Here is a 115,343-nt window from a genome sequence, read left to right on the forward strand (position 1 = left end):
AGAACACCGCTGTTGGTCAGCCACTGGCGGACCCCCTCGGCATCAAGCCCGGGTCTGGCGGGAGCGGCGAGCCCTGCCAGTGGCGACGACGAAATCCCGGTTGCTGGAGGCGCCTGAACCGGTCTCAGGATGAGCCCGCCGGTGTCCCCGGAGACCTGGGGCAGCAGGCGGGCGATGCTCTGCAGTGCCTCCCGGACCGTGGTGGGCAGCGGTTGGCTGGACCCGGGCTGGCTGCCCGGCCCCGGCGGCGCCTTGAATCCGGCTGACAGGGCATTCATCAGTTGGCTCAGGCCAGTGTCGAGGTTCTGCTGCCATGGCAGGTGGCGAATCAGGGCCTGCCCCAGGCGGGTCTCTGCGGCCGGCGGCAGTTTGTCCAGCAGGGTGAGTGACTGGCCTTCCCGCATGATGCGCAGCAGATCCCCCGCTTTCAATTCGGGGCCGTCCGCGGGCAGATTGACGGTAAGTTTCTGGCCGCGAACCTCCAGTATGGCCTGCTGCTGTCCCCGTTCCGTCAGTAACTCGGCGACCCGGGCCACCACCGCCTGACGGTTTTCCAGCTGCAGACTCTGCAACTGCCGCAGGGGATCCACACGGCCTGCGTCAGCCCCCGTGGCAGGGCGGGCTGGTGGTTGTGAGTTGATGGCGTTACCGTCGGGTAATTTCATGGCTTTTGTGCAATACGACTCGTCGTTTTGATGTCAGGCAAGAGTAATCAATGGCCCGTTTCGTTATAATGGCGCCGGCTTCAGGAATTCACCTGTCGCCTGCCGGTTGTACCGGTCTGACGTATTTTCCGGGGTGGTAACGGCCACCCCCTGGCAACCCGGGGCCCTGATGACTGAGCCGCTGCAACAGGCTGACCACTTGCTGAAGGCACAACGCCTGGAGTGTGAGCGGGACGGTCGGACCCTGTTTCGTGACCTGAGTTTTTCCATAGTGCCGGGTACGCTGACCCGTGTCGAGGGTCCCAACGGCTCGGGCAAGACCACCCTGTTGCGCATTCTGGCCGGGCTCAATGATAACTGGAGCGGGCACATTCACTGGTGCGGCAGGCCCCGCCACAAACAGTGGGATTCGGTGCGTCGCAATACGCTTTATCTGGGCCACCGGCCCGGCATCAAGGGTGTGCTGACGCCCATGGAGAATCTGCAGGCCCTGGTGGCGGGCCGCCAGGCGGTCAGTCGCGACGTGCTGTCCCGGGCGCTGGTCCAGGTAGGGCTTGGCCCCTGGCAGAATGTGCCCTGCGAGCATCTCTCCGCGGGGCAGAAGCGGCGGGTGGCGCTGGCGCGCCTGCTGTTTGCCGACGAGCCGCTGTGGCTTCTGGATGAGGCGTTTACCGCCCTGGATGTGGAGGCTGTGGCCGCCGTTGAACGGTTGCTGGCGGATCGGGTTCGTGATGGCGGTGCCGTAGTCATGACAACCCACCACCAGCCGGCCCTGGATGACATGCAGCGGATTCTTCTCGGCCATGGGCCCGGCCAGCCGGCGGCGGAGGTCAGCGATGAACCCGTGGCGGAGGTTTCCCATGGGTAGCCGCCAACCGCTGGCTGTGCCGCTTCTGGATCCGGTCAACAGTTCCCCCGGCGTATGGCATGCCATGGTGGCCGTGTTGCGCCGGGACCTGCGTCTCAGTGTGCGGCAGAAACAGGACCTGCTGAACCCGCTGCTGTTCTTTGTCATGGTGGTAGCGCTGTTCCCGCTGGGGGTGAGTCCCGAATCGTCGTTTCTCGGGGAGGCCGGGGCCGGCATTCTGTGGGTCGGTGCGCTGCTGGCGACAATGCTGTCGCTGGACCACCTGTTCCGCTTCGATTTCGAGGACGGAACCCTGGAGCAGATCGCGCTGCAGCCGCAGCCGCTGTTTCTGCTGGTGCTCTCGAAAATCCTGGCCCACTGGCTGGTCACCGGGCTGCCGCTGGTGATTCTGACACCGCTATTGGGGTTGATGTTATATCTGGACGGGAACTCTGTTGCTGTTCTGTGTCTAACGCTGCTGATCGGCACACCCGTGCTGAGCCTGATCGGTTCGGTGGGAGCGGCATTGACCGTGGGGCTGCGGGCCGGGGGCGTGCTCTTGTCCCTGCTGGTGATCCCTCTGTATATTCCGGTGCTCATATTCGGCACCGGAACGGTAATGGCCGCCGGCAGCGGAGCAGACGTGTCCGGGCATCTGGCATTGATGGCCGCGATGCTGGTGCTGGCCCTGGTGCTGGCTCCGCTGGCTGCCGCGGCGGCCTTGAAAATCAGTTTATCGGCGTCCTGACCGGCGCCGCAGCTTTCGATTCAGGGGATACACCCGATGTGGCAATTCTTTCACAAACTGGGGTCGCCAAAGTGGTTCTACGGCATTGCCGGTCGCTTCATGCCGTGGCTGCTGGGTGCCGGGCTGCTGTTGAGCCTGTGCGGAATCGTCTGGGGGCTGTTGTTCGCGCCCCAGGATTATCTGCAGGGCAACAGCTACCGCATCATCTTTATCCATGTGCCCACCGCGTTCCTCGCCCAGTCGGTCTATATGATGATCGCTGTTGCCGGTGTTATTACCCTGGTCTGGAAGATGAAGGTGGCGGATGTGTTCGTCCGCTCGGTCGCGCCGGTGGGGGTCGTGCTGACCCTGCTGGCGTTGTTCACCGGGGCGGTCTGGGGCAAGCCGACCTGGGGCGCCTACTGGGTCTGGGACGCACGGCTTACGTCCATGCTGATCCTGTTGTTCCTTTACCTTGGCATTATCGGTCTTGGCTATGCCTACTCCGATGAGAAGACCGCTGCCCGCTCGGTGGCGGTGCTGGCCATCGTTGGCGTGGTGAACATTCCCATCATCAAATATTCCGTGGACTGGTGGAACACCCTGCACCAGCCTGCGACGTTCAGAATCACCGAAAAGCCCACCATGCCTGCGGAAATGTGGGTACCCCTGTTGCTGGTGGTGCTGGGAACCTACCTGCTGTTCGGGTGGATCGCCTTTTACCGTATGCAGACCGAGATCCTTCGCCGTGAGCGTCGCACCCGCTGGGTCAGGGAACTGGTGCAGACCGGTGGCCAATCACAACTGAAAACCGGAGGAGCCTGATACCATGGCATTCGAATCCTTCAGTGCCCTTGTTTACATGGAAGGCCATGGTCCCTATGTCTGGACATGCTACGGTGCCTTCTTTCTGTTGCTGGGGCTGCTGGCCTGGTACTCCGTTTTCGAGCGCCGGCAGGTGGTCCGTGCCCAGCGCGACCAGCAACCGTTACAGACCTCCCGGCAAGGCGACAGCAGTGACTGGGGCCGGTCAGGTGAGGCCAGTTTTCAGCGAATCCAATCGTCCCACAGCGAGACAGCCAGCAAGTCATGAATCCTGCACGCAAACGTAAGCTCACTATTATATTGTTTCTCCTGGCCGGTCTGGCGGTAGCCGTTGGACTGACCACCTATGCCTTCCGCCAGAATATCAACCTGTTCTACGACCCGACCCAGATCGCCGAGGGCGAAGCCCCTGTCGATGTGCGGATTCGCGCCGGGGGCATGGTCGAAGATGGCTCGGTAGTGCGCGACCCCGACAGTCTGAAAGTGGAATTCCGGGTCACCGATTTCACGTCTGCCGTTACCGTCCGCTATGAAGGCATCCTCCCGGATCTGTTCGCCGAAGGGCAGGGGGTGGTCACCACCGGCCAGCTCAACAGCGACCGGGTTTTCGTGGCGGAACAGGTACTGGCGAAGCATGACGAGAAGTACATGCCGCCGGAGGTCAGCGACGCTCTGGAGAAGTCAAAGGCACGGGCCGCCGAAGAAGGCCGCGAGATGCCCGAGTACTGATCCGCAGGCAACACTCAAGAAACTCCTGAAGAGAGAACGACATGTTTCCGGAACTTGGACAGGTCACCCTGATTATCGCATTGCTGCTCTCGGTACTGTTGGCCGTGGTGCCGCTGTACGGTTCGCTCACCAACCGGGACAGCCTGCAGGCCTTTGCCAGGCCCCTGACGGCAGGGCAGTTCGTCTTCATTGCGATTGCCTTTGGCATTCTCACCCGTGCGTTCCTGATTGATGACTTCTCGGTGGCCTACGTGGCCAACCAGAGCAACAGCCTGATGCCCTGGTATTACAAGTTCAGCGCAGTGTGGGGCGGCCATGAGGGGTCCCTGCTGCTGTGGATTCTGATGCTCAGTGGCTGGACGCTTGCCGTGGCCACCTTCAGCCGCCGGCTGCCCTCGGTGATGGTGTCGCAGGTGCTTTCCGTGATGGGCATGGTGGCGGTCGGCTTCCTGCTGTTCATCCTGATGACCTCGAACCCGTTTGACCGGATTCTGCCGAACGTGCCGGCGGACGGCGCTGACCTGAACCCGTTACTGCAGGACTTCGGCCTGATCATCCACCCGCCCATGCTGTATATGGGCTATGTCGGCTTTTCGGTTGCGTTCGCCTTTGCCATCGCAGCATTGATCAACGGTCGTCTGGATGCCGCCTGGGCGCGCTGGTCCCGGCCCTGGACCAGTGTGGCCTGGGGCTTTCTGACCATCGGTATCGCCCTGGGCAGCTGGTGGGCCTACTACGAGCTTGGCTGGGGTGGCTGGTGGTTCTGGGACCCGGTGGAAAACGCGTCCCTGCTGCCCTGGATATCCGGCACCGCGCTGATCCATTCCCTGGCGGTCACCGAGAAACGGGGCGTCTTCAAGAGCTGGACCGTATTGCTGGCCATCCTCACCTTTGCCCTGAGTCTGCTCGGCGCCTTCCTGGTGCGGTCCGGGGTGATAACCTCGGTGCACTCGTTCGCCTCCGACCCGACCCGGGGTGCGTTCCTGCTCGGGCTGTTGGCAGTAACGGTGGTTGTCAGCCTGACCCTGTACGCCTTCCGCGCGCCGGTGGTGCATACCCGCGCGACGTTCGGCCCCCTGTCCCGGGAAGTATTCCTGCCGCTGAACAATGTTCTGCTGATGGCCGCCCTGCTACTGGTGCTGGTGGGTACCATCTTCCCGCTGATTTCCGACTACTTTGAGCTCGGCAACATTTCCATTGGAGAGCCCTTTTTCAACCTGACCTTCAGCCCAATAGCGGTTGCTGTGGGCATCCTGCTCGGTGTGGGCATCTTCTCCCGCTGGAAAAAGACCGATGAGGGCTACCTGGCCCGCAAGCTGATATTCCCATCCATCGGCAGTGTGGTGATCGCCGCGACAGTCGTACTCACCATGGGGACCTTTGACTCCCCGGGGTTCATCGGCTTCCTGGATGACATCCAGCTGTGGGCCTTCTTTGGTGTGCTCTCGGCGTCCTGGGTTATCCTCGCCACCCTGCAGGACCTGTGGACCAAGTCGTCGTCGCGGCATGGGCGCCTGCACGGGCTGCGCCGCCAGTCCCGCAGTTTCTACGGCATGGTGCTCGGTCACGTGGGACTGGCGATGGTGATTGCCGGCGCCACCGTGGTGAACAACTTCGGTATCGAACGCAACGTCCGTATGAGTCCCGGTGACGTCGCCCAGGTGGGGGACTACCAGTTCAGTTTCGCCTCGGTGGGCGAGCGCGAGGGGCCCAACTTCACAGCCCTGGTCGCCCGTTTTGATATCAGTCGCAACGGTGAGCCGGTAGCCACCCTGTATCCGGAGCGCCGCCGCTATGTGGTTCAGCGCAACATGATGACCGAGGCTGGCATTGATGGCGGTTTCCTGCGAGACATTTTCGTGGCGGTGGCTGAACCGGTGGACAGCAATGCCTGGGCCGTACGGCTGCAGTACAAACCTCTGGTGCGCTGGACGTGGCTGGGCGCGCTGGTGATGGCCATTGGCGGTTTTCTGGCGGTTTCTGACCGACGTTACCGTATCCGCGATACCGCGACCGAACGTAAGAAGGCGTCCGCGACTCCGCTTCCCGAAAGTCGCCCTGCGGAGGCCGGCGTATGAAGCGCATCCTGATGTTCCTGCCGGTTCTGGTGGCGGTGGCTTTCGGTATCTTCCTTTATGCGGGGTTGGGGGAAGACCCGCAGGAGCTGGAGTCGGCCCTTATCGGTAAACCAGTGCCCGCTTTCGAGCTGAGTGCGCTGCGAAACCCCGATCGCATCCTGACTCCGGAGGTGTTTCGGGGCCAGGTATCGCTGCTGAATGTATGGGGTACCTGGTGTCCGGCCTGCCGGGATGAGCACGATGACCTGATGTGGCTGGCCGAAGACAAGAACATTCCCATTATTGGCCTCAACTACAAAGACAACCGCGACGCCGCCCTGCGCTGGCTAAAGGATCTGGGTGATCCCTATCAGCTGAACCTGTTTGATCCCCAGGGCACCCTGGGCTTTGATCTGGGCGTTTACGGGGCACCGGAAACCTACATTATCGACAAGCAGGGCATTGTGCGTTATCGCCACGTGGGTGTGGTCAATCCCGAAGTGTGGGAAGAGAAGCTGGAACCCGTTTTCCGTCAGTATCAGGAGGAGTGACCATGAAAACCCTGTTGATCACCCTGATGCTCGCCTTGCTGGCCCCCCTGGCCCAGGCGCAGGCCGGTAGTGACGGGAGCGCGGACATGTACCCGCTGGAATCTGCCGAGCGACAGGAGCGGTTTCGGACCCTGTTGAACGAGCTGCGCTGTCCCAAGTGCCAGAACCAGAACATTGCCGATTCCGATGCGCCCATTGCCGAGGATATGCGCAATGAGGTCTACCGCATGGTTCAGGAAGGCGCGGACGAGCAGACCGTTGTGGACGCCATGATCGAACGCTTTGGTGAGTTCGTGCACTACAAGCCGGCCTTTGACGCCCGCACCGCCTTGCTCTGGCTGCTGCCGCTGATTGTGGTGGTGGTGGGCGTGATCGTGGTGATAGTGATCGTGCGCCGGTCCGGTCGTGGCGACGACGGCACTCCGGAACTGACCGAGGATCAGCGCCGTCAGGCTGATGAAATGCTGCGGCGGCAGTCTCAGTGAGAATGACACCCCACTCCGAATTCAACTGAACGAGTTTTATGACCAATATTTTCTGGATTATCACCGCGGTCCTTGTTGTACTGGCCTTTCTTTTCATCCTGTATCCATTGGTGTTTGGCCGCCCCGAGCAGCGCATCAATGCGGATATCCGCAACCAGAACCTGCTGGCCTACCGCACGCGGCTGACCGAGCTGGAAGAGGAGTACCAGCAGGGCATTATCGACGAGGAAAACTTCCGCATGCTCCGGGATGAGCTGGCGGGCTCAATGCTGGACGATGTCGGTGAGGAACAGGCGCCAAAGGAAGTCAGGGCGGAAGACCTGCGCATGGACCGGCGTCGCCGCAGTACCTGGGCCGTTGCAGTGGTGGCGGCTGTGTTGTTGCCGGCCGGTGTGGTATTGCTCTACGAGGAATGGGGCGCCCTGGGCAAGGTTGAACAGTATCAGGCCATGCAGGAAATGGAGCGGAGCGAAGGCGGTGATCGCCTGGCCCAGATGGAGCAGCTGACATCACAGCTTCGCGAGCGTCTCGAGGCCGAGCCGGACAACCCGGACGGCTGGGCCATGCTGGGTCGCAGTCTGATGCGCATGGAGCGGTATCCGGAAGCGGCCAGGGCATTCGAGCAACTGGCTGACGTGGTAGAAGACAGCAACGGCAAGGCGGTAGCTTGGGGCCTGTCCGCCCAGGCCTGGTTCTTTGACAGCCAGGGAGCGTTGACCGACGAGGTTACCAACGCCATGGACCGGGCACGGGAGCTCAACCCGAACGAAGTGAACACCCTGGGACTACTGGGTATCCACGCGTTTGAACGGGAAAACTTCGAGGAAGCCATCCGCCACTGGGAAAAGATTATTGAGGTGGCGCCGGACCATCCGCAGATTGCCTCCATCCGTGAAGGTGTGGCGCAGGCTTACCAGCGCCTTGATCGGGAGGTACCGGAATCCGCACAGCCCCAGGCGTCCGCCGCTGGCGAAGAGTTGTCCGACCGCGGGGTGAGCGTACGGGTGGAGCTTGATGAATCGTTTGCCAACGAAGTGGCCCCGGATACCACTCTGTTTGTCTATGCCCGCACGCCGAACTCGCAGACTGCACCCCTGGCGGTGGCCAGGCTGACAGCCGGACAGTTGCCGGTAAATCTGAGGCTGGATGACAGTATGTCCATGGCGCCGCAGTTCCGGATTTCCGGTGCCGATGAAGTGGTGCTGGCAGCGAGAATCAGCCCTTCCGGCGCAGCCAGGCCGCAACCCGGTGATTACCAGGGCATTCGCGAAGAGCCAGTGCCGGTGGTCAGTGGTGACAGTGACCCGGTGGTACTGACCATCGATCAACAGCTGCGATGACTCCCTGAACGCACAAGGTGCGTGGTCAGGGGTTCAGTCCTTCCGGGTAGAGGTCCGGCAGTGCCTGATCCTTGCCACGCTTCCTTGATGATCTGGCCTGCCATCCCTGGCGTGCTGCCCTGAGCGCTGCGGACAGTTCGTTGCCGTCGGGCGCCGCTCCTCCCGCAGACCGGAACAGTGATTCCCGCCAACGGTCGACCACACCGGTCAGACGATCGTCACACAGGATGGTGAGCGCGTCGTCGGTGGTGCGGCAGTGCCGCCCGGACAATTCCCGGGCCCAGCCCGGGAAGCCGTTGAAGAAGGCCGGGTCCAGAGCCCGGGCCTGGTCACAAAGCTGATGGAAGCGTTCCTTTTCATTGCCTGGTGCCCTGGTGTCGGTCGCCGCCAGCCCGCGCCGGCGGCTGTGCAGCCACCAGGCAGCCACGGTGGTCGCCCAGCCGATGGCCAGCAGCCCCGTCAGAACAGGCCACAGCCATCGGGCCGGGGCGGGTTCCTGTTCGTTTCCCGGTGCACTCTCCGGCGGCTCAGCGACGGGTTGCTCCTGTTTCGCCGGGGCAGGGCCGGACACCGGCGTCAGCTGGATGGTGCGGGCCGGCAATACGGCTACCTTTTCCCGGTCCTCGTTCACGTCCCACCAGGGAATGCGTATTTCCGGCAGGGTGATGTCGCCGCCCTCGCCGGATACCGGCACCAGCGCCATGGTCTGCTGCAGTTCACCAACCACGCCGCTGTCGCCTGCCGAGGACTGCCGCTGCTCCGGTTCCGGGTAGCTTCTGATGGCGTCGGGGTAGCGGATGTCCAGCGAGGGCAGGGTGGTGGCCGGCAGCCCGCGGGCGGTGAGCGTCAGGGTACGGGTCAGGTTGTCACCGGGTGCTACCGGGCCGGTTTGCTCGAGCCCCCTGGCACTCAGGGTCAGGTCAGCGGCCGGCAGCCAGGTGTTGCCGCTGAAGTCCGCGGGAATGTCCTTGACGTTTACCGGGAACAGAACCGCCGAATCCGATACCCGGTAATGCTGGCCCTGAGGGTGGCGGGCGGTGCCCTGGAATTCCAGTGGTGGCAACTGCAGCCGGCCGGGTTTCTGGGGGAAGATAAGGTATTCCCGTTCAACCACCCGGTAGCGTTCCCCGTTCAGCTGCTGCCGGTATTGCTTCTGTTCGCCGGTTTTTTCGATCACCGCGTCCGGATGTTCCGGGTCGGACAGCTGCCCCTGAACAACCTGGTTGGTGTAATAGAGTTTGACCGTCAGGCGCAGTTGCTGCTGTACGTAGACTTCATCTTCGCTGGCGGACAGCTCGATGAAGGCCACCTGATCCTGGGGCTGCTGGGCCAGAGCGGCCAGGGGCAGGCAGACCAGCAGGGCCAGCAGTGCCTGTCGCCACGGGCGTTTGAGTGCCATTACCATGGTGTGTCGTTCTCGTCCGGTTGAATATCGCGACTGCGGGATTGCTGCATGAACTTGCGCCGGAGCAGACCGCCGGGGTTGTCCGGAATTCTCCGCAGCCATTGTTGCTGGGACTGGGACAGGGCATCGGCGCCTTCCCCTTCCGCCACGCTGGTCTGACCACCGGCCTTCTGCCCGGAGTCTGACCCGTCGCCGTTGTCCTGGCCCGCCTGTTGCCGGGATTCTGTTGGCTCATCCGGAGTACCCTGGCCGGGCTCCCCCTGTTCGCCATCCCGGGAGGGCTGCCCGCCCTGATCATTACCCGGCTGCCGGCCTTCCTGCTGGCTGCGCGATCCCTCCTGCTGTCCGGGTTGGTCACCGGCGGAGGACGGGTTCTGCTGTTCTCCCTGTCCATCCTGTTCGCCGGATTGGTCGGACTGTTGCTGTTGCTTTTCCTGCTGCTTCTGGCGTTCCAGAAAATCCTGTACGAGTTCGTGGTTCTGACGGGCAGCGGTGTGGTCCGGGTTTTTTTCAAGGGCTTTTTGCCAGGCCGCCAGTGCCGCCTCGGCCTTGCCGGCCCGGGCCAGAGCATTGCCGCGATTGTAGTGGGCATCCGGTGAGTCGCTGTTGGCAAAGGCGTCGGCGGCGCTCTCATATTGGCCATCGCGGTAGAGGGCGGTACCTCGCCACAATGGGTCGGTCAGCTTGCTGGCGGCGCTGTCGGGGTTCTCTTCAATAAGCTGCGGTGCGCGCTGCTCCGGCGTTTGCCAGAAATCATTCCAGTCCAGCGCCTGGGCCGGGCCGGAGGGCACCCAAGCCAGACTGAAGGCCACCATGACCAGCGCTCCCCGTCGCCAGCCCACCAGGGCCAGGGGCAGTGCCAGCCAGAGCAGCCAGTAGCCGTCGTCCTGTCGCCGTGTGGTGGTACGTTCTTCTTCCGATGCCTGCCACTGATCGTGATCTTCCGCCCGTAGCCGGAGCTGACGGATATCCCCGGTCGATGTGGTCACCTGCATGGCTTGTCCCCCTGTAGCGCGGGCGCTGGTTTCAAGTTCTTCCATGCTGGCCTTGCTGATGATCACCTGCTCGCCATCCCGCAGAAAGCCCCGCTCCGGTACCGGAATGGGTGCACCACTGCCGGTGCCCACCAGCAGGCCGTCCAGCTGCCACTGGCTGTCGGCCAGCTGACGGCGGATATTGGCGGCATAACGTGGCTTGAGACCGTCAGTGATCAGCAGTATGCGACCGCGTCCCGGAGCCCCCTGGTCCAGCAGCTCCACCGCCCGGGCCACGCCCAGATCGGCGCGGTTGCCCGGCGCCGGCATGATGACCGGGTCCACCGCCGACAGCAGGCCTTCCACGGTGCGGCGGTCATCGGTCAGGGGTGAGACCACGTGGCCATCGGCGGCATACACCACCAACCCGGTGTAAGTTCCCTCCCGGGCCGCCAACAGATCGCGGATCTTGCGGGTGGCCCGGGTCAGACGGTCAGGTTCCGCGTCCCTCGCCAGCATCGACAGCGACAGGTCCAGCACCACCACCAGGGAATCGTCCTGCTGTTGCAGGGGCGACGGAGCGGTGCGGAACGACGGCCCCGCCAGTGCCAGCGCGGTAACCATCAGCAGCAGGGGCGCCAGCAGCCGCTGCCAGCGGGCCGGTCGGCCGCCACCCCCGCCGGCGGGCAGTAGTGGCTTCAGCAGTGCCGGCGGGATCACCTGTTGCCAGCGGGTATGGCCCCGGCCCAGTGAGCGCAGCAGGCAGTAGAGCAGCGGGGCCAGCACCATCAGGAGCAGCCACGCCGGACGCAGGAATTCGAAATCGCTCATGACGCCCGCCCTCCACGGTTCATGGCCAGGCCCGCCAGCATGCGCCCGCGGGCGATGCCAAGACCACCCAGCCAGAGTATCAGGGCAGCACCCGCCGGCCAGGCATAGAGTTCGGTCACCGGCCGCCAGGGCTGGCCTTCCAGTTCCAGGGGTTCGAGCCGGTCTATTTCCTGGTAGATACCCTGTAGCTCCTCGATGCTGCGGGCCCGGAAATACCGCCCTCCGGTGTCGCTGGCAATACTGCGCAGCAGTTCCTCGTCGAGATCGCTGGAGGGGTTGACCCGTCGGCTGCCGAACAGCCCCTGCCGGAGGGAAGATTCCGAGCCAATACCAATGGTGTGGATGCGTACATCGCTGTCGGCGGCAATCTCCGTGGCTTTTTCCGGTGTCAGGTTGCCGGCAGTGTTGGCACCGTCGGTGAGCAGCACCAGCACCCGATGCTCCTGGGGCCTGTCCCGCAGGCGTTTGACTGCCAGTCCGATGGCGTCGCCAATGGCGGTGGCGCGGCCAGCCATGCCCAGTCCGGCCTCGTTGAGCAGGGTGCGCAGGGTGTCGTGGTCAAAGGTGAGTGGGGCCTGGATGTAGGGTTCGGAGCCAAACAACAACAGCCCGAGGCGATCTCCCTGGCGTTCGCGGATAAAATCGTCCAGCACCACTTTCAGTGCTTCCAGCCGGTTCAACGGGCGACCGCCCAGGACCATGTCCCGCTCTTCCATGCTTGGAGAAATGTCTACCGCAAGCATCAGGTCGCGGCCGGTAACGGGCACATGGGTCGCTTCGCCGACATGCTGGGGGCGGGCCAGTGCCAGTACCAGCAGTGCCCAGGCCAGCGCCAGCAGGATGGTCAGCCAGCGCCGGCGCACGGCGCCCTGCTGGCTGACGCCGGGCATGCCCTGTAACCGTGACTGGATGGGCAGCACCGGGGCCGCCACCGGTTCGCTCGTAGCCCGGGCATCTGCCCGGAGCCGTTTCAGCAGCCAGGGCAGGGGCAGCAACACCAGCAGCCAGGGCCAGGCAAGATTCACCATGGCTGCCTCCGGATCCAGTGTTCCGCCAGTTGCCATGCCTCCGTCGGGGGCAGCTCGCTGCGGGGCCGGTAGCTGGCGTCGACCAGCTGCTGCCATGGGCGACCGGGATCACCGGAGGTGCGCGCCAGGAAGCGACCCCACTGTTCGCCACTGAGAGCGGCGGGCCGGTCCCCGGGGTAGCGGGCGAGGGCGGCTTCTTTGAGCAGGCGGTTGAGGCCGGCATACCAGTCCGGTCCCGGTTGGCTGGGCACGGTGTACCGGGCGAGACGTGCCAGTGCTGCCCGTTTCGGTGCCTGACGACGGTGACGACGCCAGCCCAGAACGACCGCAACGGTCAGCGTGACCAGTATCAGGGCCGCCAGTATCCACCAGCCCGGTGCCGGGGGCCAGAACCCCGCCGGCGGTGGCGCCTGGATATCCCTGAGCTGTTCCAGAACGTCGTCGGGTATCACAGCAGTCGCCCTCCCGCCGAGGTCAGTCCGTGCATCAGGGCGACCGGGTCTTCCCCGGTGGCCAGTGTCATCAGGGAGCATCCGGTTTGCCGGACCAGGGTTTCCAGGGCGGTGTGCCGGGCCTGCGCGCCCTCCCGCCAGGCCTTTTGCAGTGCCCGGTCGTCGCCATTGAACCAGAGGGTACCGGCAGCGCCGCTCACGGCGTAGTCGCCATGGTCGGGAAGCTGGTCGTCCAGCGGGTCGGTGAGTCGCACCGCCGTCACCTGGTTGTGCGTGGCCAGGCTCGCCAGCAGCGAGCGGGTGTCACTGTCCGCTCCCTGGAAGTCGCTGATAACAAACACACGGCTGCCGGTGTGGACAATACGGCGGGCCTCGGTGAGGGCTTCATTGAGGCCTTCACCAGCGGGTTCCGGCGCCACCCCGGGCTGCGTCCGCTGATGGGCCGCGAGGGCATTGAGCAGTTGCATCACCGAGCGGCGGCGTCGGGAGGGCCGGATAATCTCGGTGGTGTCACCGCCAAAGACGATGCCCCCGGCCTGGTCACCGGAACCGTGGGCAACCCAGGCCAGCAGCGCAGAAAGCTCCGCCGCCCGCACCTGCTTGTAGCTGCCCTCGCTGGCGAAGAACAGGCTCGCACCCAGGTCGCACAGGATCAGCACCGGACGCTCCCGTTCCTCTTCGTATACCCGGGTGTGGGGTTCCTGCCGTCGGGCGGTTACCCGCCAGTCGATGCGGCGTACGTCGTCACCGGGCTGATAGGGGCGCACCTCGGCCAGCGACATGCCCCGGCCACGCATAACGGAATGGTGGCCTCCTCGCCGCTGGCGCAGGGCACGGCGTGCCGAGGGCAACTGCAGGGTGCGGGCCTGGGCCTGCAACAGCAGCAGGTGCTTCAGGTCGGCGGTCACCCGGTGGCTATGGTGGGTAGCGGCATTGCTGAACATGATGACTCCGGGGTTCAGGCGGTGACCGGCACCCGATCAAGCAGGCGGTTGACCACATCGTCCGGGGTGATGCCCCCGGCTTCGGCGTCAAAGGTGAGAATCAGGCGATGCCTGAGCACATCCGGGGCAATGGCCCGGACATCGTCGGGGGTGACATAGTCGCGACCATCCAGCCAGGCCAGCGCCCGGCTGCAGCGGTCCAGGGCAATGGTGCCCCGGGGGCTGACACCAAAGGCCAGCCAGTGGGCCAGGTCGTCATCCAGTGCCGCGGGATCCCGGGTGGCCAGCACCAGAGCCAGCAGGTAGTCCTCCACCGATTCAGCCATGAACACTTCCGCAACCGCCTGGCGCGCGTGCTGTACCTCTTCCGCGGTGACCGGTTCGCCGGCCGTCGTGGTGCCCTGCCTGGCTTCCTGTCGGGCCAGTTTGAGGATTTCACGTTCGGCGGAGGTCTCCGGGTAGCCGATCATCACGTGCATCAGGAAGCGGTCGAGCTGGGCTTCGGGCAGGGGGTAGGTGCCCTCCTGCTCGATGGGATTCTGGGTGGCCATGACCATGAACGGTGCCGGCAGCGGGAAGGTGCGCATACCCACGCTTACCTGGCGCTCCCCCATGGCTTCCAGCAGGGCGGACTGGACTTTTGCCGGTGCGCGGTTGATCTCGTCCGCCAGCACCAGGTTATGGAACACGGGGCCGCGCTGGAATTCGAACTGGCCGGTTTCCGGGCGATAGATTTCGCTGCCGGTAACATCGGATGGCAACAGATCCGGTGTGAACTGTATGCGGTGGAAGTCGCCACTGAGGTTGTCGGCCAGCGCCTTGATGGCGGTGGTCTTGGCAAGGCCGGGCGCGCCTTCCACCAGCAGGTGGCCGTCTGCCAGCAGGGCAATCAGCAGGCGTTCCACCAGAGCGTGCTGGCCGATAATGCGCCGGGAAAGCTGCTGCTTGAGGTCGCCGAACGTCTGTTGCAGGGAGGACATCAGTCTGGTTGCTCCAAGGGTTGATCAGTAACGGTTATAACGTACGAATTTTTTCGGTGATTAACAGCAAAAAATCAAGGGTTTGACTATGCTGCAGTTACCATTCGTTCACATCCGTGCCTGTGTGCCGCAGCAGGCACCCGGACTGCAGAGGTGATTGATGAATACCCTGACCGTCACCAGCAAGGATCAGTTCCTTGAGCAACTGGACGAGGAATTGTTTCGCAAGCTGTCGAAAACGGAAGCGGAACGTATCAGTCGCTTTTCCCGCCATTACCTGATGCACCTGCCTTTCGAGGAACTGCTGGAGCGGGAGTTTCACGACACCTACGGTGCGGTGCTGGCCGCTTGGCAGTACCTGCAGAAGCGTCCGGCGGGAGAGACACCGGTATCCGTCTTCAATCCCGATCTTGAAAGTGATGGCTGGCAGTCCACCCACACGGTCATTTTCATCCTGCACCCGGATATTCCGTTCCTGATTGATTCGGTGCGCATGGCCATCAACAGCCATGATATCGGCACTCACACCATTCATCATTCGCTCATGACCGTGGAGCGGGATGACCATGGTGTGCTCAAGTCCCTGGGCGGGCCGGATGCTTCGCAGGATAACGCTGACCTCGAGGCGTTCATCGTACTGGAAATCGACCGGCATAGTGACCAGCGTGATCTGGCGGGGCTGGAAAGCCTGCTGCAGGACGTGCTGCATGAGGTGCGTATTGTGGTCTCGGATTTCGGGGCCATGAAGCAGAAGGCGATGGAAATCTCCCAGGAGCTGGATAGCTCGCCGGCAGACATCACACCGGACGATGTGGAAGAGGCGAGGGCCTTTGTCGACTGGCTGAGCGATGACCACTTCACCTTCCTGGGTTACGACGAGTACGATTTTGTCAGCGACAAGAAGGGCACCAATGTCTGCCGGGTGCCGGAATCGGAACTGGGCATCCTGCGGGTCAACAACGAACGCCAGGGGAAGGTGGCAATGCGTGAGCTGCCCCGGCGTACCCGCCGCCAGATGACCCGTACCGATGAGCTGTTCATTTTCGCCAAGTCGGCCCAGCGTTCCCGGGTGCACCGGCCGGCCTACCCGGATTATATCGCCGTCAAGAAGTTCAACAGTGACGGTGAAGTGGTGGGCGAGCGCCGTTTCCTGGGGTTGTATACTGCCCGCGCCTACAGCGACCGTCCGGAGAGCATTCCACTGCTGCGCCGCAAGGTGCAGGAAGTACTGGAACGCTCCGGCTTCATGCATGACGACTATGCCGGCAAGGAGCTGGAGCAGATTCTCGCCGTCTATCCGCGGGATGAACTGTTTCAGGTGGAAATGGATGAGTTGTACCGGACTGCCCTGGATATCCTCTATATCCAGGAGCGCCGCCAGATCCGGCTGTTCATGCGGGAGGATGTTTACGGCCTGTTTGTCACCTGCCTGGCGTTCTTCCCCCGGGATATCTACAACACCGAGCTTCGCCTGAAGGTGGAGCGGGAGCTGTGCAAGAGGCTGGAGGCGGAAGACATCAGTTTCGTCACCCACTTTTCGGAGTCCGTGCTGGCCCGCGTGCAGTTCACCATACGGGTGCCGCAGCAGGGCAGCCGGCGTTTGCCAGTGAAGGAAATTCAGGAACGCGTGGTGGAACTGGCGCAGTCCTGGCGCGATGGCCTGGCGGAGGCCCTGCACGAAACCTGGGGCGAAGAGCGCGGCAACGATCTGTTGCGGCGCTATGCCTCGGCTTTTCCACCGAGTTATCAGGATATGTTCTCTCCCCGGCGAGCCGCTATCGACCTGGAGCATATCTGTGCTGTGGCCGATGGTCGTCCGCTTGCCATGAGCTTCTACCGTGCTCTGGAGGAACAGGAAAGCACCGTTCACTTCAAGCTGTTCAACCCCACCGATCAGCTGCCCCTGTCCGACGTCATGCCCATCTTCGAGAACCTGGGGTTCCGGGTGATCGGTGAGCATCCGTTCGAGATTGTGGACCACGACGGCTGTTCCGTATGGATCCACGACTTCTCACTTCAGGCCCGGTCCGGCGAAGTGGTGGATCTCCATCGCATTCGCCCGATTTTCGAGGAACTGTTCCATCGTGTCTGGTTTGGCGAGGCGGAAAACGACGCCTTCAACAGATTGCTACTGTCGGCTTACCTGGGCTGGCGTGATATCGCCATCCTGCGTACCTATGCCCGTTTCATGCGTCAGATACGTTTCAGCAACAGCCAGACGTTCATCGCCAATACCCTGGTCAATCATGTGGACCTGACCGAGTTGTTGCTGCAGACCTTTGATGTGCGCTTCAATCCGGTACGCCAGCAGAGCAGGGCAAAAAGCGCAGCCGCCCAGCAAAAGCTGGAACTGGAATTCAACGCGGCCCTCGACGATGTCGACAATCTCAGCGAGGACCGGGTATTACGGCTGTTCCTGGAGCTGGTCCAGGCGACTCTGCGCACCAATTATTTTCAGGTTGATGAGAGCGGGCAACCCAGGCCCTATATCAGTGTGAAGCTGGACCCGTCGGCCATTTCCGACGTGCCGCTGCCGTTGCCCATGTTCGAGATCTTTGTGTATTCACCCCGGGTCGAGGGGGTTCACCTGCGGGGCGGGAAAGTAGCCCGTGGCGGCCTTCGCTGGTCAGACCGGTTCGAGGATTACCGCACCGAAATCCTGGGTCTGGTCAAGGCTCAGCAGGTGAAAAACGCGGTCATCGTGCCGGTGGGGGCCAAAGGGGGGTTTGTTGCCAAGCGTCTGCCGGACCCGTCCGACCGGGAAGCCTTCCAGGCGGAAGGTATCGAGGCCTACAAGATTTTTATCCGCGGCCTGCTGGACATCACTGACAACCTGGTGGATCTGGCCATAGCGCCGCCGAAGGATGTGGTGCGCCACGATGGCGACGACCATTACCTGGTGGTGGCGGCTGACAAGGGCACCGCCACCTTCTCCGACATCGCTAATGGCCTGGCGGCTGAATACGGCTTCTGGATGGGTGACGCCTTCGCCTCCGGCGGCAGTCATGGCTACGACCACAAGAAGATGGGCATTACCGCCCGTGGCGCCTGGGTCTCGGTGGAGCGGCATTTCCGGGAAATGGGGGTCAATCCGGCTCGCGACACCTTCTCGGTCATCGGTATTGGCGACATGGGCGGTGATGTGTTCGGCAATGGACTGCTGCAGTCGGACAAGGCCCGGCTGGTGGCGGCGTTCAACCATATGCATATCTTCGTGGATCCGAATCCGGATCCGGCGCAGAGCTATGCCGAGCGCAAGCGCCTGTTCGAGCTGCGCCGGTCGGCCTGGTCGGATTACGACGAGTCGCTGATTTCCGAGGGTGGCGGCGTGTTCAATCGCAGTGCCAAGTCGATACCCGTCAGTGCGCCAATGAAAAAACTGCTGGGCATCAAGTCGGACCGGGTGCCGCCGAACATGCTGATCTCCCATATCCTCAAGGCACAGGCTGACCTGCTGTGGATTGGCGGTATCGGCACCTATGTCAAATCGGCTCACGAATCCCACGGCGATGTGGGTGACAAGAGCAACGACAGCCTGCGCATCAACGGCAAGGAATTGCGCTGCCGCGTCGTGGGCGAGGGCGGCAACCTGGGCATGACCCAGCTCGGGCGCATCGAGTTCGCCCTTAACGGCGGCCGCCTCAATACCGATTTCATCGACAACTCCGGTGGTGTGGACTGCTCCGACCACGAAGTGAACATGAAAATCCTGTTGAATCGGGTGGTCGCCGCCGGCGACCTCACCGAGAAACAGCGCAACCGCATGCTGGAGGACATGACCGAGGAAGTGGCGGATCTGGTGCTGAGGAATAACTATCGCCAGACCCAGGCGCTGACGGTGGCCAACGACGAAGCCGCCAGGCGACTTGAGGAATACCGCCGGCTGATGAACGCCTTCGAGGCATCGGGCAAGCTTAACCGCGAGCTGGAATTCCTGCCCGACGAGGAAATCCTGGAAGAGCGAAAGGTCATGGGCAAGGGCCTGACCCGGCCGGAGTTGTCGGTGCTGATCGCCTATGTGAAGGGTGACCTGAAGCAGACCCTGATCGACAGCGATCTTCCGGACGAGCCCTTGCTGGTGTCGGAGATGTACAAGGTCTTCCCCCGGCCCATGGTGGACCGGTTCCCGGAAGAACTGGCATCCCACCAGTTGCGGCGGGAGATCATTGCCACCCAGATCGCCAATGACATGATCAACCACATGGGCATCACCTTCGTGGACCGGCTCAACCAGTCCACCGGTGCCGACGCCCCGGCCATCGCCCTGGCCTGGATCATTGCCCGGGACGTGTTTCGACTGGATGTCTGGTGGCGTCGCATCGAGGAGCTGGACTATCAGGTACCGGCGACGCTACAGGTTCGGCTGATGGATGAACTGATGCGTCTGATGCGCCGTTCGGTGCGCTGGTTGCTGCGCAACCGTCGCAGTGAGCTCAATATCCAGAGCCATCTGGACCGCTTCACCGACAGCATCAGCCGTATCTCGGCCAATCTGGCGGATTATCTGGGGGCCGGGGTCGAGAAGGAATGGAAGGCCCAGCACGACAAGCTATGCAAGGAAGGCGTGCCCGAGGATCTGGCCGCCATGGTGTCCGGGAGTTCCTACCTCTATTCCGCCCTGGGCATTATCGAGGTGCACGAGTCTGCCGGGGTACCCCTCAAGACCGTGGCCAACCTCTACTACACCCTGGGCGAGCGCCTGGATCTGAACTGGTTTGCCGGCGCCATCGCCAATCTGAAACCCGCTTCCCACTGGCAGGCCCTGGCCCGCGAGAGCTTCCGGGAGGACCTGGACTGGCAGCAGCGGGCCCTGACAACGGGGGTGTTGAGGATGGCGGAGGATCAGAAACAGGTGGATGCCTGCGTGGAAACCTGGATGAGCCAGCACGAAACCATGATCCGCCGATGGAAAGGCATGCTGGCGGAACTGAAGAATGCCCGGCAGCCCGAGTACGCCATGTTCTCCGTGGCCCTGCGGGAGCTGCTGGACCTGGCGCAGAGCAGCATACACTCGCCCTTGTCCGAAGCCGGGGACTGACGCCGGGCCCGGATGCGTCCGGGCCGGACACCGAAATCGCGGAGGTATTGCGATTCTCTCGTAAATGCCGTTCAATCGGGTCCGCCAGAAGACAACGCGAAGGTCATCGCGCAAACGGCTCGCACCTTTCGCTGAACGGAGAATGAAGGCATGACAACACTGGAAGACCTGCTGAAGAACAACCAGGCCTGGGCAGACGGCATCAAGCAGGAAGACCCGGACTTTTTCAAGCGCCTGTCCAACCAGCAGGCACCGGAATACCTGTGGATCGGTTGCGCCGACAGCCGCGTGCCCGCCAACCAGATTGTCGACCTGATGCCGGGTGAGCTGTTTGTTCACCGTAACGTGGCGAACGTCGTGGTTCACACCGACTTCAACTGCCTGTCCGTCCTTCAGTTCGCCATCGAGGTGCTCAAGGTCAAGCATATTCTGGTGGTGGGGCACTATAACTGTGGTGGTGTGCGTGCAGCATTGCTTGATCAGGGCTTCGGCCTGCTCAGCAACTGGCTGCGCCACGTGCAGGATGTGCGGGACAAGCACCAGGAGGTGCTGGCGGACCAGCCCTCGGAGCAGGACCGGGTCGATCGCCTGTGCGAACTCAACGTTGTCGAGCAGGTCGGCCATGTCTGCCAGAACAGCATCGTGCAGGATGCCTGGAAGCGGGATCAGCGGCTTACCGTTCATGGGTTCGTCTACGATGTCGCCGATGGCCTGTTGCGGGATCTGGGTCTGCACATCAGCAGTGAGGCGGACCGGGAGGCCATCCAGCAGCGCAGTGTGGATGAGCTGGTCCTGCGACCGGTACGCTCCGGCCGCCCCGCTCGCCAATGAGTGATCGGCGGACCGGCAGTAACGCGGTTGCTGCCCTGGAGCGTAATCCGGAGCTGCTGGCCGGGCGTGTCGGGTTCATTGGCCTGCCGGGGCCGGATCTGCCGGCAGGGCTCGATGTTGACAGTGGCCCACCACTGGTCATTACCGAGCACGCCGGACTCGCCGGTGCCCTGGAGGCCGCCGGTCACTGCCGGGTGAGTTTCGGATACGGGTTGCCCGACCAGAGCCGGCAGTCGCTGGACACCGTCGTGCTGTTCGTGCCCAAGGCCCGCCAGGCCGTGGCCATGCAACTGGCTCTTGCCGGTGCCTTGCTTGCCGAGGACGGTCGCCTGGTGCTGGTCGGGGAAAAGCGGGAAGGCATTGCTGGTGGGGCCCGGCAGCTGCAGGCACTGGCTGAAAACGCCCGCAAGGCCGATAGCGCCCGCCATTGCCAGGTCTGGGTCGCCCGACCGGAGCCGGGCAGCCGCGGCTTTGATCCCGAAGAATGGCTGCAGTGGCATGACGTTGACGTGGCAGGTGTCCGCATCCGGGTGGCCGGCATGCCTGGCATCTTCAGCGATGGTCGACTGGACGAGGGTACCGAACGCCTGCTGGAGAGCCTGGCGGACCAGCCGGTGAGCGGCCCGGTGCTCGACTTTGCCTGCGGCGCCGGGGTAATCGGTAGCTGGCTGCAGGAGCGTTATCCCGGACTGGGGCCGGTGGATGGGGTGGATGTGCAGGCGCAGGCGGTGATGTGTGCCCGCAAGACCTATGAGTGCAACGGTGCCGGGGGTGAGATTTTTGCGGCTGACGGTGTGCCCGCCCATCTTGGCCGCTACGGTACTATCGTGACCAACCCCCCGTTCCATTCGGGAGTGCGTACTGATACTACCATGACCGAACGGTTCCTGCGCGATGCCCGCCGTCACCTGAAACCCGGTGGCGAGCTGCGGCTGGTGGCTAACCGGTTCCTGCCTTATCAGCCCCTTCTCGAACAGAGCGTTGGCAACTGCCGTGTCCTGTTCGAGGACCGGCGCTTTACCATCTACCAGGCCCGGGTGCCGTCTTGAGCAAAGCCAGCGACGCCCGCCCGGAGTTTCCCGTCAATGACCGTAACCTGACCCTGCAGCGGCCCCACCGGGGCGGCCGGGGGCTGAGAGCCTGGGACGCGGCTGATGAGCAGCTGGTGGCGGAGGCCCGTCGGCAACTCCGCCCCGGCCAGCGTGTTGCGGTGGTGGATGACAGCTTTGGTGCCCTGGCTCTTGGCCTGGCTGACTTTGAACTCACGGTTATTGCTGACAGTGCCGTTCTGGGTGATGCCCTGGCGCTCAATGCCCACGCCAATAAGCTGACAGCACCGGGTGTAGACAGCTGGCGGGACGAACTGGGGCCGGTGTCGGCAGGCGAGTCTCCCGAGCTGGCTGAGGATCGCTTCGATGCGGTGGTGCTCAAGGTGCCCCGCCAGCTCGACTATCTGGAATTCCTGCTGCGATGGGTCAATCAGGTGCTGCGTCCTGATGGCTGGCTGCTGACCGGAGGCATGATCAAGCATCTGCCTGACCAGGCTGCCCGGGTCTACCAGCGACTGGTGATGACGGATGCCGTATTACCCGCCCGCAAAAAGGCGCGGCTGGTTCTTTGCCGTGCCGGCACCGAAACCCTGGCCGACTGGCAGGGGCTCTGGAAAGGCTACCCGGAGCCGGCAGCCGGGACCTCCCTGCAGGCCCTGCCGGCGGTATTCGCCCGCGAGCGACTGGATATCGGTACCCGGGAGCTGCTGCCCTTCATCCCGGACTCCGTGGCCACGGTGACGGAAGGGGCCGGAGTGCTCGATCTGGGCTGTGGCAATGGTATCCTGGGGTTGAGTGCGCTGGCGGCCCGGCCGGATCTGGCGGTGACCTGGGCTGACATTTCGTCCCAGGCCGTGCTCAGTGCCCGGGCAAACGTCAAGGCGTCCGGGCTGGACGATAGCGCCTGCCATTTTGTGCACACCGATGGCGTGCCCGTGGGCACTGGCCCCTTCCGGATCATTCTGCTCAATCCGCCATTCCATGAGGGTGGCGTTGTGGGAGACCACATCGCCCTGCGGCTGTTTGCCGAGGCCGCCGAAGCCCTGGCCCCGGACGGGGAACTGCTGATGGTGGGCAATCGCCACCTGGGCTACCACCGAAGCCTGCATTCGGTGTTTGCAGACGTGCAGCAGCTCCATGCGACGCCGAAATTCGTGGTCTTCCGGGCGTCCTGTCCACAAGCCGTTCAGCCGCGCGGCCGCTCGTAGCCCATCCGCGCCAGTGTATCGACAATGGTCTGGGTCTGGCTGTCCACTTCGATATTGACCTCATCCCCTTCCTGTATATCGGCGAAGACGGTTGCCCGTAGCGTTTCCGGTATCAGGTGGACGTTGAAGCGGTTGCCTTCCACATCGCCGATGGTCAGGCTGGCCCCGTTGACGGCGATGTAGCCCTTGGGAAACAGATATTTCTGCCACTCGTCCGGCATCTCGAAGGTCAGGGTGCAGTTGTTTTCCGGCTGCTCCCGGCTTACCACGCGGGCCGTGGTGTGGATATGGCCGGACAGCAGGTGGCCGCCGATTTCATCACCGATGCGTGCGGCCCGTTCGAAGTTGATGCGGCTGCCTGGCGCCAGCCGCCCCAGGGTGGTCATTCGAAGCGTCTCCTGCATGGCATCGAACCAGAGCCGGTTGCCCTCCTGGGCGGTAACCGTCAGGCAGGTGCCGTTGATAGCAACGGAGGCTCCAATGGTAACGCCGCTCACTGAACCCTCGGGAAAGCGGATAACGAAAGTGGATAACCCGGGCCGGGATTCCACGGCCTCCACGGTGGCGACGCCCTGAACAATGCCGGTAAACATGGTTTCACCTCGTAACAATTCAAAGACGGCAAGTGTATCCCTGCCGCGGTAAGCTGGCAAAGACAACACAGCCTGATCGTCCTGCGACCCGGGGCACCCTAAAGTAACGGCGGCGCCGGGCGATAACCTTCTGTAGGGGAGCAGGCCCCATCGGGACTGTTCCATCAAGACACTGGCGTCATTCACGACGCGCCTGGCGGCTGTTATGGCAGAAACCCGAGCGAGAAACAACGACTCCACCGTCTCCCGCGACGATCCGGTGCTGCGCCCGGGGCGCCCGGCCGACCCGGGTAGTCAGCCGGCTCCGGTTCCGGCGCCAGCACCGCCTGCCCGGTCGCCGCTTGAGGCTGCCGGTGACGAGGCTGCCGATGCGTCCGAGGAACAGCAGTCGGAATCATCGCCAGATACTGGTACCGAGGAGGGTGACGCTGCCGCGTCAGCGGAGGATAGCGCTGAGGCGGAAGCACAGGATGACGCTGACGACGCTGACGACGTGCAACGCCTGTACGCGGAATCCTACCAGCGTAGGCTGCGCCGTCTGCTGCGCCAGTGTGAGCGGGTCAACCTGATGGACTTCAATGTATTGTCGCTGGCCGGCTGGCCCGACAATCACATCCTCAATGCCGCCCGCCGTCGTCGGGACACCTGGTTGCTCAGTGCGACCATCGCCGCCCTGGTGTTCCTCAGTGGCATGACGGGGTTTGTTCCGGCGTGGCTTGCCGGCGGCGGCTTCGGTGCGTTCGCGGTTATCCTGCTGATGGGCCTGCCGGTCGTCCGTCGGCTGTACAGTCCCGGACCTTCCTATCTGGACCTTGTTCTCTACCGGCAGCAGTTGCTGCGGGATGCTCGCAAGCATATAGCCCACCTGGAGGGAGAAGTGGGGCTGATCTGGCAGTGTAATGAACTGTCGGAATTCAATCCTGCCCTGGCATCAACCCGGTTCAGCACCCTCAAGCATCTGTCTGAACAGCGGCGGTTGGCGGCATCGCTTTCCAGGCGGGAGCATATCCGTCTGTATCTGATCTTCATGCTGGAAGCTGAAAAGGCGTATCAACGAATGCAGGCAGCCTATTTCCAGGAGCACCAGAAGGCCATCGACCGGGGCTGGAAAACCGTGGCCGACGCGGTCACGGAGCCACGGGAACAGGCCTTGCGGGAAGGGGCGGAAGCACCGCAGAAGCCCCCAGCGCAGTCGCGGGACTCGGGGCCCGGCCAGGGCGGGCAGGGTGGATCTGATGACATGGCTAACGGTTGACAGGTGCATATTTAAAACGTATGTTTGAAACATTCGTTTTAAAGTGGAGTGTGCAGTGGCCCAGTCAGATACAGTGGACCGGATTCTTGATGCTGCCGAAGAACTGTTCGCCGAGCGGGGATTTGCTGAAACATCCCTCAGAATGATAACCAGCAAGGCTGGTGTCAACCTGGCGGCGGTAAACTATCATTTCGGTTCCAAGAATTCCCTTATCCAGTCGGTATTCGCCCGCTTCCTGACGCCTTTCTCAGCCACGCTGGAAGCGGAGTTCGACGAGCTGGAAGCCCGCCCGGGCGACCGCGCACCCTCGGTGGAAGAAATACTGGGAGCTCTCACCGGCAGTGCGGTGCGCATGCCCCAGCGCAATGAGCGGGGCATTTCCATCTTCATGCGCCTGCTGGGTCTGGCCTATACCCAGTCCCAGGGGCACCTGCGGGCTTTCCTGGAGGATGAGTACCGGGGCATTTTCACCCGTTTCATGGCGCTGCTCAAGCAGGCGACACCGGAGCTGAGCTCGGTGGACCGGTACTGGCGAATCCAGTTCATGCTGGGGGCGACCGCGTTCACCATGTCGTCCAGCGATGCTCTGCGGGATATCCTGCAGGCCAAGAAGGGGGTTGAAACGCCCATCCAGGAAATTGCCGCCCGCCTGATCCCCTTCCTGGCCGCCGGCATGCAGGCCAATGACGTGATGCTGGTGCCGCGCCCGGAGGCCAGTGCCCTGTAACGGATGTAAACGCCATCAAACCGCTATTGCCTCGGTAAGGCTGGTCGGCTAGCCTTGGCTCCCTCAATCTTCTGACGCGGGAGTACCGGAGTGCCCGATCAACCGCATTCCCACGACCCTGTCCCCGGGGTCGTCATTGATCTTGAACGCCAGACCCTCGACTGGTTCGGTGCCAACGGCGACCACCAGCGCTGGCCGGTATCCACGGCCCTTAACGGACCGGGTGAAGCCGACAGCTCCGGCTGTACGCCCCGTGGCCGCCATTATGTTCGGGCACTGATCGGCCAGGGCCAGCCTGAGGGCACGGTGTTCGTGGCCCGTCGTCCCACCGGCGAGACCTGGACCCCGGAGCTTTCCCGGCAACAGCCGCAGCGTGACTGGATACTCAGTCGCATAATCTGGCTCTGCGGGCTGGAAAAGGGTTTCAATCGTGGCGGTGATGTCGATACCTTCCGACGATACATATACATTCACGGTACCCCGGATACCGAGCCCATGGGAAAGCCGCTGTCCCATGGCTGCATTCGCATGCGTAACCGGGATGTGATCAATCTGTTTGACAGGCTGGAGCCGGGTATGCCGGTGACCATCCGGCCCTGTCCGTAATTCATATTGTTCCGAGGGTTTGAAGGAGAACAAATCGGTGGATGAAACTCCCGAAATGATCACCCGCTGGGTCGAGAACTGGACTCTGCTGTCCCAGAGCTGGCGGGTGGCGCTGGTTGTTTTCGGCCTGGTGTTCGCAACGGCGACCGTGTCCTTCATTGTCAGCCGCATTATCGTGATTCTGGAGCATCGTTTCGAGCGCTCCGATAATCTCTGGGACGATACCATCCTGCACGCCTTGCGGCGCCCGGCCATGGGCTTTGTCTGGCTTCAGGGGGTCTACTGGGCAGCGGAAGTGGCCCACTCCTACTCCGAAGCCGAGATTTTTTCCGTCAATGACAAGCTGCTGGAGCTGGGCTTTATCTGGATCCTGGTGTGGACCCTGTTCGGCATCGTCAAGCAGGCCGAGTTAACCCTCAGCTCCCCTGTGCGCATGAAGGAGCCGATGGACTACACCACGGTCACGGCGATCAGCAAATTGCTGCGGGCCGTGGTTGCCATCACCGCTTTACTGACCGTTATGCAGACCCTGGGCTACAGTATTTCCGGGGTGCTGGCATTTGGTGGTGTGGGTGGTATCGCCGTGGGCTTTGCCGCCAAGGACCTGCTGGCCAACTTTTTCGGTGGTTTCGTTATCCATATGGACCGGCCCTTCAAGGTGGGCGACTGGGTGCGTTCACCGGACCGGAATATCGAGGGGACTGTGGAGGAGATCGGCTGGCGGCTGACCACCATCCGCACCTTTGACAAGCGCCCGCTGTATGTACCCAACGCCACGTTCACCCAGATCGCGGTGGAAAACCCCTCGCGCATGCTGAACCGGCGAATCTTCGAAACCATCGGTATTCGCTATGTGGATGTCAACGGGATAACCGGGATTGTCGATGATGTTCGCTCCATGCTGGAAAACCACGAGGAAATCGATACCGGGCAGACGCTGATCGTGAACTTCCTGGCGTTCAACAGCTCTTCCCTGGATATCATGGTCTACTGCTTCACCAAGACCACGCAGTGGGTGAAGTTTCATGAAATCAAGCAGGATGTGCTGCTGAAAATCAGTGATGTCATTATGTCTCACGATGCCGAAGTGGCGTTCCCCACTCGCACACTGCATGTGGCCGAGAGCGTTCGCATCGAGCGGGATGAGGCGGAAGCCGGAAAAGGCGGGGGCACACGCTCCGGAAGCGGGGCCGAAGAGGATCGGGGCGAGGCCGCCGACAGTGGTCCGGTGCGGGACCCCTCCGGGGCGGGCCAGACCACCACGCAAGGTGACGAGGGTGAATCATGAGTGAACTGCCGGAATCGGCTGGCAAGGGCGATGACATTGCCATTATCGGCGGCACCGGGCTGACCGAGCTGGAAGGCCTGACTGTACTCGGTGAATACGCCATGGAGACGCCGTGGGGCGCTCCGTCCGGTCCGGTGATCAGGGGGGAAATCCGGGGGCAGCCGGTACTGTTCCTGGCGCGCCACGGTCACCCCCACCGCATTCCGCCACATCAGGTGAACTACCGCGCCAACCTGTGGGCGCTGCGGGAAGCCGGTGCCGCGCGTATTATTGGCGTCAACGCCGTGGGTGGCATCACCCCGGCCATGGGGCCGGCCCGGATTGCCGTGCCCCATCAGATCATCGATTATACCTGGGGGCGGGGGCATACCTTCTTCGAACAGGCGGGGGAATCGCCGCTTGCAGGGGTAACACATATTGATTTCACCTTCCCGTACCACGAACCGCTGCGCCAGGCTCTGCTGGCGGCCGCCCATCGTTGTCAGATGATAGTGGTGGACCATGGTGTGTATGGCGCCACTCAGGGGCCGCGTCTGGAAACCTCGGCGGAGGTGGCGCGGATGGAGCGGGATGGCTGCGACCTGGTGGGGATGACGGGAATGCCGGAGGCTGCCCTGGCCGATGAACTGGGGCTTTCCTATGCCTGCCTGGCGCTGTCGGTCAACTGGGCTGCGGGCAAGTCCGACCAGATTATTACCATGGCGGAGATTGAGCAGGCACTGGCAGACGGGATGTCAGGTGTAAAGGCCATACTGGAGGAGGTGATTCCCTCGCTCAGGCATCAGGAGCCCGTCGGGGGCTCCTGATTGACGCGTCTTTTCTGTTCAGTCGAGGGGGCGGAAGTAGACCAGTACGCCGATGGTGGGGGAGTCCAGGAAGTGGATTTCCTCGCTGCGCATGCGACGGATTTCGCGAATCCAGGTGACCAGCTCTTTCCCCGATGCAGCTTTCATTCCGGGGCTGGATGCCGGTGACGTGCCGACGCCCCGGGTGTCCGCCCCGGTGCCATCACCGCCATCGTTTTCAGTGCTCTCAGTGCTCTCAGTGCTCTCAGTGCCTTCCCCTGTATCCGGGCTGGCGCTTTCCGGCGCACTGCCATCACGTTCACCGTCTGCGCCGGGGTCTGCGGCGTTGCGCCAGTGGTTGAGCTCCACGTTAACCAGCAGATAGCGGCGGCGGTTGATCTCGATGGTGCCCTCGACCGCGCGGTGGCCCGCCTCTTCCAGCAGTTCGCCCACTTCGATAAGCAACGGCTTGCCGTCGTAGTCGGGCGGGAATTGCTGGATCCAGCCGGTTTTCATCAGTACCCGGTACTTGCCGCTGTTTTCCAGCCGGCTGGCCGCGGTATTGAGGGTGAGGTTGCTGGTGATGTCAAGGTCGGATCTGACCGTGCCGGACGGGTCGACTACCCACAGACGTTTCAGGCCCTCCTTTACCTCGGGTGCCTTGTCGGCCATCTGTTCCTTCACGATGGGGTCCGCCAGCCGTTCCAGTACCACCACTTCAGCGCGGTATCTGTCTTCTGCCAGGGCGGGTGCCGCCAGGGCCACGAGCAGGGCCAGGGCTGCGAAAAGCCGCCCGGATGAGTTGAAGGCGGGTTTGTACAAAGGTGTTCTCCTGATCCGTTTGTCGAAACCAACAGCGGCCCCGTCACGGGGATGCCATTATTCGTGAGTGCATCCCGGGTGCCGGAGTCAGTCAACGCCCGGGCCCGAAACACGGTATTGTGCGGGGCAGACAGGCCTGGTCAGGTGGCCAGTTCCTTCAGCACCGACGAGATGGCCTCGAGTTTACCATCGGTTGTGTTCTCTTTCAGCCGTACGCTGAAGGTATTGGCGCCTTCCAGGCGATAGACATCCGGTGCCTGTTGAACCTTCTGTACCATCTTGAGCGGATCCACGGGTGTGGCATTGCCGAATTCCAGCTTCAGCCAGTCGCGACCGGCATCCACCTTGATGATGCCCAGTGCTTCCGCCCGAATCCGCAGGCTGGTCTGGTGTATCAGGTTTTTTGCCGGCTGGGGAAGCAGTCCGAAGCGGTCGATCATCTCCACCTGCAACTCCTTCAGCTCTTCCTCGTTTTTCACGCTGGCAATGCGTTTGTACAGCATCAGGCGGTTGTGCACGTCGGGCAGGTAATCGTCGGGAATCAATGCCGGAATGCGCAGGTTCATTTCGGTACCGTGGCTGAGGGGCAGGTCGGCATTGGGCGTGCGCCCGTCACGAATGGCCTGCACGGCTTCTTCCAGCAGCTGCATGTAAAGGGTAAAGCCGATACTTTCAATCTGGCCGCTCTGTTCGTCGCCCAGCAGTTCGCCGGCGCCGCGGATCTCCAGGTCATGGGTGGCCAGCATGAAGCCGGCGCCCAGTTCCTGGGCTTCGGCAATGGCATCCAGCCGTTTGCGGGCATCGGGGGTCATTGCCTTGGGCGGCGGCGTGAGCAAGTAGGCATAGGCCTGGTGGTGGGAGCGGCCAACCCGGCCCCGCAGCTGGTGTAGCTGGGCCAGACCGAATTTGTCCGCCCGTTCAATGATGATGGTATTGGCGCTGGGAATGTCGATGCCGGTCTCGATGATGGTGGTACACACCAGCACGTTGAAACGCTTGTGATAGAAGTCCGACATGATCTGTTCCAGGTCCCGCTCCCGCATCTGGCCGTGGGCCACGCCGATGCGGGCTTCCGGGATAAGATTGCGCAGGTCTTCGGCGGTCTTCTGGATGGTGGCCACGTCGTTGTGCAGGAAATAGACCTGACCGCCGCGCAGGATTTCCCGCAGGATGGCCTCCTTCGCCATGGCCGTATCCTTCTGGCGCACGAAGGTCTTCACCGACAGGCGCCGGGCTGGCGGTGTGGCGATGATCGACAGGTCCCGCAGGTGACCCATGGCCATGTTGAGTGTGCGGGGGATGGGGGTGGCCGTGAGCGTAAGCATGTCCACTTCCGCCCGCAGCGCCTTGAACTTTTCCTTCTGGTTGACGCCGAAGCGGTGCTCCTCGTCGATAATCACCAGCCCCAGGTTGTTGAAGCGGATATCGCCCTGCAACAGTTTGTGGGTGCCGATCACGATATCGGCCTTGCCTTCCTCGATTCTCTCGATGGCCTTGCGGGTTTCCCCGCTGCTGCGGAAGCGGGACAGCAGTTCCACCGTGACCGGCGTTTCGGAGAACCTGTCGCGGAAAGATTCATAGTGCTGCTGAGCCAGCAGGGTGGTGGGCACCAGCACCGCCACCTGCTTGCCGGACCAGGTGGCGATAAAGGCGGCACGCATGGCCACTTCGGTCTTGCCGAAGCCGACGTCGCCGCAGACCAGGCGGTCCATGGGGCGTTCACCGGTCATGTCCTCGATGACTCTTTCGATGGCCGCCTGCTGGTCCGGCGTTTCCTCGAAGGGGAAGCCGGCAGCAAAGTGGCGATAGGCCTCTTTCGGGTCATCAAACTGGAAGCCCTTGCGGGCCTCCCGCCGGGCATAGACATCGAGCAGTTCCGCAGCGGTGTCGCGGATTTTTTCCAGGGCTTTCTGTTTGGCGTTGCTCCAGCGTTCGGTGCCCAGCTTGTGCAGTGGCGCGTGCTCGGTATCCGAGCCGGTGTAGCGGCTGATCAGGTGCAGGTTGGACACCGGCACGTAGAGCTTTGAGCCGCCAGCGTACTCAAGGGTCAGAAATTCCGAGGGATCGCCGTCCACGGTGATGGTGTCCAGGCCCCGGTAACGGCCTACGCCGTGGTCGATATGGACGACCGGGGCGCCGACCCGCAGTTCCGACAGGTCCCGGTAGCCGGAGTCGTCCACTTCGGTGGGTTTCTCCCGGCGACGGCGCTGCAGCACGCGCTCACCGAACAGCAGGGTCTCGGTGATCAGCGCCAGCCCCTCGCGGGGCAGCAGCAGGCCGGGCTCGAGCGGTGCCACGGTAATGGCCAGGTTGACGTCGTCGGTCAGGAAGGCGGACCAGTCATCCACCGGCTCCACTTTCAGGCGGTTCTCGGCCAGGTTGTCCTTAAGGGCTTCTCGGCGGCCGGAGGACTCGGCGCAGATCAACACACGGCCGTCGAATTCGCTGATGAACTGTCGCAGCCGGGCCGCCGGATCACTGGCCCGGCCATCCATGGCCACATTGGGCAGAGGCTGCGAGCCCAGCGAGGTGATGCCCTGGCCGGAACGGGTGGTCTCGCCCGCTACCAGGGTGACGCGCGGGCGCTGACGCAGCAGGCCGAACAGTTCGTCGGTCTTCAGGAAAAGTTCCGCCGGCGGCACGATGGGGCGCATACGGTCGTGGCGACGCTCTTCGTAGCGATTGGCGGTATCCTGCTGGAACAGGTCCACGGCTTCTTCCAGGCCATCGGCAGTGAACACCAGGGTGTCGCCGGGCAGATAGTCGAACAGGGTCGCGCTCTGGTCAAAGAACAGGGGCAGGTAATACTCAATACCCGCCGGCGTAATGCCCTGGGTCACATCCTGGTAGACCGGCGCGTTGCGGTCGGCGTTGGGGAAATACTCGAACCAGCGGTTGCGGAAACCGGAGCGTGCTTCCTTGCTCCAGGGGAATTCGTAGGCCGGCAGCAGTTCCACCCGGTCGATACGCTCCAGTGAGCGCTGGGTCTCCGGGTCGAAGGTGCGCAGGGTTTCGATTTCCGTGTCGAACAGGTCGATACGGTAGGGCTGGCTGGCGCCCATGGGGAAGATATCGATGATGGCCCCGCGCACGGCATATTCGCCATGTTCGTACACGTTCTCGGTATGGCGATAGCCGGCGGACTCCAGCTGCAGCCGCCATTGCTCCGGCTCGAGGGTCTGCCCGGTTTCCAGCAGCAGGGTATTGCCCTGCAGATACTCCACCGGTGGCAGTCGGTGCATCAGGGTGCGCGCCGGTACGATCAGAATGCCGCGAGTGGTGCGTGGCAGGCGGTGCAGGGTGCGGATGCGCCGTGAGACAATGTCCTGGTGTGGCGAGAAAAGGTCGTAGGGGAGCGTCTCCCAGTCCGGCAGGGATAGCAGTTCCAGGCCATCGCTGGAGACCGAGGTGGCATCTTCTTCCGGTGGCAGGCCCAGATAGAAGCGGACCGCCTGCTCCAGGCGGATCGCTTCATCGGTACTGCGGGTGATCACCAGCGTCAGGCCATCGGTGACCCGGGCGGTTTCGGTGATCGCCAGGGCATCGGCACTGCCATGGAGCTGGTCCCAGATGCGATGGTCGGCCGCCCTCACGGGGGGCGCGGGAACAAAGTCGGAAAGGGCGGTATGCTCGGTGCCGGATGTCATCAGACGGATCAGCTCCTGCGTTGGCGCGGGTCGGTGGTGGTCGGATCATGAACTGAACGTAAGTTCTGCACCCGTTTTCCGGGGTGGCGACCGGTTCGGAAAGGACAGTATTCTAGCGATGACAGCCTGAACTGTCATGGCAGTGCCGGCAAACCGGGACCTCTGTCAGTACCAGGCGAAGGATTGCCGTCGCCGTGTACCTATCAGGAGGGAGTTGTTTAGCGGCCCCTTAAATTGGATAATACGCACCCATCTTTTCGAGTGCCAACTGCAGAGGTTCAAGCGTGAGTCACGAACAGATCAACCAGTACCTGTCCAACTGGACCGAGCGGGAATCCACCGCTGAAGCCATGATCCCACTGATCGGTCGCCTTCACCGCAAGAATAACGTGGTTACTTCCGTGTATGGCCGGGCCATCATCAACCGGTCGGTGATCGGTATTATTCGCGCCCATCGCTTCGTTCGTCAGGTGGAAGACAGCGAGCTGTCTGTTCACGACACCCTGCCGGTGCTGGAGGCGATGGACAGGCTGGAGCTGGGCCAGGCGCACGTGGATATCGGCAAGATGGCGGTGAAGTTCAAGGCTGAAGGTGATGGCCGTTCGCTGGAAGACTTCCTTCGTGAGGAGATTGGCCCGGTGGTCGGTCAGCATCACGCCGACTGCGAGAAGAATGCGGTCGAGGACACCAAGGATGTGGTGCTCTATGGTTTCGGCCGCATCGGTCGTCTGCTGGCCCGCATCCTGATCGAGAAGGCCGGCGGCGGCAACAATCTGCGCCTGCGCGCTATCGTGGTTCGTCAGGGCGGTGCTGACAATGATCTGGAAAAGCGCGCCAGCCTGCTGCGTCGGGACTCTGTGCATGGCCCGTTCAATGGCACCATTACCGTCGATGAAGAAAATTCCGCGCTGATTGCCAACGGTAACTTTATCAAGGTGATCTACTCCGATGGCCCTGACAAGGTGGACTACACCCAGTACGGCATCAACAACGCGATCGTGGTCGACAACACCGGCATCTGGCGTGACGAGGACGGTCTTGGTCTGCATCTGAAGTCGAGGGGTGTCAGCCGGGTCATGCTGACAGCCCCCGGCAAGGGCGACATCAAGAATGTTGTCTATGGCATCAACAACGACAGCATTACCGACGATGATCGCATCCTGTCCGCGGCGAGCTGTACCACGAACGCCATCACCCCGGTCCTCAAGGCCATTCACGACGAATTCACCATTGTCGACGGCCACGTGGAAACCGTTCACTCCTACACCAACGATCAGAACCTGATCGACAACTACCACAAGGGTAGCCGTCGTGGCCGCAGCGCGCCGCTGAATATGGTTATCACCGAGACAGGCGCCGCCAAGGCCGTGGCCAAGGCACTGCCGGAACTGAAGGGCAAGCTCAGCGGCAATGCCATCCGTGTGCCTACTCCCAATGTGTCCATGGCCATCCTGCACCTGAATCTTGATAAAGACGTCACCGTGGACAGTGCCAACGACTACCTGCGGGAAATGGCGCTGCATTCCGAGCTGCAGAAGCAGATCGATTTCGTCAACTCACCGGAAGTGGTCTCCTCCGACTTCGTGGGTTCCCGCCACGCCGGTGTGGTGGATGCCCAGGCCACCATTGCCAATGGCAAGCGACTGATTCTCTACGTGTGGTATGACAACGAGTTTGGTTACAGCGCCCAGGTAGTCCGTTGCGTGAACCAGATGGCGGGTATCACCTATCCGATTTTCCCGAAGCGCTCCCGGGAATGGGCCCGGGCACTCGCCGACTGAGCCGTGCCCCGGCCGAGAACCCCGGCAGCCTGAAGGCTGCCGGGGTTTTTTGATGGTGTGGCAGAGGCCGCTGACCCCCGCCATAACGGTTTTCCACCACCAGACAGGGTGATTGGTAACTTACCCCGCCAAGGTTACCGGTAGAAATAGGTTGCCTTAATCTCTATAATTGGCGCGATTTTGGGTGCGTCTTGTACCTGCTTCTCAACGCTTTCCTGAAAACCGGTCGCCCCTGTGTGCAACGGGGCACGGTCAACCTTCATCCGGGCTGCGCAAGCACCCCTTGAAATCTCGGGAAACGAGGGCCGCGGGTCGGGCGTGATCAATCCTGCAAACAGTTCCTGATGAACGGACGAGGCTAATGATCAACATCAAAAAAGGCCTGGATCTTCCCATCAGCGGCGCCCCTGACCAGTCCATCTCAGAAGGCAAGCCGGTACGCCACGTTGCGCTGATCGGTTTTGATTACAACGGCATGAAGCCGACGATGGAAGTGAAAGAAGGGGACCGCGTCAAGCGCGGCTCGCTGCTGTTTACGGACAAGAAGATCGAAGGCGTTCGCTATACCTCACCGGCCGCCGGTGTTGTCAAAGAAATCAACCGCGGTGAGCGGCGGGTTTTCCAGTCACTGGTCATCGAAATCGACGGTGACGATGCTGAAACCTTTGCCCGCTACAGCGAGGCCGACTTGGGCTCACTGGAGCGTCAGCAGGTTGTGGATAACCTGCTGGAATCCGGTCTCTGGACTGCCTTCCGCACGCGGCCCTTCAGCAAGGTGCCGGCAATCGACACGGCGCCCAACTCGATTTTTGTTTCGGTGATGGATACCAATCCGCTGGCGGCGGACCCGGTAGTGATTATCAGGGAGCAGGGCGAAGCCTTCAGCAAGGGCCTGAAGATCCTGTCCAGGCTGACCAGCGGCAAGGTGTTCGTTACTGGCAGGCCCGGGTCCGATGTGCCCGTTCCCGAGTCGGATGCCGTTCAGGTCGAGCAGTTCGACGGCGTACACCCCGCTGGCAACGTTGGAACTCACATCCACTATCTGGACCCGGTCTCCATGGGCAAGACGGTATGGAGTATCGGTTACCAGGACGTGATTGCCATTGCCAAACTGTTTGAAACCGGCGAATTACCCGTGGACCGTGTTGTGGCCATTGGTGGCCCCAAGGCCTCCAGTCCCCGGCTGGTCCGTACCCGTATCGGCGCCAGCCTGGGCGAGTTGCTGAAAGACGAAGTAGCCACCGATTGCGAGTTGCGTACCATTTCCGGCTCGGTGTTCGGCGGTCGTCGCGGTGACGGCCCCTGTGCCTATCTGGGGCGTTTCGATAATCAGATCTCGGTACTGGAAGAAGGCTACAAGCGACAGTTCATGGGCTGGTTGTCCCCGGGGACCAACAAGTTCTCGGTGTTGAACATCTACCTGTCCAGCCTGATGGGCCGCAAGAAGTTCGACTTCACCACAACCACCAACGGCAGTGAGCGGGCCATGGTTCCGGTGGGCGCCTACGAAAAGGTCATGCCACTGGATATCCTGCCGACACAGCTGCTGCGATCATTGATTGTGGGTGACACTGAAGTGGCACAGAAGCTGGGCGCACTGGAGCTGGATGAAGAGGATCTGGCGCTGTGCACCTTCGTGTGTCCGGGCAAATACGAGTATGGTCCGATTCTCCGTGAGAACCTGACCCGTATCGAGATCGAGGGCTAACCGATGGCAATCCGACAGTTACTCGATGGCATCGAGCATCATTTTGAAAAAGGTGGCAAGTACGAGCGCTGGTACGCACTGTACGAAGCGGTCGACACCATCTTCTATACGCCGCCGAGCGTAACCTCCACCACTTCCCATGTTCGTGACGGCGTTGATCTGAAACGCATCATGATCACCGTGTGGTTGTGCACCTTCCCGGCGATGTTCTTCGGCATGTGGAATATCGGCTTCCAGGCCAACAGTTACCTGGCCCAGAATCCGGACGCCATGATCGCCGACGGCGGCCTGCGAACCGCCTTTATCCAGGCGCTGGCGGCTACCGGGGCGGGGGCCGGGCTGTGGGACAACTTCGTCTACGGTTTGGCCTATTTCGTTCCCATTTATGCCGTCACCTTTATTGTGGGTGGCTTCTGGGAAGTGCTGTTCGCCACCGTGCGTCGTCACGAGGTAAACGAGGGTTTCTTCGTGACCTCGGTGCTGTTTGCGCTGATCTGCCCGCCAACCATCCCGCTGTGGCAGGTGGCCCTGGGCATCACCTTCGGTGTGGTGATCGGCAAGGAGGTGTTTGGCGGCACTGGCAAGAACTTCCTGAACCCGGCCCTGACCGGTCGTGCGTTCCTGTACTTCGCCTATCCGGCGCAGATTTCCGGTGACACGGTTTGGACCGCGGTGGACGGTTTCAGTGGTGCAACGGCCCTGAGCTGGGCCGCCTCCGGTGGCCTTGACGCACTGGAGCAGAATATTGGCTGGATGAATGCGTTCATCGGGAATATTCAGGGCTCCATGGGTGAAACCTCCACCCTGGCGGTGCTGATCGGCGGGCTGATCCTGCTGGCCATGAAGATTGCCTCCTGGCGTATTGTCGGCGGGGTGATGATCGGTATGATTGCCACAGCGTTGCTGTTCAATGTCCTGGGTTCCGAAACCAATCCGTTCTTCGGCGTTGGCCCCCACTGGCACCTGGTGATGGGTGGTTTCGCCTTCGGCATGATGTTCATGGCGACAGATCCGGTATCGGCCGCCATGACCAACACCGGTCGCTGGTGTTTCGGTATTCTGGTCGGCGTAATGACGGTACTGATTCGTGTCGTCAATCCGGCCTTTCCCGAAGGCATCATGCTGGCCATTCTGTTCGCCAACCTGTTTGCACCACTGATGGATCACTACGTGGTTCAGGCCAACATCAAACGGAGGCTTGCCCGTGGCTAAACCCAAAGAAACCGTCACTAGAACCCTGATGGTGGCGCTGGTACTGAGTATCGTGTTCTCGGTTGTTGTGTCCACTGCTGCGGTACTGCTGCGCCCGGCGCAGATCCAGAACCAGAACCTGGATATCAAGACCAACATCCTGGCAGCGGCTGGTATGCTTGAGCCAGGTGCAAGTGTTGACGACATTGAAGAGACATTCGCACGCTTTGACGTACAGCTGGTTGATCTGGACACTGGCGAATATGTGGAGCCTTCCGCCGTGGGCGTGCAGGACCCCATGAAGTACGATATGTACAAGGCCGCGTCGGATCCCGAGATGTCCACCAATATTCCCGCCAAGGAAGACAAGGCCGGCATCAAGCGTCGCCCGGATGTCGCCAAGATCTACACCCTGCGTGACAATGGCGAACTGACGCGCGTGGTGTTGCCGGTTCATGGCTATGGCCTGTGGTCGACCCTGTATGGGTTCGTGTCACTGGAAGGTGATCTGAACACCATCGAAGGTCTTGGCTTCTATGCCCATGCGGAAACCCCGGGACTGGGTGGTGAAGTGGACAACCCCCGCTGGAAGCAGCAGTGGGTTGGCAAGGAGCTGTACAACGAGGACAAGTCCGAGCCACAGATCCGCCTGGTCAAGGGCGGGGTCAGCTCTGATGCCAGTGACCGGGAACACAAGGTAGATGCACTGTCCGGGGCAACCCTGACCAGCCGTGGTGTCGAACAGTTGGTCAACTACTGGATGGGTGACCGCGGTTTCGCGCCGTTCCTGCAAAAACTTCGTCAAGGGGAGGTCTGATCATGGCAGGCGCTTCAGCCAAACAGGTTCTCTTCGAACCGATTTTCAGTAACAACCCGATCGCGCTGCAGATCCTCGGTATCTGCTCCGCTCTGGCGGTAACCACCAGCCTCTCCGTGACTGTCGTCATGTGTCTGGCGGTTATCGCGGTTACCGCTTTCTCGAACCTGGCGGTGTCGCTGGTGCGGACCCAGATTCCCGGCAGCATCCGGATCATCGTGCAGATGACCATTATTGCATCGCTGGTTATCGTGGTGGACCAGATTCTCAAGGCCTACGCCTACGAGATCTCCAAACAGCTGTCAGTGTTCGTTGGTCTGATCATCACCAACTGCATCGTGATGGGCCGGGCGGAAGGTTTCGCCATGAACAATACGCCGTGGCTCAGCTTCCTGGACGGTATCGGCAACGGCCTTGGCTATTCGGTCATGCTGCTGTTCGTGGCGTTCTTCCGGGAATTGATCGGTGCTGGCTCGCTGTTCGGTTTCACGCTGCTGCCGACGGTCAACGAAGGTGGCTGGTATGTGCCTAACGGCCTGCTGCTGCTGCCGCCGAGTGCGTTCTTCATCATCGGTCTGGCGATCTGGGGGCTGCGCGCCTGGAAGCCGGAGCAGGTAGAAGAGCCCGACTTCAAGATGTCCCGCCACAAAGTCAAGGAGGCCTTCTGATGGAACACTATATCAGTCTGATTCTGAAGGCCATCTTCGTCGAGAACATGGCGCTGGCCTTCTTCCTGGGGATGTGTACCTTCCTGGCCATCTCGAAGAAGATCGAGGCCGCCATCGGTCTGGGTATCGCTGTGGTGGTGGTGCTGACGGTCACCGTACCGGTGAACAACCTGCTGTATAACACCATCCTGCGTGAAGGCGCCCTGGAGTGGGCCGGTCTGCCCAACGTGGACCTGAGCTTCCTGGGGCTGCTGACCTACATCGGGGTGATCGCCGCCATCGTACAGATCATGGAAATGGTGCTGGACAAGTATATTCCGGCCCTTTACGCCGCGCTGGGTGTGTTCCTGCCGCTGATCACGGTGAACTGCGCCATTCTGGGCGCGTCACTGTTCATGGTCGAGCGTGACTACACCTTTGGTGAGAGTCTGGTTTACGGCTTCGGTGCCGGTGTGGGCTGGGCCCTGGCAATTGTTGCATTGGCCGGCATCCGCGAGAAGCTGAAGTACAGTGACGTTCCGGAAGGCCTGCGCGGCCTGGGCATCACCTTTATTTCGGTGGGCCTGATGTCCCTGGGCTTCATGTCCTTCTCCGGCATTTCCCTGTAAACAACCCGGTGATTCGGTTAAACGAAAAGGCGAGACCATGAATACAGAAATCATTCTCGGCGTGGTCATGTTCACCGTTATCGTTCTGGCGCTGGTGGCGATCATCCTCGCGGCCCGTTCCAGGCTGGTAAGCACCGGTGATGTGACCATTGAGATCAACGATGACCCCGAGCATACCCTGACAACCAGTGCCGGTGGCAAGCTGCTGGGTACCCTGGCCAACAGTGGCATATTCCTGTCCTCCGCCTGTGGCGGCGGCGGTACCTGCGCCCAGTGCAAGTGCAAGGTGTTTGAAGGTGGTGGCGCCATGGTGCCCACCGAGAAAACCCACTTCACTCCGCGGGAAGAAAAAGAAGGCTGGCGCCTGTCCTGTCAGGTTCCGGTCAAGCAGGACATGAAGATCGAGGTGCCGGAAGAGTTCTTCGGTGTGAAGAAGTGGGAATGCGAAGTGGTGTCAAACCACAACGTGGCCACCTTCATCAAGGAGTTGGTACTGAAACTGCCGGAAGGGGAAGAAGTGGACTTCCGCGCCGGCGGTTACGTGCAGCTTGAGTGCCCGCCCTACGAGATCGACTTCAAGGATTTCGACATCGAGGAGGAGTTCCACGAAGACTGGGACAAGCACAATATCTGGCGCTACAAGGCGATTAACAAGGAAGAGACCATCCGCGCCTACTCCATGGCCAACTATCCGGAAGAGAAGGGGGTTCTCAAGTTCAACATCCGGATAGCCACACCACCTCCGGGAACCGACCATAATCCGGGTATCATGTCGTCCTATGTGTTCAACCTGAAGCCGGGTGACAAGGTGACCGTGATGGGGCCGTTCGGTGAGTTCTTCGCCAAGAAAACCGATGCTGAAATGATCTTCATTGGTGGTGGCGCCGGCATGGCACCGATGCGTTCTCACATTTTCGACCAGCTCAAGCGCCTGCAGAGCGATCGCAAGATCAGCTTCTGGTATGGCGCTCGCAGTGTCCGCGAGATGTTCTACGTGGAAGACTTCGACATGCTGGCCGAGGAAAACGACAACTTCGAATGGCATGTGGCCCTGTCTGATGCACTGCCGGAAGACAACTGGGAAGGTCCGACCGGGTTCATTCATAACGTGCTGTACGAAAAGTACCTGAAGGACCATCCGGCTCCGGAGGACTGTGAGTACTACATGTGTGGACCGCCCATCATGAACGCCTCCTGCATCAAGATGCTCAAGGATCTTGGTGTGGAAGATGAAAACATCATGCTGGACGACTTCGGGGGTTAAAGAACTCTGATGACATCCGGCATGCCCCAACCCGTCAGGGTGGTCCTGGCCAGCATCTTCTGGATGCTGGCCGTGGCTGCTCTGGCGGGTTGTTCGTTTGAGCCCGAGGAAAAGATCTGGGAGATTTCCGGGGGCATTTTCGGCACCACGTACCATATTAACGTCGTATTGACCGAAGACAGGGAAACCCTGGAAGATCTGTCCCAAGGTATCGAGAAAACCCTCGAGTCGGTGGATGGGGCCATGTCTACCTGGCGTGAAGACTCGGAGCTGAGCCGGTTCAACCAGCAGCAGGACCAGAGTGAATGGACCCCGGTGTCGGCGGAACTGTTCGAGGTGCTCGAGGCTGCACAGGCCGTGGCGGAACAGTCCGGCGGTGCCTTTGATATCACTATCGGCCCGGTGGTGAACCTCTGGGGCTTTGGTCCGGACGGGCGCCCGGAACAGGTTCCCGGGGATGATGAGTTGGCGCAGCGCCTGTCACGGACCGGTTTCCGCTTCCTGGAGCTGGATGCCGGGCGCCAGGCTATCCGTGCCCGGCGCCCCCAGTATCTGGATCTGTCAGGCATTGCCAAGGGCTATGCTGTGGATGCGGTGGCCCGATACCTGGAACAGCAGGGGGTAGACCGCTACCTGGTGGAGATTGGTGGCGAGGTTCGCGTCAAAGGCCGCAAGCCCGATGGCTCGGCCTGGCGTCTGGCGGTTGAGGAGCCGGTGGAGCAGGCTCGCCAGGTGAATCGCGTCATCGCCATGGACCGCAACAGCATGGCCACTTCCGGCGACTATCGTAACTATTACGAATCGAATGGACAGCGTTATTCCCATACCATAGACCCATCCACGGGTCGCCCGGTCGGGCATCGGCTGGCTTCAGTGACGGTGATAGCCGGTTCGTCCATGCTGGCCGATGCGTGGGCCACGGCATTCACCGTGTTAGGCTATGAACAGGGCTATCGCCTGGCCCTGCAGAAAAATCTGGCGGTGTATTTCATTGTGCGTGAAGGGGACGGGTTTGAAACCTATCATACCCCCGCCTTCGCCACCTATCTGATTGAGTGATTGGAGGTTGTCATGGGTACCTTTCTGCTGGTGCTGGTCATTGTTGGCTTGCTGGTAGCGGCCATGTCCGTGGGCGTGATCTTCGGGGGCAAACCCATCACCGGTTCCTGCGGCGGTCTGGGTGCCGCAGGCATTACCGGGCCCTGCGAAATCTGCGGCGGTGACACCAGCAAATGTGAGGAGAGTGGCGAGGCCAGCGAGCCCACCGCTCGTGACCTGTCCTACGACGCCTCGGCGGCCGGTGAGCGCCACCGCGGATAATTCCGGGGCCGTTCAGACCAGAGAAACAGTATCAATACTCCCGGCAGCCGATACGGTGTCTGCCGGGAGTTTACCTTTTTACCATGAAATGAGGAGTCACAGTCTTGATGGCAGAACATCATTACGACGTCGTGGTCATTGGCGCGGGGCCGTCGGGCGAAGGCGCGGCCATGAATGCCACCAAGCATGGCAAGCGCGTTGCGATCATTGAAGACAAGCCCACGGTCGGCGGCAACTGTACCCACTGGGGTACCATTCCCTCCAAGGCTCTCAGGCACTCCGTCAAGCAGATCATCACCTTCAACACCAACCAGATGTTCCGGGATATCGGCGAACCTCGCTGGTTTTCCTTCCCCCGGGTTCTGCAGAACGCCCAGAAGGTCATCGAAAAGCAGGTGACGCTGCGTACCCAGTTCTATTCCCGCAATCGTGTGGATCTGATCAATGGCCGCGCCTTTTTCCTGGACAAGAACCGCCTGGAGGTCAGGGGCCACAAGACATCCGAAGTGCTTAACTTCAAGCAGGCGGTTGTTGCCACGGGCTCACGACCCTATATGCCGCCGGATGTGAACTTCCGTCATCGCCGCATCTACAATAGCGACACCATTCTCAACCTGTCCCATACGCCACGTACCTTGATTATCTATGGCGCGGGGGTGATCGGCTCTGAGTACGCGTCGATATTCGCCGGGCTGGGCGTGAAGGTGGATCTGATCAATCCGGGCAGCCGCCTGCTGTCGTTCCTCGACGATGAAATCTCCGATGCGCTGAGTTATCACCTGCGCAATACCGGCGTTCTGGTCCGTCACAATGAGGAGTACGAGTCGGTTGACGGCGATGATCATGGCGTGGTGCTGTCCCTGAAATCCGGCAAGAAGATCCGGGCGGACGCCTTCCTCTGGTGTAACGGCCGGGCCGGCAATACCGACAATCTGGGGCTTGAGAACGTTGAGCTTGAACCCAATAATCGTGGCCAACTGCAGGTGGATGACCATTACCGTACCGCAGTGCCCAATATCTACGCCGCCGGTGATGTGATCGGCTGGCCGAGCCTCGCCAGCGCCGCCTATGACCAGGGGCGCTCGGTGTCGTCGGATATTGTCCAGGACGAATACTTCCGATTCGTTTCGGATGTGCCCACGGGCATCTATACCATTCCGGAAATCAGTTCGGTGGGCCCCACCGAAAGAGAACTGACCGAAAAGAAAGTGCCTTACGAGGTCGGGCAGGCGTTCTTCAAGGACCTGGCCCGGGCCCAGATTACCGGCGAGAAAGTGGGCATGCTGAAGATTCTGTTCCACCGGGAAACCCGTGAGATCCTCGGCATTCACTGTTTCGGTGATCAGGCGGCGGAAATCGTCCACATCGGCCAGGCCATCATGAACCAGGAAGGGGAGGCAAACTCCCTGAACTATTTTATCAACACCACCTTCAATTACCCCACCATGGCAGAAGCCTACCGGGTGGCGGCCCTGAACGGTCTCAATCGTATCTTCTAGGGGTTGTGGCCGGCGCCATCTCCGGGGCCGGTCCATGATCTATACTGCAGTGCCCTGGCCCTGGAGGGTTTCAGACGAGTGCGGCAATTTTACCGTGCGGTTGTCGAAATAGATGCGAGTGCTGGTGGGATAATCGGTAATAATGCTGTTCACCCCCATATCCTCCATGGCCAGCATGTCGTGAATGCGGTTCACCGTCCATACCGACACCTGCATGTCCAGCCGTTGTGCCTGGCGGACCATTTCCGGCGAGCAGATACGCCAGCTCGGCACCAGATAACTGCAATTCAGTCGTCGGGCAGTGGCGACGGGTCGCGGGAAGCGACGGCCAGCGACATATCCGGTGTGGATTTTGCGGTTGCGTCGTTTGATCTGCTGCAGGAACCAGGCGTCCGATGAGGTCACCGCCACGGTTTCGAACAGGCGCCGACGCTGGATCAGTTCGGTGAGCCGGTTGCACAGAACGTTCAGCCGGCCACGGGCGTCGGGTTTGACCTCCAGCTGGTAATGCAGCACGTCCGGGCAGGCGTTGAGGACCTGTTCCAGCGCGGGAACGCCGGTAGTTTCCGGCCAGGGGGCCGTGTTCTGGCGGGCGTCCATGGCGGCCAGACCGGCGGCGGTAAAGCTGGCTACCTTGCCCTGCTGCTCCGTGGTCCTGTCCACCGTGGTGTCGTGTATTACCACGGGTACACCGTCGGAAGACAGGTGGACGTCCAGTTCAAAGTGGCGGATGCCATGGCGGTAGGCGGTCTCGAATCCCGCCAGAGTATTCTCCGGGGCTTCGCCCCGGGCGCCGCGATGACCATAGATGATCATGTTGTTGCTGTTACTCCCGTCTTGCGGTAGATCTCCTGACGTTTTTTCCAGAGCTGGTGGCACTGATTGACGTCTTCAAGGTAGGCGGGCAGTTCCTCCATCAGCAGGGCCTGGGGACCGTCCACAAGCGCTTTTTCCGGTCGCGGGTGGAAGTCCACCAGTACCATGTTGGCACCGGCTACCACGCCCTGGGCGGTGGCATGCATGACATCCGGGATGCCATCCGGGGCCGCGTCACGACTGCCCACCGAATGGGATGGGTCGATGCAGACCGGCATCCTGGTGAGCCGTTTGACCGTGGGCACATGGGCAAAATCCACCATGTTCCGGTGCGGACTGCCGGCGTCGGTCTTCATGCCCCGCAGGCAGAACACCACGTTGGCGTTGCCTTCGCTGGCCAGGTATTCGGCGGCGTTCAGGGACTCGTTCAGTGTTATGCCGAAGCCGCGCTTGAGCAGCACCGGGTAGGTCTTCTGGCGACCAATGGCCTTGAGCAACTCAAAGTTCTGGGTGTTGCGGGTGCCCACCTGCAACATGACACCGGTAGGCCGGCCCAGCTTTTCCAGGCACTCGTCGATTTCCTCGATGTGGCTTTCGTGAGTGATCTCCATGGCGATCACCCGGATATCATGCTTGCCGGCAGTCTCGAACACCCAGGGCAGGCAGCTTTTGCCATGGCCCTGAAAGGAATAGGGGTTGGTGCGGGGCTTGTAGGCGCCCATGCGGGTGCAATGCTGGCCGTGCGCGGCCAACTCCCGCATCATGATGTCAACGTGCTCCTGGTTATCCACCGCGCACAGGCCGGCAAACAGGTTGAGGTTGTTCTGGCTGAATTCCACACCGTTGTAGGTAAAGCCGGATTGACGCTGGTCATCCCGGTGGCGGCCCAGGATCCGGTAGTCATCGGAAATGCGGATTACCCGTTCAACGGCGGGCAGGGCTTCAATCTCGTCCTTGTCCAGACTCTTGGTATCGCCCAGCAGGTAGAGTTCGGTGAGACGCTGAACCGCGCCTTCCACTTCGTGAACCTTGACTGACACGCCGGGCAGATGCTCAAGAAAGTGAAGAGTCTGGCGATAGGCGTCACTGTCCAGTGGCGTGTCCGGATGAAGAATGGCGAGCATGGAATGTCTCCTGGGGCTTGGTTCAGCGGGGTTGCTCGGCCCGGTGCCGTGCCTGCATGTATTCCCGGTGATGAAGGTGAAGCAGGTCCGCCAGCCGGCGAATCAGTTGCTCCTCGTACTTGTCGATACGGCCGTCGGCCAGGGCCACCCGCCAGATGCTTTCCAGCACGGCCTGTTTGGACTGGTGGCTCAGCTGTTCATTGAGCACGCCGGTGAACTCGTACAGCGAGGTGGAGTCGTCGGCGTGGTTCAGGGCATCGTCGAGGATCGCGCGGGCTTCATCGTGGGTCACTTCATGCACGCGAACGGCGCAATCCACGATGGTGTTCAGTTCCCGTTCGTCCTCGTCGCTATCAACCCGGGACAGCTGCACCATTAATGCGGTGGCGGCGACGGCCAGCTGGTGGCTATCCGGGTCCGGGGAACCGCCGGCCGTTCCGGTATCCGGAAACAGCAACTGGCGTAGGCGGTCTATCATGGTCGGTCATCCTTCTTCTCAGGCCACGCTGGCCAGCCGGCTCACCCGTTTTTCCAGCTCGATCTGGTCCGCGGCAAAGCGACGGATGCCTTCGGCCAGTTTCTCGGTGGCCATGGCGTCCTCGTTGGATTCCCAGCGGAACAGGCGCTCATCCATGGCGGTGGGCCGGTCCTGGCTGGTGGCGGTTTCGGGGGACAGCTTGCGGGGCAGGTCGCCGGTGCTTTCCTTCAGTTCCTGCAGCAGGGCAGGGCTGATGGTCAGCCGGTCACAGCCGGCAAGCTGCTCGATTTCACCGATGTTACGGAAACTGGCGCCCATCACCACGGTGTCATAGTTATGGGTCTTATAGTAATTGTAGATCCGGCTCACTGACTGAACGCCGGGGTCTTCCTCTGGCGCGAAGGCATCCCGGTCACTGTGGGCCAGGTGCCAGTCGAGGATGCGGCCCACGAAAGGCGAAATCAGGAAGGCACCGGCATCGGCACAGGCAGCAGCCTGAGTGAACGAGAACAGCAGCGTCAGATTGCACCGGATGCCGTCCTTTTCCAGCTGTTCGGCGGCGCGGATGCCTTCCCAGGTGGAGGCGATCTTGATCAATACCCGGCTGGTGTCGACACCCATCTGGTCGTACAGATCGATGAGTCGCCGGGCTTTGTCCACGGTGGCGGCGGTATCAAAAGACAGGCGCGCGTCCACTTCGGTGGATACTACCCCGGGAATCAGATCCAGGATCTGCTTGCCGGCGGTTACCGCCAGAACGTCCGTGGCCCAGGCCAGCTGCTCCTGGTCGCTGCCGCCCTGGCGACTGGCGTAATTCACCGCCTGATCGAGCATGGGACGATAAGCCTCCGATGCCGCAGCCTTGAGCAGCAGGGAAGGATTGGTGGTGGCGTCCTCGGGGCGCCATTCTGTGATGGCTTCCAGGTCGCCGGTATCGGCCACTACGGTGGTCATGGACTTCAGTTGTTCAAGCTTGCTGGTCATGGTTCCTGTTCCTTGTGTCGTTCGGGATGCTTCCTGGCGCTGATGAGCCGTGCATACGGATACGATAACCGGCTGTCAGGGCAGGAACAAGACAGGAAAAGCTTACCGGCCCGTCAGATAACGGCTTCCCGGGCAGGGGAGGGGGCCGGTTGGTGTACTTTCGCCAGGGCGTCCAGTACCACTTCGATACCACTGCCAGGGCGGTGGGCGTTCTCGCTGATGTGGCGGCGGAACTGACGACCCCCGGGCTGTCCATGGAACAGCCCCATGATGTGCCGGGTGATATTGCTGAGGTAAACGCCCCGCTCGAGCTCTTCTTCGATAAACGGCAGCATCGCCCGCAGGGCCTCGTGACGGGAGGTGATCGGGTCCGGCTCGCCGAAGAACTCGCTGTCCACGCCGGCCAGCAGCCAGGGGTTGTGGTACGCCTCACGGCCCAGCATCACGCCGTCGGTGTGTTGCAGGTGTTGATGGCACTCAGCGAAGGACTTGATGCCACCATTGATGATGATTTCCAGCTCCGGGTAACGGGCTTTCAGGTCATACACCCACGGGTAGTTGAGCGGCGGAATATCACGGTTTTCCTTGGGGCTGAGGCCCTCAAGCACGGCAATACGCGCGTGGACGATAAAGGTCCGGCAGCCCGCCGCAGCCACGGTTTCGATAAAGTGGTACAGGTCCTCCCGGGATTCACGGCCATCAATACCAATGCGGTGCTTGACGGTCACCGGCAGGGATGTGGCCGCGATCATCGCCCGCACACCGTCAGCCACCTTGTCGGGATGCTCCATCAGGCAGGCGCCGATCATGTTGTTCTGCACCCGGTCGCTGGGGCAGCCCACGTTCAGGTTGACCTCGTCAAAGCCATACGCCTCCGCCAGGCGGGCACAATGGGCCAGCTCTTCCGGGTTGCTGCCGCCCAGCTGCAATGCCAACGGATATTCCGCCGGGTGATGGCGCAGGAAGCGGGCGGTATCGCCATGAATCAGCGCCCCGGTGGTGACCATTTCCGTGTACAGCAGGGCACGACGGCTGAGCAGCCGCGCCAGATAGCGGAAATGGGGCGTGGTCCAGTCCATCATGGGGGCGACGGAGAACCGGCGCGACAGGGGAGGAGTCTGGCTTTGCTGGGTTACGGACATGAATCGGAGTCTGCAGCCTGAAGGAATTTGAACGCTATTCTACCTGATGGTGCCGCCTGGGCTGTAGCGGAATGCCGAGAAGGGGCGGCAGCCTTTGCTCCTGTCCCTATTTTCTGGAAAAATAGCCACCTCATATTTCGGGCGCCGCTGATGACACAGAAGACCCTGCTTTCATTACGAAATCTCGGCAAGAGCTTCTCCGGCAAGAATGTGCTGGATTCCCTGGATCTGGACATTGGCGACGGGGAGTTCATCACCCTGTTGGGGCCCTCCGGTTGTGGCAAGACCACGTTGCTGCGCCTGCTGGCCGGCTTCGAAATTCCGGATAGCGGAAACATCGAGCTGGCTGGTAGCGATATCACCCACCTGCCGCCGGAACAGCGCCCGCTGAACACCGTGTTCCAGAACTACGCCCTGTTTCCCCATATGTCGGTGTACGACAACGTCGCCTATGGCCTGAAGATGGAGAAGCGTCCGAAGGAGGAGATCCGTCAGCGGGTAGACGATGTGCTCGCCATGGTGCAGTTGGGGGATTTTGCCGGTCGCAAGCCACACCAGTTATCCGGCGGCCAGCAACAGCGGGTGGCCATTGCCCGGGCTGTGATCAAGCGACCAAAACTGCTTCTGCTCGATGAGCCGTTGTCCGCTCTCGATTTCAAGCTCCGTCGCACCATGCAGATTGAACTCAAGCGTCTGCAGCGGGAGCTGGGCATCACCTTTGTGTTCGTGACCCACGATCAGGAAGAGGCCCTGTCCATGTCGGACCGCGTTGTGGTGCTGATGAACGGGCAGATTCAGCAGAAGGGGACGCCGCGGGAGATCTACGAGCGCCCCGCCAACCTGTTCACCGCCCGCTTTGTGGGCGAGACCAACCTGTTCCCCGGCACCCTGGAGCAGGTGGGTGACCAGCAGATTACCGTCAATGTCTCCGGTTATCGTCGGTCCATGCCCTGTCCCCGGTTCCCGGTGTCGAACGGGCAGTCAGTCCATGTGCTGCTGAGACCCGAGGATATCCGGGTGCTGGAGCCGGATGCCGACCACGGCTTCCCCGGCAAGGTGGTGGAGCGCAACTACAAGGGCAGCACGCTGGATTCGGTCATTCACCTGGAGGACGGCACCGAGGTGCTGGCCAGCGAATTCTTCGACGAGGAAGACCCCACCTTCGACTACCAGTTGGGTGAGCCTGTCCGTGTCAGCTGGGTAGACGGCTGGGAATGGTTGTTGCCCAAGGAGCCCGACGCCGTTGATGAAACACAGGCGGCGGATGTTTAGGGGGTTGCGGCAGCCCTTCCGCACCGGGGTTCTGGTGCTGGTCTGGGGCTGGCTTCTGGCCCTGGTGCTGGTGCCGAACCTGCTCGTGATCGCCGCCAGTTTCCTGACCCGGGACCCGGGCACCTTCATCTCGCTGCCGGTAACACTCGAGAATTACCGCAGCCTGATGGATCCGCTGTATCTGGAAGTGTTCCTTCACTCCCTTTATATGGCCTCGGTGACTACCCTGGTCTGCCTGCTGATCGGTTATCCGTTTGCCTGGGCGTTATCCCGCGTGGGCAAGGAGCGCCAACTGTTGCTGATTTTCCTGCTGATCGTGCCGTTCTGGACGAATTCACTGGTGCGCACCTATGCCCTCAAACTGCTGATGGCCACCAACGGCCTGATCAATAATGGCCTGATGGCCCTGGGCGTCATCGACGAGCCCATGCGGATGCTCTACACCGAGGGTGCGGTGATCGTCGGTCTGGTATACCTGCTGCTGCCCTTCATGATCCTGCCGTTGTATTCCGTCTTTGATGACCTGCGCCAGGAACTGCTGCTGGCCTCCCATGATCTGGGGGCGGGGCGGTTCAGTACCTTTATCCATGTGGTGGTTCCGCTGACCCTGCCGGGGATTCTCGCGGGCGTGATGCTGGTGCTGCTGCCGGCCATGGGCCTGTTTTTCGTTCCGGATATCCTGGGTGGCTCCCGCAATCTGCTGGTGGGCAACGTAATCAAGAATCAGTTCCTGGACGCCCGCGACTGGCCCTTCGGCGCCGCGGCAGCGATCCTGCTGACCCTGGCCATGGCACTGTTGCTGTTCACCCACCGGCTCAGCCAGCGGCGGTTGGGTGAGGGTGGCGACCTATGACCCGCTGGCTGCCACAGGCCTATCTGAGCCTGGTCTACCTGGCGTTGTACATTCCCATCGCCGTACTGGTGGTGTTCTCCTTCAATGATGGCCGCACCGGCTACCGATGGGGCGGCTTCAGCCTGCGCTGGTACGAGGCCCTGTTCAACAACAGTGCCATGATGCAGGCGTTGTGGAACTCCCTGTGGCTGGCCGTTTCCGCCGCCACCCTGTCGACCCTGATCGGGTCGCTGACAGCCCTGGCGCTGCATCGCTACCGGTTCCGGGGCAAGAGAGCTCTCAGGGGCATGCTGTTCGTGGTGATGATGTCGCCGGAGATCGTGCTGGCCATCTCCCTGCTGGCGCTGTTCCTGCTGGTGGGCATCGAGTTGGGTTATGTCTCCCTGCTGCTGGCTCATGTCACCTTCTGCCTGCCCTTTGTGGTGATTACCGTGATGGCCCGGCTGAGCGGTTTCGACGACAGGCTGCCGGAGGCGGCCCGTGATCTGGGGGCGACGGATTTCATCATGACCCGTACCGTGTTGCTGCCGGTGATCATGCCGGCTCTGCTGGCGGGCTGGCTGCTGGGGTTCACCCTGAGCCTGGACGATGTGGTGGTGAGCACCTTTGTCAGCGGGCCCGGATATGAAATTCTGCCCTTGCGCATCTATTCTATGGTGCGTGTTGGCCTGAAACCGGAAGTGAACGCATTGGGTACGCTGCTGCTGGTGTTCTCACTGCTGATGCTTTTGATGTCTCAATGGATTCTTGCGAGGAGCAAACGATGAAGAAGCTGGTGTTGGTCGGTATGACCGCGGTTGTCCTGACCGGTTGCAGTGATCAGGAAGACGAGCAGGTGCTGAACCTGTACAACTGGTCCGAGTACATGCCCCAGGAAGTGCTCGATCGGTTCGAGGAAGAAACCGGCATCGAGGTGGTCTACACCACCTACGACAGCAACGAGGCCATGTACGCCCGCCTCAAGCTGCTGGACGACAGTAGCCAGTATGATCTGGCGGTACCATCGACCTATTACGTCAACAAGATGCGCAAGGAAGATCTGTTGATGGAGATCGACCACAGCCAGATCGAAGGCTTTGACAGGCTGGACCCGGAACTGGTCAATCAGAGCTTTGACGAGAACAACGCCTATTCGGTGCCTTACCTGTGGGGCACCACCGGCCTGGCCATCGACACCGACACGGTGGATCCTTCGGCGGTAAACGGCTGGGCTGACCTGTGGGATGAGCAGTACGAAGGCCAGGTGATGCTGACCAATGACATGCGTGAAGTCTTCCACGTGGGGCTGAGTGTACTGGGCTATTCCGGCAACACCCGTGATCCGCAGGAAATCGAGGAAGCCTATGAGAAGCTCAGTGAGCTGATGCCCTCGGTGCGTACCTTCAACTCCGATGCGCCGCGCATGCCGTACCTGGAAGGAGAAACCGACATCGGCATGATCTGGAACGGCGAGGCAGTGATGGGCAAGGAGGATATGCCTTCACTGGAGTACATCTACCCGGAGGAGGGCGTGATTGTCTGGCTGGACAGTTTTGTCATCCCCAAAAACGCGGCCAACCCGGAAGCCGCACACCAGTTCATCAGCTTTGTGCTGCAACCGGAAATCTCGGCCCTGATCAGTGAGAACATCGGCTACGCCACCCCCAACCTGGCGGCCCGTGACATGCTGCCGGAGGAAGTCGCCGATAACCGCGCCAGTTACCCCACCAGCGAGGACATGGAGAACGCCGAGTTCCAGGAAGACGTGGGCGATGAAGCCATGCAGGTGTACAACCGTTACTGGGAGCAGCTGAAGACGGGGCGCTGAGCCCGTGCCCCCCGGTGTCCCGCCTTTCGGGAGCCAATTAACCAGGCGGGACACCGGCCGGACTTGATGGTAGCATCCCCGGCTTTTACGCCTTGAAGGACGGATAATGTCAGTTGTGGTGCAGGCCCTGATACCGGTATTCGTGCTGATCGTGATGGGGCATTTGTTCCGCCGCTGGCACTTTCCTGCCGATGGCTTCTGGGTTCACGCCGAACGTTTTACCTATTACGCCCTGTTCCCGGCCATGCTGATCTACAAGCTGGGGCAGGCGCGCCTTCCTGCCTCCGCCTACGGCGAAATCCTCGTTCTGATTGCTGCCATGCTGGTGGCCATGACCGTGATACTGGTGGTTATCCAGCTGGTCTGGCGCTGGCCGGGGCCGGTTTATTCGTCGGTCTTCCAGGGGGGTATCCGCTTCAATTCCTATGTCGGGCTGGCGGCCGCCGGCATGTTGCTGGGGGATGAGGGGCTTTCCCTGATTGCGGTGGCGGTGGCGGTCAAGGTGCCACTACTGAATTTGCTTTGCATCCTGATGTTCTCGGTCACCTGCCGCCAGGGCCGCTTGCGGTTTGCGCCCGTGCTCAGGGCCATCGTGACCAACCCGCTGATTATCGGCTCGGTGGTCGGGGTAGTCTGGAGCTTCTTCCGGGTGGGCTTTCATCCGATTGTGGCCGGCATCCTGGAGCCGCTGAGTGACCTGGCTCTGCCGCTCGGCCTGATGTGTGTGGGCGCCGGTCTGGAACTGAAGGCCCTGCGCAATGCCTCGGCACCGTTCCTGGTGTCATCGGTGGCCAAGCTGGTGCTGTTCCCGGCGCTGACCCTGGGGCTGGCCCTGGCGCTGGGTATGGACGGTACCATGGTGAAGGCGGCCATCCTGCTGGCGGCGCTGCCCACCGCCACTTCTTCCTATATCCTGGCGCGGCAGCTGGGGGGCGATGCCCCCCTGATGGCGGCAATCATCAGTGGTCAGACCCTGCTGGGTATGCTGACCCTGCCGTTACTGCTGGGCCTGCTCTGGCAGGCAGTGTAGGACAGCCTCAGCCAGATTCTGCTGGAACAGCACGTATCCCCGGGGAGAGGCCTCGATGTCTCCGGCCAGCGGGTCCCAGGTGCTGATGGGAACGTCCACATCGCCCATCAGGGAGTCCCACCACTGGCGGTCAAACTGCGGTTCGGTCAGCAGGCAGGTCTGTTCGGCCCGGGCCAGCCGCCCCTGGACCTCAGCCAGATGGCGGGCGCCGGGGCTGCGTTCCGGGCTGAGGGTCAGGACGCCGGCAATGGTCAGGCCATAATGCTCGGCAAACCGCCGGAAAGCATCATGGTAGGTGAACAGGTCCAGGTCACGGGCCGGGGCCAGCTGTTGGCGGATCGTTTCTTCAGCGGCCTTCACGTTTTTATCGAAGCTGGCGAGATTCTCGTCAATGGCGTTATCGTCCACGCCCTCCAGGGTTTTCAGTTGATCGGCAATATCACGGGCCATGTCCCGGGCCAGGGTCGGGTCAAGCCAGATATGAGGATCCTCCCCCTCGCCATGGTCGTGGCCACCGTGTTGGTCCTGAGTTTTCTCTTCCTCTGGCGGGTGTTCCTCTTCGTGATCATGACCATGGTCATGGTGCTCATCACCATGATCGTCTTCCGCGTCACCGTTTGATCCCAACGCCATGGTGCGGTCGCGGAAATCCGGACCGGTCAGCAGGCGGGTGAGAAAATTTTCCATCCCCGGTCCTACCCAGAATACCTGGTCCGCCGACGCCAGCCGTTGCCGTTCGGAAGGTCGAAGCTGGTAGGTATGGGGGCTGGAGCCGCTGGGTACCAGAGTGGTGACGTCCACCTGATCATGGGCCACCGCCCGCACCAGCAACTCCAGCGGTTTCAGCGAGGTGACCACCTGGGGGCGGTCCTCGGCGGCAAGGGCCTGGGTGCTCAGGGTCAGGCTGCACGTCAGAAATAGCAGGGTTCGACCTATCTGGTGTAATGCGGGCATGGCGTCTGGATGTCCGTGTTCGTTAAATGGGAATGTTATAATATAACAAAAAAGAAAGACTGGAAAGCCGGCATGACAATAGCCGACTTTCCCTGCTTCATGGGATTTCAGTGCAGGCTCGGTATAATGGCGCCTTTCCATCCACCCACGGCGTCAGGCAGGATCCTTTAATGACTGTACGTACCCGAATTGCTCCCTCGCCCACCGGAGATCCCCACGTGGGCACGGCCTTCGTGGCCCTGTTCAACCTGTGCTTCACCCGCCAGCACGGCGGGCAGTTCATTCTGCGCATCGAGGATACCGATCAGGCCCGCAGCACGGCGGAGTCGGAGCAGGATATTCTGAATGCGCTGCGCTGGCTGGGCCTGGAGTGGGACGAGGGCCCTGATGTGGGTGGGCCCCACGGTCCCTACCGGCAGTCTGAGCGCAAGGATGCCTATGCCGGTTATGCCATGGAGCTGGTGGAGAAGGGGCATGCCTTCTATTGTTTCCGGACCCCGGAAGAACTGGATGCCATCCGCGAGGAGCGCAAGGCCAATGGCCAGAACCCGGGCATCAAGGGCGACCTGGAACTGCCGGCAGAGGAAGTCAAACGTCGCCTGGACGCCGGAGAGCCTTACGTGATCCGCATGAAAGTGCCGGACGAGGGTGTTTGCGAGATCGACGATATGCTGCGGGGTACCATCGAGATTGACTGGGCCCAGGTGGATTGCCAGATTCTGCTGAAATCCGACGGTATGCCCACCTACCATCTGGCCAACGTGGTGGACGATCACCTGATGGCTATTACCCATGTGCTTCGGGGCGAGGAGTGGATCAACTCGGCGCCCAAGCACAAGCTGCTGTACCAGTACTTCGGCTGGGACATGCCGGTGCTGTGCCACCTGCCACTGCTGCGCAACCCGGACAAGAGCAAGCTGTCCAAGCGAAAGAACCCCACATCGATCAACTTCTACGAGCGCATGGGCTTTCTGCCGGAGGCGGTCACCAACTACCTGGGCCGAATGGGCTGGTCCATGCCCGACGAGCGGGAAAAGTTCACCCTGGACGAGATGATCGAGCACTTCGACATCAACCGCGTGTCCCTGGGTGGGCCGGTGTTCGATGTGGAGAAGCTGCGCTGGCTGAATGGCCTGTGGCTGCGGGAAGACGTGTCGGACGATCAGTTCGTGGAGCGCCTGCGCCAGTGGTGGTTCAACGAGGAGGCGCTGCGGGCGCTGGTGCCTCATGTGAAGGGTCGGGCAGAGGTGTTCTCGGACGTTGTGCCAATGGCCTCTTTCATGTTCTCCGGCATGCTGGATCTGAGCCCTGAGGACTTTGCCCACAACAAGCTGGAAGAAGGGCAGGTCAAGCGGGTGCTGCAGTTTGCCTTGTGGAAGCTGGAAGCCCAGCGCCACTGGAGCAAGGAAAACATCTTTGCCGACATCAAGGGGATGGCCAGGGCCATGGACCTGAAGATGGGGGATTTCATGTTTGCCATCTTCGTGGCTATTGCCGGTACTCCCAACTCCTGGTCGGTAATGGACTCCATGGATCTGCTGGGGCCGGATATGACCCGGGCGCGTTTGCGCCATGCCCTGAATGTTCTCGGTGGATTTTCCAAGAAGGAAACCAAGCGGGTGGAGAAAGAGTACGCCGCATTGATTGCAGAATGAACGATCTGGTGGAGATTTGAACGGTCTGGACAGGGATGTTCAGAAAACTGAAAAAAATGTGGTGCAGGTGTTGACGCCCCAGGGGCGGATCCTTAGTATACGCATCCGTTGGGGGCCATAGCTCAGCTGGGAGAGCGCAACACTGGCAGTGTTGAGGTCGGCGGTTCGATCCCGCCTGGCTCCACCAATTTCTAGTCCCCTTCGTCTAGTGGCCTAGGACTCCGCCCTTTCACGGCGGCAACACCGGTTCGAACCCGGTAGGGGACGCCAATTTGGCAATACGGTCTAGTCCACCGGGTTGCCAGCACTAAAGCCGCCTTTTGGCGGTTTTTTTGTGTCTGGAATTTCCTGCTATGTGTTTGGGGCTTCCCACTTCTGCACAGGACTGCGACTTGTGGGGCGGGTGAGTCGGGTCGGTGACATCTTTCAGGACACGCCCCGTGAATCCATCCCTGGAGGGCTCGACGAGCGCCGTCCCTGGCGCTCGACGGTCCTGAAAGATGTCCCCGACCCAACTCCCTCAAACTTTCGCGATGTCGCTGACAGGTGAAGCTATCTACTTCTGTTGTTTGCTCCGAACAGAATTGGGACATCGCTTAGTATGATGGAGTTATCAGGCCGTTTTTTGGCGTTATCGCAAAGGCCTGCAAGAGCTGGGGCGGTAAGGCTTTTCCGGACCGTCGAGCGCCAGGGAAGGCGCTCGTCGAGCCCTACACGGATGTACTTGCGGGGCGTGTCCGGAAAAGCCTTACCGCCCCGGCTCAATCCCCCGAATCTCGCAGTCTGGGAGTGAAAAAAACCTTCAACTCAGCGAATAGCAATGGCCCCCTTGCCAACGCCCTCAAAGGCCTTCACCCGAACCTCATCGGCCGGATGTTCCTTCTTGATTTCGTCGGCCAGGAAGGCGGCAATCAGTTCCACCGTGGTGTCGGTATCCAGTAACCAGACCCGCTGACGGGGCAGGTCCAGGCGGAATTCCCCCTGTTCGGCATCGTAATGGAAGCTGACATAGTCGGTGCCATCAGAGTCGGACCAGCTCTGGCCCAGGTCTTCACGGGTGCCGATGTAAATGTCCTGCCATTGCTGCGCCCAGTGTTTCTCCAGCGCCGTGCTCCGGCGGCCATTGATATCGATGCGGATGGGGGAGCGGTGACCGTGGGCAATACGCTGGCAATTGCCCAGATGCTTTTTCAGACCGTGGACATAATGGTAGTAGGCGCCCTCGATCAGCTCCTCGCGAAGGGTGACCTCCACATCCGTCACATTGGCCGGCAGCACCGCCTTGAGTTCCTGCTCCAGCAGACGGGCCACGGCGGAAGGCACCACCTGATGGTGGTCAAGGAAGACCACTGATTGTTCGGGGCCCTGGTGGCGGATATGGCTGCCGTCATCCAGTTGCCAGGTCAGACAGCCAGGGCTGTCTTCGCGCTGCAGGCAAGCGGCTTCGCCGGGCACCACCAGGCGGTGGTCCACGCGCTCATCGATCACACGCTTGATGGTGCGTTTTACATTGCCGAAGTCGAACACCATGCCCTGTTCATCCAGCTCGCCTCCCAGCACGATATCGGCGATCCAGCTTTCCCCGACCAGGCCGCGCTGGTGGTCCAGGTAAGCAAAATCAATGACGGTAAGGTTGTCGATAAACAGGTGATTCATGGATTCATCCGGCAGGAAGACTGCGACCGTGGGCTGAGAACAGGTCGCATTCTATCAAATTCACCGCGTCAGGGTGAATCAGGTCGGTGAAGTGACGTTCAGAAGAGCGCGGGTCGACCGTCAGACCGGCAGCAGACCCTGCATCCAGGCAACACTGGTAACTGCTACCGCCAGACTGATAGCCAGCACCCCGACGTAGGTATTGCGTGAGGACTTGCGGCGACGGCTGGCGGTCAGGTCGTGCAGGTGGCGCGCCACCTGTTCCGCCTGCTGGTGTGAGGTGTCGGCGGCCTGCTGCAGGGTGTCGGCCTGGAGTGATTTCCAGAACTCCTGATCTTGCTCCCGTTGCCGGTCGAGCTGTTCCTGCAGGTGGGTGTTGTGGTCGCCGATCATCCTGTCCATGGTTTTCAGGAGGTCCTTGCGAAGCTTGTCCCGGGATTTGTCGAGGGCGTTCTCCAGTAATACGTTGACTTCCCGGGTCACCGTCCTGGCAATGGCTTTCTGCTGGACATCGAGCAGTGCTTCCAGGGCCGCCAGTTTTTCGTTGACCAGTGCCGTGTGCTGGTCGTTATGCTCTTCCATGCCCTGGCGCAGGTAGCCGACCTGGTCATCAAACAGCTGCGTCAGGCGCTCATGGAGCTGCTCGCTGATCTGTGCCTTGACCTCGGCCCGGGCGGCCATGGCGACCTGATCGGCATTCAGCAGCGGAATGTCAGGGTCATTGGCCGGGGGCACCTGGCTTTCCTCACTGACGGTGACCGGTTCCGCCTCGGGCATGGCCCGCAGTTTTTCCAGCACACGGGCGACCCCATCCCGCGCCGGTGGTTTCGGGAGGATCTCGTCGACACCCATTTTGCGGGCGGCTTCCTCGAACTCGGCGGATTTGCCGGAGGTACACATGACAATGGGGATGTGGGCGGTGGCCGGGTTGTTACGAATGGCCCGGGCGGCTTCGACACCATTCATGCCCGGCATCAGGTGGTCGATAAAGATGACATCGGGCCGCTGCGAGTTGCTCAGCAGGTCCAGCGCCTCCTCGGCGGAGCCGGCGGTGCTGACTTCCATGTGGCTGCCTTTCAGGAGCTTGCTCAGGGTGAAGCGGGCGACTTTCGAGTCGTCTACGAGCAATGCGTTCTTGATGTCCATCGAGGCGTTCTCCCGGGTTGAGCGCCGGGCCCGACGTATGCGGCAGTGATCGGCCAGTTGCCGTGATACCCGGGGCCCAGAATACGCGTATACTGCTTGACGCAGGGCTGACCACTGAATCGGGTTCACGGGTTGCCCTGTACCCGGTCAGTTTACCCCGGTATGGATACAAAAGGTTACAAAACGGTGAGTGGAATCTTGCCGATTGCCACCTGGGTCACATTTCGTCCGGTGGTACCAGCCCCTGGCTTTGTGACCATGCCCGCATGTGGATATCAGCTTCCTTCTGGAAGGGGGACTGGAACGGGTTGATCAGTACGTCAAACAGGAAGAAGAACAGCCCCACGGAAAGCCACCCGGACACCAGCATGCTGATGGTGCGAGCCTGAACCTCCGGGTTGGACATGACAAAGGCCTCCAGGTGAGGCAGCAGCGACTGCACCATGACCACCGGGTTGAATTCGGCCAGCAACAGGGGGATCCAGAACGCCAGTACCACCGGAAAAAAACCGAATGACCAGGCGCCCCGCAGCAGCAGGTAAGCCAGCAATTTGCGGATATACCGTTGCCTCAGCCCCGGGCTGCGCCGGACCCGGGCCAGGTATCGGCGACGTTCGTTGTGGTAGTCGGTGGAATCGGGCACCCGCGGCCGCTCACCGGGCTGGCGGGGTGTTCCCTTGCCGGAAACGGTCCGTGCTTTTGCGGATCCCGGCCCGGACGCTTGGGCAGCCTGCGCGCGTGATGCCGGCCCCGACTGCGGGTAAGTGCCCGCTCCGGCTCCGGGGGCGAAGCCGGTGAGCTGACTCGATGTTTCCGACATGGTCTCGGTTTCCTCAATCTGGGACATCGCCGGGCGGGGCTTTTCAATCACTCCTCCCACCTCCATCATAGGGGAAAACTCAGGGCGGTGATTCGCGACCGGTCACATCCGGAGCGACAAGTGAGCCTTCTCCGCCGAATCGAGGATACCGTGATAATCTACATAAAACTATTCGACAGACGGGACAACCACTGAATGACAGTCACCAACGAGTCCAGCACACATCCTGCCTTTGACAAGGTTCGCAGCCACCCCATCGCGGCCCTGAACCTGACCATTGAAGAGTATGTTCACCGCAAGACCGGCGCCCGGCATCTGCACATGGCAGCGGACAATGACGAGAACGTCTTTTTTGTCGCCTTGCGGACCTTCCCCATGGACTCCACCGGTGTTGCCCATATCCTGGAGCATACCGCCCTGTGTGGTAGCGAGCGCTACCCGGTGCGCGACCCGTTTTTCATGATGATCCGCCGGTCGCTGAATACCTTCATGAATGCCTTCACCAGCAGCGACTGGACGGCGTATCCGTTTGCCAGCAAGAACCGCAAGGACTTTGACAATCTGCTGTCGGTCTATCTGGATTCGGTGTTTTTCTCCACGCTGGACCCGCTGGATTTTGCCCAGGAAGGTCATCGCCTGGAATTCGAGAAGCCGGATGATCCTTCCAGCCCCCTGGTCTATCGGGGCGTGGTGTACAACGAAATGAAAGGCGCCATGAGCGCGCCCACGTCGCAGCTGTGGCAGAACCTGTCCAGTCACCTGTTCCCGAATACCACCTATCATTACAACAGTGGTGGCGACCCGGACCAGATTGTCGATCTCAGCTACCACGACCTGGTGGCCTTCTATAAACATCACTATCACCCCAGCAACGCCATTTTCTGCACCTATGGCGATATCCCGGCCCGGGAGCATCATGAACGGTTCGAGGGGCTGGCCCTGTCCCGTTTCGATGCCCTGGAGGTGGATCTGCCGGTGCGGGACGAAAAGCGTCTGTTCTCGCCCCTGCGAGTAGAGCAGGGCTATGCCGTCAGCGCCGGTGAACCCACCGAGCGCAAGACCCATATGGTGATGGGATGGTTGCTGGGGCACAGTTTTGATCTGCAGCAGAACCTGGAAGCCCAGCTGGTGGCCAGTGTGCTGCTGGAGAACAGTGCCTCGCCGCTGATGCATGCCCTGGAAACCACGGATATTGCCGCAGCGCCGTCGCCCATGTGCGGTCTGGAGGACTCCAACCGCGAGATGACCTTTGTCTGTGGCATCGAGGGCACCGAACCGGAGCGCCGTGACGATCTTGAGGCCCTCATCGAGGGTGTGCTGGACAAGGTAGTGGACGAGGGCGTTCCACAGGATCGGCTGGAAGCCATACTGCACCAGCTGGAACTGCACCAGCGGGAAATTGCCGGCGACAGTTTCCCCTACGGCCTGCAACTGATCATGACCGCGATTTCACCCATGGTTCATGGCGGCGACCCGGTGGAGTTGCTCGACCTGGAGCCGGTGCTGGATACCATGCGGGAAAGAATCCATGACCCGCAGTATGTGCCCGGCCTGATTCGCCGCCTGCTGATTGATAATCCGCATCGGGTGACCCTGACCCTGCGTCCCGACGATCAGTTGGAAAACCGTCGCCAGGAAGCCGTTCGCGAAGCTCTGGCCAGGCGCAAGGCGCAGATGGGGGACGAAGAGCAGCAGCAGATCGTGGAACGGGCTCAGGCGCTGGAAGAGCGACAGCACCGCAAGGACGATGACACCATTCTGCCCAAGGTGGATCTGACTGATGTGCCGCTGAAGACCCATGCCCCGGAAGGGCACAGTCTGGAAGCCTTCCCCGCAACGCTGTATGCCCAGGGCACCAACGGTCTGGTTTACGAGCAGGCCATCTTCCAGCTGCCATCCCTGTCGCAGGAGGAGTTACTCCTGCTGCCACTGTACACCACCATCCTCACGGAAGTGGGCTGCGGCGATCTGGATTACCTGCAAATGCAGCACCGCCTGTCCGCCTGCAGCGGTGGTATCGGTGCCAGTGTGTCGGCCCGGGGCGCGGTGGATGACGTACAGACGCTGAATGGCTATATGATCCTCAGTGGCAAGGCCCTGGCCAGGAACCGCAAGGCCCTGTCGGAGCTGTTGCGGGATGTGTTTGATAACGCTCGTTTTGACGAAACCGGCCGCATCCGTGAGCTGGTGGCGCAGATTCGCGCCCGTCGCGAGCAGGCTGTGACCGGCAGTGGCCATGGCCTGGCCATGAGTGCCGCCTCCCAGGGGCACAGCCCGGGGGCCTGGTTGTCGTTCCGCCTCGGTGGGCTGGCCGGCATCCAGGGCACCAAGGAGCTGGACGATACGCTGGACGATCAGGCCGCGCTGAACAAACTGTGCCAGGACCTGGCGAACCTGCATCAGCGCTTCCGTCAACAGCAGCGTCAGTTCTTGCTGGTAGCCGAAGAGGAGCATCTGGAGGCCATGGCAGAAGGCGTTCGCGACCTGTGGCCGGAAGCGCCAGAGACTGATGGCGACCAGTGGCAGATTGACCCGGTCAGCTATGACACCCGCCAGGGCTGGCTCACCTCAACCCAGGTCAACTTCTGTGCCCGCGCCTATCCGACGGTGGCTCCGGATCATCCCGATGCAGCGGCACTGACCGTACTCGGCGGATTCCTGCGCAACGGCTTCCTGCACCGGGCCATTCGTGAGAAGGGTGGCGCCTACGGTGGTGGTGCCGGTCAGGACAACGTCAACGGCACCTTCCGCTTTTTCTCCTACCGGGACCCGCGCCTGGCCGAGACCCTGGATGACTTCGACGCCGCCCTGACCTGGCTGCAGCAGACGGATCATGACTTGCAGGGGCTGGAAGAGGCCGTGCTGGGTGTGATCAGCCAGATGGACAAGCCGCGTTCGCCGGCAGGGGAAGCGCGCCATGCTTTCCACAGCCGTCTGTTCGGGCGCACTCCCGAGCAACTGGAGCGCTTCCGCAAGCAGGTTCTCGCGGTTACCGTGGATGACCTGAAGCGGGTGGCTGGGGACTGGCTGCGTCCGGAAAAGGCCAGTACCGCCGTGATCACCAGCCACGATAACCGGGATATCGTCACCGGCCTGGGGCTGGACATTCGCGAGCTGTGATACAGACAACCGCCCCGGGGCGCATGGCGTTACCGGGGCGGGGTATCACCCTTAGCGAAGTCGCTTGAGGCCCGTGGTCACCATAATGCGGGTGGAGATTTCTTCCACCGAGTAGGCGGTGGTGTTCAGGTAGGGAATGCGCTCACGCCGGTACATGGTCTCGATTTCCTCGATCTCGTGCATGCACTGCTTGATGGAGGAATAACGGGAATTCGGACGACGCTCGTTGCGGATCACCGCCAATCGCTCCGGCTCGATGGTCAGACCGAAGATCTTGTCCCGGTGGGGGCGCAATACCTCGGGCAATTGCTGGTCGTCCAGGTCGTCCTCGGTAATCGGATAGTTGGCCGCCTTGACGCCGTATTGCAGGGCGAGGTACAGGCAGGTGGGTGTCTTCCCGGAGCGGGATGCCCCCACCAGGATCAGGTCGGCCTCATCGTAATGACGTGTGCGGGCGCCGTCGTCATTGTCCAGGGCGAAGTTGACTGCGTGAATCCGCTTCTCGTAGGTGCTTTCGTTACCGATGGAATGCGACTTACCTACTGTATACGACGACGAGGCTTGCAGCTCCTGCTCCAGCGGATTCAGGAAGGTGCCGAAGATATCCACCATGAACCCGTTCGCCTTGCTGACAATCTCACGAATATCGGTGTTCACGATGGTGTCGAATACCAGCGGACGCATGCCATCAACCTGGGCGGCCTCGTTGATTTGCTCAACCACGGCCTCTGCGGTCTCGTGGTTGTCGATATAGGGAACAGTGACCCGCTCGAATTCGATTTTCTCGAACTGGGCAAGCAGGCTGTTGCCCATAGCTTCGGCCGTCAGGCCCGTGCCGTCGGAGATAAAGAAGACAGTGCGTTTCATGAGCAGAGGTTCCCTAGGTAATCTTCACAAGTTACAGTATCATACACGCGAAATTCGTGAGTCAGGAGCAACCTTATCATTCCCCGGGCCCTGCCGTGCAGCCTTTTCCGACAGGACAGGCCGCGGGTTGTCAGGGGGAGGGCGCTGCTCTGTTCATTGCTGTTTGCTCGATTGAACCAAGGGAGACGCGCTTTGGAAGATTACATTATCTGGTTTGAGAGCCTGGGGATGGCAGATGTTGAGCGAGTTGGGGGCAAGAACGCCTCACTCGGTGAAATGATCAGCAATCTGGCCAACGCCGGAGTGTCCGTACCAGGTGGATTTGCGACCACGGCCCATGCCTACCGGGAATTCCTGGCCAAGGACGGGTTGCGTGAGCGCATCGACGAAGCGCTGGATGCCCTTGATATCAATGACGTGAACGAGCTGGCCCGGGTGGGTGCGAATATCCGCCAATGGGTCCTGGAGCAGCCGTTCCCCGCCGATCTCGAAAAGCACCTGGAGCAATCCTTTATCAAGCTCCAGGCCGGCAACAGGAATCTCGCCGTGGCGGTCCGCTCCTCGGCCACTGCGGAGGATCTGCCGGATGCCTCCTTTGCCGGCCAGCAGGAAACCTTCCTCAATGTGGTGGGTTTCGAGCAGGTCAAGAAATCGGTCAAGGAGGTGTTTGCCTCCCTCTTCAACGATCGCGCCATTTCCTACCGTGTACATCATGGCTTTGACCACAAGTTGGTGGCCCTGTCCGCCGGCATCCAGAAAATGGTACGCAGCGAGACAGCAGCCAGCGGCGTGATGTTCACCCTGGATACCGAGTCCGGGTTCCGGGATGTGGTCTTTGTGACCGCGTCTTACGGCCTCGGTGAAACCGTTGTCCAGGGTGCCGTCAATCCGGATGAATTCTACGTCCACAAGCCCACGGTCGAGGCCGGTCGTCCGGCGGTGCTGCGCCGTAACCTGGGCAGCAAGGCCATCAAGATGGTGTACTCGGCGGACAAGAATGCCGAGCAGTTCGTGGACACGGTCAAGGTGGAGCAGGATGATCGCAACCGCTTCTGCATCACCGACGAGGAAGTGACAGAGCTGGCCAAGCAGGCCATGATCATCGAGAAGCACTATGACCGGCCCATGGATATCGAATGGGCGAAGGATGGCGATGACGGCCTTATCTACATCGTCCAGGCCCGTCCGGAAACGGTGAAAAGTCGGGCGGCGGCCAATGTCATGGAGCGCTATCTGCTGAACGAGCAGGGCAAGGTGATTGTCGAGGGCCGCAGCATCGGCCACAAGATCGGCAGTGGTGCGGTCCGTGTGGTGGACAGCATCAAGGATATGGACAAGGTCCAGGCGGGCGACGTGCTGGTGACCGATATGACCGACCCGGACTGGGAGCCGGTCATGAAGCGGGCGTCTGCCATCGTCACCGACCGTGGTGGCCGCACCTGTCACGCGGCCATTATCGCCCGTGAGCTGGGTATTCCCGCGGTGGTTGGTTGTGGCGACGCTACCGACGTTCTCAAGGATGGTCAGGAAGTGACCGTATCCTGTGCCGAGGGCGATACCGGCCTGATCTACGAGGGCAGCCTGGATTTCGAGCTACGGGAAAACACCGTTGAATCCATGCCGGACATCCCGTTCAAGATCATGATGAACGTGGGTAACCCGGACCGGGCGTTCGACTTCCAGGCCCTGCCCAACGAGGGCGTTGGACTGGCTCGCCTGGAGTTCATCATCAACCGTATGATCGGCGTACACCCGAAGGCTTTGTTGAACTACGACAGCCTGCCCCGGGATATCCGTCAGACCGTCGAGAAACGCTTCTCGGGTTATGCTTCACCGGTGGATTTCTACATCGACAAGCTGGTGGAGGGCATCTCCACCCTGGCCGCGGCGTTCCACCCCAAGAAGGTGATCGTGCGCCTGTCGGACTTCAAGTCCAACGAATACGCCAACCTGATCGGCGGCACTCTTTACGAGCCCGACGAGGAAAACCCCATGCTGGGCTTCCGGGGTGCCTCCCGGTACATCTCCGATACCTTCCGCGACTGTTTCGAGCTGGAGTGCCGTGCCCTGCGCAAGGTGCGCGACGAAATGGGCTTTACCAATGTGGAAGTCATGGTTCCCTTCGTGCGCACCGTGGGTGAGGCCAGCCAGGTGGTGGACCTGCTGGCGGAAAACGGCCTCAAGCGGGGGGAGAACGGTCTGCGGGTGATCATGATGTGTGAACTGCCTGCCAACGCGTTGCTGGCGGACCAGTTCCTGGAGCATTTCGATGGTTTCTCCATCGGCTCCAACGACCTGACCCAGCTGACCCTGGGGCTGGACCGTGATTCCGGCATCATTGCCCATCTGTTTGACGAGCGCAACGAGGCGGTAAAGGCCCTGCTTTCCAATGCCATCCAGGCCTGCAAGCGCGCCGACAAGTACATCGGCATTTGCGGCCAGGGGCCATCGGATCACCCGGATCTCGCCAAGTGGCTGATGGATGAAGGTATTGATACCGTTTCGCTGAACCCGGATTCGGTGCTGGATACCTGGTTCTTCCTGGCGGACGAAAAACTCGACTGATCCTGACCGGTTATAAGGAGACTGACAACGTGGACATCGTAACCCCCGATATCTGTGACGACTATCCTGAAGTGCAGGTAGTCGAACCCGGCTTTCAGAACTTCGGTGGCGTCGACGCCTTCGGTGGCGAAGTGGTCACCGTGAAGTGCTTCGAGGACAATTCCGTGGTCAAGGAGCAGGTAGGAAAGCCCGGCAATGGCTGTGTGATGGTCGTTGACGGCGGGGGCTCGAAGCGGGCGGCCCTGCTTGGTGACATGCTGGCGGAAAAGGCGGCGGACAACGGCTGGGCCGGCCTGATTATCTATGGCTGCATTCGTGATGTGGATGTGATCCGCAAGACCGAGCTGGGGGTTCAGGCACTGGGCACTCATCCCCGCAAGACCGACAAGAAGGGCATTGGGGACCTGAACGTGCCGGTCACCTTCGGTGGCGTGACCTTCAAGCCAGGACAGTACGTGTACTCCGATAACAACGGTATTGTTGTATCGGAGAAAAAGCTGGGCTGAGAAGCGCTCCCGGCGTAACGAAAAAGGCCCCGCCGGTTTCCGTCGGGGCCTTCTGGTCAATGCCTGACCTTTTCTATGGCCACCCCGAGCAGGTGGCCGTCACCCTCGGGCCGGGCGCGCAGCACCCGTACCTCGGTCTCGAACGGTGGGAACTGGTCACTGGTCGAGGGAAGCAGTGTGTGCAGGGTGGCCCCTTCCGGGATGTAGCCACTCACATACAATTGCATTCCGGTGCCGCTGAGGTCGCGGCAGATCCCACTGAACGAACGGCCCTCACCGTCGGTTATCTGGATTTCAGAGTTCACCTGCATGCGGTGAAAATCGCGCTTTTCCGAGTATTCCCTCATGGTCATCGACATGACTACCCCTTCCTGATCTGGTTTGGGAGGTTCCTGACTCTCCGGAAGCCCCTGTAAGTCCTTTTAGCGGTTATGTGCCGATCGGTCAAAGAACCTGACGTCATAACAGGCGTATAAAACCATAGATTTGGTATATGGGGAGTGAACCACTCCCCATATCTGGTGTTTCAGCGGGACCTGAATGACATGACTATTCAATGGGCAGGTGAAAAGGCCTGACAGGTATCAGGCCCAGGTATCGTTCTTCCGGGTAGGCTTGAGCCAGGGCAGGACCACGGCTATGAACATGCCCAGAATCAGAAGGCCTGCACCGAGCAGCATGAAGTCGGATTCCTTTTTGGCTTCCAGTCGCTCAACCTCGGCGGTCAGCACTTCCACTTGATTCCTGAGCTTCTGATTGGATTCCTGAAGCTCCTTGTTGCGACGGTTCAGGCTGAGGGCGTTGGCGGAGACAGACCTGATCTCTTCCAGCTCCTGGCTCAGCGTCGCCACCCTTTGCTCCAGCTCCTCCTCCCGGGAAGAGAGCTGATTCCGCTGGTCGGACACCTCGCTCATCCTTGCCTGAAGCTCCTCTAGTTGTGCCTTGGTCTGTTCCAGTTCCTGGTTGGCCGACTCCAGGCGATCCCGGGCGATGGGCTGATTGGTCAGGTAACGGGTAGGAATCCAGCCCTCGATACCCTGGCTGGTGCGCACCCGGCTGTAGCCGGATTCCTCACTCTGCTCCAGCAGAGTAACGGCTGTGCCACTTCGCAACCCGCTGTGCAGGATGCGGAACTGGGTGCCCTCGCCGCTCCTGACCGGGGCATACAGCGTGTCATCAATATAAACGGTCCTGGCCTGAGCGACTCCGGTGACCATCAGCACGGTCAGCAGCAGAATCAGGGGGCGTAGTCGGGCGAATGCGCGGAAAGTTACAGCTCGGGCGATCACAGCATGAATCCTGGCAGTTGAAACCGGGTTAAAGAAATGTTCTGACTGGCCGGCAATTCTGTCACATCGTCCCCCCTGATCAAGTAGCCGCCTATTACAAAACGCTCATGAACGGCATGGTCCGAATCGATTCGCAAATCAGGGCAGTACCGCCTTGAAGGGTTTGACGGTGACCCGCTGATACACACCCGCCTCCACGTACGGGTCGGCGTCGGCCCACCGGCGGGCTTCGTCCAGTGACGCGAACTCGGCGATGACCAGGCTGCCGGTAAAGCCGGCCTCGCCCGGTTCCGCGGTATCCAGCGCCGGATGGGGCCCGGCCACCAGCAGTTGCCCCTGATCCCGCAGGGCTTCCAGGCGTGCAATGTGTGCCGACCGCGCCTGTTTTCTCAGGGGCAGGCTGTTGTCGACATCCTCACTGATGATGGCGTAATACATGAAAGGTCCCCCTTGGTGAACATGATAGACTGTGGGATCGATTTCAGATGTTCAGGAAAGCCCGTGACTATACCCCAGCATGTCAGCCATTGCATTGATCTTCATTGCCACAGTACGGCGTCGGACGGCGCCCTCAGTCCTGCCGCGCTGATAGCGCGCGCGGCGGAAAAGGGGGTGACGCATCTGGCGCTGACCGACCACGACACCCTCGACGGAATTGCCGAGGCCCGTGATGCGGCGCAAAAGGCAAACATCTGCCTGATCAATGGTATCGAACTTTCCTGCGTATGGCGCAAACATACCATTCATATCGTTGGCCTGGATATGGATCTGAATGACGAGGCTTTCAGGGCCCGTGTAGCGGCTCAGCAGACCAACCGCTGGAAGCGGGCCAGCCGGATCGCGGAAAAGCTGCTGCGGCACGTCAATGGCTGTGACGAGGGCGTACTGGCCCGGGCTACCTCAATGGCTGGTGGCGATGTGCCGGGCCGTCCCCACTTTGCCCGGGTGCTGGTGGAAGACGGGCTGGTCAGAGATTCCGCCCAGGCTTTCAAAAAGTACCTTGGCAGCGGCAAACCGGGGGACGTCAAGGCGTTCTGGCCTGAACTGGCAGAGGTGGTGCAGTGGATCACCGACGCCGGCGGTATTGCGGTGGTGGCCCACCCCCGCAAGTACAAGTTGACGGCGACGAGGTTGAGAGCGCTGGTTGCCGATTTCATGGCCGCGGGCGGGGAGGGCATCGAGGTCATCACGTCCGGGCAGTCCAGCGGTGACCTGGGGTTTCTGACCGAGCTGTGCCGTCGTGAGTCCCTGCTGGCATCCCGGGGCAGTGATTTTCATTTCCCGGGCGCGAGCTGGTGTGAGCTGGGCCGGATTCCCGGCCTGCCAGAGGGGTTGACGCCGGTGTGGGAGCAGTTTCAGAACGTGCCGGCCTGAGCTGGCCGGCTACGGCAGGTAACAGGCCCCGGACTCAATCCGGGGCGTGGAATTGCAGGTACAGATCGGTAAGGGCGTCCGGAATGGCATCCGCCATTTGCTGGGCAAGTTTTTCGTCTTCCCGGGCCTTGCGGAAGTCCTCGTCGTCGAACAGGCCTGACAGGGTCAGCATGGGCACCATCAGTTCGGCGGTGTCCGCTTCGTCCTTCTCCAGCCATGTATCCTCGTACTCCAGGAAGGTGTCGACAAACCCGGCGCACCAGTTTTCCAGCGCGTTCATGGGGTCGCCATCCTCCGGTTCCGGCAGTTCCAGCGACTGCCCCATATCCAGGGAATGCGCGAGTCCCTGCGCCAGTTGCCGGGTCAGCCGGGTGAATACGTCCGGAATATCAGTGGGTGCCACTGATTCCTGACCCGTAGCAAGCCGGAAAATCTCGGCGGTATCAAGCGACTTCGGACCCACCACGCTGGCGCAGACCACCCCATGAAGGCCAAAGAAATCCAGTGACTCCTCACCCCAGGGCTCTGCGAAGAGTATGTCTTCCAGCGCTTCGATTTCGTCGTTATTCAGCATTCAATGCTCCAGGGAATGGTGGGATATCACGGATACCTTAGAAGGGTATCCGTGAATTTTTCAACGTTTACTGGCCAGAGCTGTCGGATCCGTCACTGTCGTTGGAGGAATCCGTGTTCCCTGTGGTCTCGGCCTTGCGGGCCGCCTCCGCCGCACGCTGGCGCTTGCGCACTTCACGTGGGTCGTTGTAGGCACGCCCCGGCGTGACCGGCACTTCCGGCTCCGGGCCGGCAGGTTCTTCGGCCGTCGCGTTGTCATCGCCCTGTGGGGCGGTAGCTTCCGGCTTCGGTTGGCTGTCCGGTTGCTGATCCGCGCCGGCGCTGCTGGTGGCCGCAGGCTGCTGTGGCTCTTCCCGGGCGGCGGTGCTTGTCGACGATGGCTGATCAGGGCCCTTGTCGCCCGACACGTCGGCGGCACCGGCATTGTCAGCCTGGGCCGGTTCAGCCGGTTCCGATTGGCCGGACGGCCTGCTGGCGCCCTTGTCGCTATCATCGGCCCCTGTCGGGGTGTCAGCCTCGGCAGCGGTGGCCCCGGGTTGCGCCGGCTCCGGTGCCTGGTCGGCAGCCGGTTTGCCGGGCTCTTGGCCGGATGCCGGCTTGTTGGCCAGCTCCCTGTCGGCTGATGTGGTCTCGGCGGTGGCCGGCGTTTCCTGGTCTGTCGCGGCAGCCGTGTCCACTGCGGCAGGCGCTTCGGAGCGCTCGGGTTCCCGGGCCTTGTCGCCGGACTCTGGCTGGTCACTGGCGCCCTCTGGCGTGGAAGCCGCTGGTGACGCCTGCGCGGGACTTTTCGCACTTTCAGCGCTGCCTGTCCCCGGCTCGTCCTTGCCGGCGGTTGCCATCTGCTGCGTGCGGGTGTCCTTCGGCTCGGCGGCACTGGCGTCTGTCTGTACGGAGTCGCCGGCTTTCTGGCTGCGGTTATCGGCAGACGCTGGTTTGTCCGTGGACTTCACCGAGGCAGCTGCCACCTTGCCGGTTTCCCGCTCAGCAGGCTCGCCCTGATGCTTTTCAGTGCGTTCAGCCTTGCGGCTGGCCGGCGTGCTGGCCGGAGTTTCCGCCGGCGACCCATCGCGATTCCGGTTGCGACGGTTGCGCCTGGGCTTGTCGCTCTTTTCGGACTTTTCCGGGCCTTTGTCCGGTCCTTTTTCAGTGCTCTTGTCCGGACCTTTGGCAGGCGCTTTATCGGGACCTTTATCCGGTCCCTTGTCGGGAGCCTTGTCCGGGCCTTTCTCCTGGCCACTGTCCTTGTCGGATCCGGGCTGGCCCTGGCGGCCCTGGGGTTTCTTGCCCTGGGTGTCATCCTTGCCCTTGCCACCTTTCGGGCCCTGGCCCTGACCGCCGCGACGATTGTCGGGCTTGCCGCCTTTCTGGGCGTTATCCTTGTTCTGATTGTCCTTGTTGCCCGGCTGGTCCTGGCGGTTGTCGCCAGACCGGCGGTTGCGGTTGCGATTACGGTTGCGATTGTTACGTCCGGCGCCGCCGCGATTGTCGTCGTCCCGCTTCTGGGGCTCCTGGCCGCGACGCTCAGCGCCCTGGCGGCTGCTGTCATCACCGCTGCTGCGGTCATCCCGGGCAACCCGGGACTTGCGACGGTCCTGGCGGACCTGCTGGTTGCGATGACCACCGGTGTCCTGTGGGCGGCTCGGTTGCTGATCGGCGTCTTCCGCACCGAAGAAGTTGGCGAGCTTGCGGGAGAGCTTGCGGAACACGCCTTCCTCTGCCGTCGCGGCTTCCTGGGTTTTCTCGGGTTCGGCGCTTGCCGCGGGCCTGGGCGCAGGTGCCGCCGGACGAATGGATTTTACCGCCGCTTCCTCGCGGGGAGGCGCCTCACGGGTAGCGTTGGCATCAACCTGTTCTTCCTCGAGGGCACTGTATTCCTCGGCAACCTCGTAGCTGGAGGCCTTTTCTCCGGTTTCGTCGTCACGCATGCGGAGAATTTCAAAGTGGGGTGTTTCCATGTGCGTGGCGGGGACCACCAGGATCTCCACCTGTTGCCTGGCTTCGATGTCGGCCAGCTGCTTGCGCTTCTCGTTAAGCAGGAAGGTCGCTACGGATACCGGCACCACCGCGCGAACCTGGCCGGTCTTGTCCTTGGAGGCTTCCTCGAAAATCAGGCGCATGATGCTCAGGGCGAGGGACTCGATGCCGCGGATGGTGCCCTGGCCGCTACAGCGGGGGCAGACTTCGCTGCGGGTCTCGCCCAGGGAGGGGCGCAGCCGCTGGCGGGACATTTCCAGAAGACCGAAGCGGGAAATCTTGCCTACCTGGACCCGGGCGCGGTCGATCTCGAGGGCCTGGCGTACACGTTGTTCCACGTCCCGCTGGTTACGCGCCGGCGTCATGTCAATGAAGTCGATGACGATCAGGCCGCCCATGTCCCGCAGCCGGAGCTGGCGGGCAATTTCTTCCGCCGCTTCCAGGTTGGTCTGCAGCGCGGTTTCCTCGATATCCTGGCCCTTGGTGGCGCGGGACGAGTTGATGTCGATGGATACCAGCGCTTCGGTAGGATCGATCACGATGGAGCCACCGGAGGGGAGTTTTACCTCACGCTGGAAGGCGGTCTCGATCTGGGCCTCGATCTGGTAGCGGCTGAACAGTGGAATCTCGTCTTCGTAGAGCTTGATCTTGTTCTCGAAGCTGGGCATGACCTGACGCACGAAGCCGAGCACGTTCTCGTAGACATCGGGAGCGTCGATCAGTACTTCGCCGATATCCTGGCGCAGGTAATCCCGCACGGCGCGGATAATAACGTTGCTTTCCTGGTGCAGCAGGCGCGGCGCCTTCTGCTCCTTGGCGGCACCGGTAATGGCGTCCCAGGTGGCGATCAGGTAGTTGAGGTCCCACTGGAGTTCCTCGGCGGTGCGGCCAATACCGGCCGTACGCACGATGATACCCATGGATTTGGGCACTTCCACCTCGTTCAGGGCGTCCTTCAGCTGGGCCCGCTCATCACCCTCGATACGGCGGGAAATGCCGCCGGCACGGGGATTATTGGGCATCAGCACCAGATAGCGACCCGCCAGGGAGATAAAGGTAGTCAGGGCAGCGCCCTTGTTGCCGCGCTCTTCTTTATCTACCTGAACGATGATTTCCTGACCTTCGGAGACCACTTCCTTGATGTTGATCTTGCCTTCGATCTGGCCGGGGGGCTTGCGGAAGTAGTCCTTGGAGATTTCCTTCAGGGGCAGAAAGCCGTGGCGCTCGGCGCCGAAGTCGACGAAAGCGGCTTCAAGGCTGGGCTCCACACGGGTGATGCGGCCCTTGTAAATGTTGGCTTTTTTCTGCTCGCGGGTGGAGGATTCGATATCGAGGTCGAACAGGCGCTGGCCATCGACCAGCGCGACGCGCAACTCTTCGGGGTGAGTTGCATTAATGAGCATTCTTTTCATGGAAAAGACGATTCCTGTCAATTAGTTAGACAGGAAACCGCGGGTAGTCGCGAAGCGCAACTGCGTACTGCCGGGCGAATCCCGGCCACCAGAAAGGTCACGCGGATACGGCTGGCCGTATCCCTGACTTGGGTCCGCTGCATACGCCTGCCGTGCCATCTGGCAGGGAAAGGGCGTATGGAGTCAGTTTCTGTTGACGCATGCTACGTATCTTTCGGTTCACGCTGGTGCCTGGGTCTCACGTCGTATTGGTCAGCTGGACGGCCCGGCCCTGCGTGCTGATGTAAATCTTCGCGTTCCCCGCAGGGTTTCCTGCGCGGTTACTGTCATACCCGGTATGAACCCACAATCTCCTCGGGCACCTTACTCATTGGTGCCGGGGTGGGTGGCCGGCCGATTTCCGGCTGGCGCTCCGGGCCTGGTGTTACCAAGTCGCCTGACCGGCTGATCTGTTGGCCGATCGGGGTGCGGGTGTGTTTCTGGCCGTTCACCTTGCGGTGACCAGGCCGGCACCCGGATTTCTATGCCTGCTTCTGCCGTGTTGGTTGCCCAGATGACTACCCGGTTGTCAGGGTATCGGGCATTCAAACTCCCGGTCAGTCTCTGTATACTTCAACCGCTCCGGCGGTCGGCGTTATTGGCCGGGCCGTAGACAAACGGAAAAGCATGCCGGAATATAGCAGCAAAGCCCCGTATCATCAATCCCGCACCCTTCAGGAATCCGTCCCCGTCATGGCATCTCCCCCGCGCAGTCAGAATATGACGCCCCGGCGCCGCTCCGGATCTGCCGGTCAGCCACAGAAAGAACACAAAGAGACGCGGGGGCTGCCAACCGGGGTGCAGTGGATTACCGTTGATCCGGATATGGCGGGCCAGCGGCTGGACAACTTCCTGATGGCCCGCCTGAGGGGTATCCCCAGGAGCAAGATCTACCGCATCGTGCGCAAGGGGGAGGTTCGGGTCAACAAGGGCCGGGTAAAGCCTGATACCCGTCTGCAGGCCGGGGACCAGGTGCGGATCCCGCCGGTCGTCAAACCCGAGAAGCCCACCAGCTCGATTCCGGGTGATCGCGTTCAGGCGGTCATGGAAAACGCCGTAATGTTCGAGAATGACGAGCTGCTGGTGGTGAACAAGCCCTCCGGCATTGCTGTCCACGGCGGCAGTGGTCTCAGTTTCGGGTTGATCGAGGTGTTGCGGGCCGCGCGTCCGGAGGCCCGCTTTCTGGAGCTGGTGCACCGCCTGGACCGGGATACCTCGGGGCTGGTGATGGTGGCGAAAAAGCGCTCCACGCTGAGGTTTCTGCAGGATGAGCTGCGCCGGCGTGAGGTTCACAAGCATTATCATGCCCTGGTAAGCGGGCACTGGTCTGCCGGGGTGAGTGAGGTTTCCGAGCCTCTGCTGCGCTATGAAATGACCAACGGCGAGCGTCGGGTGCGTGTCGATACTGACGGCAAGCCCTCGCTGACCCGCTATCGGGTGCTGGACACCTGGCCGGGCTACAGTCTGGTAGAGGCGTCCCCGGTCACCGGTCGTACCCACCAGATCCGTGTGCATTGTGCCTTTGCCGGTCATCCAATCGCTGGTGATGACAAATATATGGATGCAGCCAGTCAGCGAGCTTTTCGTCGTCTGGGTGGTAACCGGCTCATGCTGCATGCCCGTTCACTGGAATTCCGCCTGCCAGGTGGTGAGCAGTGGCTGCGGCTGGAAGCACCCTATGACGAGGCGTTCACGCAGGTTCTCGCGGCACTGACCCGTTAAAGCAGTAACCCTGGGAGATAAACTATGGCCCACAAGGTGGTGATTTTCGACTGGGACGGCACCCTGGTCGATTCCATTGAACATATTGCCGGAAGCTTGCATCAGGCAGCCGTTGAGTTGGGGTTCCCGGCCCGCGAGCGGGAAGCCTACCGGGATATTATCGGACTTGGCATGGTCGAGGCGCTGGAGGCGCTTTATCCGGGAATTTCGAAGGAAGAAATGCGGGCCATACGGGAAGGCTACGCCCGTTATTTCTTCGCCCGCAAGACGACCCCGCAGAACGTCTTCGATGGCATGGCCGACCTGGTTGCGGATCTCCGGCTGGCCAGCCGTCAGGTGGCCGTGGCTACCGGCAAGAGTCGGCGCGGGCTGGATTCCGCCCTGGTGTCCAGTGGTCTGGGTCCGCATTTTGATATTACCCGCTGTGCCGACGAAACCCGTTCCAAGCCGGATCCGAAAATGCTGGTTGAGATCCTGGAGCATTTCGGAATTGAGCCCGGTGACGCAGTGATGATCGGCGATACCCGATACGATCTGGACATGGCCCGGCGTATCAATATGCCGGCCATTGGTGTGGAGTGGGGCGTTCACAAGCGCGATGAGCTGGGTAAATATGATCCGATGTTCGTGGCGAGTAATGTTCGCGAACTGCGTGAAGCCCTGGGGCTGATCTGAATTCAGGCGCCGGGAACGCCGGTTGTCCGTGTCAATACAAAGAGGTAACGCATGTCAGAATGGAATTCATCCGGTGGCTGGAAAGATGAGCCGGTCCGGAGCGCACCACGGTCCGGGTCCGGGGTAACGGATTCGCAGGCCCTGGAAAAGCTGGTGGGGTCCATGACCGCCGAGCAGCGAAAGAGCCGGCGGTGGGGGATCTTTTTCAAGCTTCTCACCTTCCTTTATCTGTTCGCGTTGCTTTTCATGTTCCGCGCGCCATTGACCGGTGGTCTGACGACCGCTTCGGTGGAAGCTCATACCGCGGTGGTGGAGGTTAACGGCGCCATTGCTTCCGACACCCATGCCAGCGCTGACAACCTGGTGGGTGCCTTGCGCCGGGCTTTTGAAGCCGAGAATGCCAGGGCGGTGGTTTTGCGCATCAACAGCCCCGGGGGCAGCCCCGTCCAGGCCGGTTATGTGTACGACGAAATCGTTCGCCTGCGGGATGAGAATCCGGACAAAAAGGTCTACGCGGTAATCAGTGATATCGGCGCCTCCGGTGCCTATTACATTGCCGCGGCGGCGGACGAAATCTATGCCAACCGTGCCAGTCTGGTGGGTTCCATCGGCGTGGTGTCTGGAGGTTTTGGTTTTACCGGGCTTATGGACAAGGTGGGTGTTGAGCGCCGGCTGTATACCGCCGGCGACAACAAGGCCTTCCTGGATCCGTTTTCCGAGGAGGAGCCCGCCGAGGTGGCCTTCTGGCAGGATGTGCTGGAAAACACCCATAACCAGTTCATTGAATACGTCCGCAAGGGTCGTGGTGATCGGCTGAATGACGACGAACGGCTGTTCAGTGGTCTGATCTGGACCGGAGAGCAGGCCCTGGGGCTTGGTCTGGTGGATGGCCTGGGCAGCACTTCCTGGGTGGCCCGGGAGCTGGTGGGCGAAGAGGACCTGGTGGATTACACCGTGCAGCCGTCGCCCTTCAAGCAGTTTACCGACGCACTGGGCGTTTCCATTGTCAGCGCCCTGCATACCGAGATGGTGGGTTCCCGTTACAACCTCCGGTAACCGGATCGACGGCACGGGGCGCAGGCAGAAGCTGTCGCCCCGTCTATCCCGCTGTCACGCGCGCCAGAATATCCAAACCCCGGCGCGCCAGCATGTCGGTCAGCGCGATCAGCGGCAGGCCGATCAGGGCGTTGGGATCCCGGCCTTCCAGGCGTTCGAACAGGACTATGCCCAGGCCCTCCATCTGGAAGCTTCCCGCGCACTGGTAGGGTTGCTCGATTCGCAGGTATCTGTCTATGTCGGCGTTGGACAGGTGGCGAAAGTGAACCTGGAAGATTTCTTCCATGACATCTGTGTCACCGCTGGCCGAGTAGTGAACAGCCAGGCCGGCGTGAAAGGTCACCGTGCGGCCGGAGCATAGCGCCAGTTGTTGGCAGGCCTTCCCGTGGTTTCCGGGCTTGCCCAGGATGGTGTCGCCCAGCGTGGCGACCTGGTCCGACCCTATGATCAGGTGGTTCGGAAACCTGTCTGTCAGGGCGGTGGCCTTGGTGCTGGCCAGGCGCTGAACCAGTGCCGGAGCCGCTTCGCCGTTTTGCGGTGTCTCATCGATGTCCGGAGAGGCGCATTCAAAGGGCAGCCGCAGGCGCTGCAGCAACTGCCGGCGCCAGGGCGAGGATGAGGCCAGTACCAGTGGCGGATTGTCAGGCATGGGCAGGCTCCTTATAGAAGGAAGGCAACCATAGCCGGTTGTGACGGGATCCGTCCATATACGAAGTTCCCACTGTCAGGGTGAGGAAGTCTTTGACACAGTGGCAATGCGTCCCTAAAATTGCGCGCCTATGTCAAACGCCGAATTGCCAAGGTCTGTTGACCCACACCGCATGTCCGAAACCGGTGCCGAGCTTGAGGGATACATCCCCCTGGCCAGGCTGACCCGTTTCCGGGACGCGGTTATGGCCATTCCCGAGGGCGGTCTTTGTCACGTTCGTCTGGCTTTCAGGGCAGATAGCCAGCGCCGGCGAATTGTCCGGGGTGAGCTGGAAGTGGATGTTGAGCTGGAGTGCCAGCGCTGCATGAGTGGAATGAATGCCACGCTCAGCTCAACCTTCGAGCTGGGGCTGGTACCCAGCGACGAGAAGGCCCGGCAGTTGCCGTCGGAGCTTGAACCCTTTATCACCGATGGTGATACGGTCGATCTCTGGACAATGGTAGAGGATGAGTTGCTGCTGGCACTGCCGGCCTATCCTCTTCATGAGCGGGATGACTGTCCGGCACGGTCGGAGCTTGAGGCTCTGGAACCGGGCTCCGACAGTGACGAGCCCGCACCGGACTCCGGCGAACAGCGCGACAACCCGTTCGATGTTCTGAAAGGGTTGAAGACAACGAAACACTAGGGTGGTTCTGAGCGATGCCGGATCAGCTCCGGCAGGCACAGGCTTGCCATAATTTTCACGTGCTTTCGGGCACACAGTAAACAGGTCAGGAGTACAGTCATGGCTGTCCAGAAAAACCGTAAAACCCGCTCCAAGCGCGGCATGCGTCGTTCTCACGACGCCCTGAGCACACCGGCGCTGGCGACCGATGCCACCACTGGTGAAGTTCATCGTCGTCACCACGTGTCTCCGGATGGCTTCTATCGCGGCAAGCAGGTCGTCGAAGCCTTCGACGAGTAATGCTGTTGCGCCGGGGCCCTTGTCCATGCGCAAGCACAGGTGAGATAGCACGGTGACTTCGGTAACCCTTGCCATTGATGTCATGAGCGGGGATCGTGGCCCGGAGGTCGCCGTGCCGGCGGCCCTGGAAGCGGTTGAAGAAAACGAGGCCTTGACGCTGATTCTGGTGGGTAACCAGGAGCAGCTCAAGGCCTTGTTGCATTCCGGGCATCCGCGAATCCGTATCGAACCGGCAACCGATGTGGTGCGCATGAATGAGCGCCCGTCCCACGCCCTTCGCCACAAGCAGAATGCGTCCATGGCGGTGGCCCTGAGGCTGGTCCGCGATGGCGGTGCACAAGGCTGTGTCAGTGCCGGCAACACAGGTGCGCTGATGGCCTTCGGTCGCTCTATCCTCAAGATGTACCCGGGCATTGAGCGCCCGGCCATTACCAAGCTGATCCCCTCCCTGCGGGGCCAGTGCCATGTGCTGGACCTGGGCGCGAATGTGGATGCGTCGGCGGAAAACCTCTACCAGTTTGCACTGATGGGGTCGTTGATGGCTTCCGCGGTAAGCGCTATCCCGGAGCCCCGCGTGGCGCTGCTGAACGTGGGCGAGGAGGAGATCAAGGGCAACGAGCAGGTGCGTCTGGCGTCTCATATGCTGGCGCAGTGTGAAACCCTCAACTATATCGGCTATGTTGAAGGCAGCGACCTGTTCCGGGACGTGGCCGACGTGGTCGTGTGTGACGGTTTTGTCGGAAACGTTGCCCTGAAGACCGGTGAGGGGGTCGCCGGTTTGCTTATCGAGTTGCTCGAGCAGTCCTTTACCCGCAACCTTTACAGTAAGCTGGTCGGTTTCCTGGCACGTCCGATTGTGGGGCGGCTGCTTCGCGATATGGATCCGACGCGGCATAATGGGGCAAGCCTGCTGGGGTTGCAGGGGGTTGTTATCAAGAGTCATGGCAACGCCAATGAGCTTGCCATGAAAGCGGCCATCAGGCAGGCCGTCAGAGAGGTGGAGCTGGGAGTTCCCCAACGCATCAACGAACGTCTGGACGACCTCCTGCTGTAACAGGTTCCATAGGGGCGCCCTCGTGGTCCTCGCTGCGGTTTGCTTGTACTATTGGCTAATCTTACTGAACCACCAACCACGGTAAAATTTTTGTCATGAAAACAGCCTTTATATTTCCGGGACAGGGATCTCAGTCAGTTGGTATGCTCAGGGCCGCTGCGGACGCCTGGCCCGTGGTGGAGCAGACATTCTCGGACGCTTCCAACGTGCTCGGTTATGATCTGTGGGAGCTTTGCCAGAACGGGCCGGTGGAAGAGCTCAACCAGACCATGGTGACGCAGCCGGCTCTGCTCACCGCGAGCATTGCGCTGTGGCGCCAGTGGTTTATTGCCGGTGGCGGTGAGCCAAACTATCTGGCCGGGCACAGCCTGGGTGAATACAGCGCCCTGGTGGCGGCAGAAAGTCTGGACTTCGCCGATGCCATTCGCCTGGTTCGATTGCGGGGTGAGCTCATGCAGACCGCCGTGCCGGCCGGGCAGGGCAGAATGGCCGCCATTCTGGGTCTCGATGACGATCAGGTGATCGGGGCCTGTGAAGAGGCGGCCGGCAATGAGGTGGTGTCGGCGGTCAACTTCAATGCGCCGGGGCAGGTGGTGATTGCTGGCAACAGTGCGGCTGTCGAGCGCGCCATCGACATCTGCAAGGACAAGGGCGCCCGCAAGGCGATGCCGTTGCCGGTCAGTGTGCCGTCCCACTGCGCCCTGATGAAGGGTGCTGCCGAGGAGCTGGCCAATGCCCTGAATGAGGTCAGTTTTGGCAATGCGCTGACGCCAGTGGTGCAGAACGTTACCGCCGAACTGGTGCAGGATGCCGACCAGCTCAAGGCCAACCTGGTGCAACAGTTGTATTCACCGGTGCGCTGGACCGATTCCATGACACTGCTGGTGGAAGAGGGTGTTGGCGTTGCCGCCGAGTGTGGCGCCGGCAAGGTGCTGGCCGGGCTGGCCAAGCGAATTGACCGCAGCCTCAATGTGTTCAGTATCGAGACGCCGGAAGGGCTGGATGGCGCGCTTGAGGCATTCGCAAAAGACTGAAAACTCATGAACGCCATTCGTCAGGATGGCGTTTTTCACATTGGTCACATTGGATGGAAGGGAGCATTCCATGTCTCTTGATGGCAAGATCGCACTGGTTACCGGTGCCACCCGGGGCATTGGCCGCGCCATTGCCGACACCCTGGGCCGGCAGGGCGCCACTGTGGTGGGTACGGCTACCTCCGAAGGTGGCGCGGAAACCATTACCAACAATCTGAAAGAGGCCGGCATTGAAGGCTTCGGGATGGTGATGGACGTGTCCGACCCTGACAGCATTGACGCCGGGTTGAAGAAAATGACCAGCGAGGTTGGCGCGCCTGTGATTCTCGTCAATAACGCCGGTATCACCCGTGATAACCTTCTGCTGCGCCTGAAGGACGACGACTGGTCGGCGGTAATCGAAACCAACCTGTCCAGTGTCTATCGTCTCAGCAAGGCGGTTCTGCGGGGTATGGCCAAGGCCCGTTGGGGGCGTATTATCAATATCAGCTCGGTGGTAGCTGGTATGGGCAACCCCGGACAGGGCAACTACTGTGCTGCCAAGGCGGGTGTTGAAGGCTTCACCCGGAGTCTGGCCAGGGAAATGTCCAACCGGGGCATTACGGCCAACTGTGTGGCACCGGGGTTTATTGACACCGATATGACGAAGGCGCTGGATGAGGCACAGCGCAGCGCCATGCTGGAAAATATCCCGGCTGGTCGTCTCGGTGCGCCGGAAGAGGTGGCTGCCGTAGTGGCCTTCCTGGCGTCCGAGGCGGCTGGCTATGTAACCGGTGACACGATCAACGTCAATGGTGGCATGTACATGGGATAAGGGGCATTGTCCGCAACGGTGGGCGGATGTTCCCGTGGGTGCAGGCATATTGAGCCCAAGCCCTTTATCTGAATAGGTTTTATCTTCGTCCCTGCTTGTCTGCAGGTGGGGTTTACCATAAACTGGCAATCGTTTATTGCCTGGTTGACAAAAAAGTGAGGAAATTATGAGTTCAATTGAAGAGCGCGTTAAGAAAATTGTTTGTGAGCAGCTGGGCGTGAAGGAGTCCGAAGTTCAGAACAATTCTTCTTTTGTAGAGGATCTGGGCGCTGACTCACTGGACACGGTTGAGCTGGTCATGGCTCTCGAAGAGGAATTCGAGACCGAGATTCCCGACGAGGAAGCTGAAAAGCTGACCAGCGTTCAGGATGCGATTGATTACATCAACGCACACAGCTGATCGTCTGTAAGCCAGGCAGAAGCCGTCCTGTTTTCGCGAGCAGGGCGGCTTTTTTGTGTCTTCAAGGGTGACGTATGGTCAGAATTCTTGCTTCACGGGGCCTGACGGATCCGGTCAATGTGCCCGGCGATGACCGTGGCCTGGCTTACGGTGATGGTCTGTTCGAAACCATTCTGGTGCGTCGCGGGCGCCCGGAGCTGGTCCGGGCTCATGGTCGCCGGATGCTGGAAGGTGCCGCTCGTCTGCGGATTCCCCTGGAACAGACAGATCTGGATCAGGCGCTGAGCCAGGGGCAGGCCCTTGTCCGCCAGGCCGAAGGGCAGGATCGGTTGGTGCTGAAGCTGCTGCTGACCCGGGGCAGCGGCGGACGCGGCTATCGCCCCCCGGATTATCCCGAGCCGCGGCTGCTGGTATCCGTGCATACGGCTCCCCCGTTGCCTTCCGGTGATGGCGTTGGTGCCTCCATTTCCGCCGTGCCACTGACCGTGAACCCGCTGCTGGCGGGACTGAAGTCCCTCAACCGGCTGGAGCAGGTGTTGGCGAGCGAGAGTATTCCGGACACCTGCTATGAGGCCCTGATGAAAGGTGACCGCGGAGATCTGCGGGAAGGAACCCGCACCGCATTGATCTACCGCTGGCAGGGTGGCTGGTGGACGCCGCCACGGAATCAGGTGGCGGTGAACAGTGTCATGGTGGGCCATATTGAAAGCTGGCTGGCCCGCAAGGGTGAGGTATTGAAAGAAGGGTACCTCACCCCGGAACAGTGTCATCAGCAGGATTTTGGCGGTTTGCTGCTGCTGAACAGTGTTATTGGCGCGGTGCCCGTGCGGTCTCTGGAAGGGCGGCGGTTGCCTATGGGAGAGCGGCTTGCGACAATTGTTGATCTTGCCCGAAATGTTGAGGAGTTCCGTTGATCAAGTCGTTCCTTGTTGCAGTTGTCGCGTCGGTACTGGTGGCTGTTGCCGGTGCTGCCCTGTGGGGGTGGCAGGGCATGAAAACCCTGGAAATGGAGGCAGACCTGCAGGAGCCCATGCTTTACATGGTGCCCCGTGGTACTTCCTATAATGCGGTTGCCCGGGACCTGGAAGAAAAAGGTCTGGTGGAGGAGGCGATCTGGCTGAAATTGCTGGCCAGGGTAGAACCGGAGATGACGTCCATCCGGGCAGGAGAATATGAGTTTCAGCCGGGCATGACACCCAGGGAGATGATTGCCCTGATGGTCCGTGGCCAGACCAAGGTGCGCACGGTCCAGTTTATTGACGGTACAAAGTTCCGGGATGCCCGCCAGGCCCTGGCGCTGGCGGAACACCTTGAACAGGTAACCGCAGACTGGCCAGCAGAGCGAATCATGGCCGAGCTTGGTGACGAGGACGCTCATCCGGAGGGGCGTTTCTTTCCGGATACCTACTCCTATAACCGTGGTAATTCGGACCTCGAAATCCTTCGCCGTGCCTATGAAAAGATGAACAACGTGCTCGCGGAAGAGTGGGCGGGGCGCGCAGACGACCTGCCTTACGAGAATCCCTATGAGGCGCTGATCATGGCGTCCATCATCGAGCGTGAGACCGGTGTGCCGGAAGAACGCCCCGATATCGCCGGTGTCTTTGTCCGGCGCCTGGAGCGGGGTATGCGTCTGCAGACAGATCCGACGGTCATCTACGGCATGGGGGATGCTTATGAAGGGCGCATTACCCGCCGGGATCTGCGCACCCACACACCCTATAATACCTACCGGATTTCCGGCCTGCCGCCTACCCCGATCGCCCTGCCTGGCCGCGCGGCGATCCACGCCGCCGTACATCCGGCCGATGGAAACACGCTTTACTTTGTCGCCCGTGGTGATGGCAGCCACAAGTTTTCCCGCACCCTGGAGGACCACCGTCGGGCGGTACGGGAATATCAGCTGAACCGACGTGAGGATTACCGTTCATCGCCGGCTCCGGCCAGCAGTCCTGAGGGCACTGAATGAGCCGGGGGCGGTTTATTACCTTCGAGGGTACCGAGGGGGTCGGTAAGTCCACCCAGCTGGCCACCGCAAGGCAAGCCCTGGAGGACGCCGGAAAGGCCGTGCTGGTCACCCGGGAACCCGGCGGCACGCCAATGGCGGAAGCTATACGCGAGCTGTTGCTCAGCCCCCGGGATGAGGCCGTGAACGAGCTGACAGAGCTGCTGCTGATGTTTGCCGCCAGAGCCCAGCATCTCCATGGTTCTATCCTTCCTGCCCTGGAACAGGGAACCTGGGTATTGTGCGACCGGTTCACCGATGCCACCTACGCTTATCAGGGGGGCGGCCGGGGCGTGCCGCAGGAACAGATTGCCATGCTGGAACAACTGGTGCAGGGCGAGGTGCGTCCGGATCATGTCATTCTGCTTGATGCGCCCGTGGAAGTGGGCATGGCCCGGGCCCGCAGCCGTAGTGCACCGGATCGTTTCGAACGTGAGCAGGCAGTGTTCTTCCAGCGTATCCGTGAGTGTTACCTGCAGCGGGCGGAACAGCAGCCATCGCGCTACCATGTCGTGGATGCCGGGCAACCCCTTGATGAGGTCAGCCGGCGGGTGTCCGGCTTTATTGCCACACTGTTGGCCTGAAGCCTGCGCAGGACCATGTGTCCGGCCAGAGACGGGAATCCATCATGCTATCAGCCCGACTACAGACCCTGCCTGAGTTTACCCATCAGCATCGCCATGATCACCATCAGGCGGTGGTGGGTGTCTATGGCCGGGCGGAAGTCAATGTCGATGGCCGGGAAGGGCGCCTGGATACCTGGCGAGCCTGTCTGGTGCCCGCCGATATACCCCATGAGTTTTCCGGAGGTCTGGAGAACCAGGTGCTGGTGATCAATATGGACAGCTGGCATCCACAGCCCGGAGAACCCCACTACCAGGATTTTCTGGCCATCAGACGGCTGTTTCGCAAGCCTGTGGTGATTGGTCTCGATACCCATCTGCAGCAACTGGTCCAGGTATCGGCGACCGAGATACGCCGTTCCTCCGCGGATCTGGGAATCCGCGACCACCTTGCCACGGCCATTCTGCTGGCGTTGTCTGACCGGTTGGAAAAGGGGGCGGAAACGGTTCCCCTGCGCCGGGCCGGACTGGACCCAGAGCATTTGCGACGGTTCGTGCTTGAAAACCTGAACGAACGAATCACCGTCGAGGATCTGGCCGCCCAGGCATGCCTGAGCCAGAGCCGCTTCCACGAGCTTTTCCGCGAGACCATGGCAACCAGCCCTTACCGGTTTCTGCTCAACACCCGCCTTGACGAAGCCTGCCAGTTACTCAGAACAACTTCCCTTTCGGTCGCGGATATCAGTTCCCGCACCGGTTTTTCCAGCCAGTCCGCCTTCACCACGGCACTCCGCAAGCATCGCGGCCACACTCCCACCCAGCTCCGTGGGCGCCTCTGACGCCCGTTGTCCTCAAACATCGTAGAAATTGACAAAGACTCCGAAGGATTTCGGAAGTCTGGCGTCCGGTGCCGGGCTAGATTAAACAGTTATTAATACGCCATGTGTGCGTCGATCAGTCGGACAGTGTTTTCTGTTCAGGGCCCCGGGGTGATCAGGGGTGGGACAGGCCTTTGTCAGGTGGCACTTTCCGCTGGCCAACTATACTGGACAGTAACAACCGTTCCGGCGGGGGTGCCAGGGCGCTGATAACAGGCGCCTGATTGTGGTGTATTGACCAAAAGACAGGAAGCGCAAGAATGCCAATGGAATGGGTGCATAAGTAATATAAAAAAAGGGTTTTTCTGCAGGTCCGGTCAGAGGACTGGTGAATTACCTGACGGTCGCAACGCCGACCGAATCGATAAACTGGAGGAACTACATGGCTACGGGTGTCTGGATAAGTCTGTTTTTGTATTTCGGGGTGATGATTGCCATCGGTCTGTACGCGATGCGAACGTCAACCTCTTCCTCGGAAGACTACATGCTCGGGGGTCGATCATTGAGCCCAAAGGTTGCTGCGTTGTCTGCGGGTGCGTCAGACATGAGTGGCTGGCTGCTTCTGGGGTTGCCCGGTGCACTGTTCGTATCGGGTCTGGCATCAGCCTGGATTGGTATCGGCCTGTTCGTGGGTGCGTTCTTCAACTGGGTTTTCGTTGCGCCCCGCCTTCGTGAACAAACCGTCCATTATGGCAATGCCATTACCATTCCCGCTTTTCTGGCGAACCGGTTCCCGACCCAGGCATTGTCGTTACGAACGGTTTCCGCCATCGTTATCGTCATCTTTTTCGCTGTTTACACGGCATCCGGTCTGGTTGCCGGTGGCAAGCTGTTCGAAAGTGCCTTTGCCGGAGTCATCAGCGTCGAAGGTATGACCGACTATGCCGTAGGTATCGTGATCACGCTGGGCGTTGTACTGGCCTATACGGTTGTTGGTGGTTTCCTGGCAGTGAGCATGACGGACTTTGTTCAGGGCTGCATCATGATGGTGGCATTGATACTTATGCCGGCCGTGGTTCTGTTCGGCGAAGGAGGCGGTGGTTATGCGCAGGCATCGCAGACGCTTAATGAAGTCGACCCCACACTGTTGTCCTGGACCGAAGGGCTTACCATCATCGGCTGGTTGTCAGCCGTAACCTGGGGACTTGGTTATTTCGGTCAGCCGCACATCATCGTGCGCTTCATGGCGATTCGTACTTTGAAAGATGTTCCTATCGCCCGGAATATCGGTATGACCTGGATGGGGATTTCGCTGATTGGCGCCATCTCCCTGGGTATCTTTGGTCGCGCCTATGCGGTGCGCAACGGTCTGGATGTTGCGGATTCTGAAACCATATTTATCGTTCTGGCAGATCTGCTGTTCCATCCGCTGATCACCGGTTTCCTCTATGCTGCTCTGCTGGCCGCCGTTATGAGTACCATCTCCAGTCAGCTTCTGGTGTCCTCCTCTTCTCTTACCGAAGATTTCTATCGCCTGTTCCTGCGCAAGGAAGCAAAGGACCGTGAGTGCGTCAACGTTGGCAGGGCTTGTGTAATCCTGGTTGGTTTGGTCGCAGCCTTTATCGCATCGGATCCTGAATCCATGGTGTTGGCACTGGTCAGTAATGCGTGGGCCGGCTTTGGTGCGGCGTTTGGCCCGTTGATAATCCTGTCGCTGATGTGGCCGCGCGCACCAACGGTGCCGGTGCCATCGCAGGCATGGTGACAGGTGCAGCCACCGTTTTGATCTGGATTTCACTGGGCTGGAACGGATCGTTCATGGGTGGCCCGGGTGTTTACGAGATCATTCCTGGCTTCATCGCTGCCTTGATTGCGATTGTGGCTGTGAGTCTTGCCACGTCCGATGCTGGGGAGTATCAGCATATCACCCGGTAATTCAGGGTGAGTACAATTCGCTGAGTAGTGAGAGGGCCCGTCCGGGCCCTTATTTTTGTATCCAGGGACCAGGCCGCCTTTACCGCGAAAGGCTGTTGCTCGGTCCAAAAAAAACGCCAGCCCGCAGGCTGGCGCTTTCCTTCTGTTGCCCCGGGCTAACGGGGCATCAGGCTCAGGCCACTTCCGCGGACTTCGCCTTCTCTGAGTACTCTTCCATCTGATCGAAGTTCATGTAACGGTAGATTTCCGCCGACATGCTGTTGAGATCCTTGGCGTACTCCATGTACTCCTCCGGACTCGGCAGCTTGCCCAGCACCGCGCCGACTGCCGCCAGTTCCGCGGATGTCAGGTACACGTTGGCACCATCGCCCAGTCGGTTGGGGAAGTTACGGGTCGAGGTAGACAGGACGGTCGACTTCGCCTCGACACGTGCCTGGTTACCCATGCACAGGGAGCAGCCCGGCATCTCGGTACGGACGCCGGCGGCGCCATAGGTGTTGAAGTAGCCTTCCTCCATTAACTGCGCCTGGTCCATCTTGGTCGGCGGAGACATCCACAGGCGCGTCTTCAGGGGCTCCTTGTTCATCTCCAGCAGCTTGCCGGCAGCGCGGAAGTGACCGATGTTGGTCATGCACGAACCGATAAACACTTCGTCCACCTTGTCGCCGGCCACTTCGGACAGCGTCCTGGCATCGTCAGGGTCGTTCGGGCAGCAGACGATAGGCTCCTTGATGTCGGCCAGGTCGATTTCCACCACGTGGGCGTACTCTGCGTCCTTGTCGGCACGCATCAGCTTCGGATTGGCAATCCACTCTTCCATCTGCTTGGCACGACGCTCCAGGGTGCGGGGATCACCATAACCTTCGGCAATCATCCAGCGGAGCATGGTGATGTTGGAGCGCAGGTACTCGGCCACAGACTCCTCGGACAGGTTGATGGTACAACCAGCGGCGGAACGCTCGGCGGAGGCGTCGGACAGCTCGAAGGCCTGCTCGACGGTCAGCTTCTCAAGGCCTTCGATTTCCAGGATACGGCCGGAGAATTCGTTGATCTTGCCTTTCTTCTCAACGGTCAGCATGCCCTGCTTGATGCCATACAGCGGGATGGCGTGTACCAGATCACGCAGGGTGATGCCCGGCTGCATTTCACCCTTGAAACGCACCAGAACCGATTCCGGCATATCCAGCGGCATGACGCCGGTGGCAGCCGCAAAGGCCACCAGACCGGAGCCGGCCGGGAACGAGATGCCCATGGGGAAGCGGGTGTGGGAGTCACCACCGGTGCCTACGGTATCCGGCAGCAACATGCGGTTCAGCCAGGAGTGGATGATGCCGTCGCCCGGGCGCAGGGAAACACCGCCGCGGTTACGGATGAAGTCGGGCAGGGTGTGCTGCATTTCCACGTCAATCGGCTTCGGATAGGCAGCGGTGTGACAGAATGACTGCATTACCAGGTCCGCCTGGAAGCCCAGACAGGCCAGGTCTTTCAGTTCGTCCCGGGTCATCGGGCCGGTGGTGTCCTGGGAGCCGACGGTGGTCATGTGGGGCTCGCAGTAGGTGCCCGGGCGAACGCCCTGGCCTTCTTCCAGGCCACAGGCCTTGCCGACCATCTTCTGGCCCAGGGTGAAGCCCTTGGTGCCGGCTTCCGGATCCGTGGGCAGGCGGAAGATATCGGTGGGGCCCAGACCCAGGGCCGCCCGTGCCTTGGTGGTCAGGCCACGACCGATGATCAGCGGGATACGACCGCCGGCCTGGACTTCGTCCAGGATCACATCGGACTTGAAGCTGAACTCGGAGATGGTCTCGCCGGCTTCGTTCAGGATCTTGCCGTCATAGGGACGGATTTCGATCACGTCACCCATGTTCAGGTCGTCAACCGGTGCTTCGAATACCAGGGCACCGGCATCTTCCATGGTGTTGAAGAAGATCGGGGCAACCTTGTTGCCGATACAGATACCGCCGGCGCGCTTGTTGGGCACACCGGGAATGTCTTCACCGAAGAACCACAATACCGAGTTGGTAGCGGACTTGCGTGAGGAGCCGGTACCCACCACGTCGCCCACGAAGGCAACCGGCAGACCCTGGCTCTTGATCTCGTCGATCTGCTGCATGGGGCCGGTAACGCCAGGCTCGTCCGGCTTCAGGCCATCACGTTCCATTTTATAGGCGGCGCGGGCGTGCAGGGGGATGTCCGGGCGGGACCAGGCATCTGGCGCCGGGGACAGGTCGTCGGTGTTGGTTTCGCCGGTGACCTTGAAGACCACCATTTTGGTGCTCTCGGGTACTTTCTTCTTGCTGGTGAACCACTCGGCGTTGGCCCAGGATTCAACCACGTCTCTGGCAACCGCATTGCCGGCGTCCATCTTTTCCTTCACATCGTTGAAGGCGTCGAACATCAGCAGGGTTTTCTTCAGCTTCTCGCCGGCCAGTTTGGCCAGTTCGTCGTCGTCCAGCAGTTCAACCAGGGTGGCTATGTTGTAACCGCCCTGCATCATGCCCAGCAGCTCAACGGCTTTCTCTTTGCTCAGCAGGGGGCTGTCGGTCTCGCCCTTGGCAATGGCGGACAGGAAGCCGGCCTTCACGTAGGCGGCTTCGTCAACGCCCGGCGGGATGCGGTTTTCCAGCAGGTAAACCAGAAACTCTTCCTCGCCCTTGGGCGGGTTCTTCAGCAGCTCCACCAGCTCGGCGGTCTGCTCGGGATTCAAAGGCTTGGGGGGGATGCCCAGAGCTTCGCGCTCGGCAACGTGTTCACGGTATGCTTCTAACACGGTATAAAACCCTCATCAGTTGGGGAAACCCGCGCGGGCCTCGTGAGCTGGCGGGCGTTTTTGTGTGGAAAAGGCCACGAATTGGCGCTGCATTCTATAGGAAAGAGGGGGTAAAGTTAAGTTGGCCTATGGTCGGAGGCTGAGCTCCTCCTGATGTATACTCCCGCGCAAATCGAACTCTCAGCCGGATTCCGTGATGTCTGATACCAGCGCTGCCCTTGCCCAAATACACGATTTTCTTCCCTGCCGGACGCCCGGGGCGTGGGTCGATAATGCCCTGGTCAACCAGGATCTGATGTTGATCGATCACGCCCATTGCGAGAAAAAGGCTGCTTCCACGGCGCTCAGTCTGATGTATCGCTACGTGGACAACCACGACCTGCTCAACAAGATGTCACGTCTGGCGCGGGAGGAATTGCGTCACTTTGAGCAGGTGCTGGCGATCATGAAGAAGCGGGGCGTGGCGTACGGTCACCTGTCACCGGCCCGATACGCGGCCGGTTTGCGGAAGCTGGTGCGCCCGGAGGACCCGGGCCGGCTTGTCGATGTGTTGATCGTGGGTGCCATTATCGAGGCTCGTTCCTGTGAGCGTTTTGCCATGTTGGCGCCACACCTGGACGACACCCTGGCGGATTTCTATAACAGCCTGCTGAAGTCCGAGGCGAGGCATTACCAGGATTATCTGAAGCTGGCGAGGCAGGCCAATGGCGGGCCGGTGGAGGATCGGGTGGGGGAGTTTCTGGCGGTTGAAAGGGAGCTGATTGAAGAGCCGGATAGTGAGTTCCGGTTTCATAGTGGGCCAGTAACTGATTCGTTTCCGGAGTCAGAGTTATCTCTATAGTTTAAAAGAGCCGGGTCGGGAACGCTTTTCCGGACCGTCGAGCGCCTTCCCTGGCGCTCCAGGGTTCGGAAAAATCTCCCCGACCTGTCTCTGTTCCGGCAACGGAGTTAACGGGACAATGCAAAGCTTCTACAACTCCCGACAAAGCTCCATCCACCGGTCAATCCCCGCACTGCGGTACTTCTGCTTGTGCAGAATAAAGTAGAATTGCCGGTCAAAACGCCGGTGAGCCGCAGCCCTCAAGGGCACCAGGGAGCCCCGTTTGAAAGCATCCTGCAGACACACGCGGGACAGGCAGCCGATGCCCAGGTTAGTCTCCACCGCCCGTTTGATGGCCTCGGTGTGCTCCAGCTCCAGCAGGATATTCAGTTCCGGCAACAGCCCATGCATGCCTCGCTCGAAGGTCTGGCGGGTGCCGGAACCGGGCTCGCGGGCGATCCAGGTGGCGGCTTTCAGGTCTTCGTCAGTCAGGCCCTGTTTATTGGCCAGCGGATGCTCCGGCGCGCAGAAGATGACCAGTTCATCGTTGCGCCAGGGAATGACTTCCAGCTCCGGCGCCTGCAGCTCCCCCTCGATCAGCCCGATGTCCAGTTCGAAGTCGGAGACGCGACGGGCAATGGTGCTGGTGTTGGCTACCTCCAGAGACACCCGTGGCCGGCTGGCTGCATCCATGTACTGCGCCATCACGCCCACCGCCAGATAGTTACCGATGGTCAGGGTGGCCCCCACTTTCAGGGCCCCCGCCTCGGTGTGTTTGCTGAAGGCCTGCTCCAGCTCGTTGCCCTGGGCCAGAAGGCTCTCCACCTTGGGCCGGTAGAGCCGGCCCAGCTCGTTCAGTTGCAGGCGTTTACCCACCCGGTCGAACAGCTGGATGTCAAACTGACTCTCCAGCTCTTTCAGGGCACTGCTGGCGGCCGACTGGGACATGGCCAGTGACTCCGCCGCGCGGGTGATGTTCTGGTAGTGGGAGGCGGCCAGGAAAACCTCAAGCTGGCGGAAGGTGTACTTCATAATCGGTTTTCTCGAATAACGTTATGAAAATATCCCATTTCATCGATAGGTTACCCGTCAGGTACCATACAGACAATCAGATTTACCATGTTTCGCAAGAAACCCAGAAATTCAGGCGGATTGACCACTATGAGCAAGATGAACGTAGAGACCGTGACCAGCGTCAGGCACTGGAACGATACCCTGTTCAGCTTTACCACCAGCCGCGATCCGGGCTTCCGGTTCAAGAACGGCCACTTCACCATGATTGGCCTGGAGTCGGATGGCAAGCCGCTGATGCGCGCCTACAGTATCGCCAGTGCCAATTACGAGGAGGAGCTGGAGTTCTTCTCCATCAAGGTGCCCGACGGCCCGCTGACCTCACGCCTGCAGAAGATTCAGGTCGGTGACGAGATCCTGGTCAGCCGCAAGCCCACCGGCACCCTGATCCTGGACAACCTGCTGCCCGGCAAGAACCTGTGGCTGATCAGTACCGGCACCGGTCTGGCACCGTTCATGAGCATCATCAAGGACCCGGAAGTGTACGAGGCCTTCGATAAGGTCATACTCACCCACGGGGTTCGTTATGCCTCCGAACTGGCGTATCAGGAGGAAATCGAAGGTCTGCCGAACAATGAGTACTTTGGCGAAATGGTGGAAGGTAAGCTGTTGTACTATCCCACCGTTACCCGGGAAGAATTCCGCAACCAGGGGCGCCTGACCGATGCCATGCAGACCGGCAAGCTGACCGGCGATCTGGGTATGGAGGATTTCGACCTGGAGAACGATCGGTTCATGGTCTGTGGCAGCCCCAGCATGCTCAAGGATACCTGCCGGATCCTTGATGGCATGGGCTTCAAGGAGGCCCGGCAGGGTGACCTGGGTCATTATGTGATCGAGCGGGCGTTCGTGGAGCAGTAAGACTTACGGGGCCCGGCTCTGAAACCGGCCAGCGGGATGTCGCCCTTGTGCGGCTTCCCCTGGCCGGTTTTTTATGAGCAGCGTCGGGGCAGGGTATGTACAGTTCCTACCGTCTTGAGCTGAGGGGGAGCCTTGGTTAACGTGGCCAGAGGTTGGCCACGGTGCCATTCCGACCTTCCGGGCTGACAGGGAGCCGATCATGCCAGGGAATATTCCGCACGACCGTTATCTGCTGATTATCGGAGCCATGAAGTGTGGCACATCCTCCCTCTATGATTATCTGTCCGGCCACCCTCAGCTCTGTCCGGCGCTGACCAAGGAGCCTGAGTTTTTTTCCTCCCACCAGCGACATGGCGTAAATGTCGACGATTACGAGCGTTTATGGGACTTTGACGAAAGGGTTCATCAATACGCCATGGAGGCTTCCACGGGCTATACCAAATTCCCGGAGGAAAGTGGCGTGCCGCGGCGAATTCACGATTATGGTATTCGCCCCCGGTTCGTCTACATTGTTCGCAACCCGTTTGACCGAATCGTTTCCCATTATAATTACATGCTACGGGATGCCGATTTTGATAACCGGCTTCTGGACGATCACCTGATCAACACCTCCAGTTACTTTCTGCAGCTCAGCCAGTACCGGGAGCTATTCCCGCAAGAGGATATCCTGATCCTGGATTTTGACGAGCTCAGGTCTGACCCCGGAGAGGTCATCGGTCAGGTATGTCGTTTCCTGGGGGTGAAGGATGACTACCGGCCGCCCCGCTTTCAGGTTGCCAATCAGACCAGGGTGCAGAGCCCGCTGGAGCGGTGGCTGAAGCGCTCGCCCCTGGGCAGCGCTTCCCGGCGCCTGCCGGCCTCCGTGCGCCGTTCGGCTCAGCGCATCCTGGCGTCGATATCGTCTGGCCGGCCACGCACGCTGAGCCCGTCAGAACGAGCGTATATCCTGGAGCGACTGACGCCGGACATGCAGCAGTTCCAGCAGGCGTACGGTTTCGATATAGCCCGCTGGGGATTCCAGCCGGCCAGCACCGGAACCAGGGACATGGGGCTTTCTGGCTTCAGTCAGCCAGGCATTTGTCCCTAAGCGCCGGGACACTGCTTTTACAGGACTCTTGAGGAGATAATGCTTGCGGAAGAAACTGGTGATTGTGCTGTGTCTTGCACTCAGCGCTCTGGCCCAGGGCGTCACCGCCGGGCCGCCTGAATCTGCGCCGGCGTTGACGATAACTGACCGGCAGCTGGAATGGGTCGGGGGACAGGTGTTTCGTAATGAATGCAGTTCCCGTCAGTCCTGCCTGGTGCACTGGAACCGGGGTGAGCATTTCCCGTCCCTTGGTATCGGTCATTTCATCTGGTACCCGGAGGGTGTCGATGGTCGCTTTGTGGAGAGTTTTCCATCGCTGGTGACCTACATGGGAACACAGGGGGTGGACCTGCCTGACTGGCTTGCCCGGCAGGCGCCGGCAGGCGCGCCCTGGCCAGATCGCGATGCTTTCCTGCAGGCGGAGCAGAGCGACCCACGAATCCGGCAGTTGCGTCAGTTGCTGGCGGATCAGCAGGCCACGCAGGCTGCCTTTCTGTTATTGAGGGCCAGGGAGGCCCTGAACGACGTGGCAGCGGCTTCCGCCAACCCCGATCGCACGCAGGAAAAGATCAACGGACTGACAGCCACGCCTGGCGGAATCTACGCCCTGATCGACTACGTCAATTTCAAGGGCGAAGGGCTCGCCGAATCCGAGCGATATCAGGGTCTCGGCTGGGGGCTGTTGCAGGTGCTGGAGGCCATGCCCGGGGAAGCCTCGCCGCGTGATACCGTGCTGCAGCAGTTCAGGGAGGCGGCGGCTTACGTGCTGGCCCGACGGGCGGAAGGGTCCGGCCGTGACATTGAAAAAGACCAGTGGCTGCCGGGATGGCTGAAACGTGTGAACACCTACCGGGAGCCATCCAGTGCGCCGTGAACTGAACGGAGCACCCGACAGTCCGCTGAATCACCGAGCCCGGCCAGCTGTTACTTCAGCCAGTTGCGAAGCTTGACCGCCAGCCGCTCGGCATCTGACAGCTGGTCACGTTCCGCCAGTATCTGAGCCAGCACATCGGGCCTGTCCGTGATGATGCTGTCTACCCCCATATCGATGAATTTCGACATGGCGTCCGGGTGGTTGACCGTCCAGACATACAACTCATACCCCACCTGGCGGGCCCGGGCGACAGCCCCCGGGGTGACCCGGTTATGACGCAGGCCGAGGATATCAAATTGCTCGTCTCCCAGGGGGCCGATCACGAATTCGGCGAGCAGAGCGGTTCGCAGGCCGGGCTCCATGGCCCTGGCGTCGTTCAGTACGTGGCGTTCGGCCGCGGCGATGATGGTTCCTTCGAGAGCATCTTCACGGCGAAGTTCGGTGACAACCTGACGGGCCAGGTCGCGGCTGTTGTGGTCCGGTTTGAGGTCAAGGAACAGGTTGGCCCGGCCCCTTGCCAGTTCAATCAGTTCCTTGAGCGTCAGGATCCGTTCGCCGGCGAAGTCAGGCGAGAACCAGGCTCCCGCGTCCAGGGTGCGGAGGTCGTCCCATTCAAGCTGCGAAATGCGCTCCGGGCGGCCATAGACCCGTTGCAGATCGGCATCGTGCCACAGTATCAGCTTGCCGTCCGCCGTCATGCGAACGTCTGCTTCGAGAAAGTCGGCACCGTCGGTAATCGCCCGTTCCAGGGCGCTGGCAGTGTTTTCCGGGGCGACGAACGCGTTGCCCCGGTGAGCCGTAATGGAAACCTCGTCCTGCACGCCGAAGGCCCCCACGATCATCACCGCCTGCACGATGACGACGGTCACCAGCACCGTTTCCACCAGCCAGGCCCTTGCGCCGGCGTTGGCGGGTGGGGGTGGCGCATGATGTTGGCGTGAATGCCCGCTGGTGGTCAGATAGACCCGATAGATCAGCAGGCTGTACCCCGCCGACAGCACGAAAACCGCCACGATCATGGTCAGCAGATACAGGGCAATGTAGGCGGTAATGGCGGGAAGCAGCACTTTTGGACTATCGGAAAAGAGTGCCAGGTAGGGGCTCCCCATAAGCTGGAATGCGTAGGTGACCAGCAGCGGCAGCAGAAACAGCAGCCCCCCGAACAGGGCGATCGGAATGATAAGCCGGCGTTTACTGTCATGGATGCGTCGGCTGCTCTCCGCCAGGGCGCCCGTGGCCGTTCCCTGTTCCAGAGTGGCAATGGGCTCCGCCAGGCTCCAGCGCAGGAACAACCAGCCATTGCAGATGACCATGCCCGCCAGGGCGGCTGCAGCGACACCAACGAACCACCACAGCTCAGGGGGGCGGGTAATCCGGACGAAATAGACTTCATATTGTGACAGCAGGCCCCACCAGGCCAGGGCAACTGCCAGCAGGAATGGCATGGCGATGATCAGGTGCCCCAGTACCTGCAGCAGGGCCAGCATCAGCAGTCGGCCGGATCGCCGGACCACCAGCCAGAGGGCTGCCAGGGTCAGGCGGTATTCACCGGCACGATCCACCGAGGAGGCAATCACCGTCATACCGGCCTGTTCCAGAGTAAAGGTGGCCAGTACAGCGGTCAGGGTGACCACCATCCACACCAGGCCGCCACCGGACAGCAGGAAAGCGGCGATGCCACCAGTGCTGATGGCGCCCTTACCGGTTACCGGGTCCAGAGCCGAGACCAGTGTGCTGAATGCCGGCCCTACCAGGGCCAGCGTGAGCCCGGTAAAGAACAGGTGATACAGCATCAGGCTGCGCCGGTGCCGGCGCAGGATGCCGAGGGTGTCGGTAATCAGTCTCATCATTGCACGTCGAGGGAGGGTCCCCGGGGAAGTCTGGCGGATTCATCGAACAGGCGCAGGCGTTGTTCCAGGGTCAGGAATGGCTCCTGATCGGAAGCCGCCAGTGAGCCAAACAGACGTGTCGGGGTAAACCGCCAGGTCTGGCAGCGAACCAGGCTTTCGGTGCAAGCGAGCAGGCTCCCGGACTCCCGCAGGAAAAACTTCATGCCGGTATAGGTATCGGCCAGCATCAGTTCCCTTTCTGCGCCATCGCCGTCACTCAGCAGGCTGCGTCCGGTCATGGGCACGCCCGGTTCGGCGGTAGCGGTGGCGTCAAGAATCGTCAGCGGAATATCCAGTTGTGCCACGATACGGTCGCGGTCTGCGTAATTCTGCAGATGCTCCGGCCGGGCTGGCCGTACTGCCAGCACTCCGGTATTGCCGTTGAGGGGGAAAAAATCCTGGCCCTGACGCACGAAACCACCGGACTCGTCGGAGGTGACTATCACCAGGGTGTTATCCAGCACTCCGTCCTGTTCCATGGCATCCAGGAAACCGATCAGTTCATCTGCCATCACCGACATGGCGTTGCGGCGGGCTTTCTGGGGGTCGGTTGGCAGTGGTGAGGCCTCGTTGCTGCCTTCTGTTGTATCGGCCGCAATTTTGCCGCCGGTATTGAACGGATGGTGTGTTCCCACGTTCAGCAGGGTGACCAGCCATCGGGATTCGTTCCGGTCAAGCTCCCGCAGTCGCTGTGCCACATCAGCAAAGTAGACCGGATCCGGCGGCCCCCAGCCTTCCGCTTTTTCGCCCCCCTTATCAAACGCATCGGCACCGGTCACCCGGGTAAACCCGGCCCGCGGCATGAACCGGTCCTTGCTCATGTATTGCAGTGGTGCTGCCTGCCAGTAGGCGGTGGTATAACCCTGGGCCCGCAGCAGCTCGGGCATACAGAGGGGGAAGGCTTCGCCGTTGGCGACATCTTCCAGCTTTATGGACAGGCGCTGGAAGTCCGGATACTGGCCGCACAGGATGGCGAAGGTGCCCCGATCCGTTTGCCGCTCCATGCTGAGTACGTTGCGATATAACCGGAAGCCCTTGTCGTCGAGGGCCGCTTCCAGCTTCGGCAGGGAAATGGCGGGGGTTAGCCCGTGATAGTCACTGATGGAAGGGAAGTACCCGGCCGACAGGCCTTCCACCATGATCAGCAGGACATTGGGAGGGTCGTCCACATCGGGGTTGGCCAGGTCGGCCTGGAAATAGTCATCATCGGCGTCGGAAGTGGCATTCCTGGCCACTTCCTTGCCGATCTGCGACCCGGCAGGCGCCAGGATTGCGCCCGGAACCTGGGCCAGCATACTGGCCACCACATTATTTCGGGAGGTCGTCAGGCTGTGAGACGCGGTCAGATAGATCAGGGTGGTAGCTACCACCAGCAGTGCGGCGGATGAATTCTGGCGTGGGGGGATCGGGAGCAGCCAGCGGTAGGCACTGAGCAGCAGCCAGGCAAGGCCGATGTAGACCGGCAGGAGCAGCAGATGTGGGCTAAGCACGGAGGACGCCAGGAACACCGGGTCGGCACTCTTGGCCACCATGGACAGCCGTGGATAGGTGCCATGGGCCGCCAGGTGCATGGCGGCGGTCATCAGCAGGCCGCTGAGACCAATCAGCAGCACCCATCTGAGCAGGAGAGTACGGGCAAGCGCCAGCAGGCCGGTCAGAATGGCGGCCCCCGCAAGATCACTCAGCAGCATACGCCCGATCTCGGGTAGCACACCGCTGTGCAGAACAAGCGCTGCACGAACCAGCAACAGCCAGGCAAACGCCAATACCAGAGTCTGGCCAAGCCGCCGATACTGGGCTGCCCGGTAGAGTGACATATCAGACTCCCTGTAGCAGAGGCGGAATCAGTTTATTCCAGCGGCTGTTTCTTCAGTACCGGTTCTTCATCAGCCGATACCTCCAGCCACCAGGCATTCTCGGCCCAGTCTCCCAGCACGATCCGCCGTGCCGGCTGACCGTTGGCTTCCAGCTCATGGACTGCCGGGCGATGGGTATGGCCGTGGATCAGGCGTTGCACCTTGTGCTCTTCCATCTCACGGACCACTTCCTCCGGCGTCACGTCCATAATGAACTCTTCCTTGCCCTGGTTTTTCGCCATGCTGATTTCCCGCAGCTGGCGGGCCACGGTCTGGCGGTCCGCCAGGGGGCGTTGCAGGAACATCTGTTGCCACTGCTGGTTGCGCATGGTGGCGCGGAACTTCTGATACTCCACATCGGCTGTGCATAAACTGTCGCCATGCATCAGCAGGGTGGGGGTGCCGTAAAGGTCTACCACGATCGGGTCCGGCAGCAGGGTGGCGCCGCAGCGATCGCAGTAGTCTTCCCCGATCAGGAAATCCCGGTTGCCATGCATCAGATAGACAGCGGTACCGCTGTCGCTGACAGCGCGTAGCGCCTCCGCCACCTGGTTCTGCAGGGGCGTTTTCTCATCGTCCCCGATCCACGCTTCGAAAAAATCCCCCAGGATGTACAGGGCATCAATGCCCATGGCCTTGTCTTTCAGGAAGGCGAGGAAGGCATCGGTGATGTCAGGGCGGGCTTCTTCCAGGTGAAGGTCCGAGATGAAGCGCGTGGTCACACGTCGCTCCTGTCTTCGATAACCTCCGCTTTCTCGATGATCACGTTCTCACTGGGGACGTCGTCGTGCATGCCCCGGCTTTCGGTGCGCACGGCACGAATCCGGTTGACCGTGTCCATGCCATCGACCACCTTGCCGAACACGCAGTAGCCCCAGCCGTCAGCATTCCTGGCGGTATGATCCAGAAAACCGTTGTTCTCGGCATTGATAAAGAACTGGGCTGTGGCGGAATGCGGGTCCATGGTACGGGCCATGGCGACTGTGCCCTGCATGTTGCTCAGGCCGTTGTCGGCCTCGTTCGGGATCGGGTCACGGGTTTTGCGGGGCTGCATGTCCGGAGTGAAGCCGCCACCCTGAACCATGAAGTTGGGGATCACGCGGTGGAAAATCAGGCCATCGTAGAAGCCATCGCGAACGTACTGTTCGAAGTTCTTTGCGGTTACCGGAGCCTTGTCATGGTCCAGTTCCAGCTTGATATCCCCATGTGAGGTCTGCAGAAGAATCATTCGGTTGTCCTGTATTAGTCGTGGTTTCGTCAGTCTGTCGCCTATTGTACTGGAGAGTGGCTGTGCGTGCATGGCGGGCGCCGAGCTTTGAGGCGTCCGTCTGCATGAATACGATGTTATGGGCGATTGCTTGAATGCACACCAGGTTAACTATACTGGGGACATTAGAATCGACGGAGAACACTATGGCGTCATCCAATGGCGACAGGCTTGCCCGTTACCGCAGTAAACGTGACTTCAACCGGACCTCGGAGCCGGACTCTGGCAAGGCCCCGAAAGACCAGCGTTTTGTGATCCAGAAACACGATGCGTCCAGCCTGCATTATGACCTGCGCCTGGAAATCGATGGCGTACTGGTATCCTGGGCAGTGCCCAAAGGGCCGTCCACGGACCCCTCGGACAAGCGACTGGCGATCCAGACCGAGGACCATCCGCTGGATTATGCGGATTTCGAAGGCTGTATCCCGGAGGGGGAATACGGTGCGGGTACCGTTATGGTCTGGGAGCGTGGATCCTACCGTAACCTTCGTTCCGGGAAGGACGACAAACCCATGAGTATGTCGGCAAGTCTCGCCGATGGCCTGATTGAAGTCTGGCTGGAAGGTGAAAAGCTCAACGGCGGCTATGCCCTCAAGCGGATTCGCGATGGCCGCAAGCCACAGTGGCTTTTGATCAAGATGGACGACGAGGGCGCAGGCGCCCGTCGTAACCCGGTGTCGACCGAGCCTGATTCTGTGAAAAGCGGCAGGACCATCGCCCAGATTGCCCGGGAGGAGAACCAGGGGGATGACTGACTGGCGTGCCGGGCTGAACGAAGACGAGCGGGCGAAGCTGTGTGATACGGGGTTTCCGGAGTGGATGGATGCCATGAAGGCGACCCTCACGGATGACCACTTCTCGTCGCCGGACTGGATCTTTGAGCCCAAACTGGACGGCGAGCGGCTGCTGGCGTTCCGGCGCGGGAACAAGACACATCTGTACTCCCGAAACCGGAAAGAACTGACAGACACCTACCCGGAGCTTGCGGAGGCACTGGCCGCTCAGGCTGACAGGGATATGGTGGTTGATGGGGAAGTGGTTGCCTTCGACGGTAACCGGAGCAGTTTCCCGAAACTGCAGGGACGCCTTGGGATCAATGATCCGGATGAGGCGCGGGTCAGCGATATCCCCGTCTTCCTGTACCTGTTCGACGTGCTCTACCTGGATGGCTACGATGTTCGGGAGTTGCCCCTGCGAACCCGCAAGCAGTTGCTCAAGCAGGCGTTACAGTTTGATGATCCGCTGCGATACACCTCTCACCGGAACAGTGATGGCGTTCAGTTCTACGAGGAAGCCTGCCGCAAGGGGTGGGAAGGGGTGATTGCCAAGCGGGCTGACAGCGTCTATCGCGAGTCCCGATCGAAGGACTGGCTCAAGTTCAAGTGTGTTAATCAGCAGGAACTGGTCATTGGTGGCTACACCGATCCGCAGGGCGAACGGACCGGGTTCGGTGCACTCCTGCTCGGGTATTACGACAACGGGGAGTTCTGCTACGCCGGCCGGGTGGGCACCGGGTTTGATGAGGACATGCTGGAGGATCTCCACGCCAGGCTCAGTAAGCTGGCGCGCTCGCAAAGCCCGTTCGACACGGCCACGCCGGAGAAGGGAAAGGGCACCCATTGGGTCAAACCACAACTCGTCTGTGAGGTGGCCTTCACCGAGTGGACCAGGGACGGGCGACTGCGACACCCCCGCTTCCTGGGGCTACGGGACGACAAGTCGGCTGGTGACGTGCGGCGTGAACGTCCGGCCTGACAGACGAATCGATCTGGCGAAGGAACTCAGAGATGGCTGAAAGGCAGTTTGGACCCCACACAGTTAACGTCTCCAATGAGGATAAGGTGCTGTTTCCGGATTCCGGCATCACCAAGGGAGACCTGATCGACTATTACGAAGCGGTAGCGGAGACCATGCTGCCACACCTCAAGGATCGGCCACTGGTCCTGCACCGGTTTCCGGACGGGTTAGAGGGTAGCGGGTTTGTGCAGCAGCGGGTCTCGGATCACTTCCCGGACTGGCTCGAAACCGAGCGGGTGCAACGTGCGGATGAATCCTCCGGAAGTGTGGAGCATCCGGTCTGCAACAAACTGGCCACCCTTGTGTACCTGGCCGACCAGGCCGCCATTTCACTGCATCGCTGGCTGTCCCGCCGGGACAAGCTGGATTCGCCGGATCTGTTGGTGTTTGACCTGGACCCTTCAACGGATGCCTTCGCCCCGGTTGTCGATGCCGCCCACCGGGTTGTCGAGTTTATGGAGGAGCTGGGGGCCTCGCCCCATATCATGACCACCGGTTCCCGGGGCCTGCACGTGGTGATGCCATTACGTCGTGACGATGACTTCGACGAGGTCCGGTCCGTGGCCCAGCGTATGGCCGGTGTGCTGGCCGACCGGTATCCGGACGACCTTACCACCGAGCATCGCAAGCGCAAGCGGGGCAAGCGGATCTACCTGGATGTGCTGCGTAATGCCTATGGCCAGACGGCGGTGGCGCCCTACTCGGTGAGGGCAAGGCCGGGTGCGCCAGTGGCCACGCCCCTGCATCCGAAGGAGCTGGAGGACCCGGATCTGCGACCGGACGGTTTCACCATCAATGACCTGCCTGGGCGCCTGGAGAAGCAGGGCGATCCCTGGCATCGCATAAAACAGCACGGGGTGGCACTGTCGACAGTCGGCAAGGTACTTGAGCGCCTTTGAGGGCCCGGGCCGGCGCTCAGTTGTTTCCATGAAAAGTCAGCGACTTTACGGCGCGGGCATGAGTTAACGGGTGTTTTATGCGTATAATGGGCGGTTTCAGATCCACTTATTTCATTTCGAGACCTTATGAGCGCCGAGTCGAAAAAAGCCCATAACTTTATACAGAGCCTGATCGAAGACGCCATCGAAAAGGGTGAGCATACTGGCAAGGTCGTGACCCGGTTTCCGCCAGAGCCCAACGGCTACCTGCACATCGGCCATGCCAAGTCCATCTGCCTGAATTTCGGCATCGCGGAGACCTTTGCCGGCGAGTGCAACCTGCGCTTCGACGACACCAATCCGGAAAAGGAAGAGCAGGAATACATCGACGCCATCAAGCGGGATGTCAGCTGGCTGGGCTACGAATGGGCCGGGGATGTGCGGTTTGCGTCCGACTATTTTGATGCCATTTACGATTTTGCGGTTGAGCTGATCGAGAAAGGCAAGGCCTACGTCTGCGCCCTGACCGCCGAGGAGATGACCGAGTACCGCGGCACATTGAAAGAACCGGGCAGGAACAGCCCTTACCGTGATCGTTCTGTGGAAGAGAACCTGCAGATGTTCCGGGACATGCGCGACGGCAAGTTCGGCAATGGCGAGGTGGTATTGCGGGCGAAGATCGACATGGCGTCCCCCAATATCAATCTGCGGGATCCGATCCTGTACCGGGTTCGATACGCCGACCACCACCAGACCGGCGACAAGTGGTGCATCTACCCGATGTACGACTTCACTCACCCGATTTCCGATGCCATGGAGGGGATCACTCATTCCCTGTGCACTCTGGAGTTCGAGGACCATCGGCCGTTGTACGACTGGGTGGTGGCGAGCATTTCGGCCCCATGTCAGCCCCGGCAGATCGAGTTCGCCCGGCTGAACCTGAACTACACGGTGACCAGCAAACGCAAGCTCAGACGTCTGGTTGACGAAGGCCATGTGGACGGCTGGGATGATCCCCGTATGCCTACCATTTCGGGCATGCGCCGCCGTGGTTTTACACCCGCCTCAATCCGCAATTTCTGCGACATGATTGGTGTGAACAAGGCCGGCGGTACCGTGGATGTGGGCATGCTGGAACATGCCATCCGCGAAGACCTGAACACCCACGCCCCCCGGGCCATGTGTGTCATGCGGCCTTTGAAGGTTACCCTGATCAATTATCCGGAAGACAGAACGGAGACGCTGGAATTACCGGTGCATCCCCAGAACCCGGATATGGGTACCCGCCTGGTACCCTGGACCCGCGAGCTGTACATCGACCGTGAGGACTTCGTGGAGGAGCCCCCTCGCAAATGGAAGCGGCTGGCCCCGGATCAGGCGGTGCGGCTGCGTGGCGGGTATGTAATGACCTGTCGTGAGATTATCCGCGACGACAGTGGCGAGATTGTCGAACTCAGGTGTGAGTATGATCCGAATACCCTGGGCGTGAATCCGGAAGGCTACAAGCCCAATGGCGTGGTCCATTGGGTGTCCGCCACCGACAGTGTGGAAGCGGATATCAATGTGTACGATCGCCTGTTCAATCATGAGAACCCGGACAGTGACAAGGATACGGATTTTACCGACCATCTGAATCCGGATTCACTGGTGCGGCTGGAAAAGGTTAGGGCAGAAAAGAGCCTCGGGCAGCCCCGAGGCGATGTGCCTTACCAGTTCGAGCGGGAGGGGTATTTCTTCTTTGACGAAGAGGCCTCCGAGGCCGGGCGTCTGGTGTTTAACCGGACCGTGACTCTTCGGGATTCCTGGGGTAAGGGCAAAGGCTGAATTCGCCAACTTTGGGGGGGAGGGCGCGAGCCGGTAAGACATTCCGGGACACGCCGTGAATACATCCCTGTAGGCTCTTCAAAAACGTCCCTGTTTTTGAAGGTCCCGGAATGTCTTACCGGCTCACGCCCGACCAGCCATGGGGCGTGTTCCCAATTCGTTAATTGCATGATTCGGGTGCTTACCGCGTGATTAGAATCTACAACACCCTCAGCCAGCAAAAGGAAGATTTCCGGCCCATCCAGCCGGGCAAGGTGCGCATGTACGTCTGTGGTATGACGGTGTACGACTACTGTCACCTGGGGCATGCCCGGGTGCTGGTGGCCTTCGATGTGATTACCCGTTACCTGCGCCACCGGGGCTACGATGTGCACTACGTTCGCAATATCACCGATATTGACGACAAGATTTTGCGCCGGGCCGACGAGAATGGCGAAACGTTTACCGATCTCACCGAGCGCATGATCAGCGCAATGCATGAGGATGAGCACCGTCTGGGCGTGCTGGCCCCCAACGAGGAGCCGAAGGCCACGGACTTCATTGATGAGATCATCGCCATGATCCATCAGCTCATCCAGAAGGGGCATGCGTACGCTGCGGACAATGGCGATGTCTATTTCTCCGTGGACAGCTTTGACGGCTACGGCAAGCTCAGCAAGAAGAAGCTGGAAGACCTGCTGGCCGGTGCGCGGGTGGATGTGGACCAGGCCAAGAAAAGTCCGGCGGACTTTGCACTGTGGAAGGCGGCCAAGCCGGGAGAAGTGAGCTGGCAATCACCCTGGGGTGACGGCCGGCCGGGCTGGCATATCGAATGCTCCGCCATGTCCACCAAATGCCTGGGTGATACCTTTGATATCCACGGCGGCGGGCCGGATCTGTTGTTCCCCCACCACGAGAACGAGATTGCCCAGTCCGAGTGCGCTACCGGCCATCACTTCGTGAACACCTGGATGCATGCCGGTGCCATCCGGGTGAACAAGGAGAAGATGTCCAAGTCCCTGGGCAACTTCTTCACCATCCGCGAGATTCTGGACAGCTATCCACCGGAAGTGGTGCGTTACTTCCTGGTATCCAGTCATTACCGTAGCCAGGTGGATTACTCCGAGGACAATCTGATCGAAGCCGGCCAGACGCTGGAGCGGCTGTACCACGCCCTGCGTGGCGTGATTCCCGGCAAGGACGTGCCGGAGACCGACTTTGACCACCAGTTCCACGAGGTGATGGACGACGACTTCAATACCGCCGGCGCCATTAGCGTGCTGCACGGTGTGTCCGGAGCGCTGAACCAGGCACGGCGGGATGGCGATGAAGACCGTATCCGTGAACTGGCGGCCGTGCTGGTCCGCCTGGGCGGCGTGCTGGGCCTGTTGCAGCAGGACCCGGAGGCGTTCTTCAAGGCCGGTGTGCCCGATGACCTGTCCGCAGAGCAGATCGAAGCCATGATCGAGGCTCGCGCCAATGCCCGGAAAGAGAAGAATTTTGCCGAAGCGGACCGTATCCGCGACGAACTGCAGGAAAAGGGCGTCATTCTCGACGATAGCCGTGAAGGGACCAGCTGGCGCCGGGGCTGAGTGGCAAGGTGTGAAATAGCCCCCGTTATGGCGTAAACTATCGCGCCCCGAGGTATGAGCAAGAGGCACCCGGTGGATGACGTCATCCGCCTTGCCTCTTAGGGAATACAGACAACACTGAGGCAGACAACGATGACAGAACGCGTGCAAGTCGGCGGCCTGCAGGTCGCAAAGAACCTGTTCGATTTCGTGAACAACGAAGCGATCCCGGGAACCGGCGTCGACGCAGACAAATTCTGGGCCGATTTTGACCGGATCGTCCATGAGCTGGCACCCCGTAACAAGGAGCTGCTTGCCAGGCGTGACGACATTCAGGAAAAGATGGATGGCTGGTACCGTAACCAAAAGGGGCAGCCCTTCAACATGGACGAGTACAAGTCCTTCCTGAAGGAGATCGGTTACCTGGTGGATGAGCCCGGCGAGTTCAAGATTTCCACCTCCAACGTTGACCCGGAAATCGCCACCATGGCGGGCCCGCAGCTTGTGGTGCCGGTGATGAACGGCCGCTTCGCTCTGAATGCTGCCAACGCCCGCTGGGGCAGCCTTTACGACGCCCTGTACGGAACCGATGTCATTTCCGAGGAAGGCGGTGCCCAGAAGGGGCCTGGTTACAATCCGGTCCGTGGCGCGAAGGTTATCGAATTTGCCCGCAACCTGCTGGACGAGTCCGCTCCGCTGGCTTCCGGCAGCCACAAGGATGCCGCCAGGTATCTGGTTAAGGGTGGCAAGCTGGTAGTCAAACTGCAGAACGGCGAAACCACCGGCCTGCAGGATGAGGCGGCGTTTTCCGGCTACACCGGTGCCGAGAACGAGCCCACGGGCATTCTGCTGGTGAAGAATGGCATGCACTTCGAGATCCAGATTGATGCCAGCCATCCCATCGGCAAGGACGACGGCGCCCACGTGAAAGACGTGCTGATGGAGTCTGCCCTGACCACCATCATGGACTGTGAGGATTCTGTCGCCGCCGTTGACGCGGACGACAAGACCCTGGCCTACCGCAACTGGCTGGGCCTGATGAAGGGTAACCTGGAAGAGAGCTTCCAGAAGGGCGGCGAGATGATGACCCGCCGCATGCATCCTGACCGCACCTACACCGCTGCTGATGGCAGTGAGCTGAGCCTGAAGGGCCGCAGCCTGATGTTTGTGCGTAACGTGGGTCACCTGATGACCAACCCGGCCGTCCTGCTCAAGGATGGTAGTGAAGTGCCCGAGGGTTTGATGGACGGGCTGCTCACATCGCTGATCGCCATTCATGATCTCAAGGGCGACAGCCAGTATCAGAACAGCACCACCGGTTCCGTGTACATCGTCAAGCCCAAGATGCACGGTCCGGAGGAAGTGGCCTTTACCAATGAGTTCTTCGGCAAGGTGGAAGATGCTCTGGGGCTGCCGAGCTTTACCCTGAAGGTTGGCATCATGGACGAGGAGCGCCGCACCACGGTGAACCTGAAGTCCTGTATCCATGCTGCCAAGGAACGCGCCGTGTTCATCAATACCGGCTTCCTGGACCGTACCGGGGACGAGATCCACACCTCCATGGAGATGGGGCCGTTCATCCGCAAGGGCGCGATGAAGCAGGCTACCTGGATCCAGGCCTATGAGCAGTGGAACGTGGATATCGGTCTGGAAACCGGTTTCCGTGGCGTCGCCCAGATCGGCAAGGGCATGTGGGCCATGCCGGACCTGATGGCCGGTATGCTGGAAGCCAAGATCGGCCACCCGAAAGCTGGCGCCAATACCGCATGGGTTCCGTCTCCGACGGCGGCCACCCTGCACGCCATCCACTATCACCAGGTGAGTGTAGCGGACGTTCAGAAAGAACTTGAAAGCCGTCAGCGTGCCGCTCTGGAAGACATCCTGACTGTGCCGGTGATGGACGATCCCAAGTCGCTGTCCGATGGCGAGATCCAGGAAGAGCTGGACAACAACGCCCAGGGCATCCTCGGCTATGTGGTTCGCTGGATCGACCATGGTGTGGGCTGCTCCAAGGTCCCCGACATCAATGATGTGGGCCTGATGGAAGACCGCGCCACCCTGCGGATCGCCTCCCAGCTGCTGTGCAACTGGTTGTATCATGGCATCTGCAGCGAAGACCAGATCATCAAGACGCTGGAGCGTATGGCTGCCGTGGTGGATCGCCAGAACGAGGCTGATCCCACCTACCGCAACATGGCACCCAACTTTGATGACAGCGTTGCGTTCCAGGCGGCGAAGGACCTGATCCTCAAGGGTCGCGAGCAGCCGAACGGCTACACCGAGCCGCTCCTGCACGCCTATCGCCTGAAGGCCAAGGAGAAGTTCGGGCAGTAATCGTCTGAACTGATCAGAAAAACCCGCCGGTTTCGCCGCGCGGGTTTTTTTATGGACCGGGTTTAGTCAGCGTTGGCTGAAAGGTCTGGATTCCGTGGCAAAAAAGTCTTTCTCAGTCTTCGTGCAGCACATTAGCTGCATACAGGGTGTTCTGAAGCAGTGTAGCAATCGTCATAGGGCCCACGCCCCCGGGTACCGGCGTAATATAGCCAGCGCGCTCCGAGGCCGCGTCAAACTCGACATCGCCCCGCAGTTTGCCGTCTTCCATCCGGTTGATGCCCACATCGATAACGGTGGCGCCCGGTTTGATCCATTCGCCCTTGATCAGCCCCGGCTTGCCGGCAGCCGCGATCAGGATGTCGGCTTCACCGACAAATTTTTCCAGGTCTCTGGTAAAACGATGGGTCACGGTGGTGGTGGCACCCTTCAGCAGCAGCTCCATGGACATGGGGCGACCCACGATGTTGGAGGCGCCCACGATAACCGCGTGCTGGCCCTTGTAGGGCGTTCCGATATGGTCCAGCAGGGTGATGATGCCAGCGGGTGTGCAGGGCCTCAGGGAGGGTTGTCGCTGGACAAGGCGGCCGATATTGTAGGGGTGGAAGCCGTCGACGTCCTTGTCCGGGCGAATGCGCAGCAGGATCGGGTCGTCGTCCAGATGGTCGGGCAGGGGAAGCTGTACCAGTATGCCGTCCACGTCCGGGTTGTTGTTGAGTTCGTCAACCAGGGCTTCCAGCGCTTCCTGGGATGTGTCTGCGGGCAGGTCATAGGACAGGGAATGGATGCCGGCGGCTTCACAGGCCTTGCGCTTGTTGCCCACGTAGACCTGCGAGGCGGCGTCGCTGCCCACCAGCACCACGGCCAGGCCAGGTGCGCGCAAGCCCTTCTGGCGCCGTGCCTCTACGCCGGTGGCCACCTGTTGGCGGATGCCCGCGGCGACCTCCTTTCCCTTGATGAGTTCTGCGGTCATAGGATCGTCTTTTCGATAGGAATTTGAGAGCTATGCATTCTCGCATGTAAGCGATCCGCCGCCAATTGCTCTCGCTTCCACGGGGCCGGTAAAAAATGCTGTAATTCAGGTTGACGTACCCCGTATCCGCCGGTAAGATTCGCGCCAACTTTGCTGAGGCATCTGTTGTTCAGGTTTCGGGGTATAGCGCAGTCTGGTAGCGCGCCTGCTTTGGGAGCAGGATGTCGGGAGTTCGAATCTCTCTACCCCGACCAACCATACTGGATGTTCAGGTGGGCAAACGGTCATGCGCTCGTAGCTCAGCTGGATAGAGCACCGGCCTTCTAAGCCGGTGGTCGCAGGTTCGAGTCCTGCCGGGCGCGCCAATCGCCGTTCAGGCAGGCTCAGAGGGCAGTTGCAGGCAAGGTTAGCGTTGTTCCGGTCTGGCCGGTGAACGTTGTTTGAAAGGATTATGGTGGACGTAGCTCAGTTGGTAGAGCTCAGGATTGTGACTCCTGCGGTCGAGGGTTCGATCCCCTTCGTCCACCCCATTTCCCGCTTTTTCTGATCCATCCCCTGTCAGTCTTGACTGGCTGATTCGAGTCGCACTGTTCGCACAGATCCTGCGGCTGTGGCAGGGTGAGAACGTATTGCGTTGCGAGAGTGGCGGAACTGGTAGACGCGCTGGATTTAGGTTCCAGTGGGGCAACCCGTGAGAGTTCGAGTCTCTCCTCTCGCACCACTTCCGGTTTTCAGCCAGTTACACCGTTTTTTCCGTTTTTTACCAGAAACCTGGTCACAAAACGTCTTATCTTCGCTTCCTGCGCCATTATTCCTGCTTTTCAGGTGATTCTCTCCCCTGTCGGTTCCGTGATAGACTACGTCTTTTAACCAAACCCAAATCCACTTAACTGATTCGGTAATTTGAGGAACTTCCATGCAAGTGTCTGTTGAAACGACGTCAAACATCGAGCGTCGGATGACGATTGGTGTGCCCGCCCAGGAAATTGAGCAGGCGGTTCAGAAGCGTCTTCAGGAAACCGCGCGTACTGTGCGCATGAATGGCTTCCGTCCGGGCAAGGTGCCCTACAAGGTGGTAAAGCGTCGTTTCGGTGACAGTGTTCGCCAGGAAGTGGTTGGCGAGGTCATGCGTGACAGCTACGTCAAGGCACTGGAAGAAAAGGATGTGTCCCCCGCCGGTATGCCGCAGTTCGAGCCGAAAACCATGGAAGAGGGCAAGGACCTTGAGTTCGTGGCCATCTTTGAAGTGATGCCGGAAATCGAACTGGGCGACCTGAGCAAGATTGAAGTGGAAAAAATGGATGCCGAGGTGACTGACAAGGATATCGACAAGATGATCGATAACCTGCGTCGCCAGCAGGCCACCATGAAGGAAGTGAAGCGCAAGTCCAAGAACAAGGACACCGTGACTATTGACTTCAAGGGCTACGTTGATGGCGAGGCCTTTGAGGGCGGCGAGGGCGAGGATCATCGTCTGGAGCTGGGCTCGGGCCAGATGATTCCCGGATTCGAGAAGGGTATTGTCGGCGCCAAGGCCGGTGAGGACATCGAGATCGAGGTAACTTTCCCGGAGGATTACCATAACGAAGAACTCAAGGGTAAGCCGGCCAGGTTCGAGATCAGTGTCAAAAAGGTGGAAGAGCCCCAGCTACCCGAGCTGAACGAGGAGTTCTTCAAGCGCTTCGGTATCGAGGCTGACTCCGAGGAAGCCTTCCGCGAGGAAGTGAAAAAGAACATGGAGCGGGAACTCAAGCAGGCCATTTCTGCCAAAGTGAAAAATGATGTGGTGGATGGTTTGCTGGAAACCACCGACATTGAGGTTCCTCAGGCACTCGTTGATCAGGAGATTGATCGCCTGCGCAACGACGCCGTACAACGTTTTGGCGGCCAGATGGATCCTCAGCAGTTGCCCAAGGAAATCTTCCAGGATCAGGCAGAGCGCCGCGTCAAGACGGGTCTGCTGTTCCAGGAAATCGTCAAGGCTAACGAGCTGAAGGCCGACCCCGAGAAGGTTGACGAAAAGATCCGTGAAATTGCATCCACGTACGAGCAGCCGGAAGAGGTGGTGACCCACTTCAACAGCAATCCGGAGCAGAAGGCGCAGATCGAATCTGTGGTTCTTGAGGATGCGGTGGTTGATTTTGTTCTTGATCGGGCCAAGGTTAAGGAAAAGAAAGCCAAGTATGACGACGTGATCCAGGCGGCCCAGCAACAGCAGGGGTAAGTGCCAGCCACTTGCCCCGGGCTGAGCGCCCGGAGAAACAGCCGGTACGCCCGGCTGTTTCTACGTTCAGAGACATTCAGTCCGAATTCCATAAGGAGTGCAGGCACACATGACCCAGAAGCCTTTTGATGGTTCTTCCATGGACCCGAATGCCGCGTTGATCCCGATGGTGATCGAGCAGACCTCTCGCGGTGAGCGGTCTTTCGATATTTATTCACGGCTGCTGAAAGAGCGGGTCATTTTCATGGTCGGGCCGGTAGAAGACCATATGGCCAACCTGATCGTGGCACAGATGCTGTTTCTGGAGTCGGAGAATCCGGACAAGGATATTCATCTGTATATCAACAGCCCGGGTGGTTCGGTGAGCGCCGGTATGTCGATCTATGACACCATGCAGTTCGTCAAGCCGGATGTGGCGACTCTTTGCGTCGGCCAGGCTGCCAGCATGGGTGCGTTCCTGCTGGCCGGTGGTGCCGAAGGCAAGCGAGCATGCCTGCCCAATTCCCGGGTGATGATCCATCAGCCGCTGGGCGGCTATCAGGGCCAGGCCACCGATATCGAGATCCATACAAAGGAGATCCTCAAGATCCGGGATACCCTGAACCGTATCCTGGCGGAGCATACCGGCCAGGACCTGAAAACCATCGCCAAAGACACGGATCGCGACAATTTCATGGATCCGCAACAGGCGAAGGAATACGGGCTTATTGACACCGTACTTGATAAGCGTGTATCGAATAAATAATACTGACGGTAATCGACAGGATGTGTGGCTACGTACCCTTGTTTATGTATCAGGGCGGTAAAGGTGCATACCAGGCCACACATTGGCACCGGAAATCAGACCAGAGGTAATTCAATGGCAGATGAAAGAAACGGCAGGGGCGACGACAACGGTAAGTTGCTGTACTGCTCGTTTTGCGGAAAAAGCCAGCATGAAGTCCGTAAGCTCATAGCAGGGCCGTCGGTGTTCATCTGCGACGAGTGTGTCGACCTGTGCAATGACATTATCCGGGAGGAAATCCAGGAGAATGCTCAGGAAGAGGCCAGCGACCGACTGCCGACACCGGAGGAAATCCGCAGCACCCTCAACGAATACGTGATCGGGCAGGACCGTGCCAAGGTCGTGTTGTCGGTTGCCGTGTACAACCATTACAAGCGCCTGCGCTACGGTGAGGGCAAGGCCGAGGTGGAGCTTGGCAAGAGTAATATCCTGCTGATCGGGCCCACTGGCAGCGGCAAGACCTTGCTGGCGGAGACCCTGGCGCGGATGCTGAACGTGCCGTTCACCATCGCTGATGCCACCACGCTCACTGAAGCCGGCTACGTGGGTGAGGATGTCGAGAACATCATCCAGAAGTTGCTGCAGAAGTGTGATTATGATGTGGACAAGGCCCAGCGTGGCATTGTCTATATCGACGAAATCGACAAGATTTCGCGCAAATCCGACAATCCGTCCATCACCCGTGATGTGTCTGGTGAGGGTGTGCAGCAGGCGTTGTTGAAGCTGATTGAAGGTACCGTTGCCTCGGTGCCGCCTCAGGGTGGCCGCAAACATCCCCAGCAGGAATTCCTGCAGGTGGACACTGCCAACATGCTGTTTATCTGTGGTGGTGCTTTCGGGGGGCTCGACAAGGTGATCCGCGAGCGCACTGAAAAGAACAGCATCGGGTTCTCGGCGACGGTGGCCAGTCAGGACGATGCCAAGCGCGCCGGTGATGTGGTCCGCCATGTGGAAACGGAAGACCTGGTCAAATATGGTCTGATCCCCGAGTTTGTGGGTCGTTTACCGGTCGTGGCTACCCTGACCGAACTGGATGAGGATGCCCTGGTGCAGATTCTCACCGAGCCCAAGAACTCGCTGACCAAGCAGTATCAGAAGCTGTTCGACATGGAAAGCGTGGAGCTGGATTTCCGCGAGGACGCCCTGCGTGCCGTGGCCCGCAAGGCCATGGAGCGGAAAACCGGGGCCCGGGGACTGCGCTCCATTATGGAGGCCACCTTGCTGGATACCATGTACCAGATTCCGTCAGAACCGGATGTCACCAAGGTAGTGATCGACGAGAGTGTGATTGATGGCCATTCAGAGCCGTTCAAGATCTACGCCAGCAGCGACCATGCCAAGGCGGTTCCGGAAGATTGACGGTCGTCACACCGGCGTTGGCCGGACAATAAAAAGGGCGGCAACGCCCTTTTTTTGTGCCTGTTATTGCGACAGTGTGATGTATCTACAGGTTACATCCCGTATGGATCGGCAAGCGTCTGTAAAAACATTGCAATCCCCCAAATTACCCCAATATTCGGTGGTATGCTGAAAGAAACATTGTCAGAGGATTCCTTATGACCCCGACTCCCGAAACCCGTACCGAGTACCCGATGCTTCCCCTTCGGGACGTGGTTGTCTTTCCCCACATGGTGGTACCGCTGTTTGTGGGGCGAGACAAGTCCATTCAGGCCCTGGAAGTGGCCATGGAGGGCAGCAAGGAGATCCTGCTGGTCTCACAGCGGGATGCCGGTACGGATGACCCCGGCCCGACCGACGTGTTCGACGTGGGTACGCTGGCCACGGTCCTGCAGATGCTCAGATTGCCGGACGGCACCGTCAAGGTGCTCGTTGAAGGCAATGCCCGCGCAGGTGTCGATGCCGTCGCCGAAGGCGAGTATCTGACCGCCACAGCCTCGATTCTGGAACCGGACTCCGTGCCGGAACGGGAAGAGGAAGTGCTGGTCCGTACCCTGACCGAAGAATTCGAGAAATACGTCAAGATGTCCCGCAAGGTGCCGTCCGAGGTATCCAGTGCGCTGCAGGGTATCGAGGAGGTGGAGCGACTGGCCGACACCATGGCCGCTCACCTGGAATTGAAGGTGCCTGAGAAGCAGGAGTTGCTCGAGGCCCTGGATATTCGCACCCGCGTAGAGCTGCTGCTCGGCCGTCTGGACAGCGAAATTGATCTGATCGAAGTGGAGAAGCGAATCCGCGGACGGGTCAAGAAGCAGATGGAAAAAAGCCAGCGGGAGTATTACCTCAACGAGCAGATGAAGGCCATCCAGAAGGAAATGGGCTCCCTTGGCGAGGGTGGCGGCGACTTTGAGGAGCTGGAACAGAAGATCGAGGAAGCCGGCCTGCCGGAAGAGGCCCGCAAGAAGACCGACGCCGAGCTGAGCAAGCTCAAGATGATGTCGCCCATGTCTGCCGAGGCAACGGTGGTGAGGGGGTATATCGAGTGGATGGTGTCACTGCCCTGGAAAAAACGCAGCCGCGTTCGCCACGACATCGAGAAGGCTCGTGAGATCCTCGACGAGGACCATTACGGGCTGGACGAAGTCAAGAGCCGGATCCTTGAATACCTGGCAGTGCAGAGCCGGGTGAAGAAGGTGAAGGGTCCGGTATTGTGCCTGGTGGGCCCGCCCGGGGTCGGCAAGACCTCCCTGGGACAGTCGATTGCCCGGGCCACCAACCGCAAGTACACGCGTATGGCCCTTGGCGGTGTTCGTGACGAGGCCGAGATCCGTGGTCACCGCAAGACCTACATCGGGGCTCTGCCCGGCAAGCTGGTCCAGAAGCTGTCGAAGGTAGGGGTCAAGAACCCGCTGTTCCTGTTTGACGAAATCGACAAGCTGGGCATGGATCACCGCGGCGATCCTGCATCGGCACTGCTGGAGGTGCTGGACCCGGAACAGAACCATACCTTCAATGACCATTATCTGGAAGTGGATTACGACCTGTCCGACGTGATGTTCGTGTGCACCTCCAACTCCATGAACATCCCGCCGGCTCTGCTGGATCGGATGGAGATCATTCGCATCCCCGGTTATACCGAGGATGAGAAGGTCAACATTGCCCTCAAGTACCTGCTGCCCAAGCAGCTCAAGGCCAACGGTCTGAAAAAGGGCGAGCTGGAGATTCCGGAGCAGACGCTGCGCGATGTTATCCGTTATTACACCCGCGAGGCGGGCGTACGGAGCCTTGAGCGCGAGATCGCCAAGATCTGCCGCAAGGTAGTGCGCGAGCATGTGCAGCAGGGTGAAAAGACCGCTTTCGAGCTGGCACCGGAACTGCTGGAAGACTACTCCGGCGTGCGCAAGTTCAAGTATGGTTTGGCGGAAGAAAAGAACCAGGTAGGCTCGGTGACCGGGCTGGCCTGGACGTCGGTTGGTGGCGAGCTGCTCACCATCGAGACCGCTGTCACTTCGGGCAAGGGACGGGTAGTGAAGACCGGCTCCCTCGGTGACGTGATGCAGGAGTCTATCCAGGCGGCGCTGACGGTTGTCCGAAGCCGGGCGCCCGGTCTAGGAATTCGTGACGACTTTCACGAAAAACACGATCTCCATGTACATGTACCTGAAGGCGCCACACCTAAGGACGGTCCCAGCGCGGGCATTGGAATGTGCACGGCGCTGGTGTCTTCACTGACCGGAATTCCGGTGCGTGCGGACGTTGCCATGACCGGTGAAATCACCCTCAGGGGACGGGTGCTGCCGATTGGCGGGCTCAAGGAAAAGCTTCTGGCGGCTCATCGAGGCGGCATCAAGACCGTTATCATCCCGGATGAAAATGTTCGTGATCTCAAGGAGATACCCGAT

98 protein-coding genes, 6 tRNA genes and 1 pseudogene (2 of these 105 cut by a window edge) are annotated in these 115,343 nt (G+C 60.7%); 72 read left to right on the forward strand and 33 right to left on the reverse strand.

Annotation, left to right across the window (positions count from 1 at the left end; genetic code table 11):
- Positions 1–665: the start of a flagellar hook-length control protein FliK gene (fliK, locus tag IE079_RS04015; RefSeq protein ID WP_189573262.1), read on the reverse strand. 727 nt of this gene lie to the left of the window's left edge; only the first 665 of its 1,392 coding nucleotides appear in the window; its start codon is at positions 663–665; the stop codon falls past the left edge of the window.
- 169 nt (positions 666–834) lie between these two features.
- On the opposite strand from fliK, the gene ccmA reads away from it, so the two are divergent.
- The 9 genes from ccmA to ccmI all read left to right on the forward strand — a co-directional run bounded on the left by ccmA (position 835) and on the right by ccmI (position 8,226).
- Positions 835–1,533, forward strand: a complete 699-nt coding sequence (gene ccmA, locus IE079_RS04020) for a cytochrome c biogenesis heme-transporting ATPase CcmA (RefSeq protein ID WP_189573265.1) — start codon at positions 835–837, stop codon at positions 1,531–1,533.
- Between the two features lie 64 nt (positions 1,534–1,597).
- Complete coding sequence (gene ccmB / locus IE079_RS04025) at positions 1,598–2,260, forward strand: heme exporter protein CcmB (RefSeq protein ID WP_227712351.1); 663 nt, start codon at positions 1,598–1,600, stop codon at positions 2,258–2,260.
- A gap of 36 nt (positions 2,261–2,296) precedes the next feature.
- Positions 2,297–3,064 carry a heme ABC transporter permease gene (locus IE079_RS04030; protein ID WP_189573271.1) on the forward strand — a complete coding sequence of 256 codons (768 nt, stop codon included), beginning with the start codon at positions 2,297–2,299 and terminating at the stop codon, positions 3,062–3,064.
- Positions 3,065–3,068: 4 nt separating this feature from the next.
- The gene (gene ccmD, locus IE079_RS04035) at positions 3,069–3,332 is read left to right on the forward strand and encodes a heme exporter protein CcmD (protein WP_189573274.1); all 264 of its coding nucleotides are present in this window, start codon (positions 3,069–3,071) and stop codon (positions 3,330–3,332) included.
- Positions 3,329–3,793, forward strand: coding sequence for a cytochrome c maturation protein CcmE (ccmE, locus tag IE079_RS04040; RefSeq protein WP_189573277.1), 465 nt, complete (start codon positions 3,329–3,331; stop codon positions 3,791–3,793). Before ccmD ends, ccmE begins: the two co-directional genes overlap by 4 nt.
- Positions 3,794–3,834: 41 nt before the next feature.
- A complete protein-coding gene (locus IE079_RS04045; protein WP_189573279.1) occupies positions 3,835–5,871 on the forward strand; it encodes a heme lyase CcmF/NrfE family subunit in 2,037 nt (678 codons plus the stop codon).
- Positions 5,868–6,401 carry a DsbE family thiol:disulfide interchange protein gene (locus tag IE079_RS04050; RefSeq protein WP_189573283.1) on the forward strand — a complete coding sequence of 178 codons (534 nt, stop codon included), beginning with the start codon at positions 5,868–5,870 and terminating at the stop codon, positions 6,399–6,401. The genes IE079_RS04045 and IE079_RS04050 overlap by 4 nt, the downstream gene beginning before the upstream one ends.
- Positions 6,402–6,403: 2 nt before the next feature.
- Positions 6,404–6,886, forward strand: a complete 483-nt coding sequence (locus tag IE079_RS04055; protein ID WP_189573286.1) for a cytochrome c-type biogenesis protein — start codon at positions 6,404–6,406, stop codon at positions 6,884–6,886.
- Between the two features lie 38 nt (positions 6,887–6,924).
- Complete coding sequence (gene ccmI, locus IE079_RS04060; RefSeq protein WP_189573289.1) at positions 6,925–8,226, forward strand: c-type cytochrome biogenesis protein CcmI; 1,302 nt, start codon at positions 6,925–6,927, stop codon at positions 8,224–8,226.
- A gap of 25 nt (positions 8,227–8,251) precedes the next feature.
- Here the strand turns inward: ccmI and IE079_RS04065 are convergent, their stop codons facing one another.
- The 6 genes from IE079_RS04065 to IE079_RS04090 are packed head-to-tail and all read right to left on the reverse strand — an operon-like array spanning position 8,252 to position 14,840.
- Positions 8,252–9,631: a BatD family protein gene (locus IE079_RS04065; protein WP_189573293.1), complete on the reverse strand. Its 1,380-nt coding sequence runs from the start codon at positions 9,629–9,631 to the stop codon at positions 8,252–8,254.
- Positions 9,625–11,436, reverse strand: a complete 1,812-nt coding sequence (locus IE079_RS04070; protein WP_189573296.1) for a VWA domain-containing protein — start codon at positions 11,434–11,436, stop codon at positions 9,625–9,627. Before IE079_RS04070 ends, IE079_RS04065 begins: the two co-directional genes overlap by 7 nt.
- The gene (locus IE079_RS04075) at positions 11,433–12,464 is read right to left on the reverse strand and encodes a vWA domain-containing protein (RefSeq protein ID WP_189573299.1); all 1,032 of its coding nucleotides are present in this window, start codon (positions 12,462–12,464) and stop codon (positions 11,433–11,435) included. Before IE079_RS04075 ends, IE079_RS04070 begins: the two co-directional genes overlap by 4 nt.
- Positions 12,458–12,916, reverse strand: coding sequence for a DUF4381 domain-containing protein (locus tag IE079_RS04080; protein WP_189573301.1), 459 nt, complete (start codon positions 12,914–12,916; stop codon positions 12,458–12,460). Before IE079_RS04080 ends, IE079_RS04075 begins: the two co-directional genes overlap by 7 nt.
- Complete coding sequence (locus IE079_RS04085; protein ID WP_189573304.1) at positions 12,913–13,860, reverse strand: DUF58 domain-containing protein; 948 nt, start codon at positions 13,858–13,860, stop codon at positions 12,913–12,915. The genes IE079_RS04080 and IE079_RS04085 overlap by 4 nt, the downstream gene beginning before the upstream one ends.
- Before the next feature lie 14 nt (positions 13,861–13,874).
- Positions 13,875–14,840, reverse strand: a complete 966-nt coding sequence (locus IE079_RS04090; protein ID WP_189573307.1) for an AAA family ATPase — start codon at positions 14,838–14,840, stop codon at positions 13,875–13,877.
- Between the two features lie 160 nt (positions 14,841–15,000).
- Between IE079_RS04090 and IE079_RS04095 the strand changes: the two genes are divergently transcribed.
- The 4 genes from IE079_RS04095 (at position 15,001) to IE079_RS04110 (ending at position 22,966) form a co-directional block, all read left to right on the forward strand.
- The gene (locus tag IE079_RS04095) at positions 15,001–19,878 is read left to right on the forward strand and encodes an NAD-glutamate dehydrogenase (protein ID WP_189573310.1); all 4,878 of its coding nucleotides are present in this window, start codon (positions 15,001–15,003) and stop codon (positions 19,876–19,878) included.
- Positions 19,879–20,028: 150 nt separating this feature from the next.
- Entirely contained in the window at positions 20,029–20,709 is a 681-nt protein-coding gene (gene can, locus IE079_RS04100) for a carbonate dehydratase (RefSeq protein WP_189573313.1), read from the forward strand.
- Complete coding sequence (locus IE079_RS04105; RefSeq protein WP_189573316.1) at positions 20,706–21,758, forward strand: class I SAM-dependent methyltransferase; 1,053 nt, start codon at positions 20,706–20,708, stop codon at positions 21,756–21,758. Before can ends, IE079_RS04105 begins: the two co-directional genes overlap by 4 nt.
- Positions 21,755–22,966 (forward strand): class I SAM-dependent methyltransferase, encoded by a 1,212-nt coding sequence (locus IE079_RS04110; protein WP_227712308.1) that lies wholly within the window; start codon positions 21,755–21,757, stop codon positions 22,964–22,966. Before IE079_RS04105 ends, IE079_RS04110 begins: the two co-directional genes overlap by 4 nt.
- Here IE079_RS04110 and IE079_RS04115 read toward each other — a convergent pair.
- Positions 22,945–23,559, reverse strand: a complete 615-nt coding sequence (locus IE079_RS04115; protein WP_189573319.1) for a riboflavin synthase subunit alpha — start codon at positions 23,557–23,559, stop codon at positions 22,945–22,947. The two genes, IE079_RS04110 and IE079_RS04115, sit on opposite strands and share 22 nt — an antisense overlap.
- Positions 23,560–23,764: 205 nt before the next feature.
- Between IE079_RS04115 and IE079_RS04120 the strand changes: the two genes are divergently transcribed.
- The 5 genes from IE079_RS04120 to IE079_RS04140 all read left to right on the forward strand — a co-directional run bounded on the left by IE079_RS04120 (position 23,765) and on the right by IE079_RS04140 (position 28,241).
- Positions 23,765–24,814 carry a hypothetical protein gene (locus IE079_RS04120; protein ID WP_189573322.1) on the forward strand — a complete coding sequence of 350 codons (1,050 nt, stop codon included), beginning with the start codon at positions 23,765–23,767 and terminating at the stop codon, positions 24,812–24,814.
- A gap of 55 nt (positions 24,815–24,869) precedes the next feature.
- Complete coding sequence (locus IE079_RS04125) at positions 24,870–25,541, forward strand: TetR/AcrR family transcriptional regulator (RefSeq protein WP_189573326.1); 672 nt, start codon at positions 24,870–24,872, stop codon at positions 25,539–25,541.
- A 90-nt stretch (positions 25,542–25,631) separates the two neighbouring features.
- Entirely contained in the window at positions 25,632–26,147 is a 516-nt protein-coding gene (locus tag IE079_RS04130) for a L,D-transpeptidase (protein ID WP_373296174.1), read from the forward strand.
- Positions 26,148–26,202: 55 nt separating this feature from the next.
- The gene (locus IE079_RS04135) at positions 26,203–27,435 is read left to right on the forward strand and encodes a mechanosensitive ion channel family protein (protein WP_189574634.1); all 1,233 of its coding nucleotides are present in this window, start codon (positions 26,203–26,205) and stop codon (positions 27,433–27,435) included.
- Positions 27,432–28,241, forward strand: a complete 810-nt coding sequence (locus IE079_RS04140) for an S-methyl-5'-thioinosine phosphorylase (protein WP_189573329.1) — start codon at positions 27,432–27,434, stop codon at positions 28,239–28,241. Before IE079_RS04135 ends, IE079_RS04140 begins: the two co-directional genes overlap by 4 nt.
- Before the next feature lie 18 nt (positions 28,242–28,259).
- Here IE079_RS04140 and IE079_RS04145 read toward each other — a convergent pair whose 3' ends face one another.
- The gene (locus tag IE079_RS04145; protein WP_227712310.1) at positions 28,260–29,042 is read right to left on the reverse strand and encodes a CsiV family protein; all 783 of its coding nucleotides are present in this window, start codon (positions 29,040–29,042) and stop codon (positions 28,260–28,262) included.
- A 140-nt stretch (positions 29,043–29,182) separates the two neighbouring features.
- Positions 29,183–32,689, reverse strand: a complete 3,507-nt coding sequence (gene mfd / locus IE079_RS04150; RefSeq protein WP_189573332.1) for a transcription-repair coupling factor — start codon at positions 32,687–32,689, stop codon at positions 29,183–29,185.
- A gap of 350 nt (positions 32,690–33,039) precedes the next feature.
- Here mfd and IE079_RS04155 point away from each other — a divergent pair, with 350 nt between their 5' ends.
- The 10 genes from IE079_RS04155 to sthA all read left to right on the forward strand — a co-directional run bounded on the left by IE079_RS04155 (position 33,040) and on the right by sthA (position 43,545).
- Positions 33,040–34,470: a glyceraldehyde-3-phosphate dehydrogenase gene (locus IE079_RS04155; protein WP_373296182.1), complete on the forward strand. Its 1,431-nt coding sequence runs from the start codon at positions 33,040–33,042 to the stop codon at positions 34,468–34,470.
- A 361-nt stretch (positions 34,471–34,831) separates the two neighbouring features.
- On the forward strand, positions 34,832–36,178 hold the full coding sequence (locus IE079_RS04160) for a Na(+)-translocating NADH-quinone reductase subunit A (RefSeq protein ID WP_189573336.1): 1,347 nt from the start codon (positions 34,832–34,834) through the stop codon (positions 36,176–36,178).
- A gap of 3 nt (positions 36,179–36,181) precedes the next feature.
- Positions 36,182–37,390, forward strand: a complete 1,209-nt coding sequence (locus IE079_RS04165) for an NADH:ubiquinone reductase (Na(+)-transporting) subunit B (RefSeq protein WP_189573338.1) — start codon at positions 36,182–36,184, stop codon at positions 37,388–37,390.
- Positions 37,383–38,186, forward strand: a complete 804-nt coding sequence (locus IE079_RS04170) for a Na(+)-translocating NADH-quinone reductase subunit C (RefSeq protein WP_189573340.1) — start codon at positions 37,383–37,385, stop codon at positions 38,184–38,186. Before IE079_RS04165 ends, IE079_RS04170 begins: the two co-directional genes overlap by 8 nt.
- A 2-nt stretch (positions 38,187–38,188) precedes the next feature.
- Entirely contained in the window at positions 38,189–38,854 is a 666-nt protein-coding gene (locus IE079_RS04175; protein ID WP_189573342.1) for an NADH:ubiquinone reductase (Na(+)-transporting) subunit D, read from the forward strand.
- Entirely contained in the window at positions 38,854–39,462 is a 609-nt protein-coding gene (gene nqrE / locus IE079_RS04180) for an NADH:ubiquinone reductase (Na(+)-transporting) subunit E (protein ID WP_189573344.1), read from the forward strand. The genes IE079_RS04175 and nqrE overlap by 1 nt, the downstream gene beginning before the upstream one ends.
- Positions 39,463–39,499: 37 nt before the next feature.
- Positions 39,500–40,726 (forward strand): NADH:ubiquinone reductase (Na(+)-transporting) subunit F, encoded by a 1,227-nt coding sequence (gene nqrF / locus IE079_RS04185; protein ID WP_189573347.1) that lies wholly within the window; start codon positions 39,500–39,502, stop codon positions 40,724–40,726.
- 21 nt (positions 40,727–40,747) lie between these two features.
- A complete protein-coding gene (locus tag IE079_RS04190) occupies positions 40,748–41,785 on the forward strand; it encodes an FAD:protein FMN transferase (RefSeq protein ID WP_227712311.1) in 1,038 nt (345 codons plus the stop codon).
- 12 nt (positions 41,786–41,797) lie between these two features.
- Positions 41,798–42,046 (forward strand): (Na+)-NQR maturation NqrM, encoded by a 249-nt coding sequence (gene nqrM / locus IE079_RS04195; RefSeq protein ID WP_189573353.1) that lies wholly within the window; start codon positions 41,798–41,800, stop codon positions 42,044–42,046.
- Between the two features lie 107 nt (positions 42,047–42,153).
- Positions 42,154–43,545: a Si-specific NAD(P)(+) transhydrogenase gene (gene sthA, locus IE079_RS04200; protein ID WP_189573356.1), complete on the forward strand. Its 1,392-nt coding sequence runs from the start codon at positions 42,154–42,156 to the stop codon at positions 43,543–43,545.
- Between the two features lie 39 nt (positions 43,546–43,584).
- Here sthA and IE079_RS04205 read toward each other — a convergent pair whose 3' ends face one another.
- From IE079_RS04205 to dusA, 5 genes are all read right to left on the reverse strand, one after another.
- A complete protein-coding gene (locus IE079_RS04205; RefSeq protein ID WP_189573359.1) occupies positions 43,585–44,361 on the reverse strand; it encodes a glycerophosphodiester phosphodiesterase in 777 nt (258 codons plus the stop codon).
- Positions 44,358–45,485 (reverse strand): 3-deoxy-7-phosphoheptulonate synthase, encoded by a 1,128-nt coding sequence (locus IE079_RS04210; RefSeq protein WP_189573362.1) that lies wholly within the window; start codon positions 45,483–45,485, stop codon positions 44,358–44,360. Before IE079_RS04210 ends, IE079_RS04205 begins: the two co-directional genes overlap by 4 nt.
- 22 nt (positions 45,486–45,507) lie before the next feature.
- The gene (locus IE079_RS04215) at positions 45,508–45,963 is read right to left on the reverse strand and encodes a tellurite resistance TerB family protein (protein ID WP_189573365.1); all 456 of its coding nucleotides are present in this window, start codon (positions 45,961–45,963) and stop codon (positions 45,508–45,510) included.
- An 18-nt stretch (positions 45,964–45,981) separates the two neighbouring features.
- Positions 45,982–46,947 carry a transaldolase gene (tal, locus tag IE079_RS04220; protein ID WP_189573369.1) on the reverse strand — a complete coding sequence of 322 codons (966 nt, stop codon included), beginning with the start codon at positions 46,945–46,947 and terminating at the stop codon, positions 45,982–45,984.
- A 113-nt stretch (positions 46,948–47,060) separates the two neighbouring features.
- On the reverse strand, positions 47,061–48,089 hold the full coding sequence (gene dusA, locus IE079_RS04225; RefSeq protein WP_189573373.1) for a tRNA dihydrouridine(20/20a) synthase DusA: 1,029 nt from the start codon (positions 48,087–48,089) through the stop codon (positions 47,061–47,063).
- A 150-nt stretch (positions 48,090–48,239) separates the two neighbouring features.
- On the opposite strand from dusA, the gene potA reads away from it, so the two are divergent.
- The 5 genes from potA to IE079_RS04250 all read left to right on the forward strand — a co-directional run bounded on the left by potA (position 48,240) and on the right by IE079_RS04250 (position 53,051).
- Positions 48,240–49,361, forward strand: coding sequence for a spermidine/putrescine ABC transporter ATP-binding protein PotA (gene potA, locus IE079_RS04230; protein ID WP_189573376.1), 1,122 nt, complete (start codon positions 48,240–48,242; stop codon positions 49,359–49,361).
- The gene (potB, locus tag IE079_RS04235; protein WP_227712312.1) at positions 49,336–50,214 is read left to right on the forward strand and encodes a spermidine/putrescine ABC transporter permease PotB; all 879 of its coding nucleotides are present in this window, start codon (positions 49,336–49,338) and stop codon (positions 50,212–50,214) included. Before potA ends, potB begins: the two co-directional genes overlap by 26 nt.
- Entirely contained in the window at positions 50,211–50,981 is a 771-nt protein-coding gene (gene potC, locus IE079_RS04240; protein WP_189573377.1) for a spermidine/putrescine ABC transporter permease PotC, read from the forward strand. Before potB ends, potC begins: the two co-directional genes overlap by 4 nt.
- Positions 50,978–52,021 carry an extracellular solute-binding protein gene (locus IE079_RS04245; protein WP_189573378.1) on the forward strand — a complete coding sequence of 348 codons (1,044 nt, stop codon included), beginning with the start codon at positions 50,978–50,980 and terminating at the stop codon, positions 52,019–52,021. The genes potC and IE079_RS04245 overlap by 4 nt, the downstream gene beginning before the upstream one ends.
- Positions 52,022–52,127: 106 nt before the next feature.
- On the forward strand, positions 52,128–53,051 hold the full coding sequence (locus tag IE079_RS04250; RefSeq protein ID WP_189573379.1) for an AEC family transporter: 924 nt from the start codon (positions 52,128–52,130) through the stop codon (positions 53,049–53,051).
- Here IE079_RS04250 and IE079_RS04255 read toward each other — a convergent pair.
- Positions 53,019–54,005: a zinc ABC transporter substrate-binding protein gene (locus IE079_RS04255; protein ID WP_189573380.1), complete on the reverse strand. Its 987-nt coding sequence runs from the start codon at positions 54,003–54,005 to the stop codon at positions 53,019–53,021. The two genes, IE079_RS04250 and IE079_RS04255, sit on opposite strands and share 33 nt — an antisense overlap.
- Positions 54,006–54,175: 170 nt before the next feature.
- Here IE079_RS04255 and gltX point away from each other — a divergent pair, with 170 nt between their 5' ends.
- From gltX to IE079_RS04270, 3 genes are all read left to right on the forward strand, one after another.
- The gene (gltX, locus tag IE079_RS04260) at positions 54,176–55,660 is read left to right on the forward strand and encodes a glutamate--tRNA ligase (protein WP_189573381.1); all 1,485 of its coding nucleotides are present in this window, start codon (positions 54,176–54,178) and stop codon (positions 55,658–55,660) included.
- A 111-nt stretch (positions 55,661–55,771) separates the two neighbouring features.
- Positions 55,772–55,847, forward strand: a tRNA-Ala gene (locus tag IE079_RS04265).
- 7 nt (positions 55,848–55,854) lie between these two features.
- Positions 55,855–55,930, forward strand: a tRNA-Glu gene (locus IE079_RS04270).
- A 537-nt stretch (positions 55,931–56,467) separates the two neighbouring features.
- On the opposite strand, the gene IE079_RS04275 is transcribed toward IE079_RS04270, so the two are convergent.
- The 3 genes from IE079_RS04275 to IE079_RS04285 form a co-directional block, all read right to left on the reverse strand.
- Complete coding sequence (locus tag IE079_RS04275; protein WP_189573382.1) at positions 56,468–57,316, reverse strand: 6-pyruvoyl trahydropterin synthase family protein; 849 nt, start codon at positions 57,314–57,316, stop codon at positions 56,468–56,470.
- Between the two features lie 120 nt (positions 57,317–57,436).
- Positions 57,437–58,462, reverse strand: coding sequence for a response regulator (locus IE079_RS04280; protein ID WP_189573383.1), 1,026 nt, complete (start codon positions 58,460–58,462; stop codon positions 57,437–57,439).
- 217 nt (positions 58,463–58,679) lie between these two features.
- Positions 58,680–59,333, reverse strand: a complete 654-nt coding sequence (locus IE079_RS04285) for a hypothetical protein (RefSeq protein ID WP_227712313.1) — start codon at positions 59,331–59,333, stop codon at positions 58,680–58,682.
- 144 nt (positions 59,334–59,477) lie between these two features.
- Between IE079_RS04285 and IE079_RS04290 the strand changes: the two genes are divergently transcribed.
- On the forward strand, positions 59,478–62,402 hold the full coding sequence (locus IE079_RS04290; protein WP_189573384.1) for an insulinase family protein: 2,925 nt from the start codon (positions 59,478–59,480) through the stop codon (positions 62,400–62,402).
- A gap of 51 nt (positions 62,403–62,453) precedes the next feature.
- Here IE079_RS04290 and ppsR read toward each other — a convergent pair whose 3' ends face one another.
- Positions 62,454–63,269, reverse strand: a complete 816-nt coding sequence (gene ppsR / locus IE079_RS04295) for a posphoenolpyruvate synthetase regulatory kinase/phosphorylase PpsR (protein ID WP_189573385.1) — start codon at positions 63,267–63,269, stop codon at positions 62,454–62,456.
- A 192-nt stretch (positions 63,270–63,461) separates the two neighbouring features.
- On the opposite strand from ppsR, the gene ppsA reads away from it, so the two are divergent.
- Positions 63,462–65,834, forward strand: coding sequence for a phosphoenolpyruvate synthase (ppsA, locus tag IE079_RS04300; RefSeq protein WP_189573387.1), 2,373 nt, complete (start codon positions 63,462–63,464; stop codon positions 65,832–65,834).
- 29 nt (positions 65,835–65,863) lie between these two features.
- On the forward strand, positions 65,864–66,340 hold the full coding sequence (gene rraA, locus IE079_RS04305; protein ID WP_189573390.1) for a ribonuclease E activity regulator RraA: 477 nt from the start codon (positions 65,864–65,866) through the stop codon (positions 66,338–66,340).
- 56 nt (positions 66,341–66,396) lie between these two features.
- On the opposite strand, the gene IE079_RS04310 is transcribed toward rraA, so the two are convergent.
- From IE079_RS04310 to IE079_RS04320, 3 genes are all read right to left on the reverse strand, one after another.
- The gene (locus IE079_RS04310) at positions 66,397–66,699 is read right to left on the reverse strand and encodes a PilZ domain-containing protein (protein ID WP_227712314.1); all 303 of its coding nucleotides are present in this window, start codon (positions 66,697–66,699) and stop codon (positions 66,397–66,399) included.
- A gap of 225 nt (positions 66,700–66,924) precedes the next feature.
- Positions 66,925–67,629 carry a TIGR04211 family SH3 domain-containing protein gene (locus tag IE079_RS04315; RefSeq protein WP_227712315.1) on the reverse strand — a complete coding sequence of 235 codons (705 nt, stop codon included), beginning with the start codon at positions 67,627–67,629 and terminating at the stop codon, positions 66,925–66,927.
- 138 nt (positions 67,630–67,767) lie between these two features.
- A complete protein-coding gene (locus tag IE079_RS04320; protein ID WP_189573391.1) occupies positions 67,768–68,067 on the reverse strand; it encodes a YciI family protein in 300 nt (99 codons plus the stop codon).
- 63 nt (positions 68,068–68,130) lie between these two features.
- Here IE079_RS04320 and IE079_RS04325 point away from each other — a divergent pair, with 63 nt between their 5' ends.
- A complete protein-coding gene (locus IE079_RS04325; protein ID WP_227712316.1) occupies positions 68,131–69,003 on the forward strand; it encodes a PHP domain-containing protein in 873 nt (290 codons plus the stop codon).
- A gap of 34 nt (positions 69,004–69,037) precedes the next feature.
- Here IE079_RS04325 and IE079_RS04330 read toward each other — a convergent pair whose 3' ends face one another.
- Positions 69,038–69,577, reverse strand: coding sequence for a YecA/YgfB family protein (locus IE079_RS04330; protein WP_189573395.1), 540 nt, complete (start codon positions 69,575–69,577; stop codon positions 69,038–69,040).
- A 67-nt stretch (positions 69,578–69,644) separates the two neighbouring features.
- The gene (gene rne, locus IE079_RS04335; protein WP_189573397.1) at positions 69,645–72,962 is read right to left on the reverse strand and encodes a ribonuclease E; all 3,318 of its coding nucleotides are present in this window, start codon (positions 72,960–72,962) and stop codon (positions 69,645–69,647) included.
- Between the two features lie 732 nt (positions 72,963–73,694).
- Here rne and rluC point away from each other — a divergent pair.
- Genes rluC through IE079_RS04350 form a run of 3 tightly spaced genes read left to right on the forward strand, consistent with a single transcriptional unit; the run spans position 73,695 to position 76,454 of the window.
- Positions 73,695–74,723, forward strand: a complete 1,029-nt coding sequence (rluC, locus tag IE079_RS04340) for a 23S rRNA pseudouridine(955/2504/2580) synthase RluC (protein WP_227712317.1) — start codon at positions 73,695–73,697, stop codon at positions 74,721–74,723.
- A 24-nt stretch (positions 74,724–74,747) separates the two neighbouring features.
- The gene (locus IE079_RS04345) at positions 74,748–75,398 is read left to right on the forward strand and encodes an HAD-IA family hydrolase (RefSeq protein ID WP_189573399.1); all 651 of its coding nucleotides are present in this window, start codon (positions 74,748–74,750) and stop codon (positions 75,396–75,398) included.
- A gap of 51 nt (positions 75,399–75,449) precedes the next feature.
- The gene (locus IE079_RS04350; RefSeq protein ID WP_189573401.1) at positions 75,450–76,454 is read left to right on the forward strand and encodes a S49 family peptidase; all 1,005 of its coding nucleotides are present in this window, start codon (positions 75,450–75,452) and stop codon (positions 76,452–76,454) included.
- 43 nt (positions 76,455–76,497) lie between these two features.
- On the opposite strand, the gene IE079_RS04355 is transcribed toward IE079_RS04350, so the two are convergent.
- Positions 76,498–77,103 carry a Maf family protein gene (locus IE079_RS04355; protein ID WP_189573403.1) on the reverse strand — a complete coding sequence of 202 codons (606 nt, stop codon included), beginning with the start codon at positions 77,101–77,103 and terminating at the stop codon, positions 76,498–76,500.
- A gap of 172 nt (positions 77,104–77,275) precedes the next feature.
- Between IE079_RS04355 and IE079_RS04360 the strand changes: the two genes are divergently transcribed.
- From IE079_RS04360 to putP, 11 genes and pseudogenes are all read left to right on the forward strand, one after another.
- Positions 77,276–77,788 carry a YceD family protein gene (locus IE079_RS04360; protein ID WP_227712318.1) on the forward strand — a complete coding sequence of 171 codons (513 nt, stop codon included), beginning with the start codon at positions 77,276–77,278 and terminating at the stop codon, positions 77,786–77,788.
- A gap of 99 nt (positions 77,789–77,887) precedes the next feature.
- Positions 77,888–78,067 carry a 50S ribosomal protein L32 gene (gene rpmF / locus IE079_RS04365; protein ID WP_189573408.1) on the forward strand — a complete coding sequence of 60 codons (180 nt, stop codon included), beginning with the start codon at positions 77,888–77,890 and terminating at the stop codon, positions 78,065–78,067.
- A 52-nt stretch (positions 78,068–78,119) separates the two neighbouring features.
- Complete coding sequence (gene plsX, locus IE079_RS04370) at positions 78,120–79,121, forward strand: phosphate acyltransferase PlsX (RefSeq protein WP_189573411.1); 1,002 nt, start codon at positions 78,120–78,122, stop codon at positions 79,119–79,121.
- A 95-nt stretch (positions 79,122–79,216) separates the two neighbouring features.
- Positions 79,217–80,155, forward strand: a complete 939-nt coding sequence (fabD, locus tag IE079_RS04375; protein ID WP_189573414.1) for an ACP S-malonyltransferase — start codon at positions 79,217–79,219, stop codon at positions 80,153–80,155.
- 70 nt (positions 80,156–80,225) lie between these two features.
- A complete protein-coding gene (fabG, locus tag IE079_RS04380) occupies positions 80,226–80,969 on the forward strand; it encodes a 3-oxoacyl-ACP reductase FabG (RefSeq protein ID WP_189573417.1) in 744 nt (247 codons plus the stop codon).
- Positions 80,970–81,135: 166 nt separating this feature from the next.
- The gene (gene acpP, locus IE079_RS04385) at positions 81,136–81,369 is read left to right on the forward strand and encodes an acyl carrier protein (RefSeq protein WP_189573420.1); all 234 of its coding nucleotides are present in this window, start codon (positions 81,136–81,138) and stop codon (positions 81,367–81,369) included.
- A gap of 74 nt (positions 81,370–81,443) precedes the next feature.
- Positions 81,444–82,283, forward strand: a complete 840-nt coding sequence (locus IE079_RS04390; protein ID WP_189573423.1) for an aminotransferase class IV — start codon at positions 81,444–81,446, stop codon at positions 82,281–82,283.
- A complete protein-coding gene (gene mltG / locus IE079_RS04395) occupies positions 82,280–83,338 on the forward strand; it encodes an endolytic transglycosylase MltG (protein WP_189573426.1) in 1,059 nt (352 codons plus the stop codon). The genes IE079_RS04390 and mltG overlap by 4 nt, the downstream gene beginning before the upstream one ends.
- Complete coding sequence (gene tmk / locus IE079_RS04400; RefSeq protein ID WP_189573429.1) at positions 83,335–83,958, forward strand: dTMP kinase; 624 nt, start codon at positions 83,335–83,337, stop codon at positions 83,956–83,958. Before mltG ends, tmk begins: the two co-directional genes overlap by 4 nt.
- Before the next feature lie 44 nt (positions 83,959–84,002).
- Positions 84,003–84,776, forward strand: a complete 774-nt coding sequence (locus IE079_RS04405; RefSeq protein WP_189573432.1) for a helix-turn-helix transcriptional regulator — start codon at positions 84,003–84,005, stop codon at positions 84,774–84,776.
- Positions 84,777–85,197: 421 nt separating this feature from the next.
- A pseudogene (gene putP / locus IE079_RS04410) lies at positions 85,198–86,690 on the forward strand (sodium/proline symporter PutP).
- Between the two features lie 172 nt (positions 86,691–86,862).
- Here putP and acnB read toward each other — a convergent pair.
- Positions 86,863–89,457, reverse strand: a complete 2,595-nt coding sequence (acnB, locus tag IE079_RS04415) for a bifunctional aconitate hydratase 2/2-methylisocitrate dehydratase (protein WP_189573435.1) — start codon at positions 89,455–89,457, stop codon at positions 86,863–86,865.
- A 196-nt stretch (positions 89,458–89,653) separates the two neighbouring features.
- Here acnB and IE079_RS04420 point away from each other — a divergent pair, with 196 nt between their 5' ends.
- A complete protein-coding gene (locus IE079_RS04420; RefSeq protein ID WP_189573437.1) occupies positions 89,654–90,298 on the forward strand; it encodes a MiaE family protein in 645 nt (214 codons plus the stop codon).
- Positions 90,299–90,427: 129 nt separating this feature from the next.
- On the opposite strand, the gene IE079_RS04425 is transcribed toward IE079_RS04420, so the two are convergent.
- The gene (locus tag IE079_RS04425; RefSeq protein ID WP_189573439.1) at positions 90,428–91,309 is read right to left on the reverse strand and encodes a LysR family transcriptional regulator; all 882 of its coding nucleotides are present in this window, start codon (positions 91,307–91,309) and stop codon (positions 90,428–90,430) included.
- Positions 91,310–91,438: 129 nt separating this feature from the next.
- Here IE079_RS04425 and IE079_RS04430 point away from each other — a divergent pair, with 129 nt between their 5' ends.
- The 3 genes from IE079_RS04430 to IE079_RS04440 all read left to right on the forward strand — a co-directional run bounded on the left by IE079_RS04430 (position 91,439) and on the right by IE079_RS04440 (position 94,170).
- Positions 91,439–92,209 carry a ferredoxin--NADP reductase gene (locus IE079_RS04430; RefSeq protein WP_189573441.1) on the forward strand — a complete coding sequence of 257 codons (771 nt, stop codon included), beginning with the start codon at positions 91,439–91,441 and terminating at the stop codon, positions 92,207–92,209.
- A 199-nt stretch (positions 92,210–92,408) separates the two neighbouring features.
- Positions 92,409–93,296 carry a sulfotransferase domain-containing protein gene (locus IE079_RS04435; RefSeq protein WP_189573443.1) on the forward strand — a complete coding sequence of 296 codons (888 nt, stop codon included), beginning with the start codon at positions 92,409–92,411 and terminating at the stop codon, positions 93,294–93,296.
- Between the two features lie 43 nt (positions 93,297–93,339).
- The gene (locus IE079_RS04440; RefSeq protein ID WP_189573445.1) at positions 93,340–94,170 is read left to right on the forward strand and encodes a hypothetical protein; all 831 of its coding nucleotides are present in this window, start codon (positions 93,340–93,342) and stop codon (positions 94,168–94,170) included.
- Between the two features lie 50 nt (positions 94,171–94,220).
- Here IE079_RS04440 and IE079_RS04445 read toward each other — a convergent pair whose 3' ends face one another.
- The 4 genes from IE079_RS04445 to IE079_RS04460 are packed head-to-tail and all read right to left on the reverse strand — an operon-like array spanning position 94,221 to position 99,143.
- Positions 94,221–96,020: a glycerophosphodiester phosphodiesterase gene (locus tag IE079_RS04445; protein ID WP_189573447.1), complete on the reverse strand. Its 1,800-nt coding sequence runs from the start codon at positions 96,018–96,020 to the stop codon at positions 94,221–94,223.
- Positions 96,017–97,876: an LTA synthase family protein gene (locus IE079_RS04450; RefSeq protein WP_189573449.1), complete on the reverse strand. Its 1,860-nt coding sequence runs from the start codon at positions 97,874–97,876 to the stop codon at positions 96,017–96,019. The genes IE079_RS04445 and IE079_RS04450 overlap by 4 nt, the downstream gene beginning before the upstream one ends.
- A 32-nt stretch (positions 97,877–97,908) precedes the next feature.
- The gene (gene lpxH / locus IE079_RS04455) at positions 97,909–98,637 is read right to left on the reverse strand and encodes a UDP-2,3-diacylglucosamine diphosphatase (RefSeq protein ID WP_189573453.1); all 729 of its coding nucleotides are present in this window, start codon (positions 98,635–98,637) and stop codon (positions 97,909–97,911) included.
- Positions 98,634–99,143, reverse strand: a complete 510-nt coding sequence (locus tag IE079_RS04460; RefSeq protein WP_189573455.1) for a peptidylprolyl isomerase — start codon at positions 99,141–99,143, stop codon at positions 98,634–98,636. Before IE079_RS04460 ends, lpxH begins: the two co-directional genes overlap by 4 nt.
- Before the next feature lie 185 nt (positions 99,144–99,328).
- On the opposite strand from IE079_RS04460, the gene IE079_RS04465 reads away from it, so the two are divergent.
- From IE079_RS04465 to IE079_RS04490, 6 genes are all read left to right on the forward strand, one after another.
- On the forward strand, positions 99,329–99,937 hold the full coding sequence (locus tag IE079_RS04465) for a DNA polymerase ligase N-terminal domain-containing protein (protein WP_189573458.1): 609 nt from the start codon (positions 99,329–99,331) through the stop codon (positions 99,935–99,937).
- A complete protein-coding gene (gene ligD, locus IE079_RS04470) occupies positions 99,930–100,937 on the forward strand; it encodes a non-homologous end-joining DNA ligase (protein ID WP_189573461.1) in 1,008 nt (335 codons plus the stop codon). The genes IE079_RS04465 and ligD (IE079_RS04470) overlap by 8 nt, the downstream gene beginning before the upstream one ends.
- 32 nt (positions 100,938–100,969) lie before the next feature.
- A complete protein-coding gene (ligD, locus tag IE079_RS04475; RefSeq protein WP_189573464.1) occupies positions 100,970–101,878 on the forward strand; it encodes a non-homologous end-joining DNA ligase in 909 nt (302 codons plus the stop codon).
- A 126-nt stretch (positions 101,879–102,004) separates the two neighbouring features.
- Positions 102,005–103,681 carry a glutamine--tRNA ligase/YqeY domain fusion protein gene (locus tag IE079_RS04480; protein ID WP_189573467.1) on the forward strand — a complete coding sequence of 559 codons (1,677 nt, stop codon included), beginning with the start codon at positions 102,005–102,007 and terminating at the stop codon, positions 103,679–103,681.
- Positions 103,682–103,869: 188 nt separating this feature from the next.
- Positions 103,870–105,252 carry a cysteine--tRNA ligase gene (gene cysS, locus IE079_RS04485; protein ID WP_189573470.1) on the forward strand — a complete coding sequence of 461 codons (1,383 nt, stop codon included), beginning with the start codon at positions 103,870–103,872 and terminating at the stop codon, positions 105,250–105,252.
- A gap of 132 nt (positions 105,253–105,384) precedes the next feature.
- The gene (locus tag IE079_RS04490) at positions 105,385–107,565 is read left to right on the forward strand and encodes a malate synthase G (RefSeq protein ID WP_189573473.1); all 2,181 of its coding nucleotides are present in this window, start codon (positions 105,385–105,387) and stop codon (positions 107,563–107,565) included.
- 112 nt (positions 107,566–107,677) lie between these two features.
- On the opposite strand, the gene folD is transcribed toward IE079_RS04490, so the two are convergent.
- Positions 107,678–108,535: a bifunctional methylenetetrahydrofolate dehydrogenase/methenyltetrahydrofolate cyclohydrolase FolD gene (gene folD / locus IE079_RS04495; protein WP_189573476.1), complete on the reverse strand. Its 858-nt coding sequence runs from the start codon at positions 108,533–108,535 to the stop codon at positions 107,678–107,680.
- Positions 108,536–108,712: 177 nt separating this feature from the next.
- Here folD and IE079_RS04500 point away from each other — a divergent pair.
- The 8 genes from IE079_RS04500 to lon form a co-directional block, all read left to right on the forward strand.
- Positions 108,713–108,789 (forward strand) — tRNA-Pro (locus IE079_RS04500).
- 34 nt (positions 108,790–108,823) lie between these two features.
- Positions 108,824–108,900: transfer RNA gene (locus tag IE079_RS04505), tRNA-Arg, on the forward strand.
- 89 nt (positions 108,901–108,989) lie between these two features.
- Positions 108,990–109,065: transfer RNA gene (locus IE079_RS04510), tRNA-His, on the forward strand.
- 106 nt (positions 109,066–109,171) lie between these two features.
- Positions 109,172–109,256 (forward strand) — tRNA-Leu (locus IE079_RS04515).
- A gap of 195 nt (positions 109,257–109,451) precedes the next feature.
- A complete protein-coding gene (tig, locus tag IE079_RS04520) occupies positions 109,452–110,759 on the forward strand; it encodes a trigger factor (protein ID WP_189573479.1) in 1,308 nt (435 codons plus the stop codon).
- 109 nt (positions 110,760–110,868) lie between these two features.
- On the forward strand, positions 110,869–111,504 hold the full coding sequence (gene clpP, locus IE079_RS04525) for an ATP-dependent Clp endopeptidase proteolytic subunit ClpP (RefSeq protein ID WP_189573482.1): 636 nt from the start codon (positions 110,869–110,871) through the stop codon (positions 111,502–111,504).
- Between the two features lie 114 nt (positions 111,505–111,618).
- A complete protein-coding gene (clpX, locus tag IE079_RS04530; RefSeq protein WP_189573485.1) occupies positions 111,619–112,902 on the forward strand; it encodes an ATP-dependent Clp protease ATP-binding subunit ClpX in 1,284 nt (427 codons plus the stop codon).
- Positions 112,903–113,099: 197 nt separating this feature from the next.
- Positions 113,100–115,343: the 5' portion of an endopeptidase La gene (lon, locus tag IE079_RS04535; protein WP_189573488.1), read on the forward strand. 171 nt of this gene lie beyond the right edge of the window; the window shows 2,244 of its 2,415 coding nt (coding positions 1–2,244); it begins with the start codon at positions 113,100–113,102; the stop codon falls past the right edge of the window.

It is taken from the genome of Marinobacter zhanjiangensis (genome assembly GCF_014651935.1).
Classification (GTDB): domain Bacteria; phylum Pseudomonadota; class Gammaproteobacteria; order Pseudomonadales; family Oleiphilaceae; genus Marinobacter; species Marinobacter zhanjiangensis.

Bases quoted from the DNA above. Each gene is read 5' to 3' on its own strand.
- ccmA (WP_189573265.1), top strand. From the start codon at position 835: ATGACTGAGCCGCTGCAACAGGCTGACCACTTGCTGAAGGCACAACGC.
- ccmB (WP_227712351.1), top strand. From the start codon at position 1,598: ATGGTGGCCGTGTTGCGCCGGGACCTGCGTCTCAGTGTGCGGCAGAAA.
- IE079_RS04030 (WP_189573271.1), top strand. From the start codon at position 2,297: ATGTGGCAATTCTTTCACAAACTGGGGTCGCCAAAGTGGTTCTACGGC.
- ccmD (WP_189573274.1), top strand. From the start codon at position 3,069: ATGGCATTCGAATCCTTCAGTGCCCTTGTTTACATGGAAGGCCATGGT.
- ccmE (WP_189573277.1), top strand. From the start codon at position 3,329: ATGAATCCTGCACGCAAACGTAAGCTCACTATTATATTGTTTCTCCTG.
- IE079_RS04045 (WP_189573279.1), top strand. From the start codon at position 3,835: ATGTTTCCGGAACTTGGACAGGTCACCCTGATTATCGCATTGCTGCTC.
- IE079_RS04050 (WP_189573283.1), top strand. From the start codon at position 5,868: ATGAAGCGCATCCTGATGTTCCTGCCGGTTCTGGTGGCGGTGGCTTTC.
- IE079_RS04055 (WP_189573286.1), top strand. From the start codon at position 6,404: ATGAAAACCCTGTTGATCACCCTGATGCTCGCCTTGCTGGCCCCCCTG.
- ccmI (WP_189573289.1), top strand. From the start codon at position 6,925: ATGACCAATATTTTCTGGATTATCACCGCGGTCCTTGTTGTACTGGCC.
- IE079_RS04065 (WP_189573293.1), bottom strand. From the start codon at position 9,631: ATGGTAATGGCACTCAAACGCCCGTGGCGACAGGCACTGCTGGCCCTG.
- IE079_RS04070 (WP_189573296.1), bottom strand. From the start codon at position 11,436: ATGAGCGATTTCGAATTCCTGCGTCCGGCGTGGCTGCTCCTGATGGTG.
- IE079_RS04075 (WP_189573299.1), bottom strand. From the start codon at position 12,464: ATGGTGAATCTTGCCTGGCCCTGGCTGCTGGTGTTGCTGCCCCTGCCC.
- IE079_RS04085 (WP_189573304.1), bottom strand. From the start codon at position 13,860: ATGTTCAGCAATGCCGCTACCCACCATAGCCACCGGGTGACCGCCGAC.
- IE079_RS04090 (WP_189573307.1), bottom strand. From the start codon at position 14,840: ATGTCCTCCCTGCAACAGACGTTCGGCGACCTCAAGCAGCAGCTTTCC.
- IE079_RS04095 (WP_189573310.1), top strand. From the start codon at position 15,001: ATGAATACCCTGACCGTCACCAGCAAGGATCAGTTCCTTGAGCAACTG.
- can (WP_189573313.1), top strand. From the start codon at position 20,029: ATGACAACACTGGAAGACCTGCTGAAGAACAACCAGGCCTGGGCAGAC.
- IE079_RS04105 (WP_189573316.1), top strand. From the start codon at position 20,706: ATGAGTGATCGGCGGACCGGCAGTAACGCGGTTGCTGCCCTGGAGCGT.
- IE079_RS04115 (WP_189573319.1), bottom strand. From the start codon at position 23,559: ATGTTTACCGGCATTGTTCAGGGCGTCGCCACCGTGGAGGCCGTGGAA.
- IE079_RS04120 (WP_189573322.1), top strand. From the start codon at position 23,765: ATGGCAGAAACCCGAGCGAGAAACAACGACTCCACCGTCTCCCGCGAC.
- IE079_RS04135 (WP_189574634.1), top strand. From the start codon at position 26,203: ATGATCACCCGCTGGGTCGAGAACTGGACTCTGCTGTCCCAGAGCTGG.
- IE079_RS04140 (WP_189573329.1), top strand. From the start codon at position 27,432: ATGAGTGAACTGCCGGAATCGGCTGGCAAGGGCGATGACATTGCCATT.
- mfd (WP_189573332.1), bottom strand. From the start codon at position 32,689: ATGACATCCGGCACCGAGCATACCGCCCTTTCCGACTTTGTTCCCGCG.
- IE079_RS04155 (WP_373296182.1), top strand. From the start codon at position 33,040: ATGATCCCACTGATCGGTCGCCTTCACCGCAAGAATAACGTGGTTACT.
- IE079_RS04160 (WP_189573336.1), top strand. From the start codon at position 34,832: ATGATCAACATCAAAAAAGGCCTGGATCTTCCCATCAGCGGCGCCCCT.
- IE079_RS04165 (WP_189573338.1), top strand. From the start codon at position 36,182: ATGGCAATCCGACAGTTACTCGATGGCATCGAGCATCATTTTGAAAAA.
- IE079_RS04175 (WP_189573342.1), top strand. From the start codon at position 38,189: ATGGCAGGCGCTTCAGCCAAACAGGTTCTCTTCGAACCGATTTTCAGT.
- nqrE (WP_189573344.1), top strand. From the start codon at position 38,854: ATGGAACACTATATCAGTCTGATTCTGAAGGCCATCTTCGTCGAGAAC.
- nqrF (WP_189573347.1), top strand. From the start codon at position 39,500: ATGAATACAGAAATCATTCTCGGCGTGGTCATGTTCACCGTTATCGTT.
- IE079_RS04190 (WP_227712311.1), top strand. From the start codon at position 40,748: ATGCCCCAACCCGTCAGGGTGGTCCTGGCCAGCATCTTCTGGATGCTG.
- nqrM (WP_189573353.1), top strand. From the start codon at position 41,798: ATGGGTACCTTTCTGCTGGTGCTGGTCATTGTTGGCTTGCTGGTAGCG.
- sthA (WP_189573356.1), top strand. From the start codon at position 42,154: ATGGCAGAACATCATTACGACGTCGTGGTCATTGGCGCGGGGCCGTCG.
- IE079_RS04205 (WP_189573359.1), bottom strand. From the start codon at position 44,361: ATGATCATCTATGGTCATCGCGGCGCCCGGGGCGAAGCCCCGGAGAAT.
- IE079_RS04210 (WP_189573362.1), bottom strand. From the start codon at position 45,485: ATGCTCGCCATTCTTCATCCGGACACGCCACTGGACAGTGACGCCTAT.
- IE079_RS04215 (WP_189573365.1), bottom strand. From the start codon at position 45,963: ATGATAGACCGCCTACGCCAGTTGCTGTTTCCGGATACCGGAACGGCC.
- tal (WP_189573369.1), bottom strand. From the start codon at position 46,947: ATGACCAGCAAGCTTGAACAACTGAAGTCCATGACCACCGTAGTGGCC.
- dusA (WP_189573373.1), bottom strand. From the start codon at position 48,089: ATGTCCGTAACCCAGCAAAGCCAGACTCCTCCCCTGTCGCGCCGGTTC.
- potA (WP_189573376.1), top strand. From the start codon at position 48,240: ATGACACAGAAGACCCTGCTTTCATTACGAAATCTCGGCAAGAGCTTC.
- potB (WP_227712312.1), top strand. From the start codon at position 49,336: ATGAAACACAGGCGGCGGATGTTTAGGGGGTTGCGGCAGCCCTTCCGC.
- potC (WP_189573377.1), top strand. From the start codon at position 50,211: ATGACCCGCTGGCTGCCACAGGCCTATCTGAGCCTGGTCTACCTGGCG.
- IE079_RS04245 (WP_189573378.1), top strand. From the start codon at position 50,978: ATGAAGAAGCTGGTGTTGGTCGGTATGACCGCGGTTGTCCTGACCGGT.
- IE079_RS04250 (WP_189573379.1), top strand. From the start codon at position 52,128: ATGTCAGTTGTGGTGCAGGCCCTGATACCGGTATTCGTGCTGATCGTG.
- IE079_RS04255 (WP_189573380.1), bottom strand. From the start codon at position 54,005: ATGCCCGCATTACACCAGATAGGTCGAACCCTGCTATTTCTGACGTGC.
- gltX (WP_189573381.1), top strand. From the start codon at position 54,176: ATGACTGTACGTACCCGAATTGCTCCCTCGCCCACCGGAGATCCCCAC.
- IE079_RS04275 (WP_189573382.1), bottom strand. From the start codon at position 57,316: ATGAATCACCTGTTTATCGACAACCTTACCGTCATTGATTTTGCTTAC.
- IE079_RS04280 (WP_189573383.1), bottom strand. From the start codon at position 58,462: ATGGACATCAAGAACGCATTGCTCGTAGACGACTCGAAAGTCGCCCGC.
- IE079_RS04290 (WP_189573384.1), top strand. From the start codon at position 59,478: ATGACAGTCACCAACGAGTCCAGCACACATCCTGCCTTTGACAAGGTT.
- ppsR (WP_189573385.1), bottom strand. From the start codon at position 63,269: ATGAAACGCACTGTCTTCTTTATCTCCGACGGCACGGGCCTGACGGCC.
- IE079_RS04310 (WP_227712314.1), bottom strand. From the start codon at position 66,699: ATGTCGATGACCATGAGGGAATACTCGGAAAAGCGCGATTTTCACCGC.
- IE079_RS04320 (WP_189573391.1), bottom strand. From the start codon at position 68,067: ATGTATTACGCCATCATCAGTGAGGATGTCGACAACAGCCTGCCCCTG.
- IE079_RS04330 (WP_189573395.1), bottom strand. From the start codon at position 69,577: ATGCTGAATAACGACGAAATCGAAGCGCTGGAAGACATACTCTTCGCA.
- rne (WP_189573397.1), bottom strand. From the start codon at position 72,962: ATGAAAAGAATGCTCATTAATGCAACTCACCCCGAAGAGTTGCGCGTC.
- rluC (WP_227712317.1), top strand. From the start codon at position 73,695: ATGGCATCTCCCCCGCGCAGTCAGAATATGACGCCCCGGCGCCGCTCC.
- IE079_RS04345 (WP_189573399.1), top strand. From the start codon at position 74,748: ATGGCCCACAAGGTGGTGATTTTCGACTGGGACGGCACCCTGGTCGAT.
- IE079_RS04350 (WP_189573401.1), top strand. From the start codon at position 75,450: ATGTCAGAATGGAATTCATCCGGTGGCTGGAAAGATGAGCCGGTCCGG.
- IE079_RS04355 (WP_189573403.1), bottom strand. From the start codon at position 77,103: ATGCCTGACAATCCGCCACTGGTACTGGCCTCATCCTCGCCCTGGCGC.
- IE079_RS04360 (WP_227712318.1), top strand. From the start codon at position 77,276: ATGTCCGAAACCGGTGCCGAGCTTGAGGGATACATCCCCCTGGCCAGG.
- rpmF (WP_189573408.1), top strand. From the start codon at position 77,888: ATGGCTGTCCAGAAAAACCGTAAAACCCGCTCCAAGCGCGGCATGCGT.
- fabD (WP_189573414.1), top strand. From the start codon at position 79,217: ATGAAAACAGCCTTTATATTTCCGGGACAGGGATCTCAGTCAGTTGGT.
- fabG (WP_189573417.1), top strand. From the start codon at position 80,226: ATGTCTCTTGATGGCAAGATCGCACTGGTTACCGGTGCCACCCGGGGC.
- acpP (WP_189573420.1), top strand. From the start codon at position 81,136: ATGAGTTCAATTGAAGAGCGCGTTAAGAAAATTGTTTGTGAGCAGCTG.
- IE079_RS04390 (WP_189573423.1), top strand. From the start codon at position 81,444: ATGGTCAGAATTCTTGCTTCACGGGGCCTGACGGATCCGGTCAATGTG.
- tmk (WP_189573429.1), top strand. From the start codon at position 83,335: ATGAGCCGGGGGCGGTTTATTACCTTCGAGGGTACCGAGGGGGTCGGT.
- IE079_RS04405 (WP_189573432.1), top strand. From the start codon at position 84,003: ATGCTATCAGCCCGACTACAGACCCTGCCTGAGTTTACCCATCAGCAT.
- IE079_RS04420 (WP_189573437.1), top strand. From the start codon at position 89,654: ATGTCTGATACCAGCGCTGCCCTTGCCCAAATACACGATTTTCTTCCC.
- IE079_RS04425 (WP_189573439.1), bottom strand. From the start codon at position 91,309: ATGAAGTACACCTTCCGCCAGCTTGAGGTTTTCCTGGCCGCCTCCCAC.
- IE079_RS04430 (WP_189573441.1), top strand. From the start codon at position 91,439: ATGAGCAAGATGAACGTAGAGACCGTGACCAGCGTCAGGCACTGGAAC.
- IE079_RS04435 (WP_189573443.1), top strand. From the start codon at position 92,409: ATGCCAGGGAATATTCCGCACGACCGTTATCTGCTGATTATCGGAGCC.
- IE079_RS04445 (WP_189573447.1), bottom strand. From the start codon at position 96,020: ATGATGAGACTGATTACCGACACCCTCGGCATCCTGCGCCGGCACCGG.
- IE079_RS04450 (WP_189573449.1), bottom strand. From the start codon at position 97,876: ATGTCACTCTACCGGGCAGCCCAGTATCGGCGGCTTGGCCAGACTCTG.
- IE079_RS04460 (WP_189573455.1), bottom strand. From the start codon at position 99,143: ATGATTCTTCTGCAGACCTCACATGGGGATATCAAGCTGGAACTGGAC.
- IE079_RS04465 (WP_189573458.1), top strand. From the start codon at position 99,329: ATGGCGTCATCCAATGGCGACAGGCTTGCCCGTTACCGCAGTAAACGT.
- ligD (WP_189573461.1), top strand. From the start codon at position 99,930: ATGACTGACTGGCGTGCCGGGCTGAACGAAGACGAGCGGGCGAAGCTG.
- ligD (WP_189573464.1), top strand. From the start codon at position 100,970: ATGGCTGAAAGGCAGTTTGGACCCCACACAGTTAACGTCTCCAATGAG.
- IE079_RS04480 (WP_189573467.1), top strand. From the start codon at position 102,005: ATGAGCGCCGAGTCGAAAAAAGCCCATAACTTTATACAGAGCCTGATC.
- IE079_RS04490 (WP_189573473.1), top strand. From the start codon at position 105,385: ATGACAGAACGCGTGCAAGTCGGCGGCCTGCAGGTCGCAAAGAACCTG.
- folD (WP_189573476.1), bottom strand. From the start codon at position 108,535: ATGACCGCAGAACTCATCAAGGGAAAGGAGGTCGCCGCGGGCATCCGC.
- tig (WP_189573479.1), top strand. From the start codon at position 109,452: ATGCAAGTGTCTGTTGAAACGACGTCAAACATCGAGCGTCGGATGACG.
- clpP (WP_189573482.1), top strand. From the start codon at position 110,869: ATGACCCAGAAGCCTTTTGATGGTTCTTCCATGGACCCGAATGCCGCG.
- clpX (WP_189573485.1), top strand. From the start codon at position 111,619: ATGGCAGATGAAAGAAACGGCAGGGGCGACGACAACGGTAAGTTGCTG.